The following is a 115,343-nucleotide window of genomic DNA, read 5'->3' as shown; positions in this document are numbered from 1 at the left end:
AAGGCTCTGCGTGGAGACATCGGGAACCACTGCCGTCGAAGGCGCGAGGCTGGGCGGACGTGCCTGGGGCACGCTGCTCGTGTTGTGCGGGGCGCTTTTCCTGGACGGCCTCGACGTGTCGATGAAAGGCGTCGCGCTGCCCTCGATCGGCGCGGATCTGAGCATGTCCCCCCGCTCGCTGCAATGGGTCATGAGCGGTTACGTGCTGGGATTCGGCGGTTTCCTGCTGCTGGGCGGCCGCGCTGCGGACCTGCTGGGCCGCCGCCGGATGTTTCTGGTCTCGCTCGGGGTGTTCGTGGTCGCCTCGGGCGTGGGTGGCTTCGCGGGCACCGGTGAGGTGGTCATCGCCGCCCGCTTTCTCACCGGTGTCAGCGCCGCGTTCACCGCCCCGGCCGGACTATCGATCATTACCACGAGCTTCGCCGAGGGCCCCGCCCGTAACAGGGCGCTCTCGGTCTACAGCGCGACGGGCGCATCCGGATTCGCCCTGGGCCTGGTCGTGGGCGGCCTGCTCACGGACATGTCGTGGCGCTGGGTGTTCTTCGCCCCGGTTCTGATGGCCGCCGTGACGCTCCTCGGTGCGCTGTGGCTGGTGCCTGGATCCCCCCGTCGGGCGGGCGCTCGGCAGGGCTTCGACGTCGCCGGGGCCGTCACCGCGACTGCGGCGATGCTGCTCCTCGTCTTCACCCTGGTCCAGGCACCCGAGGCGGGCTGGGACTCGGTGCGCACGGCCGGCTCGCTCGTCGGCGTCGGCCTGATCCTCGCGGTCTTCGTCCTGATCGAACGGCGCGCCCGCACACCGCTGGTACGGCTGGGCCTGTTGCGCTCGGGACCCGTCATCCGCGCCAACATCGCCGCGATGGCGCTACTCGGCGGCTGGGTGGGTTGCCTGTTCATCCTCACCCTGTACATGCAGCAAGTTCGCGGCTGGTCGGCCCTGCAGACGGGCCTGGCCGTCTGCCCGACGGGCACCGTCGTGGCGTTGCTCGCGCCGCGGATCGCGGCCCCGCTCGTGGGGCGTTTCGGCACCTCCCCGATGATTCTGGCAGGGCTAAGTTCGGCCGCTCTGGCCTACGCCCTGTTGCTTCCGCTTGGCCGGAACTCGGGCTACGCGACCGGAATGTTCCCGGCCATGGTGCTGGTCGGCCTGGCCTTCTCGTTCGCCTACGGACCGCTGAACATCGCCGCGACCAGCGGCATCGCGGCCGAGGAACAAGGCGTGGCCGGGGGCCTGATCAACACGTCCTTCCAACTCGGGCCCGCGCTCGTCCTCGCGGTCATCACGGCCGTCAACGACGCCTACGCGGGGCCCGGCATCTCACCATCGGCGCTGCTCGGCGGCCTGCGCGCGGCGCTGGCCGTACCGCTCGGCGTGTCCCTCATCGGCGTCGCAGTGACCGCGCTCGCAGGCACTGGGCAGCGACGGCGCCCCCGGCGACCGGACCGGGCACACCTGGCTCGCCAATCCCTTCACACCTCGTAAGTTCCTGTCGAACGGAGAAATCATGGATCTGCAACTCGCGGGCAAGACCGCCGTGGTCACCGGAGGCAGCAAGGGGACCGGCCTCGCCGTCGTACGCACCCTCCTGGGCGAGGGGATGCGCGTGGTCACCGGCTCGCGCCGTACCACCCTGGAGCTCAAGGAGACCAAGGCGGTCCACGTGCCCGTCGACCTCACCACCGCCGAGGGAGCGGCCGAGCTCATCGACCGCGCAATGGTCGAACTCGGCGGGATCGACGTGCTGGTCAACAACGTGGGCATCGGCGACACCGACGACCTGGTCAAAGGCGCCCTGAACACCATGCTCGACCTGCCGGACGACGCCTGGAAACAGACCTTCGACCTGCACTTCTACAGCGCCCTGCGGGTGACCCGCGCCGCACTGCCAAGCCTCATCGAACGCAACGGGGTGGTCATCAACGTCTCCTCCGCCGGCGCCCGGCTGGTCAGCGCCGGCCCCGCCCACTACAACGTCGCCAAGGCCGCTCTCAACGCCCTCACCAAAGTGATCGCCGAGCAATTCGGCGACCAGGGCGTACGCGCCATCTCCGTCTCGCCCGGCCCGATCCTTACCGGAGTCTGGACCGACCCGGACGGTTTCATTGGTCGGATCGCGCAGGAACAGGGCGTCTCCCACCAGAACTTCGTTCAGCAGATGACGGACTCCCTCGGCGCCAGCACCGGCCGCATCAGCACCCCCGAAGAGGTTGCCAGGCTCATCGCGTTCGTGGCATCACCCAACAACATCAACGGCGCCGAGTACCTGGTCGACGGAGGGATCATCAAAAACCTCTGACCTCGCTGCGCAACCATGTCATACCGACCGACCAGGTCCATGCAGGGTGCTCGCCCTAGGCAACGAAAAGTCGTTATAGCTGATCAGCGTAACGACCATTATGGGCTGCCCGTTGGGGCCGGTCCCCCTGGTCAAGGGGGACCGGCTTGCCGACGGTGATGGAAGGCCCGCCCAACCACTGGTGGTAGGCGCCCAACCCCAGGACCGCGAGGCATGACGCCACATATTCGTCCCATATCGATTCTTCTGCCACCCCATCAGCTGCGGCGGACCCAGGCGATCCAGATTCCCTTGTGATAACCGGGGTAGGCACCAAGCCAGACGCTCACGGATTCGCGGAGGTTGCGGCTGTGCCGTGACCGGATATCGTCGGCGAACGCGGCAAGAGTGGAAGCGCCCGCGAGTAGCGGTTCGCCCATGAAAGATCACCAGCATGCGTTGCATGACGGTCGCAGCGGCGTACTCAGCGAGCCGATCGGCCACCCGTTGGCGCGTGACAGCACTCCCCAGCCGCGTCTACCCCTGACTCGTCCCCGGACAGGGCACAACCAGCGGCTACCTGATCACCGGTCTCACGGCCGAGGAGTGGCGGACCCTGGACGCGTTCGAAGACCCCGTGTACGAGCTGCGACGCCTTGACCTGGTCGACGGAGGTCACGGCTGGACCTATGTATGGTCGTGCTCGTGACCGGGCCACAGGTGCCACGGTTCCTGTTCGGCGAAATCGTGAAGATCACAAAGGCGACCGGGCAGGAACTCCAATGGGATGACCTGGAATTTGATCAACCCGTCGATGTGAGCGCGCTGATCGGCGAGGAGGTCTACGTCAACGGTGCCCGCCCGACCGAGGACCGTCTGGACTGGATGTGCATCGTCTGGGCTCCGTCACTGCAAGCGATGCTGACAGTTCCCGAGGAGATCCTGGAGCCCACCGGGCGATTCGAGATCAAGGCCGACGGCGAGCAGATCCTGGGCCGGCCCTGGCGAGATGACGTGGCGATCGACCTCTACACGCTCACCCACGACGTCAGCGAAGCGGAGAACATCGCGCGTGCCGCCGCAGCCGGCCTCGAAGCGCTCGACGATGTGCGGGAAGTCGTCTGGGAAGTGACCCGTTGGGCTCACACACCCGCGTCGGTGTCCATGTGGGCATGGAGCCACGGTGACGCCCTGCAACTGTTCGCCCAGGTCATCGCTCAAGCCCCTGACGGCTGGGAAGAGTCCGACGGTCCAACCTTCATCAACTCTCTATGGGACTCAGCAGAGTCCACTGGCCAGTTCCTCGCCCCAGAAGTGAGAACCGCCTTCGTCACCTACCGACGATGGACCAACCCCGCCCGCCGGTCCCGAACCGAGATCAACACGACCAGCACCTAGAACCACCGAGCAGCGACCGCCGACGCTGCGCTGATCAGGCACTATCAAAGGGGAAGGCCCGTCTGCGTGGCATCCTGCCGGGCCTGCTCCTCTGAACTGGGCACGTCACGCGTGGTGTTCGGCGCCAACATCACGCCTTGATCGACAGCCGGGCAGCCGCGTTGGCCGAGGCCGGCTCTACCGAGATCGACGACAGGTACCGGTGAGCACATCCGGGACTGTGATCGTCGTGTTGCAGAAGGCAGACGCTACCCAGTGGGTGATCAAGTGCTGCAACCGGTCTGGAACCCCGGGCTGGCGACCACCCAACTCGGCATCAGGGTCCGCGTGCGCCCTCCGGCACGCGCGTGCCTCCTGGTTTCTACCCAGCATGAGGCTCACTTCTTTTGCCTCGGGTCAGTAGGGCTGACTTACCGGAATAGCTGCGGGTTAGTCTCGACAAAATACCGAACGTCGAGGGGCGGCCTGCCGAGGATGGTCTCGATATCTGTGGAGATTCGATCGTATCGATTTTCGCGCTGCAGTCGAGTCATGGTCGTAATATGCTCGAACAGGTGGTCCGGAAGCTTTACTCCTGCCAGCGCTTGGGCCCACTCGCCAGAAGGTACGTCAACATAGGTGACGTGGCGGCCCATTGCTTCGGTGAATTGGTCCGCGATACCGTACATATCCCTGGACACCGGCCCTGTAAGTTCGTACACCTGGCCCAGATGGGGGCTGGGCTCAGTCAGAATGGTCGAGACCACGTCTGCGACGTCGCTGGTGGAGACCGGCGAGGTGCGTCCGGAGCCAAAAGGCAGCTGGATGGTGATTCCTTCTGGCGTCGAGCGGATTCCAAGCTGGAACAGCGGATTTTCCATGAAGATGGTCGGCCTGACTTGAACAACCGGAAGGCCCGACCAGGATAGAATCTGTTCGCTCAGCCAGTGGAGGCGCTGCTGGCGTGATTCCGAACTGCTGGTCAGCGTCATCTGCGAGACCGTCATTTGTGACATGTTGACGAAGACCTCCAGGGCCCCGTGCTCGCGTGCGGCAGCGGCGACCGCCCCCGTCGCCTCCAAATAGTGGCTCGAGACGCTCATCCCGAAGTAGATCCGATGGCAACCCTCAAGTGCACGCGCAACGTCCGCCGGCCGGGTGAGGTCCCCGACAACGACCTCGGCGCCCGCCGCACGGAGAGTTTCGGCACGCTCGTCATCCTGCCTGACCAGCGCACGAGTCGGCAGCCCACTACTCCGCAAGCGCTCGATCACCTTCCGCCCCACGGACCCTGCGTTTGCGGCTCCGGTCACCAGGATCAGTTTGTCCGTCATATCGCTCTCCCTTATTGATACACAGAAGCAGTCCCATCGAGGATCTCTAAATGGGATTCAGCTCCATTCGATTTGAAATCCGCGTCAGGATGACTGCGGGCGTCCTAAGTGTCACACGTGAAAGCCGATCGCTAGCTGGCGCCCGGGGCCCTCGAATCCATTATATTTCCGTCACTGGCAAGGGCTCCGCAGAAGGCCACTATTTCCGATCAGACCACCTTGGCATTAAAAGTCGCCTGAGCGTGCGAACTCTATCGTCTCCCTTGAGACGGAGTCTCCGCAGTGAGAGCAGCTCCGCTGGATCTTCAGGTCATGCCCACAGGTGTGCCGCACCACCAGGGATGACTTCACCTCAGTCCACTTGTCGCCCCACTGGAAGAGGGCGAGCAGTGCGGGTTGCAGTTCCTGTCCGGCCTCGGTGAGGTAATACTCATACCTTGGCGGATGCTCGCTGTACTGTCGCCGCTCTACCACTCCTGCGCTTTCGAGCTTGCGGAGGCGGTCGGCGAGAATGTTCCGGGATGCGCCGGTGTAAGCGGCTATGTGGCCAAAGCGGTGAACACCGTAGGTGATTTCGCGTATGGCGAGCAGAGACCACCGCTCGCCCACTATCTCCAGCGACGCCGCCAAGGGACACGCTCTCACCGCCACCTGCCGGCGCGCCACCACTGACTCCTCATCATTTCCCTCACGTTCCCCGCGTGGGCCGAACCCACTCAGTTGGATTTTCCAACTCACTGGGGTACGGTACCCGAGTCGGTAGCAAATCACAACCCACTAGAAGTGGAGCATCATGTCCGCTGCAGAGCTCGCGCCCGTCACAGGGCGCCAGACCGGACCCGTTGGCGGACTAGAAGATCCCGAGGTGACCGCGGGCGACCGGCGGGCTCGGTGGGTACTGGCCCTCGGCAGCCTCGGCGCCTTCGTGGTCTTCCTCGACACAACGATCGTGAACATCGCCTTCGAGACGATCAGCCGGAGCTTCAGCACCACCACCGGACACCTGGCCTGGGTGCTCAACGCATACAGCCTGGTGTTCGCGGCCATGCTCATCCCGGCAGGCCGAATCGCCGACCGATACGGGCGCAAGCGGGTCTTCGTCATCGGTATCGCCGGCTTCGCCGTCATGAGCGCCCTGTGCGGGCTGGCACCGGGCGCCGGAGTACTGATCACGGCTCGGGCCCTGCAGGCGCTCTTCGCCGCGCTCGTCGTACCGTCGTCTCTCGCGCTCGTCCTGCACGAGTTTCCAGGTCCCCGCCGTCATGTCGCGATAGGCGTCTGGGGCGCGATGGCCGCAGCAGCAGCCGCGGTGGGTCCCACCCTCGGCGCGCTGCTCACCGAATACTCGTCGTGGCGCTGGATCTTCCTGGTCAATATCCCGATCGCGGCGGTCGTCATCATGCTGGGCATGCGACTGCTCCACGAAACCCGTGACCCGAAGGCATCCGGTATCCCCGACCCCCTCGGGGCGATCCTGGTCGCTGCGATCCCCGCGCTTCTCAGCTACTCCATCATCGAGGGTCCGACCCGCGGCTGGTCCAGTGCATGGGTGGTGGCCGGTTTCGCCGGAGCGGCCCTCACACTGCCCGTATTCCTGTGGCGTACCTCGAAGGCCACACGACCGGTCATGAACCTCGCCCTCTTCAAGGAACGCCAGTTCCGGGAAATCAACGTCGCCACACTGCTGTTCTCGACGGCCTTCTTCGGACTCCTACTGGCCAACCTGATATTCCTCCAGACCGAGTGGCACTACTCCGTACTGCGAGCAGCGCTCGCAAGCGCCGCGGGACCGGTGGTCGTCACCGTTATCGCACGCTCGACAACAAAACTCGCCAGCGTCACCGGACACCGGCCCGTACTACTCGCCGGCGCGCTCGCCTGGGCCCTCGGTTGCCTCGGCTTCGCCCTGTCCGTGGGCGGATCCCCGCACTGGGTCACCCATTGGCTGCCCTGGACCCTGCTCACCGGCCTGGGCATCGGACTGACCCTGCCAGTCCAATCCGGCGCCGCCGTCGCGAAACTACCCCCAGCGCAGTTCGCCGTCGGCTCCGCAATCAACTCCAGCTTCAGGCAGCTCGGCGCGGTTCTAGGAATCAGTATCTTCGTCGCGCTCCTGGGCACCCCCGGACACGGCTCCGGGCTGACCAATTTCCACCACATCTGGTGGGTCTTCGCGACCCTCGGCCTCGCCGCCGGAATCGTTCAGGGACTTCCCCAGCTGAGGGCCGGATCCAGACGTCCCAAGCACTGAACCTTTAACCACCTCACCACATCAACCCAAACGCGAACAACGCAGAAGAGTTCAAACGCCGAGCGGCCCAATTCACCCCAAGCGGGGGATTGGGCCGCTCACCTCAGCCCAGACACTCCACCCTCTGACGAACGGCGCGACCCGCCCGGTTGAGGCCGGGCACTCTCAGCGCGGTGTCGGTGCGCAGGTCAGGCTCCCCTGTCGAGCGCCTTGGTCGCCGAACCGTTCGGCCAGGCCCTCGGCCTGGATCGCGCCGCACACCGTCAGGTGACGGGCTGGTGTCCGGTGGGGCCGGGCCGCGTGGCGGGCGCGCCCGGCCGTACGGGGTCGGGTTCGTACCGCGGGAAGGTGAAGATCGCGATCAGGGCGAGTGCGAACCCGGCCGCGCGCAGCAGGCTCCACAGCGGCTCGCGCGGCCAGCCCTCGCCGTACAGCAGGGTGGACATGAGGATGAGCTGGGTCTGCAGGACGACCGCGTCCACCGTGATGACGATCGCCAGCCGGCAGCGTTGCAGGGCGATCAGCATCTGGCCCAGCCCGAAGACCGCGCCGAGCACCATCACCCACAGGTACGGCTCGGCCAGTAACGCCACCCCGCGGATGCCCGCCTGGTAGGCGTTGAACAGACCGACCGCGGAGAACTCGGCGGTCCCGATGAGCACCCCGATGCTCGCTCCGTAGGCAATGCCGGCGAGCGCCCGCGCGTGCCGTCCGGTCGGGCGCAGGTCGCCCAGCGAGAAGATGACGAGCGGGATCGCCATCGAGGGGAGCGCGACGGCGAGGAACAGCGCGTGCGAGGGCAGGCCGCTGCCTGTTCTGGTGTTCAGGCCGTGCGCGACCGACAGCGCGATGAGCCCGGTGGCGGCCGCCAGCATTGCCAGGCTCACCCACTCGCGGGTGGTGAGCCGCTCATGGAAGTAGCCGAGCGCCATGATCAGCACGACCACCAGCGGGATCAGGTTCAACGGATTCGCGGAGCTGAGAGGTATCAGCTCGAGGGACAGGAACTGCAGCACAATGCCGTCGAGGATCAGCAGCATGCCGAACAGCCAATAGCCGTTCTTCAAGGCCAATGACAGCACCCGGAGCGGCCGGGTCCCCCGCAACGGTTCCATCCGCTCGCCGGCGACCTTGAAGAAACCGCAGGCGAGGAGCTCCAGGGTGGCCGCCGCCAGGGTGACAATGGTTCCGGTCATATGACCGCCTCCGCTCAGATCTCCTTGGTCACCCTGGATTCAGCAGATCACCGTGCCAGGACGTCTTCTAGGTGCGCACCGGCTCGCGACGCGGGACGGTGCCCTGTAGCTGCCGGGCGCGTAGGAGCAGCAGCATCGCCGTTCTCCATTCCGGGTCGCGCAGGTCGGAGCCGAACAGGTCCTCCAGGTGGCGCGTCCGGTAGCGCACGGTCTGGGGGTGCACGGACAGGTGTTCTGCGAGTTCGGGGGCGGGTGCGCCGGTGGCGAGGCACAGCAGCAGGGTCTCGGAGAGCCGGGCCTGCTGGCTGGGGGTGAGCGCGTTCATGGGGGTGTAGTAGATCTGGTTCATCAGCGCGATGATGTCCTGGTTGGTCGCGAGCAGCAGCGCCGGCAGATGGTCGACGGACCGGAGGTAGCGGTCACATCGGAGGGCGCCGCGCTGTCCCAGGATGAGGGTCTGGCGGGCGAGTCGCAGGGACAGCGCCGCGCGGGACAGGGGCACCGTGGGGCCGATGGCGAACAGGCAGCCGCGCAGCGCGCGTTCCAGCATCCGGCCGCTCATCGGGCCGTCGGGATCGGGCAGGAGCAGGACGGGACCGGACTCGTCCAGGTCCATCAGGATGTCCGGTCCCACCGCTGGCGGTAGGAGCCGCTTGTTCCGCCACTCGGGGTCGAGCGCCACGCACGCCACGGTGCGGGGTAGCCGCCACCGGGCCTGGTCGGCGTGGCGGGAGAGGTGGTCGCGGGTGGTGGCGGGCACGTCGGCGAGGATCAGCTTCAGCAGCTGGCGGCGGCACTGCTTGAGGGGGTCGCTCTCGCGGATCTCCTTGTACCCCTGGACCGAGTCCGCGGTGATGAGGTCGGTGTAGCCGAAGATCGTCTCGGCGAGACCGTACATCCTCTCCGGAGCCAGGCCCGCGTCCCGGCCGATGGTGATCAGCCTGCGCCAGGCGACCCGGGCGCCGGTGTGGTAGGCGGTCGGCAGGACGTCCATGGTCCGGCCCGCCCGGTAGGCCGCGCGTCCCAGCGCCCGGTGGAAGTCGGCGGTCTGCTCCCGTGCCGTGATGGGGTCGGCGAGGTGGTGGAGGAACTGGTCCAGCACCTGCTCGACGCCGAGCCGGATGCGTGCCTCCAGCCGGTCGCGGAGCCGTTGGTCGAGGTCGGGCACGCATTGCTGGATCTCACGGACGATCTCGTCGGTGAGCGCGGGCAGCTCCGGGTCGAGAAGCTCGGTCAGTTCGGGTGCGAGGAATCGCTCCTGGGAGGCGGCTGTCGGGGCGGGCACGACCGATGCGTGGGGCATGTTCTTTCCCATAGGTTGCGGGTCGGGTTGTTCGAGATGGCCATGTGGTCCGGGCACGTTCGTGCCATCTCGTATGTGGCTCCTGGGCCTCAGGCGTTCACGCCGGCGATGTCGGGGCCGTGCAGGGGTTGGGTCTGCCGTTGACGGCGGGCTGCAGTGCGGAGTCGTGGCGGCTGTGGGTGCGGTCGGCGTGCTGTTCGGCGGTCATGCGGCGGCTCATAGCGGTGCGGTGACGGTGGCCGAGCCGCTGGCTGAGTCCGGTGGCGCCCGGGATGAGGCGGCGGGCGGTCTCCACGGTGAAGACGATGGCGGCGGTGGCTGCGACGGCGGCCTGGTAGCGCCTGTCGTCGGGGGCACCGAGGAAGTCGGCGTTGCCTTTGCCGAGGATGAGACGGCTGTAGGACAACAGGTAGCTGGTCAGGATGCGGCGGGCGAGCGGGGATTTCTTCAAGGGCGGCGGCAGCATCAGGGGGGCGGCGGCCTTCATCAGGGAGCGAGCGAGTCGCTGGGAGTCCTGGTCGGGTTGGAACTCGGTGGCGGCTTCCAGCCACAGAAGTCGCCAGGCGTCGTTGCCCGTGGCGGGGAGCAGGTTGGGGTGGATGCCCATGAGGTGGCCGACGTAGCGCCACAAGTGGAGGACGCCCGCCTGGTCGGCCTTGGAGAACTGCAGTCCCAGGGCCCGTGAGCCCAGCAGCATGACGAGGGAGAACAGCAGCAGGGTGCCGGTGAGCTGGATCTGGTTGATCGGCGCGTCCCAGGCTTCGTGGTCCCAGTCGTCGCGGCGGTGCATGGCGGCCCGTACCTGGGCGTGCATGATGCGTACCCGCAACGTCTGCTGCAGGCCGGGGTCGAAGCGGCCGAGCCCGCCGGGGGTGGTGACCTCGACCCACCAGCCGGCGGTCTCGGCCAGGCGGCGCGCCGCCATGGTGTCCAGCTCACCGGTGCGTACGAGGGTCTTGTTGGCGCGGGAGGCGAGGTAGCCGCCGTACAGGCAGGCGCAGGGCATGACCATGGTCAGCCCCAGCAACCCGGTCCGGCTCACAACCCGCGCACCACGGTCGAGCAGATCGGGATCGAGCCAGTAGGGGACGGCGTCGACCTCCGCGAACAGGTCGACCAGCTCAGGCGGCGGATCCTTCAGGTCGTCGATGCCGTTCTGGAGGGCTTGCTCGAACAGGTGGCGGCCGGTGGCTCCCGGGAGACGGGCCATCATCTCCACCACCGCGTCGGCTCGTGGATCGCCGGTCGTCGCGAAGGACCGGAACACCGCGAGCTGCGTGGGAGTGGCTCTGATATCGCTCGGGGTCAGCATTCTCGTGGTGAGCTTCCAAGGAGGTTTGGTCATCCACGTCGGATCCGCCAGGCGTGGTTCACGGTTCATGCGATCTCCCAGGAGGCTGTGTGCTCGTCGTCGCGGTTGTGTGGGGCCCCGCCCCGGAGCGGCTGGCGGCTCTCTTGAGGGAGGTCGGGCCCGAGGAGGTGGATGCTCGTGGACAAGACCGCCAGGTCCTGGAAAGGAACGAGCGTGGGGTGAACCTTCCCGGCCGCCGGCGGTCCGGTGATCAGGAGCAGTGATCACCGGGTCACCGGCGGCGATTCACCTGGAGTGGGAGACGGGCACGGCGGCCCGTCGGGGAGCCACCGCGCTCAGGGGGTGGCGGGGTCGCGGGTGTCGAAGATGTTGGGTTTGCCCGCCTTGAAGCGGTTGTCGTCCTGGTTGTAGAAGCCCTGGAAGGCGTCGGGCAGGAACAGGTCGAAGAGTTCGGCCTTCTTTCCGCTGACGCCGGAGGCGTCGAGGATGGCGTTGGCGGCCTTGCGGCCTGCGGTGTTCGCGCCCTCCATGGTGGCCAGGTTGATGTCGGCTCGGACGTAGTCCGAGGCCAGGAACAGGTTCGGCAGGGCGGTGGTGGCCTCGGGCCGGTAGTTCCACGAGCTCGGCTTGTTGATCAGCAGGGGTTCGTCGTTGGCGACCTGTGGGGTGCCGTTGCCTGTGATGGCCGGGTCGATGAAGTAGGAGTGGATGTTGGCGTCGTTGAGCATGAGCTCCTTCCCCAGAGGGAGGGCCTTGCGCAGTTGCGCGACGACCTCCTTGAAGATCTGGTCGGAGGTGCAGTCGCGGGCGGCCTTGCCGTAGAGGATGCCGGGCTTGTCCCACGCCGACAGGTCGATCGACAGGCACTCGTTGACCTGGCCGTTGCCATAGGTCGTGCTGAACTTCTTCTTCCAGAACTGGGCCTGGCTGATCGAGGTCAGCGCCCAGGGCTGGGCGGCGTAGGCGACGTGGCCCTCGGCCAGGTCGATCGGCTGGCGCAGGTAGATCATGATGCCGTTCATCCAGTCGGTCGTGAGCTCCCGCAGCAGCTTCAGGCTGGGGTCGACGGCCAGGATGTCGTCGTTGAGCAGCGGGACCGCGCGCTCGATCGGCACGGCGAGGACGTAGTGGTCGGCCTCGACCGCGGTGGTTCCGGTGGCGCCGGTGATCTGGGCGCCGCTGATCTTCCGGTCGGCGACGTCGAGCTTGGTCAGCGTCGCATCCAGCTGGAAGGTGACGCCGAGCGAACGCAGGTGCGCCATCCACGGGTCGATGAGCGCGTCGTTGGTCGGGGCGTTCAGCAGCCGGTCGGGGGCCTTGTAGCCGCCCAGGCCGAGGGTGCTGTAGACCCATGCCTCGGCCATCAGCCCCATCGTGTGCGCGTTGGCCTTGTCGGGCTTGGCCGCCACCAGGGTGCCGGTGAACATCTCCACCAGCAGTTCGTTGTAGGCCTTGGACATCTTCTCGGAGTGGACGAACTGGGAGAAGCTCATGTTCTCCCACTGCTTGTAGCGGCGCAGCGGACCGCTGGTCACGAAGGCGATCATCTTCTGCAGGAAGTACTCCACCTCGCCGATCGGGACCTTCCCGGCCACGTTGACCGCGGTGCGCAGGAACTCCAGCAGCGAGCCGGGGTTGAGCGTGCCGATGATGCTGCCCTTGGCGGGCAGCACGAACTTGGTGCCGTTGTAGAACGCGGCGACCTCTTCGCCCGCGACCAGGTTGTCGAACGCCGTCCCGCCACCGGCCAGCGGGATGCGCTTCATGGTGTCGGGCAGGTTCTGGTAGAAGCCGGGAAAGAACCGGAATCCGTGCTCGGCCGGCAGGTCCTGGCGCCCGCCCGACCCGGTGCCCGGCACCGGCATACTGCGGCACTTGCCGCCCCACGCCTTGCGCTCGTACACCGTGACCTGGAAGCCGCGCTCGGCCAGCTCGTGGGCGACGCTCAGCCCGCCCATCCCGCCGCCGAACACCGCCACGCGGCGCCCGGCCGCGGCCCGGCCGGTCCTGGGGGCACGCCGGGTAGCGGGCGTGGCCGCCGACGCCGGCCCGGCACCCAGCACACCGGCTGCCGCGACCGCACCCGCGGCGGTGAGCGCTCCAGTGACGAACTGACGGCGGCCCACACCGCCTTGCTCCTTCGCCGATCCGGTCTCGGATGGAGTCTTGTCCTCCACGACGCATCTCCTCAGGGGGTGGATAACCGACATGTGCGTCGGTTGTGGTGCGCCCCACTATGAAGAAGCCGCCGCGGGGCGTCAAGCCCCGCGGCGGCCGATTCCGATGCGCCGATGCGCTCTACTGCACGTTGCCCAGCCCCCTCCACAGCAGCCGCATCGCCCCTTCGACCAGCATCGATCTGGGCATGTCGGGGTTGCGCTCCCACCACTGCGCCACACCGTCCAGGCCGGTGATGATGAGTTCGACCATCGCCTCGGCGATCGGCTCGCCCGGCTCCACCCCGACCGTGCGCATGTCGCCCGCCAGCAGGGCCGTCACCGCGTGCGTGCGCGTCTCGCGGATGCCCTTGCGCGCGGTGCGGATCTCCGGGTCGTCCTCGTCGGCCTGGTCGAACAGCAGCCTGCGAGCAGCGGGATTGCTCTGGGCGAAGCTGAAGTAGGCGTCGATCGTGGAGCGCATCCGCTCCTCGGCCGGCCCCGAGCCGGTGATGCGCCTGCCGACGTAGGCCATCAGCGCCGAATTCTGCTCCTGCATCACCGCCAGCAGCAGCACGCGCTTGGAGGGGAAGTGGTCGTAGAGCACCGTCCGGGCCACCCCGGCCGCCGTCGCGATCTCACCCAGCGAGGTGGCGTGGTAGCCCTTGTCCGCGAAGATCTCCATCGCAGCCGTGGTGATGAGCGCCCTGCGGGCCGGGGCCCGCATTCGTGGCTTGGGCGAGATTTCCGCCATGGTCTTGACTCCCCTCCCGTATTACCTTCATTCTAACCGACACGAAAGTCGGTAATTCCCGCGTGTTGAGGCGGGAGCTCGACGGTATCGCCCGCCACCCCACAGCAGGGAGCCGCACATGGGGCGCACAGACGTCTCGATCGCCATCGTCGGGAGCGGATTCAGCGGCATCGGCCTGGCCATCGGCCTCATCAAGGCCGGCTTCACCGACATCACCATCTACGAAAAAGCCGACGGCCCCGGAGGCGTGTGGCGTGACAACACCTATCCGGGTGCCGCCTGCGATGCCCCCTCCCATCTGTACTCCTACTCCTTCGAACCCAAGCCCGACTGGTCCCGGCGCTTCGCCGAGCAGCCCGAGATCCTGGCCTACCTGCGGCACTGCGTGCACAAGTACGGGCTGGAACCGAACCTGCGGCTGCGCACCGAGGTGACCGACGCGGAATTCGACGCCGGCACGGGCCGCTGGCGGGTCAATCTAGGCGACGGCCGGGTCGAGGAGCACGACCTGCTGGTCGCCGCCTGCGGGCAGTTGTCCAACCCGGCGGTGCCGCAGATCCCCGGTCTGGCGGACTTCAGTGGCACGGTGTTCCACTCCGCCCGCTGGGACCACCAACACGACCTGCACGGCAAGCGCATCGCCGTCGTCGGCAACGGCGCGAGCGCCGTACAGTTCGTCCCGCTCATCGCCCCCACCGCCGCGAACCTGACCGTCTTCCAGCTCGAAGCCCACTGGATCAGCCGCAAGCCCGACCGCGTCTACCCCCGCTGGCGGCGAACCCTCAACCGGCGCGTGCCCGCCGTGCAGAAGCTGTCCCGGCTCGGCATCTTCCTGTGGTTCGAACTGCTGCTCAACCCCGGCCTGGTCACCCCCCGCGCCCGCCGCCTGCTGTCGGCGCACGTCCGCGCGCTGTGCGCGTTCGCCCTCCGCTCGGTACGCGACCCCGACCTGCGCAGACGGCTCACCCCCCGCTACGAGCCCGGCTGCAAGCGCATCCTGACCTCCAGCGACTACTACACCGCCCTCAACCGGCCCAACGTCCAGGTCGTCGACCAGCCGATAACCGAGGTGACCCCCGACGGCCTGCGCACCGCCGACGGCGAGCACCTCCCCGCCGACACCATCATCTGGGCCACCGGCTTCCGCTCCCAGGACTTCCTCGCCCCCATGCGCCTCGTCGGACGGCACGGCCTCGAACTCGACGCCGCCTGGAAGGACGGCGCCCGCGCCTACCTGGGCCTGGCCGTCAGCGGCTTCCCCAACTTCTTCCTGATGTACGGGCCCAACACCAACGTGGGCTCGGGATCCATCGTCTACATGCTCGAACGGCAGATCGGCTACATCGTCCAGGCCGCCGACCTCCTCGCCGGCGATGTGCGCACCCTCGACGTCCGCGCCGACACCCTGGACCGCTTCGACACCGCCGCCCAGCACCGCCTGTCCACCTCGGTATGGAACCAGGGCGGCTGCGACAGCTGGTACCTCGACGCACAGCGCCGCAACACCAACAACTGGCCCGGCTACATGACCGGCTACCACCGCCGCACCCGCCGCCTCAACCCGCACGACTACCACCTCCAATACCGGACACCCGCACGCCGGACACCCCAACCGAAGGAAGCAACATGACCAACTTCGGAACCACCGAGCTCCTGATCATCCTGGTCGTCCTGGTCCTGCTCTTCGGCTCCACCAAGCTCCCGCAACTCGCCCGCTCACTCGGCAAGTCCGCGCGCATCCTCAAAGCCGAGACCAGAGGCCTCTACGACGACGACACCGACCAGCGGCAGGCCGCCCCGACCACGGCTCCGGCCGAGCACCCCGGCCATGGCGCCACCCCTGGCGGCACCTCGCCCGGCCCGAACGCCCTACCGCCGGGCCGGCTCGTCCAAGAAGTCCCGCTCCCGGATTCATCACCCCGCCGGCACTGACCCTCGTTTCCCGGCACGCCCAGCCCTTGGCGAACGGGATCCGCATCGGTTCACTGGGCGCGAGCACACGGTGGCCCCGTCAGTACCGGCGGCCGATCGGCGGTCACCAGGCGTATCCCGCGCTACGGTTCGACGACGGCGGCCTACATCGTGATCGCGGGCCCTCCCCGGACACCGCTGACGTGTGCCTCCACCAAGAGGCCGGGGATACCAAGATCATCATTGCCTGGGCGCGCAGTCGGCCTTGAAACAGGCCATGACGCCCGAACCTGGAACCACTCGCCGACCTCGCCCAGATCCGCGTATACGCCATGGGTGTTCTGTGGTGTTTGCGACCCGTGGCTGCTCCATGGCTGCTCGACGGACCGATCCGGGCATGATGCCGAACGGATCAGCAACCCGCACCATCGCGCACCGCTACCCCAAGTCGATCATGACGCTAAGGTTGGGCGGCTACGTACAGACGTGAGCACTCTGAGAGCACCCGGCGGGCCCACCGCGAGAGCTCTTCGAGGACTCCGGAAAAGGAGTGGGCAGTGTCGGAGTCTCCGCAGCAACCCGACCGTGACCAACCCCCACTCCCACCTTCAACGCAAGGGCCGGCCCCCTTCCCTCCGCCCGGTGTCGGCGCGCCGTACCCGCCGCCTGGATATCCGCCCGCGCCCAAAGTGCCCTGGTGGCGGACCAGGAAAGGCATCGTGATCATTGGCATTGTCATCGTCGGGGTGGTCGGCTTGTGGGTGCAGGACTATCTCCTGAAGAGAGCCACCGGTGATCCCGACATCGCCAAGGTCGGGAACTGCGTGAGCAACGCACAGACCCCGAACCGGATGCAAGTGGTGTCCTGCACCGACAACCAGGCCACGTTCCATGTGGTCGGCAAAGTCGACGACATCAAGGAGGGCGTCTACAAAGGCGACACCGATGTGTGCGAGCCCTACCCCACCTCAACCCGATCTTTCTATGCGGGCACCGGCGGCTACGGCTACGTCCTGTGCCTGGCACCCAGAAAATAGAGCGTTGGCCTGAGCGGCCCTCTGCTGAGGTCGGGAGACCCGACAGCACCCCCACCCGGGCATCGAAGGCGGCGTCCCGAACCATCAGCCGGAGACTGATCGGTGGTTCACCGGCTCACACGCCCTGACCTGCCTGGTTCTCCTCCGATGTTCTCCAGGCCACTACTGCATCGTCACCATCGCCGGGGATCAGTCGGCTGGGAAGGGGGTTGACGAGTATCGGAGCGAAGATCCGGATCGGGTTTCGGGAGGCGGATGGTGAAGGTGGTGTGTCCGGGTTCGCTGTCGAGGGTGGCGGTGCCGTGGTGTGCGCCGGCGACCGCCTGGACGATGGCCAGGCCAAGGCCGGTTCCGCCGGCTCCGCGTGAGCGGCCGTGGTCGGCGCGGACGAAGCGGTCGAAGATGTCGGCTTGGAGGTCGGCGGGGACGCCCGGGCCGTCGTCGGTGACCTCGATGACGACGGCCGAGGGCTCCTGGGCGAGTCTGAGGGTCACTGTGGTCTCGGGCGGGGTGTGGGTGCGGGCGTTGGTCAGGAGGTTGGCGATCGCCTGGTGGAGGCGGTGTTGGTCGCCGCGGATCTCCACGGGTTCCTCGGGCAGGTCCAGCCGCCAGCGGTGGTCGAGGCCGACGGCGCGGGCGTCGTCGGCGGAGTCCAGGAGCAGCCGGGTCAGGTCGACGGGTTGGTCGTCGAGGGGGCGGCCGGTGTCGAGGCGGGCCAGTAGGAGCAGGTCGTCGACCAGGTCGCCCATGCGTGAGGACTCGGCCTGGATGCGCCGCAGCGCGTGGCGGACGTCGTCGGAGACCTCGGTCCGCTGTCTGAGGGCGAGTTCGGCGTGGCCGCGGATCACCGCGACCGGGGTCCGCAGCTCGTGGCTGGCGTCGGCGGCGAACCTGCGTAGCCGTTCCTGGCTGGCCTGTCTGCGTTCCAGGGAGTCCTCGATGTGTCCGAGCATGCGGTTGAACGCCTCGGCGAGCCGGCCGACCTCGGTGCCGGATCCACCGCCCGGAACCCGTTCGGGGAGTTCGACGTCGCCTCCGGACAGTGGCAGTTCCGCGACCTGCGAGGCGACGGAGGCGACCCGGTGCAAGGGGCGCAGTGCCAGGCGGACCCAGACGGCGGCGGCCACAGCCGCAGCGGCCAGTACGACGACGAACAGCACTGTCTCGACCAGCAGCAGCCGGTGCACGGTGATCTCGATCTGCTCCATGGGGAGCCCGGTGATCAGCACATCGCCGTCGTCGCCCTCCTGGGCCCGGATCCGGTAGGCGCCGATCTCCGAGAGGCGGACCGTGCGGAACCGGCCGGGCTTCAGGCTGGCCAGGGTGCTCTGATCGGCGGCTGAGAGGGGGACGGTCTCCTGGGTGCGTCCGCGTACGACGGCGTTGTCGGTCACCACCCCGTTGAAGAGCCTGGCTCCGAACGTGCCCTCGCCCTGGCCTCGGGTATCGGGACCGTTGTCGGCGTCAGGTCGCTCCCCATGCTCCAGGCTCGCTGGAAACCGTCCTCCTGAGGTGGTGAGCTGCTGGTCGAGCTTGCCGACGAGGAAGCCTTCGAGGCCGACGGAGGTCGCCAGTCCCACCACCAGGAAGCTGATCGCCATCAGGATGACGAGCCCGGCAGTCAGCCGTACCCATAGTGATCTCACGATGTCGACCGCAGTGTGTAGCCCACACCCCGGACCGTGTGGATCATCGGGGACCGGCCGGCGTCGATCTTCTTGCGCAGGTAGCTGATGTAGAGCTCCACCACGTGCGCCTGACCGCCGAAGTCATAACTCCACACATGGTCGAGGATCTGCGCCTTGCTCAGCACCCGGCGCCGGTTGCGCATCAGGAAGCAGAGGAGCTCGAACTCCGTCGGCGTGAGCTCGATCGGATCGCCGTCCCGGAAGACCTCCCTGGTGTCCTCGTCGAGTTCCAGGCCGTCCACCTTCAGCAGGCCGGGAGCTTCGGTCCGGCGGGCGATGCCCGCGCGGCGCACCAGGGCGTTGAGCCGGGCGAGAACCTCCTCCAGGCTGAAGGGCTTGGTCACGTAGTCGTCGCCGCCCGCCGTGAGGCCCGCGACCCGATCCTCGACGGCATCGCGGGCGGTGAGGAACAGCACGCAGATGTCGGCCAGCAGGGCTCTCAGTCCCTCCAGGACCCGGAGACCGTCTTGGTCGGGAAGCATGATGTCCAGGACGACGGCGTCGGGCCGGAACTCACGCGCCCGCGCCAGCGCCTCGCCGCCCGTCGCAGCGGTGACGACGGCCCAGCCCTCCGACCGGAGCATCCGGGAGACCACATCGAGGAGGTCCGGTTCGTCGTCGACGACGAGAACCCGGACCGGGGTCCCGTCTGCACGGCGCGGGCCGGGCTCTCCATCGATCGTCGTCATGACTCCTCATTGTGATCGGCCAACCTCTGAGTTTCCTCTGAGAGTCCCGCCGACCGCCCACCTCAGAGGGAATCCAGAGGTCGGTGTTCCACAGTGGCCGGGCAGACATCAAGGAGGGGCCTTCGTGACCATCATCGACCATCCCTTTTCCGATCTTGCCGCCGGGCACAGCCCTCCGCGCAGGTTGCGGCTGGGCGCTTGGCTGCCGACCGCGCTGATTCTTACGGGCGGCGCGATCGTGCTCGGCCTGTGGTGGCAGACGACCCCGGACGTCCGGGGCCCGGCCGGGTGGCTCACCGAGGCGGGCAGGATCAGCGGACTGCTCGCCGGCTACGGGTGCGCGGTCCTCCTCGGCCTCATGGCCAGGGTCCCGGCGCTGGAGCGGGGCGTCGGCACCGACCGGCTGGCCCGCTGGCACGCCATGGGAGGTCGCTACACCGTCTGCCTCGCCCTCACCCACGTCCTGCTCATCGTCCTCGGCTACGCGGCCGCCGACCACACCGACCCCATTGGCGAGGGCGCGGCGATCGTCCTGAACTATCCCGAGATGCTCAAGGGCACCGTGGGCTTCGCTCTCCTTGTGGCAGTGGGCGTCACCTCAGCCCGGGCCGCCCGCCGCCGGCTCCCCTACGAGGTGTGGCATCTGATCCATCTCGGGTCCTATCTGGCGATCTTCCTTGCTTTCTCCCACCAGCTCGCGCTCGGCGCCCAGTTCGTGCAGACCCCGGCGGCCAGGGTGTTCTGGTACGGCATGTACGGAACCGTCGCCGCCCTGATTCTGTGCTTCCGCTTCCTGCTCCCCGTACGACAGGCTTTTCGCCACCGCTTGAGGGTCGCTGGAGTCCGGGTGGAGGGGCCGGGCGTCCTGTCGGTCTACATCAACGGGCACCGGCTGGACGAGCTGGGGGCCGAGCCGGGCCAGTTCTTCCGCTGGCGGTTCGTCGCGCCGGGACTGTGGTGGGCGGCCAATCCGTACTCCCTGTCCGCGGCCCCCCGTCCCGGCCAGTTGCGGATCACGGTGAAGGTCGCCGGGAACCACAGCCAGGCGCTCGCCAGGCTACGACCGGGCGTCCGGGTCTGGGCCGAAGGACCCTACGGAGCCTTCACCGCCGCCCGCTCTCGCCGCGGACGCTCCCTGCTGCTGGCCGGCGGCGTCGGGATCACCCCGCTCCGCAGCCTGTTCGAGACGCTGCCGGGCGACGTAGTGCTCATCTACGTGGCACGCCGGGCCGGGGACCTCGCGCTCCGCACGGAACTGGATGCCATCGCCGCCGCACGCCGCGCCACGGTCCACTACTTCGTCGACGAACCCGCGGCCTACCGCTTGGAGCTGACCGGCCGTTCCCTGCGCCAGGTCGTACCCGACCTCGCCGAACGCGACGTCTTCCTGTGCGGCCCTCCGGGGATGGCCGCCGCCGCCCGCACCGCCCTGCGCGCCGCACACGTGCCCGCCCGGCGAATCCACCACGAATCCTTCGAGCTCTGAGGCCCATCATGCTCCGCGCCGCCGTCACCACCTCGGCCACCGTCGCCGGGATCATCCTGCTGCTGTCCCTCAAGCCCCATCAGGTCACACCCGCCCCGACGGCGACGACCTCCTCCGGTACGACGTCCACCGCCCAGCGGAAGGCGCCCTCCACACGGCCGGCGACCGGCACCTTCAAGGGCAACATCGTTCCCACGCGCTACGGCCCCGTCCAAGTGGCCATCACCATGAACGCCGGAAAGCTCACCAAGGTCACCGTCCTCCGGGCACCGAACGAGAACGGCCGCGACCGGGCGATCGCCTCCTTCGCCCTCCCTCAGCTCACCGACGAAGCCCTCTCCGCCGGCACCGCGAAAATCGACTCCGTGTCCGGCGCGACCTACACCAGCCAGGGCTACATCACCTCTCTGCAAAGCGCTCTGGACCACGCCCGTGGATGACGGCCTCCACCACGTCGAACACGTCATGGGCACCGTGTTCTCCTTCGACCTGCGCTGCCCCGCCACGACGGCCACACGCACCGCCCTCGACAAGGCGATCACCTGGCTGCACCGCATGGACGCGCTGTTCTCCACCTACCAGCCCGACAGCGAGATCAGCCGCCTCGCACGAGGTGAGCTCATGCTCCCGGCCTGCGCGCCCGAGGTCCGCCACGTCCTCGCATTGGGAAGGCGATTGGAGACCGAGACGGGCGGCTGGTTCAGCCTCACCGCCGCAGGTCTCCTCGATCCGAACGCCCTGGTCAAGGGCTGGGCCATCGAGCAGGTCTCCACACAACTGCACCGGGCGGGCGTCCAGGACCACTGCGTCAATGGAGGAGGCGACATCCAGACCCGCGGCGAGCGCTCCCCCGGCGAACCCTGGCGGATCGGTGTCGCCCACCCCCTCGACCGCGGCCGCCTGCTGACCGTCGTCGAGGGCACCGACCTCGCCGTCGCCACCTCCGGCATCACCGAACGCGGCGCCCACATCACCGATCCCCACACCGGCCTGCCGGTCACCGACCTACTCTCCCTCACACTCGTCGGTCACCAGCTCACCCGCCTCGACGCCCTGTCCACCGCGCTGTTCGCCATGGGCGAGACCGCCCTTGCCAAGCTGGACTTCGATCCCCGGTTCCACGCCCATGCCGTCACCCGCGACGGCCGACACCTCACCACCAACCGGAACAGTCTGGGAGAAGGTCAGGCTCTGTCCCGTATTCAATGGTGACGCTGAGTGATCCTCACTGCAGCAGGATGCGGCGGCGCAGGCCTCCTACGCCCAAGACGTCGGAGCCCGCACCTGCCAGCGGATTGACACGGGCGCGTCGAGACGCAATAGTAAACCAAATGATTCACCGTCAGTTCGCGGCCCTGGGTGACCCCACCCGCCTGGCCATCGTCGAGCGGCTCGCCCGCGGGCCGACGTCCGCCGGAGACCTCGCGGCACCGACGTCGATGTCGCTGCCCGCCGTGCTCAAGCACGTCCGCGTGCTCGAGGAGGCGGGCCTGGTGACGACCGTCAAGCGCGGCCGCGTGCGCGAATGCCGGCTGCGCGACGACGCGCTCGTCGCCGTGGCCACGTGGACCGCACAGCAGCAGGCGCTCTGGTCGACCCGGCTGGACGCTCTCGGCACCCTCCTGGAGGACACATGACCACCGCCCCGCTCCTGTCATTCGACCTCGACCGCACCTATCCCGCGCCGCCCGAGCGGGTGTGGGCCGCCTGGACCCGCGCCGACCTGCTGGAGCGCTGGGCCTGCCCCGACCCGGCCTGGCGCGTGTCGACCTGTGAGGTCGACGCCCGCGAGGGCGGGGGCTACCGGCTGCGGTTCGGCCCCCGCCCGGCCGGCGACGCCTACAGCGAGACGGCGACCTTCGCGGTCTTCGAGCCTGTGGAGCGGCTCGTGCTCGACGTGCTCACGGCGGGGGAGGACATGGCCGAGCGCTCCCGCTGCACGGTGCTGCTCCTGCCGGTCGAGGGCGGGACCCGGCTGGAGCTCACGGTCGAGGGCCTGTCGGACGCCCAGACCGCCGGGCACATGCGGGAGGGCTGGACGTGGTGCCTGGAGGGCATCGCCGCGCAGCTCGGCGCCGCGGCGTGATCACGCCGTCTCGTACACCAGGCTCTCCACGACGGTCACCTGGCCACCGGCGACACCCACCGACGCCGGCCCCATGACGCCACAACACACCCCCCGCCGGCCCAGCGGGACTCCGCCCCAGAGCGTTCCGTCCAGAGCGTGGTGCCCGGGCGTACTCCGGTCGACCCGACTGAATGACACCCCAGGGCCAGGACCGTCACGCGCCAGTTACCGAATGATGGAGGAACGACATGAACAGCATGAACGACACCGGGGAAGTCGCCGGCCCGGCACCGGGCCAGACCAGCCACCCCCACCGACTCCGCGGGCTCGCCGCCACCGGCCTCATCGCCACGCTCGCAGCGATGGTGGCCACCACCCTCGCCGCCGCGCTCGCCCAGGTCGGTGGCGTCGACTTCGAGGTCCCCGATGGTGGCGAGACGATCCCGTTGCCCGGATTCGCCGTGGTGACCGGCTTCTTCTCGGTCGTGGGCATCGTCATTGCCGCCGCTCTTCTTCGTTGGAGCGCTCGCCCCGCCGAGCGATTCGTGTGGACGGCAGTGTCGCTGACCGCGATCTCGTTGGTCCCGCCCCTCCTCTCCCAGGCGAACACCGCCACCACCACCGCCCTTCTCGGGCTACACCTCGTCCCGGCGACGGTGATGATCCCCACCCTGGCGCGGAGCCTCCGCAGCCGGACCGATTGACGATCGTTCACCGGGACGGAGCATGCCGCGACGGTCGGTTGTGGCTCCGCTGCCCCGCCGCTCGGATCACCACGGTGATGCAAGCGGACCGGCTGCGCAGGTGACGTGCGAAGGCATGCAGAACGGAGTATGCGTCCGTGCCAGGCCGATCAACTTGCGGATTGGACGACTCTCAATTGCCCCAATCATGTTCGTGTTGAGCGCGTACGGCCGCCCGATCAAACCCATGTCCCGATCATTCGCCCGACGATCAAGGTGTGGCCGGTATTCGGCCCACACGTCCCAGCGGTGAGACCGATACGAAACTCCGACCCGTTCGATGTCCAGCTGCATCGGAACGGTTAGCGGCTGACCCCCAGAGCCCAGCGGACGGCTAGCATAGCCGCAGTTCAACCGCTGCTCAGGAGCCTGTTACTCACTAGTAGTGACTAGGCGCCGTCCTTTGTTCCCGGTGGGCCGCGTTTCTAGACCAGGAAAATCCGTTCGCCCTCGGCTGTCGGCACTTTCAGGCCAGTACCCCACCTTGACCTGCATGGATATTATTTCTTACATCTCAGGTCAAGTCGCCTTGCCCGTCCGCCGACCATCGGCCTGTGGACCCGCGGCCGAATCGAGACCATTGCCACGCGTGGACGACACACGTAGAAGGAAGGGAGAGCGCATGCCGGATTCCGCTGCGGCCAGGTATTCATCAGGCGGAATCAGCGAAAGTCACCATGCAATTTACCAGTGGGGAGCATCGCATGTCGTCCGCGTCCGTTGCCAGATGTCCCGTTCTCGACCCCACGGCCCGCGCGATGCACGCGGAGGCTGCCGCGTTGCGCGCCCAAGGACCGGCGGTGCTCGTCGAGCTTCCAGGTCCCATCCACGCGTGGTCGGTCACCCGGTACAGCGTCATCCAGGCGTTGACCGGCGACCCGCGTGTCTCGCGCGACCCCCGCCGGCACTGGCCCGGTCTGGCCAACGTGCCCGAGGGCTGGTCGCTGGCCCCCATTGCCCTGCAACAGAACTTCGTCAACTCCCACGGGGAGGAGCACCGCAGGTCCCGCCGCCGCATAGCCTCGTCATTCTCGCCGCGGCGGGTCGAGCTGATGCGCCCGCAGGTTCAGGCGACCGCGGACCGCCTGGTCAAGATGCTCGCCGCCCTGCCGCCCGGGGCGACCGTCGATGTGCGGCAAGCCCTGGCGCTGCCGCTGACCATGACCGTCATCTGCGATCTTTTCGGCGTCCCCGACCAGCTGCGCGAAAGGCTCGGCGCCGCGATCGACGCCATCTTGGATCCGTCGGTCGATCCGGAGCGTGGGCTGGCCATTCAGACCGAACTCCACGACCGGCTCAGCGAGTTGCTGCGCTGGAAAAGGGAGCGTCCGGCCGCTGATCTGACCAGCGACCTGCTCCTGCCGTCCGAACCCGGCGAGGAGCCGACGCCGGACCCCGTGCTGCTCGACACCCTCCTCCTCATGATCGGTGCGGGCTACGAGACCGCCGTCAACCTCATCACCAGCGCCGTCCAAGCCCTGCTCACCCACCCTGAAAACCTTGCGCTCATCCGCGAGGGAGCCATCGGCTGGGAGGACGTCGTCGAGGAGACGCTGCGCGTCGAGGGCCCGGTCATGTATCTCCCGCTGCGCTACGCCGTCGAGGACATCGATCTCGGCGAGGGTGTCGTCATCCGCAAAGGCGATCCGATCATCATCGGCTTCGCTTCCGCCGGGCGCGATCCAGAACTCCACCCCGACCACCCGGAACGTTTCGACCCCACGCGGACCAGTAAGGAGCACCTGGCGTTCGGCCATGGGCCCCACTTCTGCCTCGGCGCGCACCTCGCGCGCCTGGAGGCGGACGTCGCCCTGACCACGTTGTTCAGGCACCTGCCCGACCTCGCCGTCGCCCACCCCGAGGAGCCCGCCCGCCTGCCGTCGTTCATCGTCAACGGCCCGGTGGGTCTGGAGATCGTCCCCCATCCGGCGTGACTCACAGGAGAGCGCTACGCGTCGCGTAGGCCAATGCGAGAACAACGGCGCCCCCTGGGGGGCGCCGTCCAGTGTTCACGTGGTGGCGCTCAGGCCGCGACCGCCGTCACGACGGACGCGACGAAGATCCACCACCAGTGCCACGCCTGGTCGAGGGCGTACGCCCCCGTCCCGAGCGAGGGGTTGTCATCCTTGTCGGCGCGCGGTGCGCCGAGACGGTACAGGTTGCCCTTGCCGGGGATGAGGGTGCGGCCGAGCCAGTTCACCAAACCCTCCAGGGTGGTTCGGCGGTCCGCCCAGTAGTGGGTGACCGCCGAGATGGCCTGCCCGGCGACAAAGCTGAACAAGGAGATCTGCAGGTCGAAGACTGCCCACATCGCGCCGGTTACCAGCGCTGTGCAGGCAGTGTAGGACGCCACGTGGCGCAGGCACGCCATGCGTCCCTTCCGCACGTGAACACCGTGCAGCACCTTGTCCTGGGATTGCCTGTCCGTTTGTACCCAGTGGTCGGCGACGTTGTGAGTGACGAGCATCGAGACGAGGACGACCGCGAAGGTCAGGGCAGTGACGATGTCTTCCAAAGACATGTTGGCCTCATGATCTTTGAGTTGCGGTCCGGGCTGACCCGAACGACCGGCACCGAGGGCCGGATGATCAGCACTGTCCAGGACCGGTGCCGATTGGCCACCGGAAGTCACAACTCGGAGAACCGGCCACTCGATGCGTAGTGCTAAAGGCCCGTGAGCCGCGGCTGACCTGTTGGACGCCCGGCCTCCTGGGTGGCGAGCGGGAGCCGGAGGACGAGTCGCCCGCCTGTGGGGTGGTCGGCGACGTACAGGTCACCGCCGTAGGCGTGGGCGATCTCGCGTGCGATGGACAGGCCCAGCCCGGTGCCACCGGCATCCAGATGGCGGGAGGCGATCGAGCGGTAGAAGCGGTCGAAGACCCGCTCGCGTTCGGCCGGCGGGATTCCCTTGCCGTCGTCGACGACCTCCAGGAACGCGTCGGGCGGGTCGGTGGTGACGGTGATCTGGATCCGGTGGGCGGCGTGCCGGTCGGCGTTGGTCAGCAGATTGCCCAGCAGCCGGGCCAGCCGTATCCGGGAGGCGTGCACCACCACTCCCGGGTCGAGCCGCGTGGAGACGGCAGTGGTGAGGGCGTGGCTTTTCAGCTCCTCGGTGACGAGCTGTCCCAGGTCGACCGGTTGGACGGGCGTCGGTGTGGCGGCGTCCAGCTTGGCGAGTTCGAGCAGGTCGGCGACCAGGTCGTTGAGCCGTTGTGAGTCCCGCAGCGCCGAGTACAGGACCTGCCTGGGATCGGCGTCGGGGTCGGCGAGCGCGTCCTCCAGTCGGGTCTGCAGCCCGGTGATCGGGTTGCGCAGGTCGTGGGAGGCGTCGGAGATGAACCGCCGCTGCTGGTCGATGGCCTGTTGTAGAGCCGACGCGATCTGGAGTTGCTGGTCATGGGCCTGCCTGAGCCGCTCGTTGAGCTCCTGGAGTTCGCGGGTGCGAGCGTAGACCTCGTCCTCTATCGCCACCAGCTCCATTCGGGTGCTGCTGGTGTCGCGTTCGCCGGATCGCCGTAGCCGCCGAAGGAAGGCGGTGACCTCCTCGAAACGATGAATGATCAGCCGCAGCTCGCCGTCCGGGCCGAAGACGGGCGCGTTGATCTGGTTCCAGTACCGTTCCGCGGACACTCCCGGTCTGCCGGGCACTTCGGCGCCGCGGCTCTGCAACGCCATGGTGTCCTGCCTTCCCGTCTCCACCACCCGCTCGAGGGAGGCGCGCAGCGCGCGTTGCCCGTTCGCGTCCGGGTCGGCAGGACCGCCGGAGAAGGCATCGAAGACGCTCCGGCCGAGCAGTTCCTCGAGCCTGTGTCCGGATGCCCTCACGCACGCCTCGTTCGCCGCGACGATGACGAAGTCACGCGTCAACAGCACGATCGGGGCCGGGAGAGCCTGGAACGCCGACTCGTAGTCGATCTTGAAGGTTCTCGGCGGAACGCTCATATGCCCAGGTTAGGCATGGAGACCGTGCCCGCCACCACCCAGGAGGGCCCTCAGCCCTGTCCCGCTCGAAACTAGAATCGGGTCGTTGACCTGAGGCTTTGCATTTGATCTACGCTGCTTGCTATTTCGTTGATGAGGCCGCCGAGTACGGGTTTCGTTTGATCCGCCGGTCGGCCAGGTCGACGACGGGCGTCGGCATCGCCGTGCCCTACGGTATGGCGCGTGCGGCGACGGTAGACCCCAGGTCGCATCGCTTGCGCAGATGGGGATAAGGCGTTACCTCGCCATGACATCGCCGAGCGAGTGCTCAGACGGGCGCAGCGTCTGGATTGGCTGATCCGGTCGCACCCCGGGTGTGGCTGTTGACGGCAACGGAACGCGCCAAGGGTCATCATGACCAATCAGAATTCTGCCCATCCGTTGACCGGTAGGCCATTTGCCGAAAGGAGCAATGCGATGAAGGTCAACGACCCCTTTGCCCGTCTGCCCGAGGTGCCCTTGTTCACCGCTACGAGCACTACGTTCATCGACGGCGATCCCTGGCCCGCCGAGCAGATGAAGGCCGGCATCCCAGGCGGCAAGGACGTCTCTCCTCAGCTGTCATGGAGCGGTGCCCCCGCGCGGCGCGCTTCCTGGGCGCGGCCCCACCGCCAGCGCCGCCCATCAGCCGGTGTGCGGGGCTTTGTGGCCGCCGTTGGCGCCGGCGACTCCGGGCCGGGTGAGGTGTTCGGGGACGACGACCTTGTCGTAGAGGTCCTGGCTGACGCCGGACTTGAGGGCCGCGTCTTTGAGGGTCAGGTCTTCGTCCAGGGCGCGGTGGGCGATTCGGGCGGCCTTGTCGTAGCCGATGACCGGGCTGAGCGCGGTGACCATCATGATGGACCGGTCGAGGTTGTCGGTGAGTTTCGTGGTGTTGAGCCGGGCCCCTTCGACGAGATAGGTGCGGAAGTGGTCGAGCATGTCCGACAGGATCCGCACCGAGTGCAGGATGTTGTTGATGATGATGGGGCGGAAGGCGTTGAGCTCGAAGTTGCCCTCCCCTCCGGCGATCGAGACGGCGGTGTCGTTGCCGATCACCTGAATGGCGACCATCATCATCGCTTCGGCCTGGGTCGGGTTGACCTTGCCCGGCATGATCGACGATCCCGGTTCGTTGGAGGGCAGGATCAGCTCGTGCAGACCGGTCCGTGGGCCCGACCCGAGCCAGCGCATGTCGTTGGCGAACTTGAACAACGGGGCGACCAGGGCGCGTACCGCCGCGGACACGCGCACCAGCGCGTCGCAGGAGGCCTGAGCGGCGAACTTGTTGGGCGCGCTGGTGAACGGGTACCCGGTGAGGTCGGCGATCCGCCGGGCGACCTCGTCCCCGAAGCCGGGTGGCGCGTTCAGGCCGGTACCGACCGCTGTTCCGCCGATCGCCAGCCGGTGCAGCCCGGGCAGGGTGCTGGTGAGGTGGTCGGTGGCGTCGGTGAGCTGGGCGACGTATCCGGACCACTCCTGGCCGACCGTGAGCGGGGTCGCGTCCTCCAGGTGGGTACGGCCGATCTTGACCACGTGTTCCCACTCGCGGCTCTTGGCCTCGGTGGCCTGGCGTAGCCGGTCCAGTGCCGGCAGCAGCCGGCTGTCGATCGCATGTACCGCGGCGATGTGCATGGCGGTGACGAAGGTGTCGTTGGACGACTGCCCCATGTTCACATGATCATTGGGGTGTACGGGGTCCTTGCTGCCCAGCCGGCCGCCGGCCAGCTGGACGGCCCGGTTGGAGATCACCTCGTTGACGTTCATGTTCGACTGGGTGCCGGAACCGGTCTGCCAGACGTACAACGGGAACTCGCTGTCCAGCTCTCCGCGGATGACCTCGTCGGCGACCCGGCTGATCAGATCGGCCTTCCACTGCGGCAGCCGGCCGGCCGCGGCGTTGACGATCGCCGCGGCCTTCTTGATGTAGCCGTAGGCATGGTAGATCGCCTTCGGCATCCGGTCGTCGCCGATATTGAAGTGGATCAGCGACCGCTGGGTCTGCGCGCCCCAGTAGTGGTCGGCCGGCACCTCGATCTCGCCGACGGAATCGGTTTCGGTGCGCGTACCGGAAGCCGTGAGCCCGATCGGCAGGTCCTGGATCGCCGGTCCGGTGTCGGTGCCTTGCTTGTCGGTGGCCATGGTCATCGTGCCTTGATCGGCCGGTACACCGGCTGCCACATCGCGGCTTCGACCTGCTGCTTGGGGCTGTGCAGGTCGGCGCGGGCCAGGTTCTCCCTGGCCGCCTGCTCGGCGACCGCGACGGCGACCGTGGCAGAGACCTCCCTGAGGTCGTCCACCTGAGGCAGCAACGACGCGCCCGGCGTCGAGACGTCCACCATCCGGCCGACCGCCTCGGCCGCGGCCCGGAGCATGTCGTCGCTGACCCGCCGCGCCCGCGACACGATCGCGCCCAGCCCCAGCCCCGGGTACAGCAGGGCGTTGTTGGCCTGCCCGATGGCGTAGGTGACGCCGTTGTAGGTGACGGGGTGGACCGGGATGCCGGTGGCGATCAGAGCCCGGCCGTCGGTCCAGCGGATCAGGTCGCCCGGCATCGCCTCGATCCGCTCGGTCGGATTGGAGATCGGGAAAATGATCGGCCTGTCGACACCGGCGGCCATGGCACGCACGGTCTCCTCGGTGAACGCACCGTGCTTGGTGGACGTGCCGAGCAGCATGGTCGGCTTGACGCGCTCCACGACCTCGCCGAGCCGGATACCGCCGTCCTCCTTGTGCCAGTCCGCGACCTCGGCGGCCGGCCGGGCGTAGCCAACCTGGAAGTCACGCAGATCGGTCATGTCGTCGGTCAGCAGGCCCGGTTTGTCGACCGGCCAGATCCGGCGGGTGGCGGTCTGCGGGTCCAGGCCGTCGCGGACCATCGCGTCGCGCAACTCGTCGGCGATCCCGATGCCCGCCGTACCGGCACCGAAGACCACGATCCGCTGGTCGTGCATCGGGGTACGGGACACCCGCAGGGCGCTCAACATGGCCGCGAGCACGATCGCGCCGGTGCCCTGCATGTCGTCGTTGAACGTGGAGATCCGGGACGTGTACTTCTCCAGGATCCGCCGGGCATTGGACGGGCCGAAATCCTCCCAGTGCAACAACGCGTGGGGGAACAGCCGGGTAGCGGCCGTCACGTAGGCGTCGATGAAGTCGTCGTAGCGCTCGCCGCGCACCCGCCCGTGCCGGTTGCCGACGTACGCCGGGTCGTCGAGGAGTTTCTCGTTGTCGGTGCCCACATCCAGCGCCACCGGGATGGCCCGCGTCGGGTCGATCCCGGCCGCGGCGGTGTAGACGGCCAGCTTGCCTGCGGAGATACCGGCGCCGCCGCCCACCCCCCAGTCCCCGATGCCGAGGATCTCCTCCGCGTCGGAGGCCACGATCAAGTCAACGTCCTCCGGACCCATTCCGAGGTTCTCAAAGGCCCGCTCGATACCGTCCACGTCGTCGATGGACAGGTAAACGCCACGCGGCCGGCGGTACTCATGCCCATAGTTCTCGATCGCCTGCGCGACCGTCGGGTCGTACACGATCGGCAGCATCTCCCGCAGATGATCAGACAGCAACCGGTAGTACAGCACCTCGTTGCGGTCCCGCAGCGCCTCCAGATAGACGTTCTTGAGCAGGTCCGTCGACTGCTTGCGGTACTGCGCGTACACCCGGCTGACCTGCTGATCCATCGTCTCGACCGCCGACGGAACCAACCCGTCCAGCCCCAACTCGGCGCGTTCCTGGGGGGTGAACGCGGTCCCCTTGTTCAGAAGCGGGTCCCGCAGCACCTCCAAGCCCCGAACGGAGGTGACGTAATCACCCTCTGGCGTCTCTTCGAAGATCCGGCCAGTCCCGGTCGGCCGTTTGTTTCCGCCAGCAGACATCGTCGCCCCCAAGGCTTCCCGCTCCCGCCCGTTTACCGGGAGCACTTTGACCGCTTCGCACTCTTTGGCCCTGTCCGGCAGCGGGCTAGATCATGTCAGAACGGAATTAAAGCCTCTTCCAATACCGTCCCACTTCGACATGAGCGCTACAAAGCGGGGGCGATCGGCCCGCGTGTATCAAAGAGGCGAGACCTGGTGCCGCAGCACGGCATTCCCGTGATGCAAGGCGACCAAATCGATCTCATGGGTGATCGGCGAACAAAGATTTATTTACGAATGGCGTGTGCTGTCTGCGCTCAGAGTCCGAACGCTTCGGTCACTCGCCCGGCCAGGTCATCTTCGGTCATCATGGTGTCGACCTCGATGATGGGCAGTGCCAGGCGCTTCGTTTCCTCGTAGAGGCGCCCGGTGAACATCCGATCGCGTGAGAGCTGGTTCCGCAGGGCCATCTCCGGATCACTGGTCTTCCGGGCGATCTCCCACAACGAGCCCCGGTTGTCGAATGCGACTCGACGGAACTCGGGCGTCGGGAGTAGCCAGACGGCGTGGCCGGGAACGGCAAGAAGGGGTTTGACCAGGTGCGGCAACAGCCGGAAACCCTCGACGATCACACCGGGTTCCCTCGGCAGGCGCAGGAGGTCTTCGACGATCAGGCCGAAACCCTCGCCCCGGAACCAGTGGAAGGTCTCGAGCATCGTTTCCGGAGACCGGTTCACCCATCGCTCGTCCATGTCCATGTTCTTGAACTCGCCCAGGAACGGACTGTCTTCGGGTGTGCTCCGGTTGGCGTGATCCGACATCACGTCGTCGGTCGCGTAGAGACGCAGACCGTGCCGATCTGCCATTCGACGGGCGATGGTCGACTTGCCCGCACCGCTCCCGCCGCCGATCCAGTAGACATGCCGGAGCCGTGCCCGCAGCTCTGCGTCGGCGGCGTTCTCTCCGTATTGTTCAGGTCGCATTCGGGTCGAATCCTTCGCGGTGGCGCTTGCTCCAGCGGCGTCGGCTGATGCCGGCGGCATAGAAGGTCCAGTCTCCGGCAGCGGCACCCCGATCCTTGTCGGCGCCGACACCCCGGCCCTGCGGTTCAGCCGCATCCGCAAGGGCGAGTACGTCCCCGAAGCCACCTCGACGCCCCGCAGCACTAGCAGCTCGACGTTCCCGGCCCTTGTGCCGAATGAGAACGCGTTCTAGTTTTGGGGCGTGGACCTGATCGCGATCGAAGAGATCCGTACGCTCAAGTACCGCTATCTCCGGACCCTGGACCTGAAGCAGTGGGACGAGTTCACCGACACCCTGACCGCCGACGCGACCGCCGAGTACGGGACCGCAACGCAGGGCCGGCCCCTGACGTTCACCAACCGCGATCAGATCGTCTCGTACATGCGGGATGCGCTCGGACCGGCCATCACGACCGTGCACTCCTGTACCCATCCCGAGATCGCCATCGACGGGGAGACCGCCACCGGCAGCTGGTGCCTGGAAGATACGGTCCTCGTCCCCGAGTACAAGCTGTTGATCAAGGGCGCCGCGTACTACAGCGACCGGTACCGGCGGGAGGACGGGGGATGGCGGATCTGCCACACCGGCTACGTCCGGACCTACGAGGCGACCATCCCACTCGGCGATCTTCCTGGCTTCAAGCTGACCGCCAATCTCTGGGGCGGCTGAACCGGACAGCTCACGAGCCGACGGCGGGACCCGGCCGACCGCCGACGTCGATCCGGTCGCGCCACGGCGGCACGTGGAGTCATGGGCCGCGCCGGACGGCAGATATGGGCGCATTGGGAACGAGCACCAGCGGAAGTGGGTGTCCGCGAGAACCTGCTCCTCATCGTGGGGCTTTCGGCCGGTTCACTGTTCCTGTTCACAGCAATGGCGCCGTTCACCGAGCATCGGGCAGAGGCGCTGCCGTCCCTGTCGGTAGGGTCGTGTGGTGACTGGGCGGAAGGGCCGCTGGCCCAAGGTCGACCATGGCAGCGGCATCGATGATGCGGCGCTGCCCATCCTCGAGTGGCTCGCGGAGCAGGGCGTGAACGCGATGCTCAGAGTCGACGCTGAGAGGCTGGCCGAGGGGCGTCCCCCTGGACCTTCGCGGCGAGCGGCGGTCCGCTGAGTAGGGGTATGCGGGCCGATGGGATCAGCGCCGAGGTGTGCCTTTCGCTGGCTGTGGCCAGGCTGCGTGAGCTCGGCGTGGATGTGCCGTACTGATCGCTTCTCGCGTGGCCTCCCCTGGGTGCGGGCATGCCGAGGCCGACCGGCCCTCGGTGTCTGGCTCTGACGGCTTCATCGCGTTTGCCGAGCGAGGTTTCGAGGTGAGGAAGACGCGACGCTCGACCTACACGTGGACGAGCTTGACGAGGGCGAACTGACCGTACCGGCGTGGGGCGTTCGTGTGCTTCTCAGGGCCCGGCACCAGCGCGGCGGCTCGGCAGCCCGATCACGCTTTGGGCGATCACAGCGCCCCACCTGCCATGTTCTCGCACCCGGTTTGCTAAGGAACGCACATATCCTTCCCCGGGGTTTTAACCCATACATGCCTATTCAACTCGCCGACCTCTTGCGATCCTGGCCGGTTCAGTCAAGAAGTGCGAGGCGGGACCCACATAGAGTGAACAATTGGACACGCAATGGCTTATTGACTCAATTATCCAATAGGTTGACAAGTGATCTTTAGATTTAGCGTTGACCCCATCGCTGCAATTGTTTATCTTTGCTGCGGAACGCGTTCCTAGAGAGGCCGGAACATCATGCCAAGCCAGGCATGACATTTCTGCTCCCACCCCTCAATTCTCTGTTGCACGTGTCCAAGAGGAGGACCCTGCATGAGGCCCCGCACCGTGTTCGCCGGTCTCGCCACCGCGGCCGCCACCGCCTGTCTGATGACGACCCCCGCCCACGCCGCCACCCCGGGACTGGTCGATGGCACCGCCTCCGCGCTCGGCTACAGCTGCAGCTTCGCCAACGCCGCCACCAGCGACACGCCGCCCAACACCCTCACCGTCGACCGCGCCACGATCGTCCCGCAGTGCGGCAGTGGCGTCAGCCTCAGCCTCGCCAACTCGCCGACGATCAGCTTCGACGACACCGCCGGCACCGCTTCGTCCGACCGGATCGATGTCAGCGGCAGCGCGCTCGGCATCACTTGCACGTACCGCGTGACCAACGCATCCATCACGCGGGACGGGACGACGCGCGCCTACGCCGGCGGCCCGTTCACCGCCACCAAGATCTCCGGCACCTTCCTGTGCCCGGCCACCACGACGGTGGATTCCGTCGCCTTCACCTTCCACTGACCCCCCGACACTGATCCCGAGGCACTGATCCCCGGGACGACCGACGATCCCGGGCGGGACTCCTGCTTGAGTCCCGCCCGGCACCGCATGGACTCGGCCGGCACGATGATGGTCGGCGGCGCTGACCCGCAGCAGGTCGGCGAGCTCGGCGGCGTGCTCGGCCCGCAGGACGAGACCCGGTGGTGTCGAATGGCGTCGAGCGTGTTCGTAGCCAAGGTGAGAGGCCGGCAACGGGCCGGTCGCCACTCGCCGGAGGTCCACGATGTCCCTCACCACCCCCGCTAACACCACCACCGCTCCCGTCAAGCCACTGATCACCCGTGGCCTGACCGCCGCGGCGACCACGGCCGTCGCCGCGGCGGGTGACCCGAACGGCAGCGCACCGCACGAGATGGCGGGGAGCGTGCACACCGTGGGCCCGGAAAACGTGAGCGCCACCTTGACTGTCGCCGTGCCCGCCGCGAGGGTGTTCGCGCTGCTGGCGGAACCGACGACCCATTCTGCGATCGACGGCACCGGCTGGGTTCAGGAAACTGTCGACCGGGCGCCGCTGACCGAGGTGGGGCAGATTTTCCGGATGGACATGTATCACGCCGACCATCCCAACGGTGACTACCAGGTGGTCAACAAGGTCCAGGTGCTCGACCCGCCGCGCGCCATTGGCTGGCTGACGGGGCAGGACAAGGGCGACGGTCAGCTGGAGTTCGGCGGCTGGATCTGGCGTTACGACCTCGCTCCGCTCGGTCCGTCCGAGACTGAGGTCACGCTCACCTACGACTGGTCCGCGGTGCCGCAGTACATCCGGGAGTACCTCCAGTTCCCGCCGTTCGGCCCTGAGCATCTCACCAACTCGCTGCGCCACCTGGCCGAGCTCGCCGCACCGACGTCCCGGGCCTGAACGCCTCGGCGGCCGAACACCGCTCGGATAGCCCACCCGTGGTGCACGTGCGTCGAAGATCTTTTGCGCCACGGCCCGGGGGGAGCCTTCGGCGTGACGCCATAGGGGGCGAGACCGAAGTGCTCCAGCGGGCGGGGGAAGGCCGACCGCCTCGCAGATTCATCTGGCGGACATGGGTTGACACAGCAGTCCCACGTCCCGCTATGGTACAGGCCAATCTCTTGCAAAACGATTTGCATGCCCTGGGCGAGGAAGGTGACGCAGTGCCGCGCAAGCCTGACCGTCCCAGCATCGCGAGCGTGGCCGCCGCTGCCGGTGTCAGTGCGACCACGGTCTCCCATGCCATGAGCGGCAAGCGGGCCGTGTCCGCGGACACGCGCAAGCGGATCCTGGAAGCCATCGAGCAGCAGGGCTACCGCCCGAACATGGTGGCGAAGAGCCTCCGCAGCCAGAGGACCCAGTCGGTGGCTCTCCTGCTCGTCGACATTGCAAACCCCTACTATCCCGCCGTTGCTCGCGCCGTTCACGACGTATTGGCGACCGAAGGCTACGTCTCCTTCATTGGTAACACCGGCGGCGACGCCGAGACGGAGCGGAGACTTCTCGAAGAAATGGTGGCGCGCGGTGTGGACGGCGTGGTCATGCAGCCCATGGCGCTCTCCGTCGCGCAGGTGCGGGACATCGTGGGCTCGGTAATGCCGCTCGTCATCACTGAAGCCGACGGTGACGTGGCCGCCGACTGCGTGGTAACCGACGACGCCCGTGGTCTCACTGAGGCCGTCGGTTACCTTGTGCAAAAGAACATGCGCGAGCTCGGGTTCATCGTCGGGCCGCCGGGCGCGGTCACCGGACCGCTTCGATTGGCCGTGTTCCGAGCGGTCGTCGCCGCGGCGGGGCTGGAGGTACCGGAGCGGTGGATCGAGTATGGACCGTTCACGCGCGACGGCGGAGCCGCAGCGGCAGCACGCCTGCTGAGCCGCGCCGATCGTCCTCGCGCAGTACTCTGCGGCAACGATCTGATGGCGATCGGTGCCATGGAGGCCGCACGCATGGCCGGCCTGAGGGTTCCCGAAGATGTCGCCATCGTCGGATTCGATGACATCGAGACGGCGGATCTCGTCACGCCCCGGCTGACGACCATCGTCAACCCCGCTTCGGCGGTTGGTGACGCCTCTGCACGCACCATCCTGTGGCGCGTCGAGAACGGCCCGGATGTCCCGTACAAGCGAATCATTCTCCCCACTCACCTGGTCGTCAGGCAGTCAGCCTGACCCTGTTCAAGGAGCGAACCTTGGCGTAGGCCACTGTCGACACCCACGCAAATCGATTTGTGTGCAAATCGATTTGTCAATGGCCCTGGCTTTCAAGTAACAGACGGGAAAGATCCGAAGCTCATGACTCAGACCCATGTCCGCTCCGCCATCGAGCTCGACGAGGCGTATCGGAACAGCACCTACGATCCGCTCTTGCCCAGGGACCTTCTCGCGGACGAGGTCGCCCAGCGTCGCGAGAGCGGGTACGACGTCGACAACGTGGTGCGCGCCGCGAACGCCACCGATCCGGAGGACCACGCCGCGGTGCTCGCCCTGGTCGACGCAATGGGCGACAGTACGCGCCCGCCCGGCTGGGAGTACGAGGAGCCCGAGTCACTCGAGGACATCCGCGCCGCCGTGGCCTCCTCGCCTGCTGTCACAGTGGACATGAACGGCTACTCCGACAAGGTGCACGCGGCGTGGCTGGGACGCATCGCCGGCTGCAACCTCGGCAAGCCGGTCGAGCAAGGGGACCATTGGACCGTCGAGCGCATTCGGGACTACCTGACGCTCGCGGACGCGTACCCGCTCACGGACTACTTCCCCGTCCTCGAACCCATGCCGAAGGGCTTCGAATTCGAGGAGAACTGGCCTGAGACCACCCGCGGGCGCGTCAACGGATCTGCGCGTGACGACGACATCGACTATGCGATCCTCGCACTTCATCTGCTCGAGACACATGGTCCCGCACTGCGCCCTGAGCATGTCGGCGAGGCATGGACGACGCTGTTCCCCCTGCTTCAGATTTACACGGCAGAGCGGGCGGCCTACATCAACCTCGTCAACGGGCTGCAGGTTCCGCGGGTCGCCCGTTTCCGGAATCCCTACCGCGAGTGGATCGGCGCGCAGATCCGCGGCGACGTCTTCGGCTATGTGAACCCGGGCAACCCGTGGGCCGCCGCCGCACTCGCCTACCAGGACGCCACGCTCTCCCATACCGGCAACGGCATCTACGGGGAGATGTGGGCCGCCGCCCTGGTGGCGAGCGCCTTCACCGCGTCCGACGCCGCGGAGGCCGTCGACGCCTCGCTGACCGTCGTGCCGCCTCGGTCGCGGCTGCACGAGGCCCTCAGCCACGTCGTTCGCCTCCGTTCCGAAGGCGTGACCTGGGAGACCGCGCTGTCCGAGATCCGGTCCGCGTACGGCCAGTACTCGTGGATCCACACCATCAACAACGCCGCCGCCGTCACGGCCGCCCTGCTGTGGTCCGACGACGACTACACGACCGCTGTCGGCAAGGTCGTCATGAGCGGCTGGGACACCGACTCCAACGGTGCGACCGTCGGCTCGGTCGCCGGCATCCTCACCGGCACCGGAGCGCTCCCCCCTCACCTCATGGAGCCCTTGCACGACCGAACCCGCTCGGCGCTGTTCGGGTTCGACGACTCCGCCATCTCCGATCTGGCCGCGCGCACGGTGCGCCTCGCGCGGAGCGGCTGACGGACCGCCGGCCCGCATGGCCCCTGTCAACGAATCTCTCGATCAACGGAGATAAGGATGGACCTCCTGCCCACCGAACCGGTGGCCCGCGGCGCCCTCGGGACGCCGTCATGACGGACACCAAGCTCACCATCAACAGCGTCGAGGCCAGGTTCGGCGAGACACTTGCCCTGGCCAAGATCGATCTCGAGGTCAAGAACGGGGAGTTCGTCACCTTCGTCGGCCCGTCCGGCTGCGGCAAGACCACCCTGATGAACGTGATCGCGGGTCTGCAGCAGCCGGCCTCCGGCCACGTGATGATGGACGGTGCGGACATCGCCGGCAAGCCCGGCCATGTCGGCTACATGTTCCAGAAGGACCTGCTGATCCCCTGGCGCACGGTCACCGGCAACATCGTGCTGGGCGCCGCGCTGACCGGCCGTGCCACCAAGGCGGACCGGGCGGCCGCGCGGGAACTGGCCGCCAGGTACGGCCTGGGCGACTTCGTCGACCACTACCCGCACGCCCTCTCCGGCGGCATGCGGCAGCGCGTGGCGTTGATGCGCACGCTCGCCTTCCACAAGGACGTTCTGCTGCTGGACGAGCCGTTCGGCGCCCTGGACGCGCAGACCCGCCTGGAGATGCAGCAGTGGCTCCTGGAGGTCTGGGCCGACTCGGGACGCACGGTCCTGTTCATCACACACGACGTGGACGAGGCGGTCTTCCTGGCCGACCGCGTGGTCGTCATGTCGGCGCGGCCGGGTCGCATCCAGGCCGTACACGAGGTCGCCGTGCCCAGACCGCGGACCGTGGACACCCTGATGACCCCGGAGTTCATGAAGCTCAAGAGCCAGGTGCTGTCCGGCCTGTACCACAAGGAGGCCGAATGAGAGCCCTCCGGTCGGCGACGCCGCTGCTCGCCGTCCTGCTCGTGCTGGCGGTCTGGCAGTTCGCGGTGAGCATCCTCCACGTCCAGTCCTACGTACTTCCCAGCCCGCAACAGACCTGGCAGGCCCTGAGGGATGACTGGGCCAACGTCCATTCGCTGGCCGGGCAGACCCTGTACGAGTCTGTGGTCGGCTTCGTCACCGGTACCGGGACGGGCTTCCTGCTCGCCGTCGCGATGGCGCACGTGACGATCGTGCACCGGGTTCTGTACCCGATCCTGATCGCCACCCAGGCCGTCCCCATCGTGGCCATCGCGGCACCCCTGGTGATCATCCTCGGCTACGGCCTGGCCCCCAAACTAGTGATCGTCGGCCTGATCGTCTTCTTCCCGGTGGTCGTCAACGTGCTGGACGGGTTGAACAGCATCGACCACGGCATGGTCAACCTCGCCCGCTCCATGGGCGCGGGACCGGCCAAGATCTTCCTGCTGGTACGCCTCCCGGCCACCCTCACCCCGCTGTTCTCCGCGCTGAAGCTGGGTGCCGCGTACGCCGTCACCGGCGCGGTGATCGGCGAGTGGACCGCCTCCATCACGCCTGGCCTCGGTAAGGACCTGCTGCTGAAGAACTCCCGGCTGGACACCGCCGGTGTCTACGCCGACGTCCTGCTGCTCACCACGATCGGCCTCGGCGGCTTCCTACTGATGACGATCCTCGAACGCGTCTTCACTCCCTGGCGAACCCGGGGAACGGCCCGCCGCTGGTTCCGCCGCACCACACCCGCAGAGTTCCGCCGTACCGCACCCGCAGAAACGAAAGGCTGACCTATGAAGATCTCCAAGTGGTTCGTCGCAAGTGCTCTCCTACCGCTCTCGCTGGTGGCGGCCTGCGGCGGTTCCGACTCGGGTGCCCAGACCGCCGGCGGCCTCACCAAGGTGAACGTGGCCCCCGGCTGGATCGCCCCGGACATCACCTGGGTTCCCCTCACCGTCGGCATCAGCAACGGCTTCTACAAGGCGGAAGGTCTTCAGGTCTCGCTGGTGCCGCCGCCCGACAACTCCTCGGCGGTCAAGCTCGTCGCCAGCGGCCAGGCTGACATCGCCGAGACCACGCTGACCGACCAGATGTTCGCGGCCAAGGAGGGACTGCCGATCGTCTCCATCGCGAACATGACGCAGAGCAACAACTGGGGCTTCTTCACCGCCACCGGCAAGAAGATCACCAGTGCCTCGCTCAAGGGCATGAGGGTCGGCGTCTTCGACGACGCGTGGACCAAGGCGATGCTGAGCGTGGTGCTCAAGAAGGCCGGTCTGACCGCCAAGGACATCCAGCAGGTCACCGCTACCGACAGCGACGTCCCGCTGCTCCTCGCGAACAAGATCGACGTCGCCACCAACACCACCAACTTCGCGCCGCCCGCATACTTCAAGGCGACCGGCAAGCAGCCGGCGACGCTGCTCGCCACCGCCGCCGGGGCCCCCGACGTCCCCATCGCGAACTACGCCGGCAACAAGCGGTGGCTGCAGAAGAACCCCGAGCTCGCCCGCAAGTGGCTGACCGCCACCGCGAAGGCCACCGAGTGGGCGATGGCGAACCCTGAGGCCGCCGTCAAGGCCTACGAGACCTTCCACAAGCTCAAGACCACCGAATATGCCACGGACCTGGCGCAGTGGAAGGCCACGATCCCGCTGCTGAAGGGTCCCAGCGGCCTGTTCACCGCCACGGACGCGCAGTGGACCCAGCTCGGCCAGGCGCTGAAGGACGCCGGCCAGCTCGACAAGGTACTGCCGCCCTCGGAGTACTACACCAACCAGTACGTGGGCAAGTGAGCCGCCGGCCCGGCATCGCTGTCGTAGGCAGCCTGAACGTCGATCTGACCCTGCGCTGTGACCACCTCCCGCACCCCGGGGAGACGATCACGGGCCGGAATCTCACCCAGAGTCCGGGCGGCAAAGGGGCCAACCAGGCCCTGGCAGCCGCCCGGCTCGGGGCCGAGGTCCGCATGGTCGGCCGGACCGGCGCGGACGCCTACGCCGAGGTGGCGCTCGGCAACCTGCGTGCGGCCGGGGTGGACCTGACCCTGGTCGGCCAGGCCGACTCTCCCACCGGCATCGCGATGATCCTGGTGGACGACACCGGCGAGAACCAGATCGCGGTCCACCCTGGCGCGAACGCCCTGCTGGACCTGGACGACCTCGACATCGGCGACGCCGACGCGGTGATCTGCCAGTTGGAGATTCCCGGCGGCGCCGTCGCCCAGGCGGCACAGGCCACGCGCGGTCTGTTCTGCCTCAACGCCGCCCCTGCCCTACCCGTTCCACCCGAAGCGCTCGCCCGCGCCGACGTCATCGTCGTCAACGAGACCGAACACGCCGCCCTGCCACCGACCAGCGCCATGATCGCCCTCACCCTGGGAGCGGCCGGTGCCGTGCTGCTGAAGGACGGCGAACAACTGGCGCGCGCGGCGGCGCCCGCCGTCACAGCCGTGAACACCGTGGGCGCCGGCGACACCTTCGTCGCCGCATTCGTGGTCGGCCTGGTCGAGGGCAGGCGGCCCGGCGACGCCCTGCAACGGGCATGTGTGGCCGCGGCCCTGACGGTCACCCGCGAAGGCGCACAGACCGCCATGCCGACGGCCGCCCAAGTAGACGACTGGAGAGTCACGTGACCAGCCCCCCAACGCCCGTCATCATCGACACCGATCCCGGCCTGGACGATGCCCTGGCGCTGCTCCTCGCCCTGGGCAGCCCCGAGGTCGACCTGATCGGTGTCACCAGCGTCGCCGGCAACACCAGCCTGGCCAACACCACCGCCAACGCGCTGCGGATTCTGGAACTGGCGGGCCGTACCGACGTCCCGGTGGCCGCGGGTGCCGCGCGCGGGCTGATCCGTGCGGCCCCCAGGACCGCAGAGTACGTCCACGGCGCCGACGGACTGGGCGGCCTCCCGCTGCCGCCACCCAGCAGCCGCCCGTTGGACGCACATGCCGTCGACTTCATCGCCGGACGCCTGCTGGCCTCCGCGGAGCCGGTGACCATCATCGCGATCGGCCCGCTGACCAACATCGCACTGCTCGTCGCCACCCACCCGGCCGCCGCCGCCCGGATCGGCAGGCTCGTGGTGATGGGCGGCGCGGCCCGCGGCGGCAACATGACACCCACCAGCGAGTTCAACGTCTGGTCCGACCCGGAGGCCGCGCATCGAGTCTTCGCCGCCGGTCTCCCGCTGACCATGGTCGGCCTGGACGTGACGGACCGCTCGGTGGTGACCCCGCAGGACGTGGACGTGCTGCGGACCGGCGGCCGCGTCGCACGGTTCGCCGCGGAGGCGGTGGACTTCTACAGCCGCTTCCACCAGGAGCGCTACGGCACGACGGACACCCATCAGCACGATGCGCTGGCGGTGGCCGAGGTGATCACGCCCGGCATCGTGCACACCGGCCATCTGTACGTGGAGGTGGAGTACGGCCAGGGCCCGACCCGTGGCACCACCGTGGTGGACGTCCACGGCGTCACCGGCCATGCCCCCAACACCCACGTGGCCCTCGATTTCGACCACCCCAGGTTCGTGGACCTCCTGGTGAGCCGCCTCGGGGCCCTGGACGGCCGTTCCGGGGTCTGAGCCCGTGTACGGGTGTTCAGGTCGATGAGCCGGGTGACCGTCTCGACCAACCGCTCTGCTCCAGTTCGAGGTCGTCCACCAAGACGAGCATCGGCTGCCCGGCAGACATGATCATGGTCACGAGGAAGCGCAGCGGGACGTCGGTGCGGTGGTTGGCGTCCTGATAGTGGATCACGTCCCCCCCGGGTTCCCAGAACGCCTCCCCGGCCTTGATCACTCGCGGCGGTTCACCTTCCAGCTCGAAGACCATTTCGCCCTCCAGCACGTAGCCGAAACAGGGCCCGCCGGGGTGGCGGTGCGGCGGGAGCCCGGGATCACCGGGCGGCCACTCGATCGCCAGGGTCATCACCTCCCCCTCCGTCGGCAGAAAGGCCGGGGTGACGCTCTGAAGCACGGTCATCGCGTCCCGCAACTTGTCATCGACGTCCTGTTTCGACATCGTCGTCTCTCCTATCGCGCGCCGGTCGCCAGCCACTGGTCGAAGGTCGTCGGGGCGATGCGGGCGTTCTCGCCGGGCAGCAAGACATTGCCGGCCATCGACTCATCGTGGGGACCCGACCACGTGGGAACGAGCTTCACCTCGCGCCCGAGAACGTCGTTGGTGCGGCGGGCCATGTCGACCAGGTCTTGCGTCTCGGGACCGGCGACATCGACGTAGCGGCCCTGCGGCTCCCCAGTGGCGACCTCGGCCAGGACATGAGCCACGTCGTCGGGTGCGATCGGCTGCACCAGTAGCGGGGCGATGGTGGCGACGCCGTCGCGTTCGGTCCAACTGGTGGCCAACGCCGCGAAGTCGTGGAATTGCGTGGCCGGCACAATCGTCCAGGGCACCCGGCCCTCCTCGATCAGGCGCTCTTGCTCGCGCTTACCCGAGTAGTGGGCGGTACCGCCTTTCATCCGGTGGATTCCGACGATCGACAGCAGTACGTGATGACGCACGCCCGCGCGCTCTTCCGCAGCGAGAAGATTTGTCGTGGTGGTGCCGAAATACTCGCGCGTCTCGTCGGGGCCGATCGGCGGCGAGCTGGTGGCGTCGACCACCGCGTCAACCCCTTCGAGCGCCGCGTCCAAACCCTGGCCCGTAATCAGATCAATGCCGAGAGAGCGGCTGATACGTACCACCGCGTGCCCCTCCCGCTCAAGGAACGAGGCAGTGCGGCCACCGATATTGCCGGTCGCACCGGCTACGGCGATTCGCATGGTGAAGCTCCTTCACGCTTGTTGAGCCAATTGTCGTAGGCGTGCGAAGGATTCCTTCACGCATTTCAGTGCCGGTGTCGTGTGCTACACCCGACTACCCCAGGAGGCGTACCCCTGCCCCGCCAGCCCAAAACCGAGGCTTAGCGCTTGGGTTTTTTGGCAGGGGGCAGGGCGGTCACGTCCGGGAAGTACCCGCGTGTTCGATTCGCGCCGCGGTGATCTCTGTTCATTGGCGGCGTTGCCGCTATTTTGACGCCAGATATCCCAGCCGGCTGGAGAAAAGAGAACGCGCCGAGAAGCGCTTTGCTCTGCGGGCGGGATGTCGGCCCTGTCAGGTGATTTTGCGGTGGTAGGTGGCCGTGGCGAGGGCGTACGCGACGATGAGGATGCCGAGACACCAGGCGAGGGCGGTCCAGATGCCGTTGCCGACCGGCTGCTGTGCGAACAGGTCCCGGATCGTGTTGACGATGGACGTCACCGGCTGGTGGTCGGCGAAGGCGCGCACCGGGCCGGGCATGGTGTGGGTGGGCACGAATGCCGAGCTCACGAACGGCAGGAAGATGAGCGGGTAGGAGAACGCGCTCGCGCCGTCCGCGGACTGCGCGGAGAGACCGGGGATGACGGCGAGCCAGGTCAACGTCAGGGTGAACAGGCCCAGGATGCCCGCGACCGCGAGCCATGCCGGCACTCCCGCCCCCGAGCGGAAGCCCATGAGGAGGGCGACGAGCACGACGACCACGAGCGAGATCAGATTGGCGACCAGCGAGGTCAGCACGTGGGCCCACAGCACGGACGACCGTGCGATCGGCAGGGACTGGAATCGCTCGAAGATTCCGCTCTTCATATCCAGGAAGAGCCGGAATGCGGTGTAGGAGATGCCCGAGGCAATCGTGATGAGCAGAATGCCGGGCAGGAGGTAGTTCACATACGAACCCGATCCGGATTGGATCGCGCCGCCGAACACGTAGACGAACAGCAGCATGAAGGCGATCGGCATGATCGTGGTCGTGATGATGGTGTCCGGGCTGCGCATGATGTGACGCAGAGACCGCTTCAGTAGAACGGCGGTGTCACCGAAGAAATGCTTGGTCATCATTGTTCCTTACTCGTCGTGCCGACGCTGCGGTCATTGTCGGCCTCGTCCTGGCCGGCGTCGTCCTTGCCGCCGTTGGCGTCACCGACGATGGCGAAGAAGACGTCCTCGAGGGTCGGCTGCTTCTCGACGTATTCGACCTTGGCGGGCGGGAGCAGTTGCCTGAGCTCGGTGAGGGTGCCGTTCACGATGATCCGGCCCCCGTGGAGGATCGCGATCCGGTCGGCGAGTTGTTCGGCCTCGTCCAGGTACTGCGTCGTGAGCAGCACCGTCGTGCCGCGCCCGGCGAGTTCCTTGACGGCCTGCCACACCTCGATGCGCCCCTGGGGATCGAGCCCGGTCGTCGGCTCGTCGAGGAAGATGACCGGCGGATTCCCGATGAGGCTCATCGCGATGTCGAGCCGGCGGCGCATGCCACCCGAATACGTCGACACCTTCCGCGAGGCCGCGTCGGTCAGCGAGAAGCGATCGAGCAGGTCATCCGCGATGGTGCCCGGCGCCTTGAGGTGCCGCAACTGGGCGACCAGCACGAGATTCTCCCGCCCGGTGAGGATTTCGTCCACGGCCGCGAACTGCCCGGTGAGGCTGATGGACTCCCGTACGTCCGCAGCCTGCGTGACGACATCGAAGCCGTTGACGCCGGCAGTCCCCGCGTCGGCCTTGAGCAGCGTGGACAGGATCTTCACGATCGTGGTCTTGCCGGCCCCGTTCGAGCCCAGCAGGGCGAAGATGCTGCCCCGCGCCACGTCGAAGTCCACGCCGCGCAGCACCTTCAGCTTCTTGTACGACTTCTCCAGGCCCTGCACGCGGATCGCCTGGGCTGGCTGTGCTGTCATCAGATGGCCCTCTCTTCTTTTTTGGGTGCCTTCTCCGGCGGTGCGCTCGATGGCGCTGGAGCGGACTCTCAACCTGCGGGTCCGGGATTCGAGTTGCTGGCGGCGCATCCGCGATGACCTGGGGGTTCATCGCTCCAGGCCATTGTTTTCACTCGCAGAACACCCGCACCTTGGCGCCGGGGTCGTCGACGTCGATGTCGACCTCGTCGAGCTGTTCGATGAGCTCCTCGATGTGCTGCGGCTTGAGCTCAGTGAGGTCGATCGGTACCCCTGAGCTGGCCAGCTCCGCGTTGATCTTGGTGAGCGCCTGCGGAGGGACAAGGCTCGTGAGCCGGACCCCGGCGCGCAGCAGCTGCAGCGGGACCCGGATGTTGACCCGGCCTGGCCCGTCACCGCCGGAGACGTCCGTCCAGCTCACCACCACGCGCAGGTACTTCGGTCGAGGTCTCGGGCGGGAGGCGGCTCCCGGCGGCGACTCGGGCCGTTCTCGTTCGAGGGCGTCGATCAGCCGCTCGGCCTCATCCGCGGTGATCTTGCCCTCGGCCAGCATGTCCAGGATCTGGCGGCGCTGCTCGTTCACTGTGGCTCCTTCTCCGCTGACTCAGCTGACGCTTACCAGCACGGCCGTCCGGCCCTGCTCGATCTCGATCCGGATGCCGGGCAGCGCCCACAGCAGTTGCCCGGTGCCGCGCAGCGCGCCCACCGGGCTCACCCGGGTGGCGAGGCATGCGACCAGTCCGGCCGGTACGGCGAGCAGCAGCAGCGGTGACAGCACCAGCAGTACCGGCAGGACAGGGACGTACAGCCGCAGGCCGCGGCCGTCGGGACGGCGATGGCGTACCGTCACCAGGTGCGGGATCATCGGGACCTCTCCAGCTCGTCCAGCGCCTCCTGGGCGCTGATCTCCCCCCGCCGCAGGCGGTCAACGACGTCGGCACCGGTGGGCGCCGGGTCGGTGTCGACGAAGTCGAGCTGCTCGGCGATCCGGTTCAGCCGGGACTTGACCGTCGGGTAGCTCACCCCGAAGATCCGCTCCATCTCCTTGATCGAACCGTGCGACCGTACGAACGCGGCGACGAACACCTGGTCGTCGACGCTGAGCTGAGCCAGCTGTGGCGGCTCGAACTGGCCCTCGACCACGACGCCGGTGCCGGCGAGGCGGACCCGCTCGACCACGAACGGCTGCCCCCGTGTCAGGTCCGTCAGTTCCTGCCAGTCCACCCTCGGCTCCCTTGCTCGCGGCGACGCGTCGTTGTTCATTTGTATCTTGATTTTTTTAAGGATTCAATGCTTGAACCTTTATTTTCTTAATCTGACGTTCTCAGGCTTGAATCGCGGGCTCTGTCGCCCGCGATCGAAGGCAAGCTCAGCCGACGGTGATGTCGCGGCGGGTGGTGGCCGCAATGCCCGCCAGAGTCGTCAGGGCCGAGACGGCGAGCAGGACCGCGAGCCCGCGGACGTCCGGGCTCGGCATGGCGGAATCGGGCACGTGCTGGAAGATCCCGAGGTCCTGGACGGACCCGGGGACGCCGAGCAGCCGTCCCAGGAGGGCGAACACGCCGCTGACGGCCAGTGGCGCCCAGGCCAGCCACGCCGCGCGGGGCCGCAGCCCGACCAGGAGCGCGGTCCACCCGGCCGCGGCGGTGGCGGCCGGCCACTGACCGACGCAGTAGGCGAAGGCGCGTACCGCGATGTCCGTGCCGGTGATGGTCATCGGCGCGATGAGGGCACTGGCCGTGCCGGTGGCCAGGAGGATGACGGCGCTGCCGGAAGCCGCCGCGGCCACGCTCCAGGCCAGCGGTTGCCAGCGGCGGACGCCGGTGGCGAGCACGTGGTCGGTCAGGCCGTCGTGCTCGTCGCGCCCGGCCCGAAGGACGGTCAGCACTGCGAACGCGCTGACGACCATGCCCACGAACGTCCCGCAGTAGGCGAAGTAGGCGGCCGCCGGGTCACCGGATTCCAGTTGCGCGCCAAGGAAACCCTCCAGGTCGCCTTGCCGGCTCTGCTGCACGGCCGTGGACCCCATGGCCGCGAACAGCGTCCCGATACAGGTCACCGCGACGGTCCAGGCCAGAACGGTCCCGCGGGAGATCCGTGCGATCAAGCCGAGACCGGAGCGGATGTTCAGGCGTGCGTCGCTGGTGTTCCTGGCGGGCAGCAGGCCGGCGCCGTACTCGCGCCGGTCGGACAGCCGGGCGGCGAGGCAGGCCAGCGCCGCGGCGGCGATGGTGTCGACCGCAAGGACCCACCAGCGGTCCTGGGTGAACGGCCCCGCGGTCGTCCGCAGCGCGAGCGGGCTCAGCCAGTTCAGCCATCCGGCACCCTGGGTGTCGGCGAAGACGCGGACGGCGAACGCGACGCCCATCGCGGCGAGCCCCAGGAGGCGGGCGGCTCTGGCGGTGGTGACGATCTGCGCGAACACCGCGGTCAGCGTTCCGGTCACCAGGAACGTCACTCCCACGACCGAGCCGAAGTTCAGTGCGCCGGGCCAGGTGACGGCATCCACCCGACCTGCCGCCGGCCCTACCGCGAGGGCGCAGCCCACGGCCAGGACGCCCGCGACCGCGAACAGGACCGCGCAGGCGCTGCGGATCGGGGTCCGGCGGTCGGCTCCGTAGGTCAGCAGGAGTTCCAGGGTCCCGTCTTCCTCCGCGGCACGCGTCAGCGCGACCGCCAGCAACACCGCCATGACGGCCACCAGGAGGGTGACGATGGCGCCGATCTCCCAGGCGAACATCTGGGCCGGCGTGCCCGGATCGGGCAGCCTGCCGTACAGCAGCGTGGTCGCGGTGTCGTGCTGGAGGAACTCGACGGCCGTCCGCTGTTTCTCCGGCGTCTTGTACGTCGACTGGTAGGCCGACACGGTGCCGCCGCTCAACGCGACCAGCAGCACCGCCCACGCTGCGATCCACAGGCGATGGCGGCGGAACATCAGCCACGCGGCGGTCATCGCGCCGCCACCTGGTAGTGGCGCAGGAACAGGTCCTCCAGCCTCGCCGGCGTGCAGGTGATGTCACGGGCATCACCCGAGGCCAGCAGGCCGAGGACCGCGGGGACCAGATCGCGGGGCACGCTCAAGGTCAGTCCCTGCGGGTCCGCAGCCGATCCGGCCGGCGCGGTGGTGTCGCCGACGGGCAGCCCGAGCGCGCGCAGATCTGCCCGGACGGCGGCCGCCCGATCGGCCGAAAGCCGGGCGGTGACCTGGGACGCGGCCAGGTGCCGCATGTCGGCCAGCCGTCCGGCCTCCACCAGGCGTCCGTCCTTGATGATCGATACCGACTCGCACAGGTCCTCGACCTCGGCGAGGATGTGGCTGGACAGAAGGATCGTGCGCCCCAGGGCCGCGGCCTCGCGCACACATCGCTGGAACAACTCCTCCATCAGCGGATCGAGCCCCGAGGTGGGCTCGTCCAGGACGAGCAGGTCCGTGGGGGCCGCCAACGCCGCGACGAGGACCACCTTCTGCCGGTTGCCCTTGGAATAGGCTCGCACCGGCTTGCGCACGTCCAGCGCGAAGTCGGCGACCAGCCGCCGCTCAGCCGCCGTATCGCGCGCACCGCGGAGCCCGGCCAGGGCGTCGAGCACCTCCTGGCCCGTGAGGTTCGGCCACAGGCTCACCTCCCCTGGCACGTAGGAGACACGCCGGTTCACCATGGAGGCGGAGGAGGCCGGATCCATACCCAGGACGCGGACCCGGCCCGCGCTGGCCCGGTAGAGCCCGAGCAGCACTCTGATCGTCGTTGACTTTCCCGCGCCGTTGGGGCCGAGGAAGCCGTGAATCTCCCCTTCGCGGACCTCCAGGTCCAGGCCACTGACGGCGGCGAAGGCACCGAACCGTTTGTCCAGTCCCTGCACATCGATCACGATGTCCCGGCTCATTCGGCCCGTGCCTCCTCGATAGCGGCCAGCAGCGCGGCAGCGATCACCCGGTCGAGCCGCCGGTCCTTCTCGCCGGCCAGCCGCACGTACAGATCAGCGGCCTGCTGGACGGCGTCCAAGTCCACGGACCGGGCGAGGTGCGGCAGTTCGGGCCCCAGATGGCGGCTGAAGCGCTCCACGACGGCGGCCGCGATCTGCGCGACCTCCGCCTCGCTCGGCGCAGAGGCCGACTCGTACCGGTCGGCGATCTGACCGAACAGCGCAATGCTCTCGGCCATGCGCGCCTCGTCGAATCCCTGGTAGAGCACCTCCACTTCCGGGGGCATCTCACCGCGGTAGAACGCCAGTTCCATGAAGTCCCGCTCCCGCCGGATCGCCCGGCGCACGCCGTCGTCCCTGGCGCGCTGCTCGATCGTCTCGTAGAAGCGCGCAATCGCCGCGGGCAGGGGCGACAGGTGATCATGTTGCTCGACGGCCGTGATGAGGCGACGCACCCGCGTGCGTTGCGCCTCCAACTGCTCGAGCTGCTCCTCCAGCGCGACGACGGTGGCGTTCAGGTCGGTGAGGACCGATTCGCGATCCGCCCCGGCGGATCCCCGGCCGAGATCGCCGGAGGGCTGCAGCATTCCGACGATCCGCGACAACGGCACCCCTGCCTGGGTCAGCCAGCGGATCCGGATGAGCCGGGCGACATGCGTCAGGTCGTAGTCGCGGCGGCCGTCACGCACACCGGGGACCGGAAGCAGTTCGATCTGGTGGTAATACCGGACCGTCCGCACCGTGGTACCGGCGAGCTCGGCCAACTCCTTTACTCGCACGGCACCAGGATGGGGTGTGACGTTACGTCATAGTCAAGCGATGACAATCGCCCGTGGGCGGTGAATCCGGGCGCGGTCCGCTTCTCGCCTGCGGCGAGGCGTTCCGTCCTCTGGTGGGCCCTGTGCGCTCGAGCGTGGCGGCGTGAGCTCCGAGGCCGGGGGCCGGTCGGTGCGTACGATGGCATACTCGGGTCATGCGCGTGGGGGTAGCCCATCATTTCGGCTGGGCCGTGGCCGTCACGGCATCGGCCGACCACCGGGTGGCGGACCGGCGGCGGATCGAGCTGATCGAGCCCGGCGTGCCGACGGCGCCCATCCACCACGACGGCAAGCCTCTCGGCGATGCCGCGGCCGCGGAACTGGTGGCCCGAGTGCGGGCGTCGGCGACCCGGGCGACGTCGGCCGCACTGGACGAACTCGCATCCGCACTGCGCGAACCGATCGTCTCGGTCTCGCTCCGGGCCTGGCCTCCGGACTTCCCCGAAGACATCGCCGTGCAGCGACGCGCACCATACGAAAGCCGCGCGGACTCCGTCATGTACCGCCAGGTCTTGGCCGAGCTCGCACGCGCACGTGGCTGGGACGTCCACGTCTACGACGCCAAGAACGTAGAGCGCCTGGCGGCCGGAATCCTGGCCGAGCGGGCCGACGAGGTCCTGTACGGCCCGCGGGCCAGGCTTGGGCCGCCCTGGGCGAAGGACCATCGAATGGCGCTCGCGGCGACGATCGTGGCCGCTGGACCTCCCGCCGAGGCTGGGCGCTCGGGAGCTTCCAGCCGTCCCTGATCGGTGAGAACCGCCAGATCTTTGCCACGTCGTGGGATTGGCCTGGCCTGCTTCCGGCCCATGCTTTGAAGAGGTGATCACTTCACCTTCGGGGGCGTCGGGTGCTCAGCTTCTTTCGATCTTCACTGCGAGCCCGGATCACGCTGGTAGCCGGTATCTTCGCCGCGCTGTTCTGCATCGTCGTCAGTGTGCTCGTGGTGATCGACGTACGCGACCAGGACGCCCGCTACGGGCAGGAGCAGCTCACCGCGGCCACCGACCGGACGCACAACCACATCAGGGCACGCTCGTTCCCCCAACCGCTGGCTTCCGACGGGGACGAGGCCATCCAGATCCTGAACCCGCTCGGGCAGGTCGTCACGGCGACCCGGCAGCTCGCCGGAAAGCCCCCGATGGCCACCTTCCAGCCGGGTGACGACGGGCTGCGGGCCAAGCAACGGCTATGCCCACCCACGGGACTCGAGGGCTGCATGACCGTCATGGCCTACAAGGTCCCCCAGCCGGACGGGCTCTGGATGGTCTATGTCGCAATTCCCGTGGTCCCCTGGTACGCCAACTCCACCCTGGCGATCTTCTTGACCGTCATGACCCTGATGATCATCGCGATGATGAGCATTGCCGTCCTTCGTGCCGTGGACAGGGCCCTGGCGCCCGTGGAGGCCATCCGGGTCGAGATGGACGAGATCAAGGCCACCGGTCTCGACCGGCGGGTCCCCGAACCCGACGACCAGGAGGAGATCAAGGCGCTGGCGACCAGCGTGAACAGCACACTCGACCGGCTCGAGGCCGCCTACGCGCAACTACGGCGCTTCACCTCGGACGCCTCGCACGAGGTGCGCAGCCCCGTCACCGCCATCCGCGCCCAGGTGGAGGATGCGCTGATGTACCCCGAGGACACGAACTGGCCCGAGGCGGGACGGGCGGTACTCGCCGCCACCGAGCGCATGGAGGCGCTCCTGACCGACCTGCTGCTCCTGGCCCGCCTGGACGCGGGCGGGGCCCTCTCCCGCGATCCGACCGACCTCAGCCAGGTGGTGGAGACCGAACTGGACCGCCGTACCGGCACGGTCAGGGTCGTCAGAGATCTGGGTGCGGGCGTGTTCGCCCAGTGCGACCGGGCGCGGATCACCCGCCTGCTGGCCAACCTCATCGACAACGCCGAACAGCACGCCACCGCACAGATCACGGTCACCGTGCGAGGCGATGAGCACACGGCGGTCATCGCGGTGGCCGACGACGGCGCCGGAATCCCCGCCGACGCACGCGAGACGGTCTTCGGGCGCTTCACCCGTCTGGACACGGCCCGCGACCGGGACGCCGGCGGCACCGGGCTGGGACTGGCGATCGCCCGCCAGATCGCCGAACTGCACGGCGGAACCCTGACCGTCGAGGACAGTGAACGGGGAGCCCTCTTCGTCCTGCGACTGCCCCGATGCGATCCCCCCGGCCCTCCATCGGCTGCCGGCACCGACGCGCACGACAGGCCCGACGACCGGACCGGTTGAGCCGGGCCGGCGCGGGTTGGCGCAGCCGGCCGGAGACGGTCCGCCGACACGCCGCGCCACTACCCGCTGCGGCAGGCACTTACTCCTTAACCTGCGGGAACAGGCTCACACCATGGTCCACTCCACCGCCGGTGGCGTGCATGTCGACCAGGTGGCCCAGGCCGGACAGGAACACATGCGGCCCCGCGCGCGGGCCGCGGCGACGAAGGAGAAACATGGCCGGCACCTCGCCCCACGTCACCTCACTGGCGACCGCGCCACCGCTGTTCGAGAACGAGATGGGATCGGTCACGCTGGTCGACTCCGCCGCGTTCCCGATCCTCAGCCGGCTCTCGATCAAGCGCGTCGTCCTCGAGCCCGGCGCGATCCGCGAGCCGCAATGGAACGTCAACGCCAACCAGCTCGGCTACTGCCTCTCGGGCACGGCCCTGGTGTCGATCCTGGGAGACGCCGACGTCTTCTCCTCGTTCGTCGTCAGCGCCGGTCAGATGTACCACGTCGAGTCCGGCGCCGTTTACCACATCGAGAACATCGGTGCCGAGCGCGCCGAGTTCGTACTCGCACTGCGCCACGAACGTCCCCAGCACATCTCGTTACATGCCGGCTTCACCGCCATGACCGATGCGGTGCTCGGCAACACCTATGACCTGCCCGCCTCGGCGTTCGCCGCCTTCGACCGGTCTCCGGCCCAGCAGATCGTCCGCCGCAGCGGCTCCGCCGACGTCCCCTCCACGGCCGGGCTGCCCAACGCCCACCTGTTCGACGTCGAGGGGCAGCACCCGCCGCTGTCGTACGCCTACGGCGACGCCCACCTCGCCCGTAAGCAGTACTGGGCGGCCCTGGAGGACATCTCCATGTACTCGCTGCGCATCAGGGAGAGTGGGATGCGCGAGCCGCACTGGCATCCGATCACCGGCGAGATGGGCTACATCAAGAGCGGTCACGCCCGCATGCGCGTCCTGGACCCCGATGGCACCCTCGACGAGTACGAGGTCGGGCCCGGTGATGTGTACTTCGTGCCACGAGCCTTTCCGCACCACATCGAGGTCGTCGATGACGAGGACATCCACTTCCTCATCTTCTTCGACCAGGCCATGCCGGGCGACATCGGCTACCGGGCCTCCGCGTCGGCGTTCTCGCGCGAGGTGCTGGCCGCGAGCTTCGGCGTCCCGGAACGGGAGCTTCCCCAGTTCCCCTTCACGCCGGTCGACCCGCTCATCGTTCCCCGCCTCAATCGTGGCGAGTCCCCTTCCTCCTGATGAGCGGGAAGAGCCGGCTCATCCGACGTCGACCTGAACGGAAATGCACGTGATCGTGAGTGGCAGGACAACGGCTACCGCACGGCCGACCGGCCCGAAAGCCACCCCCGATCACCCGAGCGGATCCCCCGGCCCGCGGATGGCGCCGCTTCTCGGCCCCGCCTTCGTCGCGGCCATCGCCTACGTCGATCCGGGCAACGTGGCCACCAACCTCACGGCCGGCGCCACGTACGGCTACCTCCTCGTCTGGGTGGTCGTGGTGGCCAGCCTCATCGCGATCCTCGTCCAGTTCCAGGCGGCCAAGCTCGGCATGGCCACCGGCAAGAGCCTTCCGCGGTTATGCCGCGAACGGCTGCCGCGCTGGGGCACCCGCGTGCTCTGGGTTCAGGCCGAGGTGGTGGTGCTGGCGACCGACCTCGCCGAGTTCGTCGGGGCGGCCATCGGCATGCGGTTGCTGTTCGGCATGCCCGTCGCGCTGTCGGCGGCCGTGACCGCCGCGATCGCGCTGTTGATGCTCGAGCTGCGCAGGCAGGGCCGTACGCGCCGGTTCGAGCTCATGAGCACGGCCGCTCTGCTGCTCGTCGGCGCGGGCATGCTGCACGACATCGCCGCGGTGGGACACCAGTCGGCGGCCGGGCTGGCGGGTGGCCTGGTGCCGCGGCTGGAGGGCGTGGACTCGCTGGTCCTGGCCATGGGCATCGTCGGCGCGACCGTGATGCCGCACGCCGTCTACCTGCATTCGGCGCTGGTCCAGGGCCGTGGGATGACCGCCGACGTGGCGTGGCGCAACCCGGGGCTCGTCCGCCGGTCCCTGCGAGTCGACTGTGTGCTCGCCCTCGGCGTCGCCACGGCGGTGAACGTGTCGATGATCGCCTTCGGTGCCGGTTTCGGCGTCGCGACGGGCGGGACGTGGACCGGTGACCTGGTCACCGTGCACGCGGAGCTGGCGAGCAGGATCGGCGGCCTGGCGGCCTTGGCGTTCGCCGTGGCCCTGCTGTCGTCGGGCGTCTCGTCGGCGGGGATCGGCACCCTGGCGGGCGACGTGGTGATGCAGGGGTTCCTCGGCCGGCGGGTCTCCCCGTACCTGCGGAGGGTCCTGACGATGGCGCCCGCCGTGGTCGCGTTGATCAGCGGCGTCCCCCTCACCGGCCTGCTGATCGCCAGCCAGGTGGTGATCTCGCTCGGCGTTCCGGTGGCGCTGTTCCTCCTCGTCTGGTTCTGCCGGGACCGGGCGTTGATGGGCCCGCTCGTCAACGCGCCGCTGACCACCCGGGTGGCGGGCGCGACGGGCACGATGGTGGCCGCCCTCGGCGTGTGCCTGCCGTTCACGCTCCTTTGAACCTGCCCCATGCCCGATCGATCACCCGGAAGGGCTGCGGCAGGCCGGCGACGTTTACCTCCGTTTGAGTTACTTCCCTGCTCTCCGAGGAATCTCTAGTGGGAGCGCGTAATCGGGGGCGTAGTGAAATTCACGGAGGCGGTCACCCGGGATTGGACGCGGCGGCGGAGCGCGAAACGGGATCGGCTGGAGGCCGTACGGTCCTTTACCTCGGGCCGAGTACTGGAGGCCGCGCGGATACACGATGTTCTGCAGGCTTTGCTGCGTCCGGGCGACCGCGTGGTTCTGGAAGGGGACAACCAGAAGCAGGCGGATTTCCTCGCCGCGGCGCTGGCCGGTTGCGATCCGGATGTGGTACATGACCTGCATCTATTGATTTCCTCGATCAGCCTGCCCGAGCATCTGGACGTTTTCGAGAACGGCATCGCCCGCCGTCTCGACTTCGCCTACGCCGGTCCGCAGAGCGTACGGATGGCGCAGTTGGTCGCCGACCACAAGGTCGAGGTCGGGGCGATTCACACCTATGTGGAGTTGTACGCGCGGATGTTCGTCGACCTCGCTCCGGACGTCGCGTTGCTCTGCGCCGAGCAGGCCGACCACGAGGGCAACCTGTACACCGGTCCCAATACCGAGGACACTCCGACCATCGCCGAGGCAACGGCCTTCCGCGACGGGGTGGTGCTGGTCCAGGTCAACGAACTGGTGGACAGGGTTCCCCGGGTGGACATCCCCGGGGACTGGGTGGACCTGGTCGTGGAGAGTCCCCGGCCGTTCGCGCTGGAGCCGTTGTTCACGCGGGATCCCCGCCATATCGGCCAGGTGGAGATCCTCATGGCCATGCTGGCGCTGCGGGGGATCTACGAGCGCCATGAGGTGACCGCGCTGAATCACGGAATCGGCTTCGATACCGCCGCGATCGAACTCATCCTGCCCACCTACGGTGCGGAACTGGGCCTGCGCGGGAAGATCTGTAAGTACTGGGCCCTCAACCCGCATCCGACGCTCATTCCCGCCATCGAGAGCGGCTGGGTGGAGTCGGTGCACTGCTTCGGCGGCGAGCCCGGCACGGAGCGCTATGTCGCCGCCCGCCCCGACGTGTTCTTCACCGGCGGCGACGGATCGCTTCGATCAAACCGGGTGCTGTGCCAGCTCGCGGGACAGTACGCCGTGGATCTGTTCATCGGATCGTCGCTGCAGATCGACGCCTGCGCGAACTCCTCGACGGTCACCGAGGGCCGGCTGTCCGGTTTCGGCGGAGCGCCCAACATGGGGCACGATCCGCACGGCCGCAGGCATGCGTCGCCGGCGTGGCTGAGTCTGCTGACCGGCGAGGCCCCGGCGCTGCGAGGACGCAAGCTCGTCGTGCAGATCACGCAGACCTTCCGTTCCGGGGGGATTCCCGCGTTCGTCGAATCGCTGGACGCGGTCCAGGTGGGGAAGGACGCCGGCATGCCCGTCCCGCCGATCATGATCTACGGGGACGACGTCAGCCACGTGGTGACCGAGGAGGGCGTGGCCTATCTCTACCTGGCCACCAGCCTGGCCGAACGGCGCGAGGCGGTGGCCGCGGTCGCGGGCGCCACGCCGGTCGGCCGTGACATGGACGAGCGCCGTGTGCGGGAGCTGCGCCGTACCGGGCTGGTGGCTCTGCCCGAGGACCTCGAGGTCGACGTCCGCAGAGCGCACCGCTCCTTGCTGGCGGCCCGCAGCATCGAAGATCTCGTCGCCTGGTCCGGTGGCCTGTACGATCCGCCCGCGCGGTTCCGGACGTGGTGACCCACCGATGATCGTCATGGGTATCGGGCCTTCGGCGGGCCGACGTACCTCGAGGCCGCCCGCGGCCCTGCTCGCCGGCATGGCGGTCCGGGCGCTCCAGGAGGAGGCACGGCTGAGCCCCAAGCCCGGCCTGGTCGACCGCCGGGGGCGGGGCGCGCACGACGACATGGATCTGCCGCTCCTGCTGGCCTCCGCCGAGGCGTTGCGGCCCACGTTCGGTCTCGTCGCGGACGCCGCATCGCGAATGGCCGTCGGGGCCGGGCTTCGCGAGGAGCTGGGGCGGCTCGGTCGTGCGGGCGAGCGGACCATGCTGTGGGCCACCCGGGGGGTGAACACGCACCGCGGGGCGCTGTGGGCGCTGGGCCTGCTGGTCGCCGGCGCCGTCGACGCCGGCGACGAGCGTGCCGCCGTCCGCCGTGCGGCCCGGCTGGCGGCCCTTCCCGACCGGCACGTCCCGGCAGGGAAGGTCTCCCACGGTGAGCGGGTTCGGCGGCGATACAGGGTGCGCGGCGCCCGCGGCGAGGCCGAGGCGGGCTTCCCGCACGTCGTCGGCGTCGCCCTGCCGCGGCTGCGCCGGGCGAGGAGGGCCGGGCTCGCCGAGGACGTGGCCCGGCTGGACGCGCTGCTGGAGGTGATGAGCCTCCTGGACGACACCTGCGTCCTGCATCGTGGCGGCGTCGAGGGCCTGCGCGTCGTGCGGCTGGGTGCCGAGCGTGTGCTGGCCGAAGGAGGCACGGGTACGGACTCCGGCCGTGCCGCCCTCCTCGAACTGGACGAGCGGCTGCGCTCGCTGCGGCTGTCGCCGGGCGGGAGCGCCGACCTGCTGGCCGTCGCGCTCTTCCTCGACATGGTGCCGTGGCCAGAGCGGCCTCGCCGCGCCGAAAGGGAGGTACTCGCGTGCAGACGCTGAACTACGAGTTCCCCGCCGACCGGCGACCCGCCCGGCGAGCGCACGTCGGGGTGGTCGGCTCGGGGGATCTGGAGGTGCTGATGAGCCCGGAGCCGACCGGCGCCGCTCGAGTGCGCGTACGCACCAGCGTCGACGGCTTCGACACGGTGTGGCGGACCGTGCTGGAGCGGTTCTTCGCGCGTCACCGCGTCGCCGGGAGCTTCGAGCTCAACGACTTCGGCGCGACGCCCGCCGTGGTCACCCTGCGCCTGCGGCAGGCCATCGAGGAGGGCAGGCCATGACGTCCGCGACGACTCCGCCGGGCACGGACACGGACTGGAGGGCGCTGCTGACCCGCGCCGGCTTCATCGAGCTGACCGCCCGGGCACGCGCCAGGGCGCTGCTCGACGACGGTACCGCCCGCGAACTGTGCGGCCCCTTCGACCGTATCGAGTCGCCCTGGCTGGAGCCCCAGGGCGTCGTCCCGCAGTCCGACGACGGCGTCGTCGTGGTCAAGGGCGGGCTCGGCGGGCGACCCGCGGTCGTGATCGCCATCGAGCAGGCCTTCCAGGGCGGCGGCATCGGTGAGGTCTCCGGTGCGAAGATCGCGGCCACGCTGTCCCTCGCCGCCCGTGACAACCGCGACGGTACGCCGACCGTGGCCGTCCTGCTCCTGGAGACCGGCGGCGTACGCCTGCAGGAGGCCAACCTGGGCCTGGCCACGGTCGCGGAGGTGTGTTCCGCGTTGCTGGAGCTGCGTGCCCTCCAGCCCGTCATCGGCGTCATCGCCGGAACGCTGGGCTGTTTCGGTGGCATGAGCATCGCCGCTGGGCTGTGCACCAGACTGGTCATGACCAGGGAGGGCCGCCTCGGGCTCGACGGTCCCGAAGTGATCGAGTCCGAAGCCGGCATCGCCGAGTTCGACGCCTCCGACCACCCACTGATCTGGTCGATCGATGGCGGCGCGCAGCGTACCCGGACCGGTCTGGCGGACGTGCTCGTCCTCGACGACGTCGGCGCCATACGATCCGCCGTGCTGGACGCCGTGAGAGCCGGCGTGCCCGGTGCACACCGCTCCCAGCGCATCGGCGAGCTGCGGGCCCGCCTCGAAGCCGCCGATCCGGCCCGTCCGCCGGAGCCGGCAGACCTCGCCGGAGTGTGGGCGAGGGCCGTGCCGCCGAAGGGAGACCGGCGATGAGCCGCGGCCGGAACTGGGCACAGGCGCTCGCCGACGGCGACGTGCGCGACGTGGTCCCGTCCGTGCTGACGGCGGACCTCACGCTGGGCGACGACACCGCCCGCCTGATCGCCGTCATACCGGACCCGCAGAGCCCCTATCACCGGGCCCGCAGGGGCGAGGTGGGCCTCCGCGAGGGGCTCGCGCTCGCCGAGGCGCTGACCCAGGTCAGCGCCGCGGACGCACATCTCCCCGATGATCGCCGCCGCCCGATCATCGCCGTCGTCGACGTCCCCAGCCAGGCATACGGGCGCGTCGAGGAAATGCTCGGGCTCCACCATGCGCTGGCCACCGCCGTGGACGCCTACGTCTCCGCCCGTACCGCCGGCCACCCAGTGATCACTCTCATCGTCGGAACGGCACTGTCCGGCGGACTACTCGCACACGGCTTCCAGGCGAACCAGATCCTGGCACTCAACGACCCCGGCGTGGTGATCCACGCCATGCACAGGGAGGCCGCCGCGAGGGTGACCCTGCGGACCGTCGACGAGCTCGACGAGCTGGCACGACGCATCCTCCCGCTGTCCTACGACGTCGCCGACTGGGCGGAGCTCGGGCTGTGCGACGACCTCCTGGACGTCGAGGACGCCGACGATCCCACCGAGGGGGACGTCCAGCGGGCAAGGGACGCGCTCACCGCCGCCGTCGGACGGGCCCGCAGCGGCCCCCGCGACCTGAGCAACCGCCTCACCTCGCCCGGCGGCCGGCGGGCCCGGGCCGCCTCCCGCCGCGTCCACGAGGCACTCGCCGCCCAATGGCAGTGATCCCGCGCCCGCACGACCTGCTGCGGCTCACCCCGGATGCCGCGCTCGGCGACGCCCTCCCGCCCTGGGCCTCCGCATCGCTCGCCGCCTGCCCCTGGGGCGTCGTACGGCGAGCTCCGCGCCCGCCCGGCCTCGTCCCGGTGGGCGTACGCGGGCCGGAACGGTGGCAGCGGCACCCCGTTCTGCTTCCCGTCGGCGAAGTCACCTGCTCCGTGCCTCCCGAAGAACTCAGGGAGCGGCGGCCCTGCCTCCCCCGGTTCGCCGCCGCCCTGTCCGCCGTCGCCCTCCGGCTCGCCACCGAACTGGACGGCGATACCGGGTGGGGCCCGGTCGGCAGCGTCGGCTTCGAGCTGGCGACCGGGCAGCCCACCGCCCACCCTGAAAGCGACCTCGACCTGCTGATACGGACACCGCGCCGGCTGAGTCGCACTCGGGCCGCGCGGCTCGTCGCCGCCTTCACCGGGCTCGCGGTCCGAGTCGACTGCCAGCTGGAGACTCCGGCCGGCGGGGTCGGCCTCACCGAATGGGCACGCCCCGGCGGCCTGGTCCTGGCCCGCACCGACCACGGCCCGAGAATGGTGCGCGATCCGTGGGTCTGCGGATGAGCGTCGCATTCCTGTACCCCGGCCAGGGCACCCAGCGGCCCGGGATGCTGCACGACCTGCCCGACCATCCGGCCGTCGTGGCGACCCTCGCCGAGGCGGAGCAGGTCCTGCCCGGCTCGTCCCGGCAGGACACCGCAGAGGCACTGCGATCCACGGTGAACACCCAGGTCGCGCTCTGCATCAGCGGGGTCGCCGCGACCCGCGCCCTCGCCGGCGAAGGCGCCGCTCCCGACACGGTGGCCGGCCACTCCGCCGGAGCGTTCCCCGCCGCCGTCGCCGCCGGCGCCCTGACCTTCGCCGAAGCCCTCACCGCCGTGCACCACCGCGGTGAGCTGATGCGCGACGCCTACCCCTCCGGGTACGGCATGGCCGCGGTCCTCGGGCTGAGCGTGCCCCAGGTCGGACGCGTGGTCCGATCGATCACCACGCACGACGACCCGGCCTACGTTGCCGTCATCGACACCGACCAGCAGGTCGTGGTCGCCGGCAGCACCCGGGCCCTCGATCGCCTCACCACGGCGGCCGCGCGGGCCGGCGCCCGGCGCGTCCTGGACCTGGGCATCAGCGTCCCCTCGCACTGCCCGCTACTCGGCCACGTCGCCGACGCCATGGCGGGCCACCTCGCCCGTCTCCCCCGGCGCCACCTCGGCGTCCCCTACCTCGGCGGCGCCACCGGCCGCGTCCTCCATGACGCCGACGCCGTCCTCAACGACCTCGCCCGCAGCATCGCCACCACGGTGAACTGGCGCGACGCCACCGCGCTGCTCGGCGAACTCGGCACGACGCTGTACATCCAGACACCCCCCGGGCACGTCCTCGCCCGGCTCGCGGCGACCGCCCACCCGGACGCCCGTGTCATCACCCTCGCCGACACCGGCATCGCCGACGCTGCACTGCTCACCCGCCGTAACCGGAACCACCGCGTGACCGGGCCATGAGGCGGTGCCGGGCCTCGCGCCGACGGCCTGATGCGGCATGCCAGGCGGGCCCTGGCCGGGCCGGGCGCGCCGGGAACGGATACACCTGTTAGTTCGGGTGATGTGGAACGGCCGGCCGATCAACAGCATGGGGGAAGGCGTACCCAACGAAAGGTCGCGGCGATGGGGGAGATGACAGGGATCCGGCGAAGGCTCACGGTGCTCGCGCCCATGGCGGCACTCACCATGATCGCCACGTCGGCGGCGGCGTCGTCGGCCACCAGCGCCCGGGCGACGACGGATCGTGCGTCGGCCACGTTCACGAGCGGGCCGGTGCCCTGCCGATCACCTGGTCGCTCCCGGCCCACGGTCGTCCTGGTGCACGGCGCCTGGGCCGACGCCTCGAGCTGGAACGGAGAGGTGAACTCCCTGCAACGAGCAGGCTGTGCCGTACGGGCCATAGCCAATCCGCTCCGGAATCTCACCACCGACGCCGCGTCCGTGGCCGACTTCCTGAAGACCGTTTCCGGCCCGATCGTGCTCGTCGGGCACTCCTACGGAGGCTCGGTGATCACGAACGCGGCCGCGGGCGACCCGAACGTCAAGGCCCTCGTGTACGTCGACGCCGCGGCACCCGACGTGGGTGAGACCACCGGCCGGCTCAGCGGCTCCGGCTCTGCCCTCAACCAAGAGGCTGCATCCCTCTACGACATGGTGCCCTACCCGGGAGCACCCCAGGGAGCGAAGGATCTGTACCTCAAGCAGCGCGTCTTCGTCCGCTCGTTCGCCTCGGACCTGCCCCGGAACACCGCCGTCCGCCTGTGGGCCTCCCAGCGGGCGGCCTCGACCAGTGCGTTCATGACGCCGTCGAAGGCCGCGGCGTGGAAGACGATCCCGTCCTGGTACTTCATCAGCACCGGCGATCAGATCATCACCCCGGCCGCGGAGCGGTCCATGGCCCGCCGGGCACGATCGAAGGTCACCGAGTTCCACGGCGGCTCCCACCTGACCCTGATATCGCACCCGGACGCCGTGACCTCGGTGATCGCATCCGCGATCGAATCCGTGCACTGACTCCGGCTAGGACGACCCCGGCCGGAACGCCGAACGAGCCGACGACAGGCCGTCAGGAGCGTGGTGGCACGTACATCGAAGTGAGCGCCACGAACTCGTCCTCGCCCGGCAGCCGGCCGCCCCGGCGCCGCGCCAGCCGTTCGGCGGACCGCCTGCTGACCAGCACGCTACCGGCCATGTTCCTCGGGTCGCTCCGGTTCCATCGGGCCAGGGAGGGGTCGTACCACATCTTGACATCTCCCTTCAGCACCAGGATCTCCCCCAGATCACCCGATGGCCGCAGGTTGTGCGTGTAGTAGGAAAAGGCATCCTCTGACGTGTCGGCAACCAGTTCACCCCGCCATTCGGATACCTCGGGATCGCGATGCCAGGTCAGCCCGGTGGCCTCCACTCCGATGTCGCGTAGCTGTTCCGCCACGGTGACCGCGTCCAGCGGCTCCTCGCCGAGCACCAGGGCCCGGAGGGCCGGCTCGCCGTGCTGGGACAGTGTGCACAGCGACCAGTAACCGACGCCGAACACCTCCCGCAGGGCGGGTGAGTACTCCGAGCACTGAAGGCCGTCCAGCGCCGTGGCGGCGACCTGGACGAGCTCCTCCCATCGCTCGCCTGCGGGCAGGGTGGTCCCGAGGGCGCGGGCCAGGCGTTCGGCCTGCTCGCGGGTGACGAGGAGCCGGCTCTCCTCGTCCGGCGGATGGGGCGCCCAGTCACGGTTCTCCGTGCGCGCCCACCAGCCGCGCGGAAGGCCGGCGGTCCATCCCAGCGGGCCCCAGCTTCCGTCCTCGGGATCACAGCCCAGGTGAACGCCGACATCGGGAAGCCGGCGTTCGAGATAACGGACGCGGTCGTACTCACCACGGCGGCAGACCGCGTCGAGACGCTCGTCCCAGCACCGTGGCTCCCCGTCGAGTTCGGCCCACCAGTCCCCCGGCGGCCAGTCGCAGGGCCGGACGCTCACGACCCGCAGACCCATGCCGGTGAGCGTGTCGGCGACCAGGGACGGGGTGAACGGCCGGTCTCCGAACAGCAACGCCGCGGCCTGCGCCCACTCCTCCCGGCGCGATCCGGGAGGTACCGGCACCCGTACGGTCGTGCAGTAACGGGCGCCGACCGCCGCCTGGAACCGCGGGCTCAGCTCGCGGTACCGCAGGGGCAGGGACGGGGCCGGCTCGCCCGCCCGCAGGCGGCCGGCCACGGCGACCAGTTCGTCGTCGCCCGGAAGCTCGATGTCCAGGGCCCGCGCCACTCGCTCGGCCTGTTCCCGGCCGATGAGCATGATCTCGCTCTCGTCATCGTTGATGTCGTCCAGGTGGTGCGGCGACCGCCCGGCCCCGGGGATCAGCCCCGACCAGCGTTCCCAGCGGCCCGAGTCCTTTCGGTAGTACAACTGCTCATGGTCGACGCGCGGGATGAGGCTGCGGATCTCGTCCGCGTGGGCGCGCTTGCCGCGGCGGACGTAGTGGCGAAGGCCGTGGCGGGGCACCGGAGAGGCCAGATCGGCGACCCACCTCCCGGCCGCCCACTCGACGGTCAGCGGCTCCAGGCCCATCGCGCGCAGCCGCCGTGCCACCACGTCCTCGGTCAGCGGCTCGTCATCCTGAACGAGCGCGTGGTCGTCGCCGGTCCGCCCGAACCGCAGCCCGCAGATCGTCCAGTAACGCGCCCCCATCTCGGCACGTCGCGCGGGGAGGTACTCCAGGCCCTGCGCGGCGTCCGGCCGGTCGGCGTCCTCGGCCAGCAGCGTGAGCACCTCCGCCGGTGACGGCAGGCTCGTTCCGAGTACCCGCGCCCAACGCTCCGCCTGATCCTCGGTGACCCGCAGCCGGCCGCTGAGCGGACTGTGGTCGCGATGCCACCACGCGCGGCTCCACCGGCGCCTGTCCGCGCCGATGCCGATCAGCGGCCGGTCCCGCTCCCCCATGACGACGAGGCTCTGCACCCGGTCGGGTCGCCCATAAGCGCACCACAGCAGGTAGCGTCCGGGTCCCCCGCGCCCTTCCTCCGCGACGTCGGCGTGCCAGTCCGTCACTCCGTCGCCCGGCCGGACACCGGTGACTTCGAGACCGCGCCGGGCGAGCGCGGCCGCCACCACCGGGGCGGTGAACCGTTCGTCGCCCTCCAGAAGGAGACTCTGCCCGTTCGTCTGGCACACCGTGCAGTAACGGACACCGAGTACGGCGGCGATATGTGGTTCATACTCCCGGAAACGCTCCAGCACGAGGGCCACCGTAGTGCCTGCCGTCCGCTGGTGGCTCGTCACGGGTTGACTGCTCCGGGCCGGCTTGCTTGAGTCCAGTCACCCGCCCCCGCCGCCGGTCGCACGAGAGCGAAGGACGATGGTCAGCATGGTCGAGCACGTGGTCGTCATCGGTGCCGGCGTCTACGGCGCGGCGGTGGCCTCCTCGCTCGCGCGGCGGCGTGCCCGCGTCACCGTGGTGGACGCCGGAGCGCCGGCGGGCGGCACCTCCGGCGCGACGTTCTCGTGGATCAACTCCTGCGGTAAGCAGCCACGGCCCTACCACGACGTCAGTGTCGCGGGCATGGAGGCACACCGGAGACTGGCCGCCGAGGTGCCCCACGGCGGCTGGTACCACGAGGGCGGCAACCTGGAGTGGGCCGCCTCCGATGCCGGGCGCGAGAAGCTGCGCGAGAAGGTCGCCGGTGTCCTCGACTACGGATACGAGGCGCGTTGGCTCAGCCGGGCGGAGACGCTGCGCCTGGAACCGGACCTGGACCCCGCCGAGCTGCCGGCGGACGAGATCGCCTACTTCCCGCGCGAGGGCTGGATCGAGCCGGCCCCCATGATCGGCCATCTGCTGGCGAGCGCGGTCCGCGGTGGTGCCGAGCTGGTGCACGACGATGCCGTCATCGGCCTGGAGGTGACCGCCGGTACGGTGCGCGCCGTCCGGCTCGCGTCGGGGCGGCGGCTCCCCGCGGATGCGGTCGTCAACTGCGCGGGGCCGCAGGCCGCCAGGATCAGCGAGCTCGCCGGGCTGGTCCTGCCGATGCGCAACACCCGGGGCGTCCTCGTCTATACCTCGCCGGTCGCGCTCTCGGTGTGCCGTGTCGTCCACGCCCCGCACGTCCACGTGCGCCCGGACGGCGCGGGGCGGCTGCTGCTGCACACCCCCGAGATCGACGGTGCGGCGTACGTGTCCGACACCGGTGAGGTCGGCGTCGAGCAGCCGGCGGTCGACAAGGTGCTCGAGGCGGGCCGTGCGCTCTACCCGGGGATACGAGCCGCGACGGTGGAGAGCGTCCGGGTCGGTGAACGGCCCATCCCCGGCGACGGCCTGCCCGTACTGGGCCGGGCGGCCGAGCTGCCCAACTTCCACTTCGCCGTCTCCCACAGCGGCGCGACCCTGAGCCTGTACGCGGGCGACCTGGTGGCGGCCGAGGCGCTCGGCGAGGACCGGGGCGACGAGCTGGCGGCGTTCCGGTTCGAGCGGCTCAGCCCGGCCGTTCACTGACGAAGGAGCCGGTGGAAAGCGGGCGGGCGCGGTCTCCGCGCACCGGACTCGTCACCGGCCGCGCGACAAGGATGACCGCACAGGAAAGGGATGCCGATGGCCCGCGACGCTCATCCACTGTTCGCCCGCTACTATGCCCGCGCCAGCCTGACCATGGAACGCGGGATCGCCGGCCACCGCCGCACACTGCTGGCAGGCCTGTCCGGCCGGGTGATCGAGGTCGGGGCCGGCAACGGCCTGAACTTCGCCCATTACCCACCCGAGGTCACCGGTGTGCTCGCGGTGGAGCCCGAACCGCACCTGCGGCGCATCGCCCGGGAGAACGCCGAACACGCCCCGGTGCCGGTCGAGGTCGTCGACGGGACCGCGGGCCACCTGCCCGTGGACGACCAGTCCTGCGACGCCGCGATCGCCTCGCTCGTGCTGTGTACCGTCCCCGACCCGGGCCAGGCACTGGCCGAGGTGTGGCGGGTGCTCAAACCCGGCGGGCAGCTGCGGTTCTTCGAGCACGTCCGTTCCCCCTCCACCGCCCTGCACCGCATCCAGCGCCTGCTGGACGCCACCGTCTGGCCGACCCTCGGCGGCGGCTGCCACACCGGCCGCGACACCGAAGCCGCGATCACCAACGCGGGATTCGTCATCGAACGCCTCGACCGGCTGAGCTCCGCCGCGACGCAGATCCCGTTCCCGGCCAGCCCGCAGATCCTGGGCATCGCCGTACGCCCCGGTGGCCCTCCATCCTGAAGGAGCTCCAGACCCTGGCGGCGGGGCACCGACCTGGCCGCGCGGAAGCACTCCGCGCGGCCAGATCGCCTCTGCCTCCTGCGACTCGGCCGCCGACCCGTTGCGGGCGTCCGGCCTCAGAACTCCTTCGGGTACCGGTCGTGCCAGGGCCGGTGGTTCTCCACCGCCTTGGCGGCGTTCAGCACCTCGACGTCCGCGAACCGGCGACCGACGATCTGCATCCCGACCGGCATCTTGCCGGCGAACCCGGCGGGCACGCTGACCACCGGGTGGCCGGTGAAGTTGAACGGGTAGGTCATGCACCATCCGATGGTGCGCTCGGTCGGCGTGCCGTTGACCGAGGCGGGGCCCAGCGTGTTGCCATCGGTGGTGTTGCTCACCGAAACGGTCGTCAGCGTCGGACACACGATGTAGTCATAGCCCCGGGCGAAGACGGCCTCGACCGCGTCGTTGACGGCGATCTCCAGGAACTCCCCGTGCTTGTACTCCATCACGCTCGTCTTCGCGGCGCGCTCCAGCATCCCCCGGAACTCCGGGTTCAGCTTGCCTACGTGCGGCTCCTTCATCAGGTCCACCGGAATGCCGTAGTGCAGGAACAGATCCCGGGCGAAGCCGTACAGGGCACTCTGCATCATCACCCAGAGCTCGCTCAGCATCGCCTGGGTGACCGGCTTCTGCGTGCCCGAGAGCAGATCCGTGGTGGTCATCTTGTCGAACCCGAGTGAAACCTCGTCGACCCGGGCGCCCGCCGCGGTCAGCGCGGCCACCCCCTCCCGGACGGCCTGCACGACCTTCTGCTCGACCGGGAAGATGTCCAGGTTCGGGCTGAACGCCACCCGCTTGCCCTTGAGCCCGCCACGGAGTTTGCGGAGGCCCTGCAGGTACGCCGGCCGATCCTGGATGCTGAACTTGTCACCCGGGTAGAACCCGCCCATCACCTCCATGCTGAGGGCCGCGTCCTCCACCGTGCGGCTGATCGGGCCGGGGTGCAGCATGGGGTTGTACGGCAGCGGCGGGGCGTCCTGGGGGATGCGCCCGAAGGTCGCCTTGAACCCGACCGTGCTGGTGAACGCCGCCGGGATGCGAACGCTGCCTCCGGCGTCCGAACCCTGGCTGAGCGCGGTGAGGAACCCCGCCACGGCGGCGGCGCTGCCGCCGCTGCTGCCACCGGCGTTCTTGGTGAGGTCGAACGGAGTACTGGTGGGACCGAAGGCGTAGTTGTCGGTGATGCCCTCGTGCCCGAACTCCGGGGTGTTGGTCTTGCCCATCGGGTTGACCCCGGCGTCCAGCATCCGCTGGATGTAGATGGCGTTGGAAGGGGGCCGGAAGCCCATCTCCTTGAACACCACCGAGCCGAAGGTGTTGGGGGCGTCCTTCCAGAAGTCGAACAGGTCCTTGATGAGGTAGGGCAGCCCTTCCATCGGGCGGGCGGTGCCGTTCGCGTACCGCCGCTCCGCGTCCCGCGCCCGGGCCAGCACCAGGTCCTCGGGGTGGCGGTAGACGATGGCGTTCACCTTCTGGTTCAGCCGGTCGATCCGCGCCAGGTAGGCCTTGGCCACCTCCACCGGGGAGATGCGTCTGGCCCGCATCCCACGGAGCAGGTCGCCGGCGGAGAGGAAGCACAGTTCCTCCCCGCGCGGGGTGCCGTGGCGCTTGTCCCACCTGCCGAGGGCGTTGATGATCTCGTCGTGCGACGGGCCCGAAAGGGCCGCGTGCGCCGTGGTCGTCGTGGCCTGGGCCGATGAACCCGCGAGTAGCACGGGAGTGGCCGTCGCCGCTGCGGCGAAGGCCGCCCCTCCCGCCACTACCTGGCGTCTGGACATACTCATGCCGGGGTACTCCTGTCTTGCCGTGATTCGCCCTCAATAGCCGAATCACGGTCACCTACAGCGGAGCGTTGGACGAGCCGATCTCCGCGTGATCATCCGTTTCTGGAGATTAAATGGTGATCGCTCCCCGGGTGGTGCTTTTCATCAATTGCTCACCGGCCAGATGAGCGACGGTTTCGTCCTCGGCCTCGACCGCCCCGACCGGGCCGGGAAAGCCGGGCCCGGCCCGCGGCGCCGTGTATCTTCTGATCTTGCTAGGGCGAAGGGCTGCCCTCTGCCGGAAGGACGACGGGTGACGCGGCGGTACGTGATGGGATCACTGGCCGCCGGCGTGCTGGCGGCGGTGACCGCGGGCGTCGGCGTCACGGTCTCCACCGCCGGCGGCCCGGCGGCGACCCCGACGATCGCCAGGAACACCGGCCAGACCCGGCAGGCCGAGGTGACCGCCGCCCCGAAGCCCGCCGCCGCCCCGTCACCGCCGGTCTCGGTGGCCCTCAAGATCAGGCCCGAGTATCAGCAGAACGACATCTTCTGCGTCCCCGCCTCGAGCGTGATGAGCCTGCGCACCTTCGGCATCTCCACCAGCCAGCGGACCCTGGCGATGAAGATGCACACCAAGAGGCCCCTCGGCACGTACGGCGACGACGCGATCAACGTGCTCAACGACTATCTGGCACCGGTGAACTTCACGGTGACCAACGTCACCGACGTCCGCGACCCCGCGGTCCTGATGCGGCGTGTGGTGAACAACGTCGGCATCCATGGACGTGCGCCGGAGATCGCCGTCTGGACGGAACGCCTGCCCTGGAACAAGGGCATCCCCGGTCACATCGGGCACGTCGTTCTCGCCTACGGCTACAACTCCCGCGCCCGCACCATCACCCTCTGGGATCCGTGGCGCAGCACGGGCGGCCGCCACACGATCTCGGCGAAGGCACTGGCGCGCGCGGTCCAGCACTGGGGCATGTACTACTACTCCCGCAGCGGAGACGTCAGCCTCACCACGGTCAAGTGATGCTTCCGGGGACGCCCTCGATCCGTGACGAGCGTCCGGCCCGGCTCCCGGTGCAGCCGTGCGCACAGTTCGAGGAGGACCTCCTCGCCGAGGCCGTCGCCGAGCGACCCGAGGACGGGCGGGAGGACGGCTCGTGACGGGCTAGGACCCCGGCTGGGTGTCGACGGCGAGGTCGAAGGCCAGACCGCTGGAGCCCTCGCCGCGGCCGGTGCCGCGCCGGGCGCTGAGCCAAACCGCGACGCGGCCGTCGTACCAGCGGGTGCGGTTGTAGGCGACGGTGACCCGGGTGCCGGTCTGCGGCACCTCCTCCTCGTTGATGAAGTACGGCCGCTGCGGTGCGGCGTCCAGGCCCTCGCGCAGCAGCGCGGTGCGGGGCCGGACGGGCTGCTGGTCGATCTCGCCGGGCATGGCGGCGCGCTGGAGCTGGATGGCCCGGTCGTCCCCGGGCACGTGGACCGGGATGAACGGGATCCACTGACCCGGCACGGAGTTCATCGCCTGGTACGCGATGGGGGCGAGGGGCTCGCCGGGGGCCGTGGGCGGGAAGAGTCGCCGCCGGTGGGCGAGGATCTCGGCGGCGACCTCGCTGCCGCTGCGCCCCTCGCCCGTGGGCAGCCGTACGGTCTGCTCGATGCCCCAGACCATGTTCGCGTTCTCGTCCCGGATCAGCGCCACGTCCTCGAGCGCGGGGCCGTCGGCCACCTTCGGCACGGTCGGCGGCAGGAACAGGCCGGTGTCGGCGGCCACCGGCGGCGAGCCGGGGACGTCGATCGTGTCGAGGGTGAACATCGACCAGCGCTGCCAGTCCTCGTCGTCCCCGGCCCCCGCGGGCGTGATCCAGCGTCGCTGCCCGAAGACGTCGGTGACCGCCAGGCCGCCGATGGCGGCGAGGGTGCCGGCGGGCAGGTCGCAGGGCACGTGGAACCAGTCGTTGCTGTAGACCAGTGCGAACTCCAGGACGACCAGCCGCGTCAGGTCGGTGCTGTCGGGCCGTACGGCGGCGAAGTTGGTGCGGCCGTCCTCCACCGCCCACCAGCGCGGCAGCGGCATCCCGGAGTACCGGACCGGAGCGGGGAACACCGTGCGGTTGATGGCATGCGGGGCCGGAGTGGTTCCGCCCAGCGGCCCGCCCGGGTCGATGGAGAACGCGTGCCAGTCCAGTTCGCCGCCCGGGTACTCCTGGGCCGTGAGGACCTTCTCGCCGCCGCTCTTCCCGGCGGCGATGGAGAAGCGGTGTTCCAGGCGCCGCGGGTCCCAGGTGGTCTCGGCGCCCGAGGGCTGGTCGATCAGATCGTCGAACCAGGCGGCCAGCCGGCCGCCGAGCTGGTTGAGCAGGGCTCGGTGCGGCGGCGCCACATGGTCGATGCCCTCGGCGGCCTCGTGGCCGAGCTTGATGCGGCGGTAGAGCTCGTAGCCGTCCATCCGGCGCCCGGCGACCGCCTGCAGCGCCGACCAGACCTCGGGATGGGCCACCCGCGGGGTGTCGGCGTCCGCCTCGGGGTCCGGCAGGGCGATGGGATAGCGCTCGACGTAGGCGGCGCGGTGGTGCCGGATCGGCGGGTGCCGGCTGACCAGCTTGAGCCAGCGGCGGCCGAGGGCCAGGCGCAGGTCGTAGGAGACGAGGTCGGGGCCGAACGCGAACGGCAGCGCCCGGCGTTCGGCGACGCCCTCCAGCGGCCGGTCCGCGGGCAGGTTCTGGACCGGGCCGCCGCCGCCCGGCCGGAACCGGCTGGGGGTCGTGGCGGTCACCGAGTAGGTGGCGGTGACCGGCGATCCGGCGTCGGCGCCGCGGAACTCGCCGAGCTGCCACTGCCGGGTGAGCAGCCAGAGCGGGTCGCGCACCTCCGCGCGCAGGGCACGGTCGAAGTCGGCCGTGCGCGGGCGGCCCTCCAGCCGGTTCCACAGGCCGACGGTGGGGTGTTCGCGGCCGGCCAGGGCGGCGGGCAGATTCTCGATGCGCAGCGGCTCGGTCATGGCGCCTTCCCTCGCAGGTTGTTGGTCGCGAGATCGGTGCTGATGGTGATGGGCCTGCGCGTGGCCGACAGCACCGTCGCGGGCAGCAGATGCGCGTACGCCGTCTCGTCCAGGTGCTCCGGCTCGACGGCGCGGGCCTTCATCAGGTCGTAGGTCTCGTTCAAGGCGGCCACCAGGTCGCCGGAGTTCCAGGTGCCCGTCTTCACGGGCGGTACGACCAGCAGCAGGGCCTGCGGGGGTTCGGAGTCGGGGCGGTCGAAGTGGACCGCGATCCCGGTGGTCTCCTTCCGCGCGGGGATGACCTCGGTCCATTCGTCCAGCAGCAGCCCGCAGGCGGTGTCGGCGGGCAGCAGCGGCTGACTCGCGTAGTGCGCGGTGAACAGCAGCCGGTCCTCGTCGAGCTCGGCTCCCGGCGCGAACTCCATGGCGAGCCAGTGGTCGTTGTTCCGGAAGGGCAGCTGGACGGGCACGAGCTGGAGCTCCTCGAGGCCCGGCAGGTTACCGAGCAGCCCGCCGTTGCCGCGCAGCGCGTCGCTCAGGATGGTGATCTGCTCCCACAGCCGGGGCTTCTCCCTGACCCGGGCGATGCCGTGCAGCCAGTCGTCGACCGGGAAGTCCCGCTCGACGTCGTCCTCCAGATGCTTGATCAGCTTGTCGCTGTCGTTGCGGGCCTTCTTCCAGTCCGAGGCGAGCTGCGCCGACGCGGTGAACTCCGGTACGGCCAGGACGTCCTCGCCGAGCAGCGCCTTGAGCGTGCCGACGGCGGCCTGGACCCGGTCGGGGCCGGGCAGTGCCTGGTCGTGGTCGGCGAGGGCCTTGTTCGCGGCGGTCAGCCGGTCGGCGATCTCGGTCTGCAGCGCCCGCGCCCGGTCCAGCAGTTCCCTGCCGTACGCGACGGCCTGGTCCTGGAACGGCGTGAGGTCCAGCCCGGCCGGGTCGAAGTCGGTGAGCGGCAGCAGCCCGCCGACCTCGGCCAGCAGCCCGCTGAGCGTCTTCTTCGTCGTGTCGTCCTCGTTGCGCAGGGCCTGCAGGCGGTTGTTGAACGCCTGCCGCCGGGCGGTGATGATCGTTCGCAGTTTCTGCGGCGTGCTGGGCCGCGGGGTGGTGGGCTTGGTGGTGAGCAGCCGCTCGATCCGCTCCAGCAGCCGGAACCGCTCCGGCACCGAGGTGGCCGGCGGCAGCGCGTCGTAGGCGGCGATGCGCGCGTCGGCGTCGGCCAGCGCCCGGCCCATCCGGTCCGCGGTCCCGGCCACGGCGGCCAGCACCCCGGCGTACACGTCGCGGCGCCAGGCGGCCGCCTCGCCCCAGCCGCTGCGCACCATGCCGAAGCCCCCGGCGGTGACGATCAGGTCGGCGTACCGGCGCAGGAAGGTGTCGATGCCGTTGATCACCTCGGCCCGCCGGACCGGCGCGGGCGGGTCGGGGAACAGCGGCGCCAGGTCGGCGACATAGTCGTTCACGTCGGTGCGCAGCTCGACGAGCGCGTCGCGGACCGCCACCGGCCGCTCCCGGGACAGCGCCACCGCCTCGTCGGCGGCGCGGTCCACCGGCGCGTCCCCGGCGCCGGGCATCAGGTCGGTGGGCCGCACCGGCCGGGACGCGGTCAGCAGCGACCGCAGCGCGGCGATCAGCGGGGACAGCTCGAAGAAGGTCAGCTTGCCGGGCACCCGCAGGGTGTGCCGGATGACCAGCCGGGCGTCCGGCCGGGGCTGGTCCCGGGTCGCCACCACACCGATGATCCGGTCGTCCAGGTCGGTCATCGCCGCCTCGCTCACCGGCCGGACCGCCCACAGCAGCTCGATCGGCTGCAGCTCCAGGTCACGCTGGGTGACGACGCTGCTGCGGGCCACCCCGTTGGCCGGGTCGGTCCAGGTGACCAGCGCCGCGACGTCGCGCTGGTCGGGCAGCACGGCGGTCAGCCAGTCGTTGACGGCGGGCTCGGCCTTGGCCCGCGGCCCGTCGCCCTGGAACGACGGGGCGCCCTGGCCGGGCCGCAGCCCCGGTTTGAAGTGCAGTGCCAGCCGGTGGGTCAGCGTGGTGCCGCCGCGCGGCGTGCGGACCACGGCGGGTTCGGGCGCGAACCCCTCCTTGGCGTACGCGTCGAGGGTCGCCGCCGCGCGTTCGGGGTTGCCCGCCAGCGTCTGGTGGGTGCTCTCTGCCACGGCGAGGTCGGCGAGCGCGTCGTGCGTGGCGAGCAGCCGCTGTACCTCGTCGTTGATGGCCCCGCGCTGGTCGTCGTCCGGCTCCGGCAGGCCGGCGGCCCCGAACGGGTAGGTCTGCGCGCCGGGCACCCGGGTCACCCGCCGGACCAGCTCCAGGCCGTCGATGACGTTGCGGGCCTCGATCAGTTCGGCGGCGGTGCCGTCCTCCGGCTTGGTCTCCGCCATCCGCCCGGCCCGCAGCGGGAACGCCCCGCGCAGCGCCGTGATGAACGTGTCCAGCTCGGCGTCGGCGTAGCGGTCGTGCAGCGCCCGTTCCAGCCGATAGCCCAGCAGCGCGCCCAGCGACTGGCCCTGCCGCAGCCCGTCGAGCAGGGTCAGCGCCACCCGGACCCGCTCGGAGCTCAGGTTGACGGCGAAGGCGCCGGGGTTGTCCGGTGTCCCGTTGGCGACGTACCCGGCCCGCAGGACCGCCGCGGTCGTCGCCTGGGCGGGCGACGGCGCGTGGATGTAGCCGCCGTTCGCGGGGTCGTGCAGCAGCGGGGCGGAGCCCGGCGGGTTGAACACGGCGGCGAGCTCGCCGGACAGCTGCACCGGGGTGAGCTGACCGGACCGGGGCCGGACGTCCTCCAGCCAGCCGTACGCGCCCAGATGGACCCCGCGCCGGGCCGGGGCGTCGCCGGACGCGCCGAACCGCAGCTCCGACAGCCGTTCGCCGGCGAGCCCGAGCCGCCAGGCGTCGAGCCGGTAGGTGGCACAGTCCAGGTGCTCGGCCAGGACCCGTTCCAGCTTCGCGGTGGGCAGGGCGGCCAGGTGGTGCAGCGCCTCGATCTGCTCGGCGAGCTGCCCGGTCGCGGCGGACTGCCCGATCACGTCCGGGATGAAGTCGACCACCAGGCGATCCGGGCTCCCGGTGACGGCCGGGTCGGGCGCGTACAGCCGGCGGAACCGGCTCTCGCTCGGCGGTGGCGGCATGCCGGGCCGGGCGGTCGCGACATGGATGAACAGCGGGTCCCGGGCGTCCGGCACCGTGCCGTGCGCGGCGGCCGCCAGCCGCCGGGCGGCGTCCTCCCACCCCAGCAGCACCGCGTGCCGCGCCAGGAGGTACAGCAGCGCCGCGGGCGGCCGGTCGCCGGTGAAGCCGAGTTCGAGCCGGACCGGCTCCAGGTCCTCGTCGGCGTACCGGGCGAGCCAGTGCAGGTAGTTCCCGCCGTCGGGGAGGTAGCCGCGGATCGGGTCGGTCTCCGACAGCGGGCGGTCGTCGACCAGCGGGCCGAGCAGCGGGTACTGGGTGTCCACGAACAGCCGCCGGATCAGGTCGGGGTCCGGGCCGGGCGGGTCGGCATGACCGAGCCGGGTGAGCAGCGCGCGGATCGGCTGCGGCATGTTCAGCCCCTCCAGCGCCGGGATCACGTGCGGGCCGCCGCTGCTGAGGTTCTCCCGGTTGAAGATGTCCTCGACGCTCTGCGCGTACCGCTGGTGGTACTCGGCCGAGGTCGGATGCAGCGCCAGGATGTCCAGCAGCACCTGGTGCGGATCGCCGTCGGTCCCGAGGTGGGCGACGTGGGCGGTGGCGGCCTGCCAGTCCTGCGCGGCGGCGCTGAGCACCTTGTGCAGGGCGCGCCGATGCGCCGCGCCCTCCGGCCAGGCCAGCCGGGAGAACGCGGTGGTGGGCAGGATCCCGTACGGCTGCCTGCCGATCTTGACCGCCGGGAGCGGGCCGCGCCCGGACACGTGCCGGACGAAGAACTCGCGGGTCTGGTCCACCGCCTCGGCGGACAGGAGCGGGTGCAGCATCGTGCGCAGGTACGACCCCCAGGTCGCGGGCCACAGCGCGATGTTGGCGGCCCGGGCGTCCCGCTGATCGGTGCCGTCGGCGTTCGGCATCCCGGTGAGCACGGCGGGATCGACGCCGAGCAGCTCGGCGAGCCACTGGCCGTCGGTCTTGCCGGTCCAGCCGGCCGCTCGCCCTTCCGCCAAGGAGGTCCCGAAGGCCGTCCGCAGCCCGGCCTCGGCCTCCTCGCGGGCGTCCTGACCGGCCGGGGCCGCCTCGGTGTTGTTGGTCGCCGTGCCCTGCGGCAGCACCGCGTAGCCGGCCGGGCTGCGCAGCTGCCGGGTCATCAGGTCGGCCAGCTCGGTGCCCGCCTGCTCAGGGCCGGACCGCTGCCGCAGCCCGATCACCACCAGCCGGTCCAGGCCGCCGCGGATGTGGTCGTCCAGCGGGATGCGCAGGCCCATGCCGACGGAGACCGCCCGGTCGAAGTCGGTCAGCCAGCGCAGGTCGTCGGGGACGTGCAGCACCCCGGTCGCCTCGTCCACCCGGAGCTGGTCGGTCGCGCCGGGGTCCGGGCTGACCGGCAGCGTGTCGGGCACCGCCGAGCCGGTCGCCGACAGCACCTGCTGACCGCCGACGTACCCGAGCACGGTGAACCGGTCGGGCAGCAGCCGGGCCCGCGCCGCCTGGGTCCACGACTGCGCGGCGACCTGCCCGGCGGCGGGCGGCGGCAGCACCAGGAACGCGACCATGACCTCGTCCCCGGTGGCGGTGGCGGAGGCGTCGATGCCCGCCGGGCGGCGCGCCCGGATGGTGCCGGCCCGGGTCTGGCCCACGGCGGCGCGCAACGCGGTCTCGGCGGCCCGGAGCTCGAGCCGGTCGCCGTGCGCCCGCCACACCGCGGTCCAGTACGTGATCGTCGGCTGCCGGTCCTGGGCCGGCAGAGCCTGCCCGCTGACGATCACCAGCACCGTCGTCCCGGCGGGCACGCCGGCCGGCCGGTCGCCCGGGTTGGCGGGCTGGTGGGTCTGCAGCAGCCAGCTCGCCCGTCCGGCGGGAACCCGGCCGGCCAGCTCGTGCCAGGCGGCCTGCTCGGCCACCGGGTCGCCGCCGGACCGCCACAGCGCCGTCCAGTACGCGTCCAGCGCGCCGACCTCCGCCTGCGTGGGCCGGGGCTCGAACTTGTCGGTCGACCATTCGTCGGGGAAGATCCGGACCAGCAGCTCGGTCGGGGTGAACCGGGTCTCCAGCCGGACCGGGCCGAGCAGCACCGGGAAGTCGTCGCTGAGCGGGGCGTCCGCGAGCAGGTCGGCCATCAGAGCAACATCTCCTGGGCGTGCACGGCCATCAGCACCGGTGCCTGGAAGAGCATGTAGGCGAGGTCGGCCGAGCTCAGCCCCCCGTGCCAGACCGGCAGCGACTCGTCCTCGAGGTGCTGGTCCCGTTTCTCCTGGTCGTCGTCGGGCTGGTCGAACCCCAGCAGCGGGACCGGCACCGTGGTCTCGTCCAGCCTGATGAAACCGCTGCCGCCGGGGTCCACGTCCGGCCAGGACAGGTCGTTCCACACCTCGACCCGCACGCTCGGGCCGACGTCCAGGCCGAACCGGGGGTCTCCGGGGCGTTCCTGGATGACGAAGAACCAGCCCGCCTTGCCGGTCGCGAAGTCGCCCTTGGCCTGCGCCGCCGTCAGATCGAATCCGAGCAGGGTCAGGTCCGGCTCCACCTTGGCCTCGTACAGCGGCAGCCGGATCTCCTCCGGGGTCGGATGCGCCGGGTCGTTCAGCTCGACCGGGACGCGTTCCTGCTGCGGGTCGGGATGGGCGTCGCTGGGCTGCCAGCGGGCGCGGTGCGCGTAGATGGCCGCGTTCGGGTACTTCTTCAGCAGGTCGCCCCGGATGACCAGCACCAGGTCGTCCTCCTGGTCGCCGCCCTGCTCCCGGTTGTCGTTGTGGCCGAGCTCGCCGGCGCGCGGCCAGGCGTGGATCGGGCGGATGTCGTACAGCCGCTCCCGCCGCTGCTCGGCGGTCTCGCCGGGCGGGGACGCGACCGTGCGCACGTCCCAGAACTGCCGGAAGGGCGAGCCGCGCTGGTCGGTCGGGTACTCCCGCCACAGCAGCTCGCGGGCCAGCTCGTGGTTGAGGCCGACGAGGTAGGACTCGATGAACTCCTGGTTGGTCTCCAGCAGGGTGACGGTGTTCTGCGGTATCAGCCCGAGGTTGGGGACGAACAGGTCGACCGACATGTCCAGCAGCGCCTTGTACGTCGGCAGGTCGATGACGGGGTAGGCCATCGCCTCGATGAACCGCTCGGCGAACGGCCGCAGCCGCTCGGGCAACGCGACCGTGCCGAGCAGGCTCTTCGGCACGGACTGGTCCGCGCGCAGCGCGGTCAGCATCGTCTCGGTGGCGGCGGGCACGTCCAGCTTGCGGGGGGAGTCCGTCTGGCCGCCCACCGCCGCCGCGTCCCATCCCGCGTAGATGTCGTGCAGCCCCTGCTTGAACAGCTTGGCCTCCGGGCTGTCCTCACCGCCCTCGGAGGGGACGAACGTGTCCCCGGGCGCCGTCAGCACGAAGTTCGCACTGTGCGGGAGCTGATCCACCGGATCCGTGCCGGTGACCGCCGCCGCGTCCGTCACACCCGGGCCGGGCGGGTGCAGGACCTCGTCGAGCTGGGAGGGCGTGACGACGGCGGCGGGCGTGGCCTTGGGGGCCGCGGCGGTGACCGGGTCGGTCTCGTCGTCCATCCGGGGCACGAGCGCCTCCGGCGGCTGCTCGGCGGTGAACGGCAGCGAGCGGATCAGCCGGGACCCGGGCCTGGTGATCCGGCGCATCGCCGGGGACAGTGGCGCGGCCGTCACCCGGCTGCGCGCCACGTGGAATCCGACCGCGATCTTCTCGACCGGCTCGGCGGTGGCGGCCGCCGCGTTCTGACCGGTGCCGCCCGGAGCGGTCACCCGCGAGCTGGCCGGGGCGGTCAGCGCCAGCGCCCGGCCCGACCGGACCGGCTGCGCCCGGCCCGACACCGGCTGCGGCGCCGCGGCGGGCTCCAGGTGCCTGGCCTGCAGGACGTACCCGACCTCGCGGGCCAACTGGGCGGCACGGATCTTGGCGTTGGCCGCCAGCACGTCGCCGACCTGCGCCCAGGCGGCGAGCATGAACTCCTCCTGCCGCTCCTGGACGACCCGGGTGCCCAGGTGCGCGGCGACCCGGAACCGCGGGTCCAGGTTGAGCCGGTGCACCCAGTTGCGGTTCGGCGTGATCGGGTGGCCCTCGCGGTCGGTCAGCAGCCGGGGGGTGAGCGAGTGCCAGCGCCCGTACAGCGGCGGCGTGATGATCGGGTCGACCTCCGCGGCCACGTCCTGGACGCCGAGGGCGGCGTGCGCCGACTGGGGGGTCTGGTCGAGGTAGTCGTCGGCGAGGTTGATCAGCCCGGCCAGCGCCTTCTGGAACGGGTGCGGGTAGGGCTGGCCCGGCTGGTCGTCCCAGGTGTCGTGGACGTCCTGCGGCCGGCCCGGCACCTGCAGCGCGCCGCCCAGCCGCAGCACCCCGCCGAGCCCGGCCGGTGTGGTGATGCCGGGCAGCCCGGGGCCGGCCGGCGCGTGCACGTCGATGTCGCGCAGGCCCACGCGCGGGTCGGGCGTGCGCGGCTCCAGCAGCCGGACCAGGTACTCGAAGTCGCCCGCGCTGCCGGTGCCGAAGAACCAGCGGTGGTAGTACGGCAGCGTCCCGGGCTCCGGACGGCCCGGGTAGTCCGGTCCCCAGCTGGAATGCAGCGCGGCGGGTGCGAGCGCCGGGTCCAGGCCGAGCCCGGCCAGCCGCCCGGTCTCGAACGCCGGGACCAGGAAGGCGTGGTAGCCGGTGCCGGGTTGCAGGCGCCGCGGGCACATGAGCCGTGAGCACGCGCTGTCGGCGTTCGTGCTCAGCACCTGCCGCAGGGCGTCCAGCGCGCCGGCGGGGTCGTCGTTCGCGACCAGGCCGTCCAGCGTGCCGTTGACGTGGACGTGCGCCCACGCGCCCAGCTGACCGGGCGGCGGCAGGGTCGCGGCCGGATCGCCGACGGTGATGGACGGCAGCGGCCGGCCCGGCACGGTGCCCTCGGTGAACTCCGCGCCGGGGCTCGCCTTCGGATCCTCTCCCGCGGCCAGCACGATCAGTGCCAGCCAGGGCAGCAGCCGCCTGGTCGCCGCGTCGGGCGGGGCCGGGCTGTAGCGCCACGGGAAGTCCTCGTCGTAGAACTCGATGTGCGCCAGGTAGTTGGGCTCCACGTTGGTGATCCACGGGCGGGGCTCGGTCCGTGAGATCGCGCGGGGATCGATGCCGATGACGTCCCCCGGCCCGTACAGCTGCACGGCCTTCTCGACGTCCTGGGTGATCGTGCCACCGGCGAGCGCGTCACCGGTCAGCCGCAGCTTCACCGGGATGCTCGCGCGGGGCGCGGCGCCGGGGTCGGTGGTGATCCGGGTGGTCAGGCCGGTCCGCAGCCAGGGCAGGAACGAGTAGGCGTTCGGCGTCACGGGGTGCTCACCGCCGCGCCGGTGCTGAAGATCTCGGTGCGCGCGGTGAGTTCGCCGGTGCCCGGATCGGCGGCGGCCAGGCCGGACCGGGTGAGGCCGCCGGTGACCAGCACCTTGCCGCCCGGCAGCGCCACCGCGGCGAAGGCCCACCGGCCGGTGGCCAGCCCGCCGGCCGGGGACCAGGTCTTGGGGCCGGCATCGAAGATCAGCGCGCTGGCGTAGCCGACGCCGTTGTCGGGGCCGTCGGTGCCGCCGGTCACCAGGACCTTGCCCGAGCCCAGCGAGACGGCCCGGTGCAGGCCGCGCCCGGCGGGCATGTCCGGCACCTTGCTCCAGGTGCCGGACGCCGTGCTGTAGAGCTCGGCGGTCGCCCGGCTGTACGGGTCGAACGTGCCGTCACCCGGGCCGCCGGGGGCGCTGCCCCCGGTCGCCAGCACCGTGCCGTCCGAAAGCAGGGTGGCCTGGTGCCCGCTGCGCGGCACGAGCAGGTCTCCGGTCGGCGTCCAGGTGCCGGCGGCGCCCGCGCCGGGGTCGTACAGCTCGCAGAAGGCGAGCGCGGCGTCGCCGTCCCGGGCGACCGGCGCGCTCCCCCCGGCGACCAGTACCCGGCCGGTGTTCAGCACGACCGCCGGGTGGCCGCTGCGGGCGTCGGTCATCGGCGCGACCTCGGTCCACTCGCCGGTGGCCGGATCGTAGATCTCGGCCGAGCGCAGCGCCTTGACCGACTGCCCGGACCGGGTCGTGGAGCCGCCGGCCACCAGGACCTTCTTGCCGGGCAGCAGCACCGCGCTGTGGCCCCACCGGGCGGTGTGCATGGCGCCGGTCACGGTCCAGGTGCCGGTCGCCGGATCGAAGAGCTCGGCGGAGGCCACGCCGGGCGCCGGGAACGCCGCCGCGCCGGTGATCCCGCCCGCCACCAGGACCTTCCCGTTGTCCAGCAACGTCGCGGTGTGCAGCCGCCGCGGCGTGTGCAGGGCCCCGGTCGCCGCCCAGGTCTTGGCGGCCGGATCGTAGAGCGACGCCTGGGCGAGCGCGGTGGCCGAGCCGTCGGCTCCCCCGGCCACCAGGACCTTCCCGCCGGACAGCACGAGCGGGCCGTCGTGCTGGCCGGACCAGGTGCGGGCCGACGGCAGGTCACCGGTGCTCGTCCATTGCCCGGTGGCCGCCAGGGTGGAACTCGTCATGACATCGAACCCTCCGTAGTCACCGTGCTCAGGGTGTGAAGATCTCGGCGTCGGCGGTCAGCACGTCCGTGCCGGGGTGCGGGGCGGCGACCGCCGAGCGGGTGCGGCCGCCCGCGGCGAGCACCCGGCCGTCGGCCAGTTCCACGGCCGCGAAGGCCCACCGGCCGACGGCCGGGCCGCCGGTGGTGGTCCAGCCGTCCGCGCCGGGGTCGTACAGCAACGCGCTCCGGAAGCCACCGTCGAAGGCGGGGGCGCGGGTGCCGCCGGCGACGAGCACCCGGCCGGAGCGCAGCAGGACGGCGCGGTGGCGGGTGCGCCCGCCCGGCATGTCGCGGACCGGTGTCCACACTCCGGTGCCGGGGTCGTAGCGCTCCGCGGAGGCCAGGGCGGCCGGACTGAACGGGCCGCGGACCGCACCGCCGCGGGCGTCGCCGCCGGTGACCAGCACCGTGCCGTCGGCGAGCACGGTCGCCTGGTGCCCGCTGCGCGGGGTGTGCAGGCTGCCGGTCGGGGTCCACGTGCCGGTCGCCGGGTCGTAGATCTCGCAGTACGCCAGCGCCACGTCGGTGCGGTCGGTGGCCAGGACCCCGCCGACGACCAGCACCCGGCCACCGGGCAGCGGTACGGCCCGGTGCCCGGATCGCGCGTCGGTCATCGGCGCGGTCTCGGTCCACCCGCCGCCGACCGGGTCGAACAGCTCGGCGGAGGCCAGCGTGCCGGCGCGGCCCGCGGCCCGGGCGCCGACGCCGCCGGCGACCAGCAGCCTGCCGTCCGGCAGGGCCGTCGCCGTGTGCCCGAACCGGGGAACGTGCATGGCCGACGGTGTGAGGGACCACGTGCCGGTGAGCGGATCGTAGAGCTCGGCGGAGCCGAGGCCGGTGGGCGCGTCCGGGGTCCGGCCGCCCGCGGCCAGCGCCCGCCCGTCGGCGAGCGTGGTCAGCGAGTGCAGGTCACGGACGGTCCGCAACGGGCCGGTGGCCGCCCAGGTCCCGGCGATCGGGTCGAACAGCGCGGCGTCGTCCACCGCCTGGCCGGTGGCGTCCGCGCCTCCGGCGACGATGACCTTGCCGTTGCCGAGCCGTACGGCGGCGGCCGCCGGCGAGTCCCAGGACGCGGCGGCCGGCATCGGGTTGGTCGTGGTGGTCCAGCCCTCGGACGTCGCGGGCGGGGCCGCCGCCTCCGGCTCCGGGATGACGTGCAACTGCCCGGCCAGGCTCGGGTCCGCCTCGACCCAGTCGGCGAGCGCGTCGTACGCGGCGGCCTGGCTGAGGAAACTCGCCGTCGCGTTCCCGACCGAACCGGGCGGGAACGCCTGCAGGTTGTTGCGCACGTACGCGACCACGAAGCGCTGCCCGACGACCTGGACGGTGTCGCCGGCGGCGTACGGCTGCCGGAGGTCGGCTTCGCGCTGCGACAGCGGGGACCGGCTGGTGCTGCTGCCCTCCAGCAACTGACCGAACACGGCGGGACTGACGCTGGTGAGCCGCTTGGTGCGTACCGCCGTGGCGGCGACCCGGCGGACCACGCCGTCACTCTGCGGCGCCGTCCGGGCGGCCGGGCGCACCGTGCCCGGCGGGCGGCGCAGCCTGCTGTCGATGACGATCTGCTCGTACCGGGCGCTGCGCCGGACCACCCGCGCCGAGGCCATCGCGCCCTGCGCCGCGACCAGCTCCAGCCCGGCGTCCTGGTTCTCGTACGCCGGTCGCGACAGCTTCGCCGCGTCGTCCATGTCCTGGAACTGGGCCATCGCGAACCTGTCGGCGGTGACGGAGGCCCGCACCAGCCCGCTGCCCGGCACCGGCTCGACACCGAACCGCTTGCCGTCGCGTGGCCGCTGAGCCCCGACCCGGTCCAGCCGGATGTCCAGCGGGATGGCACGCTGCTGGACGAACAGCGAGCCCAGCGGGTGCAGCACCAGGTCCTCGGTCGCGTCCGGCGTGCGCAGGCTGACCAGGGGCTTGCCGCCGCCGGTGGGCGGCCGGGTCTGCCAGCCCTCCGCCTTGGCGACCTCCCCTGCCAGCAGCGGCAGGACGTCGATCGGCGGCAGTGTGGTGTCGCGGCTCTCGCCCCAGGTGATGTCGAAGTCGGCGGAGATCTCGAAGAACAGCAGCGAGATCGAGCCGCGGCCGTACGCCCGCCACGGCGCCGGGCCCTCGAGCTGGAAGGCCAGGTGGATGCTGAACAACCCGATGCCGAACACCTTGAGCGAGACGCCCGCGGAGACGGCGATGACGAAGGAGAACGGGGAGAACTGGAACAGCGCGTCGAAGCTCAGATGCCCCTGGATGCCGAAGTCGTCGAAGCCCAGCACCAGCTCGGCGTGCGCGCCGAACTGCACGGTGTTGCTGGTGATCGCGAAGTAGCCGGACACCGTGATCCGGGCGCCGGGCCGGTTGAGGATGTCGACCGACAGCCGGGGCGGCACCGGGAACGGCAGCGGCGGCGGCTTGTAGGAGGGGTGGAAGCCGCCGACCGAGACCACGAGGTCGGGGTTGTCGCCCCAGCCGACCAGCAGGCCCATCCCGCCCTCGATGGTCATGAACAGGATGCGCGACTCGAAGAGCTGGGCGAAGAACCACAGCCGCTGCTTGTCGAACTCGATCGCGCCGACGAACTGCACCTGCAGCACCAGCAGCGGCAGTTCGGTGGTCGGCAGCACGCACCGCAGCACGCCGAGGATGGCGATGTTGCCCGGGATCTCGATGATGACGCCGAGGGACACACTGATCAGCGTCGGGGTGCCCCAGCCGATCTTGGCCATCGGGCCGATCAGGAACGTGCCCTCCTGGGCGGGGAAGAAGGCACGCAGGTCGCTGATGATCCGGGGCGCGTTGGCGACCACGTCGCGCGGGAACATCACCGACTCGATCGAGCCGGTGCGCACGCCCTCGGCGAGGGCCTGGAGGTTCATCCGGCGGTTCAGCCCGAGCAGGCCGCCCACCGCCAGCAGGGTGAAGCCGAAGCCGAGCTGGATGCCGGTGGCGAACTCGGCGGTGATCACCAGCAGCAGCGAGAAGCCCTGCGATCCGTCCGGCATCCGGGTGCTGATCAGCCCGATCGCCTTGACGTCGAACAGACCGGCGAACTCCAGCTCCAGTGCCCCGGCGTACTCCCCCTTGTCGGGATCGAAGAAGAGGTAGCCCCCGCCACTGACCACCCCGGCGTCCACCGACAGGCCCGCGCCCTTGGGCGGCTTGAACCCCAGGGAGAGGTCCAGCGGGCCGAGGTTTCCGTCGTGGTCGGGCTTGAAGGCGAACGCGGCGGACAGGCCGATCTGCTCCACCACCGCCTTGAGGGGTCCGAGCTCGGCCTTGAAGGACGCGCCGAGGCCGATCGGCAGAGAGTCTCCCGAGGGGGTCACCGAGATCGTCAGCGACTGGATGTCGACCGGGCCGAGCTGGAGGTGCACCGGCAGCTGGATCTCCAGGCTGGAGGTGCCGCGGAAGTAGAACCCGGTGCGGTGGGAGACGCCGAGCAGGAGGTCGGCGCCGAAGGAGAAGCCGCCGTCGGGCAGGATCTTCGCGATGAAGCCGTCGGCCTCGGAGGGGTCGAAGACGAACTCCAGGCCGCCCAGCTCGAACTCGGCGAAGACGTCGACGTCGTCGCCGGTCAGCCGGATCCCGCCGGTGCCGGCCAGCTTCCGGAACTGCAGCCGGGTCTGCTCCGGGGCGCCCAGCAGCACGATCGGCTCGCCGTCGGCGCTGCCCCGCTCGGCCTTGACCGCCAGCGAGCCGCGGGCGTGCACCGGCGAGCCGGCCGACTCGAACCCGACGATGATCTCGATGCCCTGGCCGGGGCGTACCTGCAGCGCCACCCCGCCCTGCAGGTCCAGGTCGCTGCGCAGGGTGACGGCGATGTCCGGGCCGAGCTCCAGCCGGAAGTCCAGCACGCCGTTGTAGGCGGGCAGCAGCGCCAGGCCCGGCGGGTTCCCGCCCTGGGCGGGCAGCGGCATCAGCCGGACCTCGGCGGCCATCCGTCCCGAGGCCTGCACCCGCTCGAACACGACCGCCTTGATCGCCTTGACCGGTGGCGCCCCCGGGTCCGGGACGCCGCCCTGGACCGCCGTCGCGGTGGCCTCCGGCAGCCTGGCGACGAGGACGTCCACGCCGATGGTCATCAGCAGGTTGTCGAGCTGGGAGGCGAGGGCGGAGAAGTCGAAGGTGGGCTCGCCCCAGCCGAACGCGTTCTTCAGCACCACCGACGGGTCGCCGAGCACCCGAGGCAGGTCGGTGAGGTCGAGCGCGAGGTGCATGTAGGGCGGCCGCCCGCCCTCCGCGGGCGCGTAGCCCGACTTGACGACCCCCAGCGAGCGGAGGGCGAACGCGACGGATGGGTGGAAGCGCTGGACGTAGGAGATGACGAGGTAATCGATGAGCTGGCGCGGGAACTTGGTCTTGAAGCCGTCCGCGCGCAACGGTGCGGGGATCGCCGAGTCGGGCGCATTGACGATCGCCCGGATACCGCCGACGACGTCCTGTACGGCGCGCAGCGCCCTGCTGACGTCGTCGGGCGACACCTGGACGCTCGCGCCGCCTCCGGCACCGCCCAGCGAGCCGTCGATGTTGAGGCCGCCGTCGCCGAGCAGCCTGCTCAGGCTGTCGTAGAGGGTCTCCACCCCGGTGCCGAGATCGCGCAGTGGCTGCGGGATGTCGTCGGCGCGCCAGCCCAGCTTCTGCAGGAGCGCGAGGAACGCCTCCGGGGAGGCCAGCGCCTGGCGCAACGGCAGCAGGGCCTGCCCGATCTCGGCGACCAGCGTCTCGAACGTCCCGGGCTCAGCCATTCTTCTTGGCCTCCGGATAGAGCTTCTCGCTGAGGAGGGCGTGCTGGCCCGGGTCGACCCGGTTGACCATCAGCCACTTGCAGACGTAGCAGAACTCGCCGCCCTCGTCGGAGTCGCTGACGCTGCGCATCTTGCATCCGCCGGTCGGCCGGTAGTTGGCCCCCGCGAAGAAGACGGCGCCCTCGAAGATGCCGACGAGCCTGGACGACTTGCAGGGTGCCTTGAAACCCGCGATGGACACCGGGTTGTCGGTGCCCGCCTTGGCCTTGGTGGTGTCGGTGTCGACGTTCAACGGGGTGTGGGTGGTGTTGAGGTGTTCCAGCACCTTCTTCTCCACCACCCGGACCAGTGCGCCGGAGGCGTCCTTGAGCGGGACGAACACCGCCGAGCCCTTGGCGAAGGTCGGGAACGGGCTGGGCGGGGCCCCGGCGAACGCCAGCACGAGGGTGCCCTGGGCCGGGTCGATCTTGGCGATGGTCAGCGGCTGGAGGTACTGCGCGGGACCGGACTGCAGCGGCAACTGCTTGCCGAACGGGCTGATGTTGACGTTGCGCAGGTGCACCTCCGGAGGCGGCGTCTGCGCCTGCGCCTCCTGCCACTTGCCGATCTGGCCCTTGTCGATGGTGACCTTGATGCCGGCGGGGTCCTGCTGGGACGGCGCGATCAGCCGGTCGGACACCCGTATCCGCGGCAGCTCGAACCACTTGACCTTGCCGGGGTCGATGCTCCGGCTGGGGGCCGCGCCGAACCGCACGAACCCGAGCCGGGTGACGTTGTCGCCGAACAGATCGTCGGTCAGCGCGGCCTCCTTGTCGTCGCCGCCGGACTCCTCGTACTCGTCGGACAGGTTGAAGCTGTGGCCCCACTCGTGGGCGACGGTGTTGGTGATGTCGTCGAAGTCCGCCTCGATCTTCGGCGGGGTGCGGCGCATCTCCCGTTTGTCGGCCGGATTGGCATAGGCGAAGGCCACGCCGCGGCCGCTGTTCAGCGACAGCGTGGTCATGCTCCGCAGGCTGATGTTGCCGCCGCCGTCCAGGCCGTCATGGGTGATCAGGGCGACCAGCCCCCGGCTGGGCTTGAAGTGCAGGTCGTCCGGCTCCCATACGGGGCCGATCAGGGTGAACGGCGCGAAGACGTGTTCCAGTCCCTTGACGTAACTCATGATCGAGTTGCCGGGATCGGTCCCCCCGGTGAACCGCTCCGGCGGGTGCCTGCGCGGATCGGGTACCAGCAGCCGGGTCCGTACGGTCGTGTAGAACTCGTACAGCCGGCCGACGAACTCCTTCAGCCCGGCGGTGCCGTGGACGTCGCCGCCCGCGGGCGGGGTCACCGCGGCCGGAGTGGAGACGCCCGAGCTCCGGTCGGCCAGGCGGCTGCCGAAATGCAGGCCGAAGAAGGTGTCCCGAGCATGCAGGATGCCCACGGACTGATGCACCTTCCAGGCGTTAATGAGGGTGTCGTCGACCTTGGCCGGATCGAAGCCGGGCAGGTCCTGCCCGCTCCAGATGGCCTTGAGGTTCGGCCGGCTCTCCCCGCGCATCGGCAGGCCCACCCGCACGACCAGTTCCTGCATGGTGTACATGGCGGGGTCGCTGCTCACCCGGTCGTTGTACGGAATGGGGGTGCCGGGACCCAGCGTCCCCTCGGTGTCGGTGACCTGGAATCCGCAGGTGACCGCGCGCTGCTGGGAGGGCGTGAAGGCCTTGTAGACATTGAAGCTGGTCTCCAGCGTGGCGTACGGCTCGTGCCGGGGTTTGTGGAACAGTTCGCTGACCGTCGTGGTCACGACCTCGTCGAAGAAGGGGCGGTCGGCCTCGGTGAACGCCTCGCCGATGAAGACGATGTTGTGTCTTTCGTCTTTGTGCACCTCGTCGTGGACGTGCACCGGGAACAGATCACGGTGGTTCTTCGCGTAGTCGACCACCCGGACGGGCAGCGTGGCGGTCTGGCCCAGGAACGTGCCGGAGAGGTTCACCGGCGTGCTCGTCTCGACCAGCCCGCGCAACCGGCCCTCCGGGGTGACGACGACCTTGGTCGCGTCGGCCGGGGTCAGCGGGACGTACTGGTGCCCGGTGATGTCCCCGATCAGGTCCGCGCCGGTGGGGTCGTCGCTGAACTTGGCGTAGATCGACGGCTGCGCGTGCGCGATCGCACCGTCCTTGGCGGTCGTGATCGAGTCGTTCCCGAACCACCACGCGACGATCTGGTTGTGCACCTGGAGCCGGCCGACGATGTACTCCTGGCCGCGCCGGATCTGGAAGAGGTACACCCCCGGCGTGGTGGCGGTGACCACGCCGGTCGCCGGGTTAACCGTCGGCAGGTTGTCGAAGCGATGGCCGGCCTGATTGTGCGGCGCGAAGAAGTCGAACGCGCACTGCGCGGCCGGAACCGGCGTCAGCGTATAGCGACTGGGATCGCCCGCCGTGTCGGTCCGGCTGAACACCCGCAAGGTGAGCGCCGGAGTGCCGGTGAGCGCCATGTGAAGATCGCAATGCGGGAACAGCACAAGGTCGGCAACCACCAGCGCCCCCATTCGCAGTGGATTTCGGACAGCCCCTTATTTGCGATGTAAACATCGCCGTCCGCGGTCCTGCGCTATTCACAGTGCCATCGCGGAGATGCCGAGTCCAGACGCTGACGGGTGGAATCTGGGCGCATTCCCGTTACTGGCCAGATCCGGCCGTTTCGATCTTCAATAACCGGTTATCCCGCCTTGGGGAGGCCAATTATCCGGGCCCTATGACATATCCCGGACATAAGCTGAAATATATCGATAAGCGCCATTCGTTCCGAGGGAACGGCGTCATTGATACCGGCCATCGGCTCCGGCGGCGGGCCGTAAAGACTTTCCCCGGAGGACGGTTCCGGGCGCGAAAGCCCAGGCACAGGGGGTACGAGAGGTGACGTGACCGTCGCCGACCCGTCGATGTTGCGGCGTACGATCGCGGCCACCGCGCTCGGCAACATGATGGAATGGTTCGACTTCGGCATCTTCAGCTACATGGCCGTGACCCTGGGAGAGGTCTTCTTCCCTACCGCCGACAGTTCGGTACAACTGCTCTCGACATTCGCCACGTTCTCCGCCGCGTTCCTGGTCCGGCCACTCGGCGGATTCTTCTTCGGCCCGCTCGGCGACCGCATCGGGCGCAAACGGGTGCTGGCCACGACCATCATCATGATGGCGGCCGGGACCTTCTGCATCGGGCTCGTTCCCGACTACCACACCATCGGGATATGGGCGCCGGTGCTGCTGCTCGTCGCCCGGCTCGTGCAGGGCTTCTCCACCGGCGGCGAGTACGGCTCGGCCATGACGTTCGTCGCCGAGCACGCCCCTGACCGGCGCCGCGGGCACCTGACCAGCTGGCTGGAGTTCGGCACCCTGGCCGGCATCGTCCTCGGCGCCCTGCTCGTCACCGCGCTGACCGCGGCGCTGTCCCACCGGGACCTGATCTCCTGGGGCTGGCGCATCCCGTTCCTGATCACCGGGCCGCTCGGGCTCACGGGCCTCTACCTGCGGCTCAAGGTGACCGAGACCCCGGCGTTCGAGCAACTGGGCCCCCGGGCCGTCCGCGAGACCGGCGTACGGGCGGAGTTCCGGCGCATCTTCGTCGAGCAGCGGCGGTCACTGCTGGTGTGCATCGGCCTGGTACTGGTCTGGAACGTGGGCAGCTACATGCTCCCGGCCTACCTGCCGAGTTTCCTGGCCGCCGATGTCGGGATGCCCGCCACCACCGCCCTGATGGTCGTAGTGGCCGTCCTGACGATCCTCATCGTGCTCATCACGTTCGTCGGGCGGCTCTCCGACCGGGTCGGGCGCAGGCCGGTCCTCATGGCCGGCTGCCTGCTGCTCGTCTTCGGGGCCGTGCCCGCGTTCCTGCTCATCCGCACCGGCACCGTCCACTGGGTCTTCCTGGGCTGCCTGCTGGTCGGGCTGATGCTGCTCTGCTTCGAGGCCACCGGCCCGGCCACCCTTCCGGCGCTGTTCCCCACCGAGATCCGCGCCGGGGCGCTGTCGGTGGCGTTCAACCTCGGCGTCTCGCTGTTCGGCGGCACCACACCGCTCATCACCCAGGCCCTGGTGCACGGCACCGGCAACCTCCTGGTGCCCGGGTTCTACCTGGCCGGCGCGGGGCTCATCGGTGTCCTGACGGTGCTGTTCACCCCGGAGACCGCGGGCCGGCCTCTCCCCGGTCCGGCCGCGATGGCAGCGGACCCCCGGGAGGCCGCCGGCCCGTGACCGGCGGACGTCCTCCGCGACGGCCGGCCCGGCCGGCCGGCCCGTGACCACGCGCCGGCCGTGGCCACGGTCTCGGCGTCGATCCGGCCGCGCCGCGCCGACAGGGCGCGCACAGTTGTGTTTCTGCGGATATGTCACGAGTTGGCGCCCGGTGAGCACACGTTCGGGCGGTGTAAAGACGATCGACCCATCGGCCAAGTACCGGGTGACCGCCGCCCACCGAAAGGAGTGGCATGGCAGTGCTACCCGAGGTCCCCGATGCCGGCCTGGTCGAGCAGTCGCTGACCGAACCCGAAGGGTTCGCGCTCGTCTACGACCGGTATTTCACCGCGGGATCCCCCACCCGGATGATGACGGCGGCCTGCGCCGGTCAGCCGCCGCGCAGGTCGCCCGGTGGCCCGCCCGTCCTCCGCAGGCCGCCGTGCATCCAGGCCACGACCCGCCCGGGGCCGCGCGAGGTGCAGCGGATGGCCGGCGGTCTGGCCGCCTTCATGCTGCCTCCCGCCGGGCTGGACGTCACCAAGCTCTCGGCCGATCCGGTCCGCCTGAAGCAGCAGCTTCTCGCCTGGACCCGCGCCGGCGGGCTGGCCGGACCAGTGGAGGGAGAGTCCGCCCAGCTCTGGGCGGCGACCGGCACGGTGCTCTTCGAGCCCGGCGGACCGGTCACACCGCAGGTACGGGCGGCCTGCTACCGGGTCCTCGCCGACCTGCCCGACGTCACGTCGCTGGGTGAGGTCTCGGATCAGAACGGGCGGAGGGGCCAGGCGATCACCCGGACCGGCAAGCCCTCCGAAGGCGTCTCCGGGACGAGCAGATACATCATCGACCGGCGCAGCGGCCTGCCACTGGCGCACGAGCAGTTCGACGCCGGGCGCCTCACGACCTCCGTCATGCTGACGCACGCCGACTTCACCGACATCGCGCCCACCCCCACGTAGCCCCCACGTGGCTCCACCTGGCCCGGCACCCGGCGCAAGACCGGGGAGTGCCAACGATCGGGTGCCGGGATCAGAACATCTCACCGGTACGAATCCGGGCGTACGGACTTTATCCTGGCAGCTCGTCCAGCCCCCGGAAGGAATGCGTTCGCCATGGAGAGTCCAGGGAGCCGGTCCGGTCCAGTGCCTCGGTGGTGTTCCTGCCGGGTTCCGGATGAGGCCGAGGAGAGTCCGGGAGTCAGCCGACGGCAGGTCCTCGGCGGGCTGACCGCCACAAGTGCGCTCGCTCTCGCGGGCTGGCCGCGCGCGGCCGAGGCGGCGACGACCGCCAAGAGTGCCGGCCGGTCGGTGACCATCACCATCATGGGCACGTCCGACATCCACAGCCACGCGGTCGACTGGGACTACTACAAGGACGCCCAGTACAGCGACAGCGCCGGGAACGTGGTCGGCCTGGCGCGGGTGTCGAGCCTGGTGAACCAGATCCGGGCGGACCGCGGGCGGGAGCGCACGCTGCTGTTCGACGCGGGAGACACCATCCAGGGCACCCCGCTGGGCTTCTACTACGCCACGGTGAAGCCGATCACCACCACCGGCCAGATCCATCCGATCGCGCGGCAGATGAACGCCATGGGCTTCGACGCCGTGGCACTGGGCAACCACGAGTTCAACTACGGCCTCCCGCTGCTGGACAAGTGGATCAGTCAGATGGACGCTCCGGCGCTGGCCGCCAACGCCGTCCACGCGGGCACGAACCGGCCCGCGTACCGGCCGTACATCATCAAGAGGATGCACGTGCCGGGCCATCCGCCGATCAGGGTCGGGCTGCTCGGCCTGACCAACCCGGGCGTCGCCATCTGGGACAAGGCCAACGTCTCCGGCAAGCTGGACTTCCTCGACCTGGTCGAGACCGCCAAGAAGTGGGTCCCGCTCATCCGGGCCCAGGGCGTCGACGTCATGGTCGTCAGCGCGCACGCGGGTGACAGCGGCCTTTCGTCCTACACCGGCGACATCCCGGTGGAGAACGCCTCGGCCATGCTGGCCCAGCAGGTCCCCGGGATCGACGCCATCCTCTTCGGCCACGCCCACAACGACGTCCCCGAGCGGTTCGTCACCAACGAGGTCACCGGCAGGACGGTGGTGATGAGCGAGCCGAAGTGCTGGGGCGAGAGGCTGTCGGTCTTCGACCTCACCCTGACCCAGGACCGTGGCCGCTGGAAGGTCACCGCCAAGTCGGCCACGACGGTGAACACCAACACGGTGCAGGAGGACCCGAAGCTCGTCGCGCTGGTGAAGAAGCAGCACGACGAGGTGGTCGCGTACGTCAACCAGGACGTGGCCACCTCCACCGAGGCGATGTCCGCGGCGGAGTCCTGCTGGAAGGACACCGCGATCCTCGACTACATCCACCTGGTGCAGACCGCGAAGGTCAAGGAGGCCATCGCCGGCACCGCCAACGCGTCCCTGCCGGTGCTGTCGATCGCCTCGCCGTTCAGCCGCAGCGCCACCTTCCCGGCCGGCGCGGTCACGATCAAGGACATCGCCGGGCTCTACATCTACGACAACACGCTGCTGGGCAGCATCCTGACCGGCTCCCAGATCAAGGCGTACCTGGAGTACTCGGCGCAGTACTTCAAGCAGGTCGCCGCGGGCGCCCCGGTCGAGCCGGGATCGTGGACCAACGCCGCCAACCGTCCCGACTACAACTACGACCAGTTCTCCGGCGTCACCTACGACATCGACATCGCCCAGGCCGAGGGCGCCCGGATCCGCAACCTCGCCTACGACGGCACGGCGGTCGCCGACGACCAGCGGTTCGTGGTCGCGGTCAACAACTACCGCCAGTCCGGTGGTGGCGGCTTCCCGCACATCGCCGCCGCTCCGGTCGTCTACAACGCCCAGGTCGCGATCCGGGAGGCGATCGTCGCGTACGCCTCCGCGGCCGGGACCATCGACCCCTCGACCTTCCACGTGGAGAACTGGAGGCTGGTCCGCGACGGCGTACCGGTCTTCTGAGCCGATCGGGTCGGCGGCCCGAAGCGAGCCGAGGGCATGCCCAACGTCCGCTCGTACTACACACCTGTCAATGTAGGTCGCGGACCTTACCGAGCGCGGTGTCCGCCTCCGGTCACTGGGCCTTGTCCACTTGCTGAGACGGATCTACCTTCCGCACGGGCGTTGTTCCGGGCGCCCGCATGGCAGGCAAGCGTGCCTGCCCAGGGAGGTTCGCATGCGTACACGTCGTGCACTGAACGTCGCCGTGACGGGAGCACTGCTGCTGGGAGGACTCAGCCTCGCCGCACCCGGCGCGAGCGCGCACGCCTTCGGATACGAAGACCTGACGCCGATCCAGAAGCGGCACGCGTCCGGTGCCCTCACCGAGGCGCTCGGGCCGCGTCCGGCACCCCGCGCAATCAGCAAGGCGCAGCGGGCGTCCGCGGCGTCCTGCGACGGACGGCGTGCCGGCAACGTGAAGGTCAACCAGAACTGCCTGAACATCACCGACGAGCCGCTGGCCGGCCGGGGCCAGGCGCAGAACGAGACGTGGGTGGCGGTGAACCCCGGTAACACCCGCCAGGTGATCGCCACCTACAACGACTACCGCCGGGGCGACGGCACGTGCGGTGTCTCCTACTCCGGCGACGGCGGCCGCAGCTGGGCCGACACCACCACCCCGAACGGATTCGTGTCCGGGACCGCCTTCGGCGGCAAACCGCGCCAGTACTTCCAGGCCAGCGGGGACACCTCGGTGGCCTGGGACACCCGCGGCAACGCCTACCTGTCGTGCCAGCAGTTCAAGCGCGGCAGCGCGGTCTCCCCCGACGCGGACCAGTCCAGCGGCTTCTACGTCTACCGCTCGACCCGCTCGGGTGGCGCCTCGTTCAACTTCCCGGGCCGGCCGGTCGCCGAGCACGACGACACGGCCGGAACCGGTGCCTTCCTCCTCGACAAGCAGCTGATGACCGTCGACGGTCACGTGAACAGCCCGTACCGCGACCGGGTCTACGTCACCTGGACCACCTTCGCCGAGGACGGCACCGGCTACATCTACGGCGCCTACTCCAGCGACTACGGCGAGCACTTCAGCGCGCCCGTCCTGATCAGCTCGGACTCCGCCCTCTGCGCTCAGACCTACGGCGTCCCCACCCCGCGCGGCCGGTGCAACAACAACCAGTTCTCCCAGCCGGTCACCGCCGCCGACGGCACCCTCTACGTCGCCTGGGCCAACTACAACACCGCGCAGACGGGTTCGGACAACCACTTCCAGATCCTCCTCGCGCACTCCTCCGACGGCGGGGCGACGTTCTCCGCGCCGGTCAAGGCCACCGACTACTACGACCTTCCCGACTGCGACACCTATCAGGGCGCGGGCAAGAACCCGGGGCGTGACTGCGTTCCGGAGAAGAGTGCGAGCACGAACTCGATCTTCCGGGCCACCAACTACCCCAACGTCATGGTCGACCCGGCCGACCCCAAGCGCGTCATCGTCACGACCGGCTCGTACATCAGCCGTGACTCCAACGAGAACAGCGGCTGCACCCCGGCCGGCCTCACCTCTGGTCTCGGCAGTCTCTACAGCGGCGTCAAGAGCGGCGGCTGCAACAACAGCATCGTGCTGACGGCGTCCACCAACGGCGGGAACAGCTTCACCGGTACCGCCACCAACGTGCGGACGCTGCCGGTCATCGGTGCCGGCACCCGCCAGGCGGGCACCGACCAGTTCTGGCAGGGCACCGTCTTCAGCCCCAAGGGCACACTCGTCACCACCTATTACGACCGTCAGTACGGCTCGGACGAATCCACCGGCTTCTCCGACATCACGCTGACCACGTCCAAGGACCTGACCCACTTCACCAGCACCCGGGTCACCTCCTCCAGCATGCCGCCGCCCACCCAGTTCAACGGCCAGTTCTACGGCGACTACATCATGGTCGACGCCACCGCCTCCACCGCCTACCCGGTCTGGGCCGACACCCGGGCCACCGCGCTGTTCCTTTGCCCCGGCACCGGCACCAGTGGCAATCCCCCGGAGCTCTGCCGGGCCCCGGCGGCCAATGCCGCCACCGCCAACGACGAGGACATCTACGCCGCGGCCGTACCCATCCACTGATCCGGACCGCTGATCCGGACCGCAAGATGATCGCGGGATTCGCGGAGGCAGAACCGTGCGCGAGTCCCGCGATCGTTCACCCGGCAGGTCGTCACGGGGGTGGTGTCACCAGGCCCATCTCGTAGGCGATGATGACGAGGTGGACGCGGTCGCGGGCGTCGAGCTTGGTGAACAGGCGGGCCACGTGCGCCTTGGCGGTGGCCACGCTGATGAACAGCTTGGCGGCGATCTCGCCGTTGGACATGCCGCTTCCGACGAGCGTGAGCACCTCGCGTTCCCGGTCGGTGATGCCATCGGCCGTCCGCCGCCTCGGGGCGGCCTGGGGCCGGTCCGCGAAGTGCTGGATCAGGCGGCGTGTGACGCTCGGCGCGATCAGGGCGTCCCCGGCGGCGACCACGCGGATCCCCGCGAGGATGTCGTCCAGGGTCATGTCCTTGACCAGGAAGCCGCTGGCACCGGCACGGAGCGCGGCGTAGACGTAGTCGTCGTCGTCGAACGTGGTGAGGACGACGACCCGCGACGTCCCGGAACCAGCGGTGATCATCCGGGTGGCCTCGATGCCGTCCATCCCGGGCATGCGGATGTCCATCACCACCACGTCGGGCCGGGCGTCCCGGACGAGCCGTACCGCCTCGGCACCGGTCCCGGCCTCGCCCACGATCTCGAGGTCGGGGGTGTCGGCGACGAGCACGCGCAGGCCGGCACGGATCAGGGGCTGGTCGTCGGCGAGCACGACGCGGACCGTCATCGGGCTCCCGCGGGCACCGGCAGCCGCGCCGCCACCCGGAAGCCGCCTTCGGGACGCGGCCCGGCGGAGAGGTCGCCGTTCAGCAGGCCGACCCGCTCGCGCATGCCGACGAGGCCGTATCCGGTACCCCCGGCGATGCCGCCGTGCCCGTCGTCGACGACCTCGATGGACAGTTCCCGCTCCTGGCAGTCGATGGACACCCGGCAGGTGCCGGTGCTCGCGTGGCGCACCACGTTGGTGACCGCCTCCTGGATGATGCGGAACGCCGACAGGTCGATGTCGGCGGGCAGCGGCCGCCGCTGCCCCAGCCACCGCACGTCCACATGGACACCGGCGGCCATCGTCGCCTCGGCCAGGGCGTCGAGGTCGGCCAGGCCCGGCGCCGGATCGAGCGGCGCCGCCTCCCCCGGGGAGTCCGGGGCGCCCCGGCGGAGGGCGACCAGCATCCGCCGCAGCCCCGACAGCGTCTCCCTGCTGGTGGCCTCGATGGCGTCGAGTGCGTTGCGGGCCTCGGCCGGTTGCGTGTCGATGACCCGGCTGCCCATCCCGGCCTGGATGGCGATGATGCCGATGCTGTGCGCGACCATGTCGTGCAGCTCGCGGGCGATCCGGAGCCGTTCGGCGGTGACCGCCTGGGCCGTGGCCCGGGCCCGCAGCTCCTCGGCGTGGACCTGGCCCTGACGCCTTGAATTGCCGATCAGCCAGGCGATGACGACCGTGGACGCGGCGGCCAGTTCCGTCGCGTCGCCCGCATATCCCCGCACGACGATGAAATAGGCGGCCACCACGCCGAGCGTCAGCACGGCGGCGGCGACCGAGACGCGACGCGGGCGGGTGGCCGCGATGAAGTAGACGGCGATGTTCACCACCAGGAACTGCAGCAGCATGACCTCGAAGGCGTACATGGCCAGCGTCTCCGCGACCGACCCGGCGAGCAGCACGGCGAGCGCCGTCAGCGGTCTGCGGCGCAGCAACGGTGCGGCCACCCCCACGACGACCGCCATGGCCAGCAGCGGCCCGATGGGGATCTGCAGCGGCCCGCTCGGCGGCCGCAGGAACACGTACGCGGTGATCCCGCACCAGATGAGGGCCATCCACGCCCCCGGTGACATGCGCCTGAGCAGCGGGGGACGTGGCGTGTCGGACATGCGCCGATCGTAACCGCGGATCCCGGCCAGGGCATTGGCCCGCGGGCGTACGCCCGTGGGCGTACATCCGTGGCCATCGGCGCTTCCGGCGAATGCAGCCGACGGCCCGATGCCCCGCGGGCATGCCCCGCGACACCGTTGGCCGCTCCACCGGAACCCCTATCGACGGAGCGGTGTTGTGAAACGTTGGATCGCGCCCGCCCTATACGGTGCGCTGGCAGTCGAACTCGTACTCGTCATCGGGTTCGCCGCCTGCTACAACGCGCTGGACTTCCACATCTACACATTGGGCGGGCGTGCCGTGACAAACGACACGCATTTGTACGTGGACCGCCTCGCCGCCCACTGGTTCACCAACACGCCTTTCGCGGCCGTCCTGTTCATTCCCCTCGCCGCGATACCGCTCACCCTCGCCCGGGTCCTGTGGGAACCGGCCTCGGTCGCGGCGTTCGCATGGGCGTGCTGGACCGCGTTGAAGCTGGCCGGGTACCGGGCATCGAGGACCGTGATGGTCGCCGCCGTGGCCTTGGGGCTGCTGCTGGAACCCGTATGGCATTCGCTGTTCCTGGGCCAGATCAATCTGTTCCTGCTCGCCCTCGTGCTCACCGACGTCTCGCGTCTCTCGCGCGGCCGTTCCGCGGGGATCGGCATCGGCGTGGCGGCCGCGGTCAAGCTGACCCCGGCGATCTTCATCATCCTGCTCCTGGTCACCAGGCGGACCAGGGCCGCTGTGACGGCGGGCGCGACCTTCGTCCTCTGCGGGCTCCTCGCGTATCTCATCGCTCCGGGTGCCTCCCGGCTCTACTGGCTGGACCTCTTCCACGACACCACCCGGGTGGGCGCCCCCTACATCAGTAACCAGTCCCCCTACGGGGCGATCCTCCGGATCTCCGGCGGGGTGACCCACCTCAGCGCCTGGTATCTCCTGGTGCCGCTCACGATCGGGATCGCGGGGCTGATGGTGGCGGCCGTACTGGCCCGAGGCGGCGACTGGCTGGGCGCGGCGGCGGTGACCGGCACGACCGGCCTGCTGGTCTCGCCGATCTCCTGGACGCATCACTGGGTATGGATCATGCCGGTGCTCGTCGTGCTCGTGCGCAACGGGACCGGCCGGAGGGTCCCCGCCCTGTGCGGGTACCTGCTCTTCCTCCTGGCCCCGATGTGGTGGACACCCCGGTCCGGCGGGCCACGCGAATACGGATTTCACGGCTGGCTGACGCTCGCCGCCAACGCCTACCTGGTGGCCGGGCTGGTCTTCCTGGCGTACATGGCGTGCGTGGCCGGCCGCCTGCTCCGCACCGGGAACGAACGCGCACTCGCCGGACCGGTTCTCGCCGACGCTGAGAAGGTCGGGACGGGTTAGCCGCTCTCCGCCCCGAACGCGCACATGTGGTCAGCGCTGTACCGGTGCCGAGGCGGGCCGGGCCTGGGCGTGTTCGATGAGTTCGTGCAGGTCGGCCGCGCCGTCCTGCACGGCCAGCACGGACAGCGCGACCAGCACGACGGTGACGGTGACGAGCCCCGGGCGCCCGTGCGGCGGAGGTGCCAGCAGTGCCGCCACCCGGCGTGGCAGCGGCCCCGGCCGCCCGGCGCGCGGCCAGGGTCCCGCCGGCCGGCGTCCGGTGGTACCGATGCCGAGGGCGGCGTGATGGGCGAGGCGGGGACGGTCGTTGTGGGCCAGGGCCGCCTTGCCGATCGCGCGCGCCGTCTGCACGCGGTCGTCGACGGTCGCCGCGGCGCGTTCGTCCGCCCACCGCTCGGTGGTGTACGCGACGGCGCCGCGCAACGGCCAGAGCATGGGGTTGGCGGCGGTGACGATCCCGGTCAGGGCCCGGAACAGATGGTGGCGCCCGGTGAGGTGGGCGCGTTCGTGGGCGAGCAGGGCACGGCGTTCGGCCGCGGTGAGGATCGACAGCATGCCGGTGGAGACGACGACGCGTCCCGGGCGGCCCGGCAGCGCGAACGCCTCGGCCGCCGGGTCGTCGACCACGGCCACGAGGTCGTCGCCCGGCAGTGCCCGGGTGGTGCGCGCGGCCGCCAGCAGCCCGCGCACCTGGCGCAACGCCGCGTACCCGGCCGCCGCCAGGCTCGCGACCAGCATCGCACCGGCCACCGTCCCCACCGCGGGGCCGGTCTGGACGTCGTGACGCAGCACGCGCTGCGACAGGTGCCCGAGCGCGGCGATCGCCGGCAACCGGAGTGCGCCGCCCAGCGCCAGGACGGCGAGCGTGGCGATGCCGGCCACGGCCATGACCACCGCCGTCGCGGTGAGCAGCCAGGTGGCCGTACGCGGCGGAAGCCGTTCGGACAGCGGCCGGGCGGCGCAGGCCGCCACGAGCGGCAGCGCGAGGCCGAGGTAGCCGTCCAGGTCCATCATTCGTCGGTCAGATGGCCTGAGAGCCGCTCGTCGCCTGCCATCCGGGGTCTCCCATTTCAGATCTACCGGCCGGTAAAGAGACAGTCTGCCATGCCGGGGGCGGCTTGCCGGGCGGCGGGACGGGAGGTGGCCGGCCGGGGCGAACAGGTGGGCCCGCTCACCGGAGGTCGCCGGACGCCGCCCGTTATCCCGGCGAAATCCGGGTGGCCGGCGAGCTACCCTGACCGTGTTCACTGCCGTCGGCCGTCTGCGGTTGCCAGGGCCCGGCGTCCATTCAGACGAGGAACGACACGGAACATGGCCTTTCACGAGGTGGGGCGGCGAGCTATCCGCGCCGAGCTGGGGAACGAGCAGTCGTTCTCGGCCCGGCTCGGCGGCGTGCGCCGATCTCCCATCGACCTCGTGAGGCCTTTCCATGCGCTCGACTGACATCCGTTCGACCTTCACCGGCTTCTTCACCGCCCGCGACCACCATGTCGTGCCGTCCAGCCCGCTCATCCCCTCCGATCCGACGCTGCTGCTGACGAACGCGGGCATGAACCAGTTCAAGCCCTACTTCCTCGGCGAGAGCGTCCCCGAGCACAGGCGGGCGACCAGCGTGCAGAAGTGCGCGCGGACCTCCGACCTGGAGAACGTGGGCCGGACGGCCCGGCACGGGACGTTCTTCGAAATGCTCGGCAGCTTCTCCTTCGGTGACTATTTCAAGGCGGAGGCGATCGCCTGGGCCTGGGAACTGCTCACCGACGGCTTCCAGCTCGACCCGGAGCGACTGTGGATCACCGTCCATGAGGCCGACGACGAGGCCGAGCTCCTGTGGCGGCGCGTCGGGGTGCCCGCCGCACGAATCCAGCGGCTCGGGATGGCCGACAACTACTGGTCCATGGGGGTCCCCGGACCGTGCGGGCCCTCGTCGGAACTCCACTACGATCGGGGGCCGTCCTTCGGCCGCGCGGGCGGTCCCGCCGCCGACGGCGAACGGTACGTCGAGCTGTGGAACCTGGTGTTCATGCAGAACCGGCGCGGCGAGGGCACCGGGAAAGCCGACTTCCCGATCCTCGGTGAGCTGCCCGCCAGGAACATCGACACCGGCCTCGGCCTGGACCGGCTGGCGGCGATCCTGCAGGGCGTCGAGACCGTCTGCGAGACCGACCTGCTCTCCCCCACGTTCCGCCTCGTACAGGAACTCGCGGGACGCGGGTACCCCGGCCGCGACGGCAGCGAGGCGTCGGTGTCGTTCCAGGTCGCCGCCGAACACGCCCGCTCGGCGGCGTTCCTCATCGCCGACGGGGTGCTGCCCGCGCGGGACGGGCGCGGGTACGTCCTGCGGCGGCTGATGCGCCGGGCCATCCGCCACGCGCGGCTGCTCGGCATCGACCAGCCGGTCCTGCCCGCCCTGACCGCTAGCGTCATCGACAACCTCGGACCGGCGTGGCCTGAGCTGGAGCAGCACCGCTCTCTGGTGGAGCAGGTGGTCACCGCCGAGGAGCAGAGCTTCGATCGCACACTGCGGCAGGGCTCCAAGCTGCTCGACGGCGCGATCGGCCGGGCCCGCGCCACGGGTGCGTCCAGGCTGCCCGGGCGGACGGCCTTCGAACTGCACGACACCTATGGGTTCCCGGTCGACCTGACCATCGACGCCGCACGTTCCGCCGGGCTCACCGTCGACGAGGACGCCTTCGCCGCGCTCCTGGAGAGCCGGCGTCGCCAGGCCACGGAGGACGGCCGCGGCAAGAAGGGCATCGCGGTCGCCCGGCAGGACGCCTACCGGCAGGTCGCAGCCCTGCACGGGCTCACCGACTTCGTCGGCTACGACACCACCACCGCCGAGACCCGCCTCGTCGCGCTCCTCGACGACGGCGAACTCGTCGAGGCCGCGGCAGAAGGGGACGAGCTGGAGGTGATCCTTGACCGCAGCCCCTTCTACGCCGAGGCGGGCGGCCAGGTCGGCGACACCGGCACCCTGACAACCGGCGATGGCGCCGTGCTGCGCGTCCTCGACACCCGGCCCGGCCTGGACGGCCTGCACGTCCACGCCGCCCGCGTCATCAGCGGCGAGATCCGTACCGGCCAGGACACCGAGGCGGTCGTGGACGCCGACCGGCGGGCGGCCATCGCCCGCTCCCACTCGGCCACCCACGTGCTGCACGCCATGCTCCGCCGTGTGCTCGGCGACCACGCCGCCCAGCAGGGTTCGCGGGTGGAACCGGGCCGGCTGCGGTTCGACTTCGCCCACTTCACCGCCGTCGGCCCCGCTCAGCTGAGCACCGTGCAGACCCTGGTGAACGAGCACCTGCTCGACGACCCGGAGGTCCGCGTGTGGCGGGCCGGCCGGGCCGAGGCCGAGGCCGCCGGGGCGACCGCCCTGTTCGGCGAGAGGTACGGCGACCAGGTCCGTATCGTCGACATCGGCGACTTCTCCCGCGAGCTGTGCGGCGGGACCCACGTCGGCCACGGCTCCCAGGCCGGACCCGTGCACATCGTCGGCGAGTCCTCCGTCGGCGCCAGCCTGCGCCGGATCGAGGCCCTCACCGGCGGCGACGCGCTCCGCCACCATGACCACGGGCAGGCTCTGCTCGCAGAGCTCGCCGGCCTCCTGGGCGTCCGCCCCGACCAGGCACCCGGCCGGCTCAGGCGGCGCCTGGACGAGCTCGCCGAGGCCCAGCGGCACCTCGACCGGCTGCGCACGGCCGAACTCGCCACCATGGCCGACCGGCTGGCCGGCCGTGCGCAGCCGGTCGACGGCGGCTGGCTGATCACCGAGCTCCTGCACGGAGTCAGCGGCGAGGAGCTGCGCCCGCTCGCCGCCGACGTGGCTCAACGGCGTCCCGATGAGCCAGGAGTGGTCGTCCTGGGCACCGAGGTGGGCGGCAAGGCGATGCTCGTCGCCGCCCTCAACCCGGCGCTGGCCGGCACGGGGCTACAGGCTCGCGACACCCTGGCCGCCGCGGCCCGCGCGGTCGGCGGCGGCGCGGGCGGCAAGGGAGCCCTCGCCCAGGCGGGCGGCCGCGATCCCGGGGGACTGACCGAAGCGCTGAGGCTGGCCGCCGACACCGTACGGGACCTGCTCGGAGGTTGACCCATGACCTCCGTCAGCCCTCAGTCCCTGTGCAAGCTCCGGGCCTGGTGCATGCCCCAGGCCCGGTGGATCAGGCCCGCCGGAGCCTGACCCGTATTCCCCGGCATTTGCCCTGACCACCACTGCGCGGCCGCTGCGCGGCCCGCCGACCAGGTGACCCGAGGCCGCGTATCGGTGGTCAGGGCAAAGCAACGGGAGAACAGCACCGGCCGCCCGTTCCAGAAGGCGCTCCATCGGCCTTGATTCCCGTGTTGCGTCACCGCTTCAGGCCCGGACGGTACCCCCACGAATCCATGCCGGGTGCGTATCATTCCCCGGACATGGCGTGCCCGGTTTCCGGCGTTTGTTCGAGTACGGCGGCTGTAAGCCTGGAGAGAACGTTCACGTGACAGAGATTCACCCGGCACCCGACGCCGATGCGCTGGGCAAGCGGTTCGCGCAGATGTTCCATGCCCTCGGCAGCAACATCGAGCAGGTCATCCGCGGCAAGCGAGACAAGATCGAGCTCGCGCTGATCTGCCTGTTCAGCGAGGGACATCTGCTGATCGAGGATGTGCCGGGCGTGGGCAAGACGACCCTGGCACGCAGCATCTCCGCCTCCGTCGAAGCGCGGTGGAACCGGATCCAGTTCACCCCCGACCTGATGCCCAGCGACGTCACCGGGGTCTCCATCTTCAACCAGGGCGGCAACGCCTTCGAGTTCCACCCCGGCCCGATCTTCGCGAACATCGTGGTCGCCGACGAGATCAACCGTGGCTCGCCCAAGACCCAGTCGGCGCTCCTGGAGGTCATGGAGGAACGCAGGGTCACTACCGACGGCCGGACGCACGAGGTGCCGAGGCCGTTCATGGTGATCGCCACCCAGAACCCCGTCGACATGGACGGCACGTACCCGCTGCCCGAGGCCCAGCTGGACAGGTTCCTGATGCGGATCTCGATGGGCTACCCGGACCACGCCTCGGAGATCGCGGTCCTCGCGGGGATGCCGACCGGCGCGATGCTGGACCAGATGCCGCCGCTCACGGGCCATGACGACGTCGCCCGCATGATCGAGTTCGCCACGCGGATCCATGTGGCGGGGCCGATCTACGACTACCTGGTGCGCGTGGTCTCCACCACCCGGGGCCACCCGGATCTGCGGCTCGGCGCCAGCCCTCGGGCGAGCCTCGCGCTGTTGCGCGCCGCCCAGGTGCGCGCCGCCGCGGCCGGGCGGTCGTACGTGCTGCCCGAGGACGTCAAGGCACTCGCCGTCCCGGTGATCGCACATCGCCTGATCGTCACCCCCGAAGCGGAGCTGCGTGGGCACGGCGCCGCCGACGTGGTCGCGGAGGCGCTCTCCAGCGTCCCGGTCCCGCAGGCCATGGGAGTCTGAGTGATCGCCCGACCTGGCCTCCCGCCGCGGCCGGGTGGATGCTGACGCCGCTGGGCCGGGGCACGGCCGTCGCCTCGGTGGTGCTGTACGCGGCGGGCTGGTGGCTGGGGTACACCGAACCTGCCGTCCTGGCGCTCGCCGGCGTCTTCGCCGTGTCGGGGGCCGTGCTGTGGACGCTGCCGGCACCGAGGCTCGAGGTGAGCCGGGAGATCGCACCGCTCAAGGTGGCGCGGGGCGATCCGGCCGTCGGGGTGCTGCACGTCACCAACGTGGGGCGGGCCCTCCGTGCCGGCCTGGTCGCCACCGACGCCGCGGGCTCGACGAGCGTCGCGGTCGCGCTCCCGCGGCTGCGGTCGCGCGGGAAGCGCATGGTGACCTACCGACTGCCGACGGATCGGCGCGGCGTGATCCCGGTCGGCCCGTTGCGCCTGATCCGCACCGACCCGCTGAGCCTCGCGCGCCGGGTGCGCGAGTACGGCACGCCGCAGACGCTGCTGGTCCACCCTCGTACGGTCACTCTCCCGCTGATGCCCTCGGGCCGGGCGCACCATCTGGAAGGGCCGACCAGCGACAGGGCGCCGGCGGGCACGGCCACCTTCCACGCGCTCCGTGAGTACGTCATCGGTGACGACCTGCGTCATGTCCACTGGAAGTCCACCGCCCGCACCGGGACGCTCATGGTCCGCCAGCTCGTGGACGCGAGCCTGCCCAGCACGAGCGTCGTGCTCGAGACCAGACCCGGTGCCTACGACGACCCCGAGGACTTCGAGTTGGCCGTCGAGGCCGCCGCGTCCGTCGCGGTCGGGGCCTGCGCCGCGAACTTCCCGGTGCGCGTCCTCGCCGGGCCGGGTCCTTTGGCGGAGACGCGGGGCGGCCCGGCCGACACCGAGACCGTACTCGACCGGCTGGCGAGGTCGGCTCTGGAGGAAGGGTCCGAATCCGCCGTCGACGTCGCCCTGCGAGTCCGCGCGGGCGGCTCCCTCGTCGTGGTCACCCCGGTGGGCGCCGACCTCAGCCGGATCACGGCCGCGCGCCACCGGTTCGAACGGGTGGTGTGCCTGCGCATCAGGCCGGACGGGCCCGCACCCGTGCTGCCCGGCGTCACGCTGATCGACGTCACCGACCTCGACGCGCTGGCGGCGGCATGGCAGCGGGCGAGGAGGAGCCCATGACCCGGCCGGCCGTGAGCGCGCGACCGCGGCCGCCCGAGGCGGGCGAGGCCGAAGGCACCGGCCCGCGGGGACAGACGGTGGTCCGGCGCTACGCGTCCCTGCTCGTCACGGCCGCACTGGCGGCGGTCGCGGGACTGGCCTTCCACCGGGTCTTCGGCTGGGACGCCGTCGTGCCCGTGGTGGGGGTCGCGTCGGTCGTCCCCACTGTGCTGGCGGCCCTGTTGTCGGGCCCGCGAGCCGGACGGCCGTGGCCGCTGTGGATCTCGATGGTCCTCAGCGTCCTCGCGTGGGTGGCGACCGTCTGCCTCACGCTGTTCCGCGACAGGCTCGGTGACGGAACCCTGCCGCGGGTGATCGGGACGGGGCTGCGCGACTCGTCCAAGGCGATTCTCACCACGCTGCTGCCGGTGCCCCCCAGACCCGAGCTGCTCGTCCTGGTCCACGTACTGGTATGGCTGGCGGGGTTCGCCGGTGCCGAGATCGCGTTGCGCACGTCCCAGCGCGCCGGCCCCTGTGTCCCCGCGCTGGCGGTCTTCGCGACCGCCCTGCTGCTGGGCGTCGGCGGCCCCGGCTCGAACGTGCCGCTCGCCGCCGCGACCGTGATCCTCATCGTCGTCCTGGTGCTGCTGCGGTCCGGGGCGGAGGGCCGGGGGGCGCTGTTGCGCCGGTTCGCGCTCGGAGTGCCCATCGCCGCCGCGCTCGGTGCCCTGGCCCTCGTGGCCGCGCCGTACCTGCCGGTCTCCGGCGAGCCGTACGATCCCCGCGAGCAGGTGCAGGCACCGCCGCCGCAGCAGCGCGACAGCGTCAGCCCGCTCGACCGGGTGGGCGCCTGGCTGCTCAGCCCCGACCAGGTCCTGTTCACGGTGCGGCCGGAGCGGACGACGGGGCGGCCGCGGGAGGAGCAGACGGAGGACTGGCGGCTGGCGGTGCTCGACCGCTTCGACGGGGTGACGTGGACGTCGGGCGCCAGGTTCGTGCCGACCGGCAGCCGGGTACCGCCGGCCGCCGACACCGGTGCCCGCCGCGACACCGGCGAGCAGATCACCGTCCAGGACCTGCCCGGCATCTGGGTGCCGGCCGCCGACCGCCCGCGGACCGTCGAGGGGCTGCCGGTGCTGATCGACCCGGTCGGGGGGACGCTGACCGCCACCCGGCCCCTGCGGCCCGGCCAGACCTACCAGGTGATCTCGTCGGTCCGGCAGTGGAACGTCGACGAGCTGAACACGGCCACGCCGGCCGCCGACCCCGAGGCGAAGGCCGCGCTGGACCTGCCGAACGGACCCGGCGCCGACCGGGCACCGCCGCAGCTGCCGGAGTTCAGCGCGCTCGCCCGGCAGGCCACCCGGGACGCGAGCACGCCCGTGGAGCAGGCCGCCGCGCTCGCCCAGTGGCTGCGGACCTACGCGAAGTACGACGTGACCGCGCCGCCCGGCCACAACTACCGCCAGCTCGACTACTTCCTCGGTGAGGGGCGGCGCGGCACCTCCGAGCACTTCGCCACCGCGTACGCGGTGCTCGCCCGTACGCTCGGGCTGCCCACCCGCGTCGTGGTGGGCTTCCGGCGGGGCCACGCGGCCGGCGCCGTCACGGAGGTCCGCTCCGGCGACGTGATGGTGTGGCCGGAGGTCAAGTTCGCCCGGCTCGGCTGGGTGCCGTTCTTCCCCACGCCCGAGCGGGCCGGCAGGTCGAAGGCCGACGACTCCGTCGCGGCGGGAGACACCCTGCAGAAGCTCGAACAGGCCCAGCGGAACGCGGCCGGCCGGCGTCGCGGCGCCGGCCCGGAGAAGAGCGGGCCGGCGCGGCCCGCGCCGGTCGAGACCGCGAAGGCCGCTCCCACTCCGTGGTGGGTGTACGCGCTGGTGACACTGGGAGTGCTGATCGTGGCGTACGTGGCCGCGACCCTGACCGCGCCGGCGCTGCGCAGGCGTGGTCGCCGCCGGGGCGCCACGCCCGCGGCCCTGATCGCCGGAGCGTGGCAGCAGACCCTGGAGCACCTGGCCGACGTGGGGCTTTCCAGCGCCCGTACGCTCACGGCCGACGAGGTCGCGCGCTTCGGTGGCCGCGGCGTCGGCGACCAGGCCTTGCAGCACCTGCGGCCGCTGGCCGACCTGGTCAACTGGGCCGACTTCGGCGACACCCCGCCCGGTCCGGGACCGGCCGAGGAGGCATGGCGGCACAGCGACGCGGTCGGCAGGCTCGTCACCGCCAGGTCCGGCCGGACCCGGCGGCTGGGACGGCGTCTGCATCCCCGTTCGCTTCGGAAGGGCAGCGGCAACGAACGTCGGAAATCAGTAGATCTATAGGTGTTTGGCACTAGGGTGACCAGCGCGTCGGGTGTGCCCACCTGAACCGTTGGCGGCGAGAGGTGATGAGCTGTGCAGGGGGCCGGTGTCGCACGTTCGATCTTCAGGCGGGACCGGCTGACCGGCCAGCTCGCCATCGGCCTGGTCGGCGTGCTCTGTGTGGGAGCGGTGGTATTCGGCGTCGGCCTGGCCAGCGCCAAGTACCAGGTCTCGAACGTCGGTGCCTGGCTGAGTGCGACCGGCAAGGGCACGCTCGTGCACGCCAACGGCATGGCCGGCAAGGTCGACGGCAAGGTCCGGCTCCCCGGGACGATGTACGGCCATGACATCAAGATCGTGCAGGACGGCAGCACGATCCTGATCATCGACCAGCAGACCGGCGTGGTCAGCCGCGTGGACCCCGCCCAGCTCAACCTGACGAAGAGCACCAGCGCTTTCGCGGCCACCGGCCTGCAGATCGTCACCGGGAAGGGCGCCGCGTACGCCATCGACCCGGCCAAGGCCACGGTGCAGCAGATCGACCCGGTGACGCTGTCCGCCATGGACGGCCCCGCCACCCTCACCGCACCGCTCGGGCAGGCCGCGATCGACGGAAGGGGAACCCTCTGGGTGCCGGTCCCGGCCGGTGGGCAGGTGGTCCCGTTCCAGGCGGGCCACCAGGCTCCCCCGGTGACCGTGGGCAAGCCCAAGGACGCCCTCGCGATCACCATCGCCGCCGGCGTGCCGATCGTCACCAACTCGACCGCGGCGACCGCGATGGTCCTGGATCCGTCGGGCAAGCGGCTCACGCTGGCGCTGCCGTCCACGGTGCGGCAGGAGCGGCGGGGCGGAGTGCTGTTCCCGGCGGCGACCGAGGGACAGATCGTGCCGCTGCTGGCCAGGGCGACCGGCTCGCTCGTGCTGCTCGACACCGGCAGCGGGCGGCACTCCACCGTGTCGCTGAAGTTCCCCAAGCACCACTACGGGCCGCCGCAGATCCTCGGCTCGAAGATCTACATCCCGGACCAGACCGCCGGATCGCTGATCGTCTACGACTCCGCGACCAACGCCTTCGACACCCAGATCGTCGTCGGCGGCAGGCCCGGTCCGCTGGAGGTCTTCGTCTCGGGAAACCTCCTGTGGGCCAACGACCCGCACGGCCGGCGCGCCGTCGTCCTGGACACGTCCGGGGCGGTCAAGCAGATCAGCAAGTACGACGAGAAGGTGCCCGGCGGCCCGCGCCGCCCGATCCCGACACAGGGCCGGCCGGGGAACCAGGGGACTCCCGCGGGCAACGGCGGGAAGACCCCCGTGTCGCCTCAGGTGCCGCAGTCGCCGCAGCCGACCAGGACCCCCGAGCCGTGGGAGCCCCCCGCACCCCCGTCGAACCTCAGGACCGCCGGGGACGCCGGCTCCATGACCGTGGAGTTCCAGCCGTCGATCGGGGGCAAGCCCACGGAGTACGTCCTCAAGGACGTGCCCGCGGGGATGACGGTGACTCCCCCGAGCATCGCGGCGGGTGAGACGCCGACCTTCCGGGTCGAGGGCGGCAGGTGCGGGCGGGAGTACCGCTTCCGGGTCGCGGTGCGGTACCAGGACCGCAGCGGCCGGCCCGCCGAGGTGGCGTCGGCCCAGAGCGGGCCGGCCATGCCCTGCGTGCCGCCCGGTGCGCCGCGCAGCGTCCAGGCGGTCGCGGAGTCCGCCGGGGCGAGGGTCACCTGGGCGGCTCCGCTGGGCTCGGGGAGCGCGCCGGTCACCTACCGGGTGAGCTGGACCGGGCCCACCACCGGGGCGAGGACCGGGCTCACCGGCACGTCGGTCTCGCTGAACGAGGTGTGGCGGAACGGGCAGTACACCTTCACGGTGACCTCGGCCAACGGCGCGGGCGCCGGGCAGGAGGCGCAGACCGGCGCACATCTCGTCGGGCCGTCCCGGCAGTACGCGATCCAGCACAACGGCAGCGGGTCCAAGGCCTATGTCCGGGTGAGCCCGGACACCAGCAGCGCGATAGCCGGGACCATCGTCGACAACGGGCACACGCTCACGGTGAACTGCCAGAAGATGGGCGCGTACTTCGACCGCGGGGTGGGGGACAACTTCAAGGGATCGCTGTACGACCACATCTCCTACAACGGCTTCAGCGGCTACATGGTCGGCTACCTGGTGGCCACGCCGAAGAATCCCTGGCAGGAGTACGCGGGCCCGCCTCTGTGGGTGTGCGAGTAGGGCTCGCTCACCGGACCCTGCCGCATCGGGTCCCGGACCAGGCGATGGTCGGCGGGCTTCCCGGAGCCAGCAGCGCGCCGACCCGGAAGCAGTACTTCCCGTGTGGCTTCAGCCCGCCGACGGTGAGGGCGCGCCCGCCCGTGCCCGCCGAGGTGACGGGCCTCCGGCCCAGCGGGGACCGCTGCACGATGATCGGCAGTCGCCGGGCGCCGGGCGGCAGGGTCCAGCTGACCCGCGCCGAGGTGCCCGTCATCACCAGGCGGACGTTACGGGGAGCGGCGGCCTTGATCTGCCGCGGGGTGAGTGACCGGACGACGGGCGGCGTGCCGCCGGCCTGCCCGGTGGGCGCGACCGGCGTGGCCGGCGTGGTGGCGGACGGGACCACCCGCGGGTCGTCGCCGCCGCGCGAGCCGCCGGACGAGGCGGCCCCCGCGATGCCGATGCTCAGCCCGCCGACGAGGGCGACCGCGCACGCCACCAGCAGCCCCCGCCTCCGGCCGGTCGAGCCGGGCGGGCCGGTCAGGCCGGGCGGGCCGGTCGGGCCGAGCTCGCCGGCCGGGCCGGTGGGCTGCTGATCCGTGGGCGGCGAGGTCACCCGGGTGTCGGCGTAGGTGCTCTCGGGTCGCCACTGGTGCGGATGCGGCGACCCGGGCGGGGCGGGCGCAGCGGGGTCCGGGGCGATCGGCGCGGACGGCGGGATCCTGGCCGTCGGCGCCTCGGCCTCCGCGCCGGGCACGCCCTCGGTCTGCGCGCCGGCGTCCGGCGGTACGGTCGCGGCCCGCGCGACCGGCTCCGGATGCCGTACCGGCGTCACGGAGGCGGGCGGGGGCGCCACGGCGATCGGCGGCTGGAACCCGCCGCCGGGAGGCCCCGGGGCGGGCGGGACGAACACGCCGCCGCTGTGCGCCAGCTCGGTGACGGGCAGCCCCAGCTCACCCTGCAGTTGCCGCAGCCGCTGTGCGAAGGCCACCGCGCTCGGAAACCGCTGCTCCGGCACCTTGGCCATGACCTGCCCGATGACGTCGAACACCGGCCTGGGCACGTCGTCACGGGGGATCATCGGCAGCGGTTCGCCCAGGATGCGCAGCATCAGCTGGGCGATGCCCTCGTTCTGCCGGGCCCTGAAGGCCGGCCACCCGGCGAGCAGCTGGTAGAGCGTCGAGCCGAGCGAGTACAGATCCGAGCTGACCCCGGGCGGCCTGCCCTCCAGCACCTCGGGTGCGGCGTGGTGGGGGGTGAAGGCGTTGGTGTGCGGGGTCTCGAGGGAGTCCACCAGCCGGGCGATGCCGAAGTCGGCCAGTGCGGGCTCGCCGTACCGCGACATGAGGATGTTCTGCGGCTTGACGTCGCGGTGCAGCACATCGGTCTCGTGGGTCGCGGCGAGCGCACCGGCCATCTTCACGCCGATGCGCAGCACCTCCGGCAGCGGCAGCGGCCCCTCACGCAGCAGCCGGTCGGTGAGGGAGCCGTGCTCGAAGTACTCCATCGCGATGTACGGGCGACCGGACCGGGTCGTGCCGGTGTCCAGGACCGTCACCACGTTGGGATGGCCGGTGAGCCGCCCGGTGATCTTGCACTCCCGCTGGAACCGGCGCATCGGCGCCTTGTCGATGGCACTGATCGACAGCACCTTCAGCGCGACCTGGCGATCCAGGCGTTCCTGATAGGCGAGGTAGACGACGCTGAATCCACCTTCGCCGATCTGCTTCAGGACACGGTAACCGGGGACGTCCTCGCTCATATGGCCCTTCTGCGTCGGGACGGGAGGTCCAAGAAAACCACAGCGCGCACCGTGGGCGGGTTGCTCGTGCCCCGGGGCACCGAAGCAACAGTGTTCCGTACATCATCGATGCCGTCTTCATCGATCCTCTCGGCACTTCAGGAGTATCGCGCGCGCCAGCGACACCGACTGGACGACCAGGCCGATCCCCGTCGTCACCAGGTCGCCCAGGGACTTCAGCCACGGCGGGTCATGGAGCACGTAGCCGAGATTGAAGATCAGCCCGGCGACCAGCGAGAGATCGAGCAGGCCGAGCACCCGGGAGGTCTCGTCGGTCAGGAACGGCAGCGCGTCCCAGCCCGGGCGGACGTTGAGCGCGTACAACAGTGCCGCGCCGATGCCGGCGGCAATGAGGTAGCCGACCCGTCGCGCTGTATTGGACCGGTGACCGGCCGACACGTCGCTTGCCATCGTGGCCTCCAACCCCTGGCCTCACGACCACGGTAGGGCCCGGCGAGCCGGCCGGATTCAGGGGCGAAGGTCGGCGACCTCGGCGAGATGGTCCCGCTCGGCGGCCCGGGCATGGGAGCTCCGGCCATGGCGATGGCGGTCTTGGTGTGTCCTCCCGCCATGGTCACGGCAGTTGACTCTGTCTAGCGTCCCGTGCCATGGATGCCCGTGTCCCGGTCGACGATTTCCGCCCGCGCTGGTCGAGCTTCGCCGGTTTCCTGCGCTCCCGTACCGACGATGACGCCCCGTACCTCACCGAGTTGCACCACGCCCGCGGCACCCGCCGGCAGTGGAGCGTCCGTGCCTGGCGGAGCCGGGTCGAGGCGACCGCGGCCTGGCTGCGCACGCAGGGCATCGGCGAGGGTGACGCGGTGGCGACCCTGGCCGGCAACACCGCCGAGGCGCTCGCCGTCGCGTACGCCTGCTGGCTGCTGGGCGCGTGCTGCGTGCCGCTCAACGCCCAGGAGCCCGCCGCACGCCGGCGGTTCGTGCTGCTCGACGCGCAGGCGAAGCTGCTGGTGTACGCGCCGGAGTTCGACGAGGACGCGACCGGCCTGGCGCCGGCGGCCGGCGTGCCCCTGCGCCGCACCGACGTGATCCCGGACGACGCGGCAGCAGAACTCGACGGCGCGGCCGACGGGCTCGAACGGCCCGCGTTGCGGCTGTACAGCAGCGGCACCACGGGCGAGCCCAAGGGCATCATCACCACCGTCGGCAACCTGCTCACCGACCTCGACGCGATCGCCACCGTCTTCGGCTGGAACAGCGCGAGCCGCGTCTACACGGTTCTGCCGGTCCATCACGCCAACGCGCTGGTCATCTCCAGCCTGCTGCCCTGGCTGACCGGCGCGTCGACCGTCCTCGCCGACCGGTTCCGTACCGACGCGTTCTGGCGCGATGTCATCGCCGAGGAGGCGACCACGGCCAGCCTCGTGCCGACGCTGCTGGAGTTCCTCCTGGCCGGCGAGGGCACGGCGCCGGACCGGTTCACCGAGGTCCTCTGCGGAGCCGGTCCGCTGTCGGTGGAGACGGCGCTGGGCTTCGAGGATCGCTTCGGGGTGGCCATCCGCCACATCTACGGCCTGTCGGAGACCACCTGCGTCGCCACCGCGATGCCCGTGCTCTCCGAGGGGGAACGCCGCCACTGGCACGCCGGCTTCGGCTTCCCCAGCGTCGGTGGCGCTGTCCCCCATGCCCGGCTCGGCGTGCTCCACCGGAGCTCCGGCCGGGAGCTGCCGGCCGGAGAACGCGGCGAACTCGCCGTTCGCGGCGCGATCGTCATGCGGGAATACGCAGGTCGTCGCGACGCCACCGCCGAGGCACTGCGCGACGGATGGTTCCATACCGGCGACGAGGGATTCTGGCAGCCCGGCCCGGACGGCCGGCCCACCTACTTCATCACCGGAAGGATCAAGGAGCTCATCATCCGTGGCGGGCACAACATCTCACCGTTCGAGATCGACGAGGTGCTGCACAGCCACCCGAAGGTCCGGTTCGCCCTCACGGTGCCGTTCGAGCATCGCGTCTACGGCGACGAGATCGCGGCCTACGTCGTGCCGGACGGCCCGCTGAGCGAGGAGGAGGTGCTGGCGTACTGCGCGAGCCGCCTCGACTTCGCCCACCAGCCCAAGGTCGTCGTCTTCGGGGACGACATCCCCTACACCGCCACCGGCAAGGCCAAGCGCCTGGAACTCAAGGACCGCCTCTCCGGGCAGCTGGCCGCCTACCGGGAGGCCCGGTTCCGCCGCCCCTCGCCCTGACCGGAGGCGAGCCCCCGGTCTCGCGGAGTCGCACACCCGAGCCGCCTGCTCCGGCCCGTCCGGAGATCACGATCGGCTCGCCGCCTTGCCGGTCCCGAGCGCGGTCGCCTAGAGGCCGAGGGCGAGGCCCTGGTCGGTCAGGTAGCGGGTGAGGGCCAGGCGGTGGGCGAAGAAGGCGTGCAGGGCCGGAGTGGCGGGCTCGGTCAGGCGCGGGAGGGGGATGGCCGTCCAGAGCGCGCGGAGCACGAGGGCGCCCCGGAAGCCCAGGTGTAGATGAGGGAGGGCGGCCGGGAAGGCGGCGGCGTAGGACTGCCTGATGGTCTCCTGGACGCCCGGCAGGTCGGTGACCTGGAGAAGGCCCGGGTGGGCCCGGCCGACGAGGAGTTGCGCCAGGTCGTTGCCCACGGCGGCGGGGTCGTTGAAACTCCAGTCGACGGCGACGAACTCGGCTGAGCCGTCGGCGGGGATGAGCAGGTTCTGCGGGCAGGCGTCGCCGTGCACCCGGGTGTGCGGCAGGCCGTCCAGGGCGTCGAGGAGGTCGGCCCGGCCTTCGATCAGGGATCGGAGATCTCCGCGGAGACGCTCGTCCGCGTACGGCGCCACCAGGGGGTGCCGCCAGAGGTCGTCGCCCAGCAGCCCGGGGACGGCAGTGGCGGAGACCACGTGCTCGCAGAAGAAGCGCAGGCCGGTGTTGAGCGGCGCGGGTCCGGTCACCGGGCGCATCGCCGCCAGTGCGCCGAGGAGGTACGCGGCCCGGGCGTACCGGTCGAGATCCCACTTCGCGCCGGGAGCCTCCGCGACGTCCTCCAGCCACATGATCAGCCGGTCGTCGCCGAGGTCGTCGAGGCGGTACAGGCGAGGGAGGCGCATCCCGTCGGGAAGCGGCTCCGCCGCCAGGTAGACGTCCACGTCCGCCCGCCAGGGGTAACTCTCGATCAGTGCGGCGCGCAGGTGCCCGGGCAGCATCGCGAGGGCGGGCGCGTGCCGTACGGAGTGAACGGACTTCACGAAGAACGACCAGGGCACACCGTCCGTGGTGACGCCCCGTACGCGGTGCAGGGCCTCGGTCGAGAAGGCGCCCGGCCCGGTGCCCACCGGTTCCACACGCTGCTCGGCGATCTCGGCCGTGGGGTCGCCGAGTAGCTCGCGGACGAGATCCGTCAGGCCGGTGGCCGTGAATGCGCTCATGTCACCACCGTGATCGCGAGCGATGAGCCTGGCATGAGTCGGACGTACTCAAATATCCTCTCCGCATGTCCAGCCGCTGGCCGTTCGCCGGCCGCAGTGACCAGCTCACGGTGATCCGCGCGGCCGGGCGGGGCGTCGTCGTGCTCGGCCCGGCGGGGGCGGGAAAGAGCCGGCTGATCGCCGAAGCCGTCAAGGACCTGACCGGGGTGG

General features: G+C 70.2%; 93 protein-coding genes (1 of these 93 cut by a window edge). 54 read left to right on the top strand and 39 right to left on the bottom strand.

The features are described 5' to 3' along the window. Positions 1–10: 10 nt before the first annotated feature. The 3 genes from ACRYCC_RS07620 (at position 11) to ACRYCC_RS07610 (ending at position 3,674) form a co-directional block, all read left to right on the top strand. The gene (locus ACRYCC_RS07620; protein ID WP_433809872.1) at positions 11–1,483 is read left to right on the top strand and encodes an MFS transporter; all 1,473 of its coding nucleotides are present in this window, start codon (positions 11–13) and stop codon (positions 1,481–1,483) included. Positions 1,484–1,505: 22 nt separating this feature from the next. After that, entirely contained in the window at positions 1,506–2,297 is a 792-nt protein-coding gene (locus ACRYCC_RS07615; RefSeq protein ID WP_433809871.1) for an SDR family oxidoreductase, read from the top strand. 672 nt (positions 2,298–2,969) lie between these two features. Then, positions 2,970–3,674 (top strand): hypothetical protein, encoded by a 705-nt coding sequence (locus ACRYCC_RS07610; RefSeq protein ID WP_433809870.1) that lies wholly within the window; start codon positions 2,970–2,972, stop codon positions 3,672–3,674. A gap of 410 nt (positions 3,675–4,084) precedes the next feature. On the opposite strand, the gene ACRYCC_RS07605 is transcribed toward ACRYCC_RS07610, so the two are convergent. Both ACRYCC_RS07605 and ACRYCC_RS07600 read right to left on the bottom strand, forming a co-directional pair. Further along, complete coding sequence (locus ACRYCC_RS07605; protein ID WP_433809869.1) at positions 4,085–4,987, bottom strand: NmrA family NAD(P)-binding protein; 903 nt, start codon at positions 4,985–4,987, stop codon at positions 4,085–4,087. Between the two features lie 225 nt (positions 4,988–5,212). Beyond that, entirely contained in the window at positions 5,213–5,653 is a 441-nt protein-coding gene (locus tag ACRYCC_RS07600; protein WP_433809868.1) for a winged helix-turn-helix transcriptional regulator, read from the bottom strand. Between the two features lie 199 nt (positions 5,654–5,852). On the opposite strand from ACRYCC_RS07600, the gene ACRYCC_RS07595 reads away from it, so the two are divergent. Further along, positions 5,853–7,238 carry an MFS transporter gene (locus tag ACRYCC_RS07595; protein ID WP_433809867.1) on the top strand — a complete coding sequence of 462 codons (1,386 nt, stop codon included), beginning with the start codon at positions 5,853–5,855 and terminating at the stop codon, positions 7,236–7,238. Between the two features lie 263 nt (positions 7,239–7,501). Here the strand turns inward: ACRYCC_RS07595 and ACRYCC_RS07590 are convergent, their stop codons facing one another. The 5 genes from ACRYCC_RS07590 to ACRYCC_RS07570 all read right to left on the bottom strand — a co-directional run bounded on the left by ACRYCC_RS07590 (position 7,502) and on the right by ACRYCC_RS07570 (position 13,959). Continuing rightward, positions 7,502–8,434, bottom strand: a complete 933-nt coding sequence (locus tag ACRYCC_RS07590; RefSeq protein WP_433809866.1) for a hypothetical protein — start codon at positions 8,432–8,434, stop codon at positions 7,502–7,504. Between the two features lie 67 nt (positions 8,435–8,501). Then, positions 8,502–9,719, bottom strand: coding sequence for a PucR-like N-terminal domain-containing protein (locus tag ACRYCC_RS07585; protein WP_433809865.1), 1,218 nt, complete (start codon positions 9,717–9,719; stop codon positions 8,502–8,504). A 115-nt stretch (positions 9,720–9,834) separates the two neighbouring features. Next, a complete protein-coding gene (locus tag ACRYCC_RS07580; protein ID WP_433809864.1) occupies positions 9,835–11,082 on the bottom strand; it encodes an oxygenase MpaB family protein in 1,248 nt (415 codons plus the stop codon). A 302-nt stretch (positions 11,083–11,384) separates the two neighbouring features. Further along, the gene (locus ACRYCC_RS07575; RefSeq protein ID WP_433809863.1) at positions 11,385–13,226 is read right to left on the bottom strand and encodes a hydroxysqualene dehydroxylase; all 1,842 of its coding nucleotides are present in this window, start codon (positions 13,224–13,226) and stop codon (positions 11,385–11,387) included. A gap of 121 nt (positions 13,227–13,347) precedes the next feature. Further along, on the bottom strand, positions 13,348–13,959 hold the full coding sequence (locus ACRYCC_RS07570) for a TetR/AcrR family transcriptional regulator (RefSeq protein WP_433809862.1): 612 nt from the start codon (positions 13,957–13,959) through the stop codon (positions 13,348–13,350). A 118-nt stretch (positions 13,960–14,077) separates the two neighbouring features. Between ACRYCC_RS07570 and ACRYCC_RS07565 the strand changes: the two genes are divergently transcribed. From ACRYCC_RS07565 to ACRYCC_RS07555, 3 genes are all read left to right on the top strand, one after another. Continuing rightward, on the top strand, positions 14,078–15,589 hold the full coding sequence (locus ACRYCC_RS07565) for a flavin-containing monooxygenase (protein WP_433809861.1): 1,512 nt from the start codon (positions 14,078–14,080) through the stop codon (positions 15,587–15,589). After that, entirely contained in the window at positions 15,586–15,891 is a 306-nt protein-coding gene (gene tatA, locus ACRYCC_RS07560; protein ID WP_433809860.1) for a Sec-independent protein translocase subunit TatA, read from the top strand. Before ACRYCC_RS07565 ends, tatA begins: the two co-directional genes overlap by 4 nt. Before the next feature lie 698 nt (positions 15,892–16,589). Next, positions 16,590–16,907: an LppU/SCO3897 family protein gene (locus ACRYCC_RS07555; RefSeq protein WP_433809859.1), complete on the top strand. Its 318-nt coding sequence runs from the start codon at positions 16,590–16,592 to the stop codon at positions 16,905–16,907. 173 nt (positions 16,908–17,080) lie between these two features. Here the strand turns inward: ACRYCC_RS07555 and ACRYCC_RS07550 are convergent, their stop codons facing one another. Then, a complete protein-coding gene (locus ACRYCC_RS07550; protein ID WP_433809858.1) occupies positions 17,081–18,553 on the bottom strand; it encodes a sensor histidine kinase in 1,473 nt (490 codons plus the stop codon). Then, complete coding sequence (locus ACRYCC_RS07545; RefSeq protein ID WP_433809857.1) at positions 18,550–19,284, bottom strand: response regulator transcription factor; 735 nt, start codon at positions 19,282–19,284, stop codon at positions 18,550–18,552. The genes ACRYCC_RS07550 and ACRYCC_RS07545 overlap by 4 nt, the downstream gene beginning before the upstream one ends. 124 nt (positions 19,285–19,408) lie before the next feature. Between ACRYCC_RS07545 and ACRYCC_RS07540 the strand changes: the two genes are divergently transcribed. The 7 genes from ACRYCC_RS07540 (at position 19,409) to ACRYCC_RS07510 (ending at position 25,515) form a co-directional block, all read left to right on the top strand. Continuing rightward, on the top strand, positions 19,409–20,770 hold the full coding sequence (locus ACRYCC_RS07540) for a ferredoxin reductase family protein (protein ID WP_433809856.1): 1,362 nt from the start codon (positions 19,409–19,411) through the stop codon (positions 20,768–20,770). 8 nt (positions 20,771–20,778) lie between these two features. Beyond that, on the top strand, positions 20,779–21,210 hold the full coding sequence (locus tag ACRYCC_RS07535) for an FMN-binding protein (RefSeq protein WP_433809855.1): 432 nt from the start codon (positions 20,779–20,781) through the stop codon (positions 21,208–21,210). Further along, a complete protein-coding gene (locus ACRYCC_RS07530; RefSeq protein ID WP_433809854.1) occupies positions 21,203–21,982 on the top strand; it encodes an FAD:protein FMN transferase in 780 nt (259 codons plus the stop codon). Before ACRYCC_RS07535 ends, ACRYCC_RS07530 begins: the two co-directional genes overlap by 8 nt. Before the next feature lie 119 nt (positions 21,983–22,101). Further along, positions 22,102–22,407 carry an ArsR/SmtB family transcription factor gene (locus tag ACRYCC_RS07525; protein ID WP_433809853.1) on the top strand — a complete coding sequence of 102 codons (306 nt, stop codon included), beginning with the start codon at positions 22,102–22,104 and terminating at the stop codon, positions 22,405–22,407. Further along, the gene (locus ACRYCC_RS07520) at positions 22,404–22,856 is read left to right on the top strand and encodes an SRPBCC family protein (protein WP_433809852.1); all 453 of its coding nucleotides are present in this window, start codon (positions 22,404–22,406) and stop codon (positions 22,854–22,856) included. The genes ACRYCC_RS07525 and ACRYCC_RS07520 overlap by 4 nt, the downstream gene beginning before the upstream one ends. A 230-nt stretch (positions 22,857–23,086) precedes the next feature. Then, positions 23,087–23,542, top strand: a complete 456-nt coding sequence (locus tag ACRYCC_RS07515; protein WP_433809851.1) for a DUF6069 family protein — start codon at positions 23,087–23,089, stop codon at positions 23,540–23,542. A gap of 743 nt (positions 23,543–24,285) precedes the next feature. Beyond that, entirely contained in the window at positions 24,286–25,515 is a 1,230-nt protein-coding gene (locus ACRYCC_RS07510) for a cytochrome P450 family protein (RefSeq protein ID WP_433809850.1), read from the top strand. A gap of 89 nt (positions 25,516–25,604) precedes the next feature. Here the strand turns inward: ACRYCC_RS07510 and ACRYCC_RS07505 are convergent, their stop codons facing one another. The 5 genes from ACRYCC_RS07505 to ACRYCC_RS07485 all read right to left on the bottom strand — a co-directional run bounded on the left by ACRYCC_RS07505 (position 25,605) and on the right by ACRYCC_RS07485 (position 32,468). After that, positions 25,605–26,102: a transcriptional regulator gene (locus ACRYCC_RS07505; RefSeq protein WP_433809849.1), complete on the bottom strand. Its 498-nt coding sequence runs from the start codon at positions 26,100–26,102 to the stop codon at positions 25,605–25,607. A 143-nt stretch (positions 26,103–26,245) separates the two neighbouring features. After that, positions 26,246–27,523, bottom strand: coding sequence for a PAS domain-containing sensor histidine kinase (locus ACRYCC_RS07500; RefSeq protein ID WP_433809848.1), 1,278 nt, complete (start codon positions 27,521–27,523; stop codon positions 26,246–26,248). A gap of 663 nt (positions 27,524–28,186) precedes the next feature. After that, positions 28,187–29,689 carry a class II fumarate hydratase gene (gene fumC, locus ACRYCC_RS07495; protein ID WP_433809847.1) on the bottom strand — a complete coding sequence of 501 codons (1,503 nt, stop codon included), beginning with the start codon at positions 29,687–29,689 and terminating at the stop codon, positions 28,187–28,189. After that, positions 29,686–31,419: an NAD-dependent malic enzyme gene (locus tag ACRYCC_RS07490; RefSeq protein ID WP_433809846.1), complete on the bottom strand. Its 1,734-nt coding sequence runs from the start codon at positions 31,417–31,419 to the stop codon at positions 29,686–29,688. The genes fumC and ACRYCC_RS07490 overlap by 4 nt, the downstream gene beginning before the upstream one ends. 296 nt (positions 31,420–31,715) lie before the next feature. After that, positions 31,716–32,468, bottom strand: coding sequence for a hypothetical protein (locus tag ACRYCC_RS07485; RefSeq protein WP_433809845.1), 753 nt, complete (start codon positions 32,466–32,468; stop codon positions 31,716–31,718). 154 nt (positions 32,469–32,622) lie between these two features. Between ACRYCC_RS07485 and ACRYCC_RS07480 the strand changes: the two genes are divergently transcribed. The 11 genes from ACRYCC_RS07480 to ACRYCC_RS07430 all read left to right on the top strand — a co-directional run bounded on the left by ACRYCC_RS07480 (position 32,623) and on the right by ACRYCC_RS07430 (position 42,853). Next, positions 32,623–33,090 (top strand): nuclear transport factor 2 family protein, encoded by a 468-nt coding sequence (locus ACRYCC_RS07480; RefSeq protein ID WP_433809844.1) that lies wholly within the window; start codon positions 32,623–32,625, stop codon positions 33,088–33,090. A gap of 265 nt (positions 33,091–33,355) precedes the next feature. Beyond that, positions 33,356–33,535, top strand: a complete 180-nt coding sequence (locus ACRYCC_RS07475) for a hypothetical protein (protein WP_433809843.1) — start codon at positions 33,356–33,358, stop codon at positions 33,533–33,535. A gap of 709 nt (positions 33,536–34,244) precedes the next feature. Beyond that, complete coding sequence (locus ACRYCC_RS07470; protein WP_433809842.1) at positions 34,245–34,715, top strand: hypothetical protein; 471 nt, start codon at positions 34,245–34,247, stop codon at positions 34,713–34,715. A 262-nt stretch (positions 34,716–34,977) separates the two neighbouring features. Then, positions 34,978–35,613 (top strand): SRPBCC family protein, encoded by a 636-nt coding sequence (locus tag ACRYCC_RS07465; RefSeq protein WP_433809841.1) that lies wholly within the window; start codon positions 34,978–34,980, stop codon positions 35,611–35,613. A 203-nt stretch (positions 35,614–35,816) separates the two neighbouring features. Further along, the gene (locus ACRYCC_RS07460; protein WP_433809840.1) at positions 35,817–36,884 is read left to right on the top strand and encodes a LacI family DNA-binding transcriptional regulator; all 1,068 of its coding nucleotides are present in this window, start codon (positions 35,817–35,819) and stop codon (positions 36,882–36,884) included. A gap of 123 nt (positions 36,885–37,007) precedes the next feature. Beyond that, positions 37,008–38,366, top strand: a complete 1,359-nt coding sequence (locus ACRYCC_RS07455) for an ADP-ribosylglycohydrolase family protein (protein ID WP_433809839.1) — start codon at positions 37,008–37,010, stop codon at positions 38,364–38,366. A gap of 110 nt (positions 38,367–38,476) precedes the next feature. Further along, positions 38,477–39,235: an ABC transporter ATP-binding protein gene (locus ACRYCC_RS07450; protein ID WP_433809838.1), complete on the top strand. Its 759-nt coding sequence runs from the start codon at positions 38,477–38,479 to the stop codon at positions 39,233–39,235. After that, positions 39,232–40,056, top strand: a complete 825-nt coding sequence (locus ACRYCC_RS07445) for an ABC transporter permease (RefSeq protein ID WP_433809837.1) — start codon at positions 39,232–39,234, stop codon at positions 40,054–40,056. The genes ACRYCC_RS07450 and ACRYCC_RS07445 overlap by 4 nt, the downstream gene beginning before the upstream one ends. A gap of 3 nt (positions 40,057–40,059) precedes the next feature. Beyond that, the gene (locus ACRYCC_RS07440) at positions 40,060–41,061 is read left to right on the top strand and encodes an ABC transporter substrate-binding protein (RefSeq protein ID WP_433809836.1); all 1,002 of its coding nucleotides are present in this window, start codon (positions 40,060–40,062) and stop codon (positions 41,059–41,061) included. Next, positions 41,058–41,900, top strand: a complete 843-nt coding sequence (locus tag ACRYCC_RS07435; RefSeq protein WP_433809835.1) for a ribokinase — start codon at positions 41,058–41,060, stop codon at positions 41,898–41,900. Before ACRYCC_RS07440 ends, ACRYCC_RS07435 begins: the two co-directional genes overlap by 4 nt. Then, entirely contained in the window at positions 41,897–42,853 is a 957-nt protein-coding gene (locus ACRYCC_RS07430; RefSeq protein ID WP_433809834.1) for a nucleoside hydrolase, read from the top strand. Before ACRYCC_RS07435 ends, ACRYCC_RS07430 begins: the two co-directional genes overlap by 4 nt. A 16-nt stretch (positions 42,854–42,869) precedes the next feature. On the opposite strand, the gene ACRYCC_RS07425 is transcribed toward ACRYCC_RS07430, so the two are convergent. From ACRYCC_RS07425 to ACRYCC_RS07380, 10 genes are all read right to left on the bottom strand, one after another. Then, complete coding sequence (locus ACRYCC_RS07425) at positions 42,870–43,292, bottom strand: cupin domain-containing protein (protein ID WP_433809833.1); 423 nt, start codon at positions 43,290–43,292, stop codon at positions 42,870–42,872. 11 nt (positions 43,293–43,303) lie between these two features. Next, positions 43,304–44,053, bottom strand: coding sequence for an SDR family oxidoreductase (locus ACRYCC_RS07420; protein WP_433809832.1), 750 nt, complete (start codon positions 44,051–44,053; stop codon positions 43,304–43,306). 331 nt (positions 44,054–44,384) lie between these two features. Beyond that, positions 44,385–45,149 carry an ABC transporter permease gene (locus tag ACRYCC_RS07415; protein ID WP_433809831.1) on the bottom strand — a complete coding sequence of 255 codons (765 nt, stop codon included), beginning with the start codon at positions 45,147–45,149 and terminating at the stop codon, positions 44,385–44,387. After that, positions 45,146–45,982, bottom strand: coding sequence for an ABC transporter ATP-binding protein (locus ACRYCC_RS07410; RefSeq protein ID WP_433809830.1), 837 nt, complete (start codon positions 45,980–45,982; stop codon positions 45,146–45,148). Before ACRYCC_RS07410 ends, ACRYCC_RS07415 begins: the two co-directional genes overlap by 4 nt. Positions 45,983–46,130: 148 nt before the next feature. Then, complete coding sequence (locus ACRYCC_RS07405; protein WP_433809829.1) at positions 46,131–46,562, bottom strand: SHOCT-like domain-containing protein; 432 nt, start codon at positions 46,560–46,562, stop codon at positions 46,131–46,133. Positions 46,563–46,583: 21 nt separating this feature from the next. After that, entirely contained in the window at positions 46,584–46,844 is a 261-nt protein-coding gene (locus ACRYCC_RS07400; RefSeq protein WP_433809828.1) for a hypothetical protein, read from the bottom strand. Beyond that, positions 46,841–47,203: a DUF2089 domain-containing protein gene (locus tag ACRYCC_RS07395; protein ID WP_433809827.1), complete on the bottom strand. Its 363-nt coding sequence runs from the start codon at positions 47,201–47,203 to the stop codon at positions 46,841–46,843. Before ACRYCC_RS07395 ends, ACRYCC_RS07400 begins: the two co-directional genes overlap by 4 nt. Positions 47,204–47,348: 145 nt before the next feature. Beyond that, a complete protein-coding gene (locus tag ACRYCC_RS07390) occupies positions 47,349–48,932 on the bottom strand; it encodes an efflux permease Rv1217c-related protein (protein WP_433809826.1) in 1,584 nt (527 codons plus the stop codon). Further along, positions 48,929–49,861, bottom strand: a complete 933-nt coding sequence (locus tag ACRYCC_RS07385) for an ABC transporter ATP-binding protein (RefSeq protein WP_433809825.1) — start codon at positions 49,859–49,861, stop codon at positions 48,929–48,931. The genes ACRYCC_RS07390 and ACRYCC_RS07385 overlap by 4 nt, the downstream gene beginning before the upstream one ends. Next, positions 49,858–50,664, bottom strand: coding sequence for a MerR family transcriptional regulator (locus ACRYCC_RS07380; RefSeq protein ID WP_433809824.1), 807 nt, complete (start codon positions 50,662–50,664; stop codon positions 49,858–49,860). Before ACRYCC_RS07380 ends, ACRYCC_RS07385 begins: the two co-directional genes overlap by 4 nt. Positions 50,665–50,873: 209 nt before the next feature. Between ACRYCC_RS07380 and ACRYCC_RS07375 the strand changes: the two genes are divergently transcribed. Together ACRYCC_RS07375 and ACRYCC_RS07370 are read left to right on the top strand one after the other, a co-directional pair. Further along, positions 50,874–51,464 (top strand): hypothetical protein, encoded by a 591-nt coding sequence (locus tag ACRYCC_RS07375; RefSeq protein WP_433809823.1) that lies wholly within the window; start codon positions 50,874–50,876, stop codon positions 51,462–51,464. Positions 51,465–51,565: 101 nt separating this feature from the next. After that, on the top strand, positions 51,566–52,969 hold the full coding sequence (locus ACRYCC_RS07370; RefSeq protein ID WP_433809822.1) for a sensor histidine kinase: 1,404 nt from the start codon (positions 51,566–51,568) through the stop codon (positions 52,967–52,969). Positions 52,970–53,048: 79 nt separating this feature from the next. Here the strand turns inward: ACRYCC_RS07370 and ACRYCC_RS07365 are convergent, their stop codons facing one another. Further along, positions 53,049–53,186 carry a hypothetical protein gene (locus ACRYCC_RS07365; RefSeq protein WP_433809821.1) on the bottom strand — a complete coding sequence of 46 codons (138 nt, stop codon included), beginning with the start codon at positions 53,184–53,186 and terminating at the stop codon, positions 53,049–53,051. Here ACRYCC_RS07365 and ACRYCC_RS07360 point away from each other — a divergent pair. From ACRYCC_RS07360 to ACRYCC_RS07315, 10 genes are all read left to right on the top strand, one after another. After that, on the top strand, positions 53,185–54,228 hold the full coding sequence (locus ACRYCC_RS07360) for a cupin domain-containing protein (protein WP_433809820.1): 1,044 nt from the start codon (positions 53,185–53,187) through the stop codon (positions 54,226–54,228). The two genes, ACRYCC_RS07365 and ACRYCC_RS07360, sit on opposite strands and share 2 nt — an antisense overlap. Before the next feature lie 139 nt (positions 54,229–54,367). Then, positions 54,368–55,567 (top strand): Nramp family divalent metal transporter, encoded by a 1,200-nt coding sequence (locus ACRYCC_RS07355; protein ID WP_433809819.1) that lies wholly within the window; start codon positions 54,368–54,370, stop codon positions 55,565–55,567. Positions 55,568–55,690: 123 nt separating this feature from the next. Next, positions 55,691–57,343: a malonate decarboxylase subunit alpha gene (mdcA, locus tag ACRYCC_RS07350; protein WP_433809818.1), complete on the top strand. Its 1,653-nt coding sequence runs from the start codon at positions 55,691–55,693 to the stop codon at positions 57,341–57,343. Between the two features lie 16 nt (positions 57,344–57,359). Continuing rightward, positions 57,360–58,253, top strand: a complete 894-nt coding sequence (locus tag ACRYCC_RS07345) for a triphosphoribosyl-dephospho-CoA synthase (RefSeq protein WP_433809817.1) — start codon at positions 57,360–57,362, stop codon at positions 58,251–58,253. After that, positions 58,241–58,534 carry a malonate decarboxylase subunit delta gene (locus ACRYCC_RS07340; protein WP_433809816.1) on the top strand — a complete coding sequence of 98 codons (294 nt, stop codon included), beginning with the start codon at positions 58,241–58,243 and terminating at the stop codon, positions 58,532–58,534. Before ACRYCC_RS07345 ends, ACRYCC_RS07340 begins: the two co-directional genes overlap by 13 nt. After that, a complete protein-coding gene (locus ACRYCC_RS07335) occupies positions 58,531–59,430 on the top strand; it encodes a biotin-independent malonate decarboxylase subunit beta (RefSeq protein WP_433809815.1) in 900 nt (299 codons plus the stop codon). The genes ACRYCC_RS07340 and ACRYCC_RS07335 overlap by 4 nt, the downstream gene beginning before the upstream one ends. Further along, a complete protein-coding gene (gene mdcE / locus ACRYCC_RS07330) occupies positions 59,427–60,233 on the top strand; it encodes a biotin-independent malonate decarboxylase subunit gamma (RefSeq protein WP_433809814.1) in 807 nt (268 codons plus the stop codon). The genes ACRYCC_RS07335 and mdcE overlap by 4 nt, the downstream gene beginning before the upstream one ends. Next, positions 60,224–60,838 carry a malonate decarboxylase holo-ACP synthase gene (locus tag ACRYCC_RS07325; RefSeq protein WP_433809813.1) on the top strand — a complete coding sequence of 205 codons (615 nt, stop codon included), beginning with the start codon at positions 60,224–60,226 and terminating at the stop codon, positions 60,836–60,838. Before mdcE ends, ACRYCC_RS07325 begins: the two co-directional genes overlap by 10 nt. Then, complete coding sequence (locus ACRYCC_RS07320; protein WP_433809812.1) at positions 60,835–61,776, top strand: acyltransferase domain-containing protein; 942 nt, start codon at positions 60,835–60,837, stop codon at positions 61,774–61,776. The genes ACRYCC_RS07325 and ACRYCC_RS07320 overlap by 4 nt, the downstream gene beginning before the upstream one ends. 162 nt (positions 61,777–61,938) lie before the next feature. Then, positions 61,939–62,829, top strand: a complete 891-nt coding sequence (locus ACRYCC_RS07315; RefSeq protein ID WP_433809811.1) for an alpha/beta hydrolase — start codon at positions 61,939–61,941, stop codon at positions 62,827–62,829. A gap of 52 nt (positions 62,830–62,881) precedes the next feature. Here the strand turns inward: ACRYCC_RS07315 and ACRYCC_RS07310 are convergent, their stop codons facing one another. After that, positions 62,882–65,044, bottom strand: coding sequence for a hypothetical protein (locus ACRYCC_RS07310; protein ID WP_433809810.1), 2,163 nt, complete (start codon positions 65,042–65,044; stop codon positions 62,882–62,884). A 127-nt stretch (positions 65,045–65,171) separates the two neighbouring features. Here ACRYCC_RS07310 and ACRYCC_RS07305 point away from each other — a divergent pair, with 127 nt between their 5' ends. Both ACRYCC_RS07305 and ACRYCC_RS07300 read left to right on the top strand, forming a co-directional pair. Further along, positions 65,172–66,296, top strand: coding sequence for an NAD(P)/FAD-dependent oxidoreductase (locus ACRYCC_RS07305; protein ID WP_433809809.1), 1,125 nt, complete (start codon positions 65,172–65,174; stop codon positions 66,294–66,296). A gap of 96 nt (positions 66,297–66,392) precedes the next feature. Beyond that, positions 66,393–67,040 carry a class I SAM-dependent methyltransferase gene (locus tag ACRYCC_RS07300; protein ID WP_433809808.1) on the top strand — a complete coding sequence of 216 codons (648 nt, stop codon included), beginning with the start codon at positions 66,393–66,395 and terminating at the stop codon, positions 67,038–67,040. A 116-nt stretch (positions 67,041–67,156) separates the two neighbouring features. Here ACRYCC_RS07300 and ACRYCC_RS07295 read toward each other — a convergent pair whose 3' ends face one another. Then, positions 67,157–68,869 (bottom strand): amidase, encoded by a 1,713-nt coding sequence (locus ACRYCC_RS07295; RefSeq protein WP_433809807.1) that lies wholly within the window; start codon positions 68,867–68,869, stop codon positions 67,157–67,159. Between the two features lie 292 nt (positions 68,870–69,161). On the opposite strand from ACRYCC_RS07295, the gene ACRYCC_RS07290 reads away from it, so the two are divergent. After that, a complete protein-coding gene (locus tag ACRYCC_RS07290; protein WP_433809806.1) occupies positions 69,162–69,884 on the top strand; it encodes a C39 family peptidase in 723 nt (240 codons plus the stop codon). Further along, on the top strand, positions 69,884–70,021 hold the full coding sequence (locus ACRYCC_RS07285; RefSeq protein ID WP_433809805.1) for a hypothetical protein: 138 nt from the start codon (positions 69,884–69,886) through the stop codon (positions 70,019–70,021). Before ACRYCC_RS07290 ends, ACRYCC_RS07285 begins: the two co-directional genes overlap by 1 nt. Positions 70,022–70,025: 4 nt before the next feature. Here the strand turns inward: ACRYCC_RS07285 and ACRYCC_RS07280 are convergent, their stop codons facing one another. From ACRYCC_RS07280 to ACRYCC_RS07255, 6 genes are read right to left on the bottom strand one after another with little or no spacing between them, the layout of a single operon-like run. Then, positions 70,026–71,858 carry a hypothetical protein gene (locus ACRYCC_RS07280; protein WP_433809804.1) on the bottom strand — a complete coding sequence of 611 codons (1,833 nt, stop codon included), beginning with the start codon at positions 71,856–71,858 and terminating at the stop codon, positions 70,026–70,028. Continuing rightward, on the bottom strand, positions 71,855–77,107 hold the full coding sequence (locus tag ACRYCC_RS07275; RefSeq protein ID WP_433809803.1) for a hypothetical protein: 5,253 nt from the start codon (positions 77,105–77,107) through the stop codon (positions 71,855–71,857). The genes ACRYCC_RS07280 and ACRYCC_RS07275 overlap by 4 nt, the downstream gene beginning before the upstream one ends. Beyond that, a complete protein-coding gene (locus ACRYCC_RS07270; protein ID WP_433809802.1) occupies positions 77,107–80,304 on the bottom strand; it encodes a hypothetical protein in 3,198 nt (1,065 codons plus the stop codon). Before ACRYCC_RS07270 ends, ACRYCC_RS07275 begins: the two co-directional genes overlap by 1 nt. Next, the gene (locus ACRYCC_RS07265; protein WP_433809801.1) at positions 80,301–81,488 is read right to left on the bottom strand and encodes a Kelch repeat-containing protein; all 1,188 of its coding nucleotides are present in this window, start codon (positions 81,486–81,488) and stop codon (positions 80,301–80,303) included. Before ACRYCC_RS07265 ends, ACRYCC_RS07270 begins: the two co-directional genes overlap by 4 nt. A gap of 28 nt (positions 81,489–81,516) precedes the next feature. Continuing rightward, positions 81,517–86,268, bottom strand: a complete 4,752-nt coding sequence (locus ACRYCC_RS07260; RefSeq protein WP_433809800.1) for a DUF6603 domain-containing protein — start codon at positions 86,266–86,268, stop codon at positions 81,517–81,519. After that, a complete protein-coding gene (locus tag ACRYCC_RS07255; RefSeq protein ID WP_433809799.1) occupies positions 86,261–88,789 on the bottom strand; it encodes a M64 family metallopeptidase in 2,529 nt (842 codons plus the stop codon). Before ACRYCC_RS07255 ends, ACRYCC_RS07260 begins: the two co-directional genes overlap by 8 nt. A gap of 384 nt (positions 88,790–89,173) precedes the next feature. On the opposite strand from ACRYCC_RS07255, the gene ACRYCC_RS07250 reads away from it, so the two are divergent. The 4 genes from ACRYCC_RS07250 to ACRYCC_RS07235 all read left to right on the top strand — a co-directional run bounded on the left by ACRYCC_RS07250 (position 89,174) and on the right by ACRYCC_RS07235 (position 95,554). Then, positions 89,174–90,505 (top strand): MFS transporter, encoded by a 1,332-nt coding sequence (locus ACRYCC_RS07250; protein WP_433809798.1) that lies wholly within the window; start codon positions 89,174–89,176, stop codon positions 90,503–90,505. A gap of 233 nt (positions 90,506–90,738) precedes the next feature. Then, positions 90,739–91,443, top strand: coding sequence for a hypothetical protein (locus tag ACRYCC_RS07245; RefSeq protein ID WP_433809797.1), 705 nt, complete (start codon positions 90,739–90,741; stop codon positions 91,441–91,443). A 363-nt stretch (positions 91,444–91,806) separates the two neighbouring features. Then, complete coding sequence (locus ACRYCC_RS07240; RefSeq protein WP_433809796.1) at positions 91,807–93,459, top strand: bifunctional metallophosphatase/5'-nucleotidase; 1,653 nt, start codon at positions 91,807–91,809, stop codon at positions 93,457–93,459. A 214-nt stretch (positions 93,460–93,673) separates the two neighbouring features. Continuing rightward, positions 93,674–95,554: a sialidase family protein gene (locus ACRYCC_RS07235; RefSeq protein WP_433809795.1), complete on the top strand. Its 1,881-nt coding sequence runs from the start codon at positions 93,674–93,676 to the stop codon at positions 95,552–95,554. A gap of 91 nt (positions 95,555–95,645) precedes the next feature. Here the strand turns inward: ACRYCC_RS07235 and ACRYCC_RS07230 are convergent, their stop codons facing one another. Continuing rightward, positions 95,646–96,302, bottom strand: a complete 657-nt coding sequence (locus tag ACRYCC_RS07230) for a response regulator (RefSeq protein ID WP_433809794.1) — start codon at positions 96,300–96,302, stop codon at positions 95,646–95,648. Further along, positions 96,299–97,450 carry a sensor histidine kinase gene (locus ACRYCC_RS07225; RefSeq protein WP_433809793.1) on the bottom strand — a complete coding sequence of 384 codons (1,152 nt, stop codon included), beginning with the start codon at positions 97,448–97,450 and terminating at the stop codon, positions 96,299–96,301. The genes ACRYCC_RS07230 and ACRYCC_RS07225 overlap by 4 nt, the downstream gene beginning before the upstream one ends. 178 nt (positions 97,451–97,628) lie before the next feature. On the opposite strand from ACRYCC_RS07225, the gene ACRYCC_RS07220 reads away from it, so the two are divergent. Further along, positions 97,629–98,813, top strand: a complete 1,185-nt coding sequence (locus ACRYCC_RS07220; RefSeq protein ID WP_433809792.1) for a glycosyltransferase 87 family protein — start codon at positions 97,629–97,631, stop codon at positions 98,811–98,813. A 30-nt stretch (positions 98,814–98,843) separates the two neighbouring features. Here the strand turns inward: ACRYCC_RS07220 and ACRYCC_RS07215 are convergent, their stop codons facing one another. Further along, positions 98,844–99,827 carry a M56 family metallopeptidase gene (locus ACRYCC_RS07215; protein WP_433809791.1) on the bottom strand — a complete coding sequence of 328 codons (984 nt, stop codon included), beginning with the start codon at positions 99,825–99,827 and terminating at the stop codon, positions 98,844–98,846. Between the two features lie 297 nt (positions 99,828–100,124). Between ACRYCC_RS07215 and ACRYCC_RS07210 the strand changes: the two genes are divergently transcribed. The 6 genes from ACRYCC_RS07210 (at position 100,125) to ACRYCC_RS07185 (ending at position 109,955) form a co-directional block, all read left to right on the top strand. Further along, on the top strand, positions 100,125–100,256 hold the full coding sequence (locus tag ACRYCC_RS07210; RefSeq protein ID WP_433809790.1) for a hypothetical protein: 132 nt from the start codon (positions 100,125–100,127) through the stop codon (positions 100,254–100,256). After that, positions 100,243–102,903 carry an alanine--tRNA ligase gene (gene alaS / locus ACRYCC_RS07205; protein WP_433809789.1) on the top strand — a complete coding sequence of 887 codons (2,661 nt, stop codon included), beginning with the start codon at positions 100,243–100,245 and terminating at the stop codon, positions 102,901–102,903. Before ACRYCC_RS07210 ends, alaS begins: the two co-directional genes overlap by 14 nt. 385 nt (positions 102,904–103,288) lie before the next feature. Continuing rightward, positions 103,289–104,275 (top strand): AAA family ATPase, encoded by a 987-nt coding sequence (locus ACRYCC_RS07200; RefSeq protein ID WP_433809788.1) that lies wholly within the window; start codon positions 103,289–103,291, stop codon positions 104,273–104,275. A gap of 38 nt (positions 104,276–104,313) precedes the next feature. Beyond that, positions 104,314–105,447 carry a DUF58 domain-containing protein gene (locus ACRYCC_RS07195; RefSeq protein ID WP_433809787.1) on the top strand — a complete coding sequence of 378 codons (1,134 nt, stop codon included), beginning with the start codon at positions 104,314–104,316 and terminating at the stop codon, positions 105,445–105,447. Continuing rightward, positions 105,444–107,750, top strand: a complete 2,307-nt coding sequence (locus ACRYCC_RS07190; RefSeq protein WP_433809786.1) for a transglutaminase TgpA family protein — start codon at positions 105,444–105,446, stop codon at positions 107,748–107,750. The genes ACRYCC_RS07195 and ACRYCC_RS07190 overlap by 4 nt, the downstream gene beginning before the upstream one ends. Before the next feature lie 72 nt (positions 107,751–107,822). Further along, complete coding sequence (locus tag ACRYCC_RS07185) at positions 107,823–109,955, top strand: hypothetical protein (RefSeq protein WP_433809785.1); 2,133 nt, start codon at positions 107,823–107,825, stop codon at positions 109,953–109,955. A 7-nt stretch (positions 109,956–109,962) separates the two neighbouring features. Here the strand turns inward: ACRYCC_RS07185 and ACRYCC_RS07180 are convergent, their stop codons facing one another. Continuing rightward, a complete protein-coding gene (locus ACRYCC_RS07180; RefSeq protein WP_433809784.1) occupies positions 109,963–111,696 on the bottom strand; it encodes a serine/threonine-protein kinase in 1,734 nt (577 codons plus the stop codon). Between the two features lie 117 nt (positions 111,697–111,813). Beyond that, positions 111,814–112,146, bottom strand: a complete 333-nt coding sequence (locus ACRYCC_RS07175; protein ID WP_433809783.1) for a hypothetical protein — start codon at positions 112,144–112,146, stop codon at positions 111,814–111,816. A gap of 197 nt (positions 112,147–112,343) precedes the next feature. Here ACRYCC_RS07175 and ACRYCC_RS07170 point away from each other — a divergent pair, with 197 nt between their 5' ends. After that, positions 112,344–113,945 carry a class I adenylate-forming enzyme family protein gene (locus ACRYCC_RS07170; RefSeq protein WP_433809782.1) on the top strand — a complete coding sequence of 534 codons (1,602 nt, stop codon included), beginning with the start codon at positions 112,344–112,346 and terminating at the stop codon, positions 113,943–113,945. 108 nt (positions 113,946–114,053) lie between these two features. Here ACRYCC_RS07170 and ACRYCC_RS07165 read toward each other — a convergent pair whose 3' ends face one another. Next, a complete protein-coding gene (locus tag ACRYCC_RS07165; RefSeq protein WP_433809781.1) occupies positions 114,054–115,133 on the bottom strand; it encodes a hypothetical protein in 1,080 nt (359 codons plus the stop codon). Between the two features lie 65 nt (positions 115,134–115,198). Between ACRYCC_RS07165 and ACRYCC_RS07160 the strand changes: the two genes are divergently transcribed. After that, on the top strand, positions 115,199–115,343 hold the 5' end (the start) of the coding sequence (locus ACRYCC_RS07160) for a LuxR C-terminal-related transcriptional regulator (protein WP_433809780.1). It continues 2,387 nt past the right edge of the window; 145 of the gene's 2,532 nt are visible here — the first part of the coding sequence; it begins with the start codon at positions 115,199–115,201; its stop codon lies off the right edge, out of view.

It is taken from the genome of Actinomadura scrupuli, assembly GCF_050971785.1.
GTDB classification, from domain to species: Bacteria; Actinomycetota; Actinomycetes; order Streptosporangiales; family Streptosporangiaceae; genus Actinomadura_E; species Actinomadura_E scrupuli.
Note: the sequence above shows the minus strand (reverse complement) of the source record. Positions and strands in the feature narration are given on the sequence as shown.

Coding starts and splice junctions, on each gene's coding strand:
- ACRYCC_RS07500 (WP_433809848.1), bottom strand. CDS start 27,523: ATGAGCGTTCCGCCGAGAACCTTCAAGATCGACTACGAGTCGGCGTTC.
- ACRYCC_RS07590 (WP_433809866.1), bottom strand. CDS start 8,434: ATGACCGGAACCATTGTCACCCTGGCGGCGGCCACCCTGGAGCTCCTC.
- ACRYCC_RS07320 (WP_433809812.1), top strand. CDS start 60,835: ATGAGCGTCGCATTCCTGTACCCCGGCCAGGGCACCCAGCGGCCCGGG.
- ACRYCC_RS07410 (WP_433809830.1), bottom strand. CDS start 45,982: ATGACAGCACAGCCAGCCCAGGCGATCCGCGTGCAGGGCCTGGAGAAG.
- ACRYCC_RS07415 (WP_433809831.1), bottom strand. CDS start 45,149: ATGATGACCAAGCATTTCTTCGGTGACACCGCCGTTCTACTGAAGCGG.
- ACRYCC_RS07570 (WP_433809862.1), bottom strand. CDS start 13,959: ATGGCGGAAATCTCGCCCAAGCCACGAATGCGGGCCCCGGCCCGCAGG.
- ACRYCC_RS07305 (WP_433809809.1), top strand. CDS start 65,172: ATGGTCGAGCACGTGGTCGTCATCGGTGCCGGCGTCTACGGCGCGGCG.
- ACRYCC_RS07190 (WP_433809786.1), top strand. CDS start 105,444: ATGACCCGGCCGGCCGTGAGCGCGCGACCGCGGCCGCCCGAGGCGGGC.
- ACRYCC_RS07260 (WP_433809800.1), bottom strand. CDS start 86,268: ATGGCTGAGCCCGGGACGTTCGAGACGCTGGTCGCCGAGATCGGGCAG.
- ACRYCC_RS07615 (WP_433809871.1), top strand. CDS start 1,506: ATGGATCTGCAACTCGCGGGCAAGACCGCCGTGGTCACCGGAGGCAGC.
- ACRYCC_RS07170 (WP_433809782.1), top strand. CDS start 112,344: ATGGATGCCCGTGTCCCGGTCGACGATTTCCGCCCGCGCTGGTCGAGC.
- ACRYCC_RS07425 (WP_433809833.1), bottom strand. CDS start 43,292: ATGTCGAAACAGGACGTCGATGACAAGTTGCGGGACGCGATGACCGTG.
- ACRYCC_RS07245 (WP_433809797.1), top strand. CDS start 90,739: ATGGCAGTGCTACCCGAGGTCCCCGATGCCGGCCTGGTCGAGCAGTCG.
- ACRYCC_RS07225 (WP_433809793.1), bottom strand. CDS start 97,450: ATGTCCGACACGCCACGTCCCCCGCTGCTCAGGCGCATGTCACCGGGG.
- tatA (WP_433809860.1), top strand. CDS start 15,586: ATGACCAACTTCGGAACCACCGAGCTCCTGATCATCCTGGTCGTCCTG.
- ACRYCC_RS07465 (WP_433809841.1), top strand. CDS start 34,978: ATGTCCCTCACCACCCCCGCTAACACCACCACCGCTCCCGTCAAGCCA.
- ACRYCC_RS07325 (WP_433809813.1), top strand. CDS start 60,224: ATGGCAGTGATCCCGCGCCCGCACGACCTGCTGCGGCTCACCCCGGAT.
- ACRYCC_RS07295 (WP_433809807.1), bottom strand. CDS start 68,869: ATGAGTATGTCCAGACGCCAGGTAGTGGCGGGAGGGGCGGCCTTCGCC.
- ACRYCC_RS07470 (WP_433809842.1), top strand. CDS start 34,245: ATGAGGCCCCGCACCGTGTTCGCCGGTCTCGCCACCGCGGCCGCCACC.
- ACRYCC_RS07335 (WP_433809815.1), top strand. CDS start 58,531: ATGACGTCCGCGACGACTCCGCCGGGCACGGACACGGACTGGAGGGCG.
- ACRYCC_RS07385 (WP_433809825.1), bottom strand. CDS start 49,861: ATGAGCCGGGACATCGTGATCGATGTGCAGGGACTGGACAAACGGTTC.
- ACRYCC_RS07400 (WP_433809828.1), bottom strand. CDS start 46,844: ATGATCCCGCACCTGGTGACGGTACGCCATCGCCGTCCCGACGGCCGC.
- fumC (WP_433809847.1), bottom strand. CDS start 29,689: ATGACCATGGCCACCGACAAGCAAGGCACCGACACCGGACCGGCGATC.
- ACRYCC_RS07490 (WP_433809846.1), bottom strand. CDS start 31,419: ATGTCTGCTGGCGGAAACAAACGGCCGACCGGGACTGGCCGGATCTTC.
- ACRYCC_RS07240 (WP_433809796.1), top strand. CDS start 91,807: ATGGGCACGTCCGACATCCACAGCCACGCGGTCGACTGGGACTACTAC.
- ACRYCC_RS07355 (WP_433809819.1), top strand. CDS start 54,368: ATGGCGCCGCTTCTCGGCCCCGCCTTCGTCGCGGCCATCGCCTACGTC.
- ACRYCC_RS07440 (WP_433809836.1), top strand. CDS start 40,060: ATGAAGATCTCCAAGTGGTTCGTCGCAAGTGCTCTCCTACCGCTCTCG.
- ACRYCC_RS07280 (WP_433809804.1), bottom strand. CDS start 71,858: ATGACCGAGCCGCTGCGCATCGAGAATCTGCCCGCCGCCCTGGCCGGC.
- ACRYCC_RS07235 (WP_433809795.1), top strand. CDS start 93,674: ATGCGTACACGTCGTGCACTGAACGTCGCCGTGACGGGAGCACTGCTG.
- alaS (WP_433809789.1), top strand. CDS start 100,243: ATGCGCTCGACTGACATCCGTTCGACCTTCACCGGCTTCTTCACCGCC.
- ACRYCC_RS07275 (WP_433809803.1), bottom strand. CDS start 77,107: ATGGCCGACCTGCTCGCGGACGCCCCGCTCAGCGACGACTTCCCGGTG.
- ACRYCC_RS07520 (WP_433809852.1), top strand. CDS start 22,404: ATGACCACCGCCCCGCTCCTGTCATTCGACCTCGACCGCACCTATCCC.
- ACRYCC_RS07165 (WP_433809781.1), bottom strand. CDS start 115,133: ATGAGCGCATTCACGGCCACCGGCCTGACGGATCTCGTCCGCGAGCTA.
- ACRYCC_RS07285 (WP_433809805.1), top strand. CDS start 69,884: ATGCTTCCGGGGACGCCCTCGATCCGTGACGAGCGTCCGGCCCGGCTC.
- ACRYCC_RS07300 (WP_433809808.1), top strand. CDS start 66,393: ATGGCCCGCGACGCTCATCCACTGTTCGCCCGCTACTATGCCCGCGCC.
- ACRYCC_RS07230 (WP_433809794.1), bottom strand. CDS start 96,302: ATGACGGTCCGCGTCGTGCTCGCCGACGACCAGCCCCTGATCCGTGCC.
- ACRYCC_RS07505 (WP_433809849.1), bottom strand. CDS start 26,102: ATGTCTTTGGAAGACATCGTCACTGCCCTGACCTTCGCGGTCGTCCTC.
- ACRYCC_RS07580 (WP_433809864.1), bottom strand. CDS start 11,082: ATGACCAAACCTCCTTGGAAGCTCACCACGAGAATGCTGACCCCGAGC.
- ACRYCC_RS07605 (WP_433809869.1), bottom strand. CDS start 4,987: ATGACGGACAAACTGATCCTGGTGACCGGAGCCGCAAACGCAGGGTCC.
- ACRYCC_RS07345 (WP_433809817.1), top strand. CDS start 57,360: ATGGGTATCGGGCCTTCGGCGGGCCGACGTACCTCGAGGCCGCCCGCG.
- ACRYCC_RS07510 (WP_433809850.1), top strand. CDS start 24,286: ATGTCGTCCGCGTCCGTTGCCAGATGTCCCGTTCTCGACCCCACGGCC.
- ACRYCC_RS07610 (WP_433809870.1), top strand. CDS start 2,970: ATGGTCGTGCTCGTGACCGGGCCACAGGTGCCACGGTTCCTGTTCGGC.
- ACRYCC_RS07390 (WP_433809826.1), bottom strand. CDS start 48,932: ATGACCGCCGCGTGGCTGATGTTCCGCCGCCATCGCCTGTGGATCGCA.
- ACRYCC_RS07535 (WP_433809855.1), top strand. CDS start 20,779: ATGCTCCGCGCCGCCGTCACCACCTCGGCCACCGTCGCCGGGATCATC.
- ACRYCC_RS07565 (WP_433809861.1), top strand. CDS start 14,078: ATGGGGCGCACAGACGTCTCGATCGCCATCGTCGGGAGCGGATTCAGC.
- ACRYCC_RS07175 (WP_433809783.1), bottom strand. CDS start 112,146: ATGGCAAGCGACGTGTCGGCCGGTCACCGGTCCAATACAGCGCGACGG.
- ACRYCC_RS07445 (WP_433809837.1), top strand. CDS start 39,232: ATGAGAGCCCTCCGGTCGGCGACGCCGCTGCTCGCCGTCCTGCTCGTG.
- ACRYCC_RS07420 (WP_433809832.1), bottom strand. CDS start 44,053: ATGCGAATCGCCGTAGCCGGTGCGACCGGCAATATCGGTGGCCGCACT.
- ACRYCC_RS07455 (WP_433809839.1), top strand. CDS start 37,008: ATGACTCAGACCCATGTCCGCTCCGCCATCGAGCTCGACGAGGCGTAT.
- ACRYCC_RS07450 (WP_433809838.1), top strand. CDS start 38,477: ATGACGGACACCAAGCTCACCATCAACAGCGTCGAGGCCAGGTTCGGC.
- ACRYCC_RS07195 (WP_433809787.1), top strand. CDS start 104,314: ATGCTGACGCCGCTGGGCCGGGGCACGGCCGTCGCCTCGGTGGTGCTG.
- ACRYCC_RS07365 (WP_433809821.1), bottom strand. CDS start 53,186: ATGTTTCTCCTTCGTCGCCGCGGCCCGCGCGCGGGGCCGCATGTGTTC.
- ACRYCC_RS07360 (WP_433809820.1), top strand. CDS start 53,185: ATGGCCGGCACCTCGCCCCACGTCACCTCACTGGCGACCGCGCCACCG.
- ACRYCC_RS07375 (WP_433809823.1), top strand. CDS start 50,874: ATGCGCGTGGGGGTAGCCCATCATTTCGGCTGGGCCGTGGCCGTCACG.
- ACRYCC_RS07515 (WP_433809851.1), top strand. CDS start 23,087: ATGAACAGCATGAACGACACCGGGGAAGTCGCCGGCCCGGCACCGGGC.
- ACRYCC_RS07315 (WP_433809811.1), top strand. CDS start 61,939: ATGGGGGAGATGACAGGGATCCGGCGAAGGCTCACGGTGCTCGCGCCC.
- ACRYCC_RS07265 (WP_433809801.1), bottom strand. CDS start 81,488: ATGACGAGTTCCACCCTGGCGGCCACCGGGCAATGGACGAGCACCGGT.
- mdcE (WP_433809814.1), top strand. CDS start 59,427: ATGAGCCGCGGCCGGAACTGGGCACAGGCGCTCGCCGACGGCGACGTG.
- ACRYCC_RS07525 (WP_433809853.1), top strand. CDS start 22,102: ATGATTCACCGTCAGTTCGCGGCCCTGGGTGACCCCACCCGCCTGGCC.
- ACRYCC_RS07460 (WP_433809840.1), top strand. CDS start 35,817: ATGGTACAGGCCAATCTCTTGCAAAACGATTTGCATGCCCTGGGCGAG.
- ACRYCC_RS07545 (WP_433809857.1), bottom strand. CDS start 19,284: ATGACGACGATCGATGGAGAGCCCGGCCCGCGCCGTGCAGACGGGACC.
- ACRYCC_RS07215 (WP_433809791.1), bottom strand. CDS start 99,827: ATGATGGACCTGGACGGCTACCTCGGCCTCGCGCTGCCGCTCGTGGCG.
- ACRYCC_RS07180 (WP_433809784.1), bottom strand. CDS start 111,696: ATGAGCGAGGACGTCCCCGGTTACCGTGTCCTGAAGCAGATCGGCGAA.
- ACRYCC_RS07210 (WP_433809790.1), top strand. CDS start 100,125: ATGGCCTTTCACGAGGTGGGGCGGCGAGCTATCCGCGCCGAGCTGGGG.